Origin of the sequence: Amycolatopsis echigonensis, assembly GCF_002846615.1 — a bacterium.
Classification (GTDB): Bacteria; Actinomycetota; Actinomycetes; order Mycobacteriales; family Pseudonocardiaceae; genus Amycolatopsis; species Amycolatopsis echigonensis.
On record NZ_PJMY01000003.1, the window covers coordinates 1,529,850 to 1,645,192 of the forward strand.

The window sequence follows — 115,343 nt, forward strand, 5'->3', positions numbered from 1 at the left end:
CCGGGGATCGAGCGGCCGGCCAGAAGACCGAGCACCATCGCGGCAGCGATCCACACCGGAAGGAATCGGTCCAAAGTGGACAGTTTGCCGACTACGCCGGTTTCCGTCGTCACGCCAGCGTCTCCATCTCGCCCGGGACCAGCGTGGCCGAGAGCCGGGCCAGGAGCTCCGGACGGACGCGGTAGTACACCCAGGTGCCGCGCCGTTCCCCGGTGATCAAGCCGGATTCGCGCAGCACCTTCAGGTGGTGCGAGATCGTCGGGCCGGTGAGGTCGAACGCGTCGGTCAGGTCGCATACGCACGCTTCCCCGCCGGCGTGGGACGCGATCAGCGAGAGCAACCGCAGCCGCACCGGATCGGACAGCGCTTTGAACAGCTTCGACAGCTCCGCGGCCTGGTCCTCGTCCAGCGGTTCGCGCGTCAATGGGGTGCAGCACGCGCTGATCGTTGCCATCAAGAGCTGCTTCGACATGCGTCTATCTTGACAGACATCTAAGTAGACAGCAATCTAGGTCTGCCCCTGTTTCGATGTTCATCTATTCAAGGAGTACGGGATGTCCCGAGTTCAGCTCGCCCTGCGCGTGGGAGACCTCGCTGGTTCGATCGACTTCTACTCAAAGCTTTTCGGCGTCGAACCAGCCAAACTCCGGCCGGGATACGCCAACTTCGCCGTCGCCGAGCCCGCGCTCAAGCTCGTGCTCCTGGAGGGCGAGCCCGGGCAGGCGACCGTCCTGGACCACCTCGGCGTCGAGGTCGAGTCGACGGACGACGTCAACGAGGCCAGCAAGCGCCTCACCGGGGAGGGCTTGGAGACGCTGACCGAGGACAACACGACCTGTTGCTACGCCGTGCAGGACAAGGTGTGGGTGCACGGTCCGGGCCAGGAGCCGTGGGAGGTTTACACGGTCAAGGCGGATTCGCCGACTTACGGCTCCGACAGTGCCGCGCTCGCCTCGTGCTGCACGTCCGAGGAAGCCGCCAAGCCAGAAGGATGTTGCGCTTGATCTCGGTGGCTGCGGCTCAGAAGTTCGCCCGCCGCGCGCGGTCGAAAGCGAGCGCGCTGCCGAGTTCAGTCCGGCTGGCCGGGTGCAGGCAGTAGCGGCCGAGCAGGCGATAGGCGAAGGTGGCGTCGACGCCGAGGGTCTTGGCCGGGATCCGGCTCGGCGGGCAGCCGGTCCTGGCGCCACCAGCGGGTGAACTGCTTGCGCTGCCATTGCTGCTCGTTTTTCCCGGCCGCTACCCAAATCTCCGGCCCGTCGAGGAAGTACGGCTGGATCGACATGACCGCTGACCACGGCAGGAACGATTCGAAAGTCCGCCGCCCGCGAACTGCACGGCCGAATAGGGCAGACCGGTCGCGGGCCAGCCCTGCGCGCGCATTGTCGCCACCGCCGAGCCAGCCGGTTTCCGACGCAACCGGGCGTCCGCGCCTACCACGGCGAAAACGGCCAGCAATACGGTGAACCACGCCGCGCCAGTCCCCGCCACCCCTCTCCCCTGTCATACGAGTACGCACTGATCGCCGCCGCCATCAGGGCCAGTAGAACCAGAACGGCCATCGCGTTGCGATATCGGCCTGCCGGGCCGTACGCCCATGCCTCCGGAACCGTCAGCTCAGAAGATTGGGTCCCAGACATGTTTCACCCCGCAGCAGGCATGCGGGCGGAGTCGCCGTCGACCTTCGTCTCGGTCGCTCGCACCGCTCCGTCTGCCGAACCGCGCACGGTCGTCGAGCGTCACAAACAGCCGGGCTCGCCGCGAACCGCGCGGGACCGGTCGTCGATCCGGAGCGGAGACACCTCTTGCCACCAGGCATCCGGCACCGTTATGTTAATGAGAAATCACTTCCTCCGAGACTGTCGACACGGGGCGGCGAGCAGCCCCTGGCCGGTGATGGGATGGCAACGACGCCTACCAGAGAGGCAGACAAGTACATGGAGAATCTCAGCAGAAGGAAGGTGCTGACCCTCGGCGCGGCGTTGGGCATCGCGGGCATGGCGGGCACCACCGGCACTGCGTGGGCGTGGTCGAGCAAGGGGTCCATCGCCGGGAGCGGGACGGGGGCCGATCCGTTCCAGGTCTGGGACGACACCGCGGACGCGGTAGCCAAGGCGTTGCTGACCGAGGGCAAGGTGCCGGAGGTCAACACCGCCTGGGAGAGCTGGATCGACAACAACGCGCCGTTGCCCGCTGGCATGCCCGACTATCTCGTGGCGTATCTGCAGCAAGTCAACAAACTGCCGTCGTGGGCGGATCCGGCCAAGCTTGCCGCGTCGGAGAAGCTTTATACCCGGCTGAGCAGTTATCTGTTCGTCTCGGAGTCGCTCGGCAGCGGGATCATGAGCACCGTTATTCCGAGGGAGGCGCGGGCGGTTTACTGGTCAGCCGGCGGCGCGGACATGAAGCAGCGGGCGGCCAAGACGTTCACTTTTGGTTACGACCTGCACAACTCCAAGGCTTGGGCGCCGGACGGGCATTTCGTCGTTACGGCCAACAAGACCCGGCTGGTGCACGCGGTGGTGCGGAATTTGCTGCCGACGTCGGCGAAGTACCAGGCGGGCGCGGATCAGCCCAAGCCGATCAGCAACGGCGACATTCTGCGGACGTTCCATTCCGTGGCCACGTTCGCGCGCAGCAACATGCTCAAGTGGAACATCGCGTTGTCGACGGCGGAGCAGGACGCGGACCTGCATGCCTGGCAGGTCACGCTGCATCTGCTTGGCGTGCAGGAGCAGTTCATTCCGCAGACGTGGGCGGACGCGGAAGCGCAGGCACAGCACATGCTGTGGCCGGTGCTCGGGCCGACCGAGGAAGGGGTCAGCCTGGCGAAGACGTTGCTCGGATATATCGAAAATCCGACGCTCGGGCTCGATTCCGGATTCGTCAACGAGCTGGTCCGGTATCTGCTCAACGACCAGATGGGCGATTGGCTCGGGCTCCCCCGCGACTACGCGCAGGCGGCGTTGGTGCGGATCGAATGGCCGGCGTATGTGGCGTTCCGCGAGGGCGTCTCCAAGATCATGCCGGGCAGTTTCTATCTTTTCGACCAGTTCGTGCGCGGCATTTCGATGATGTACCTCAATAACGGCACCTCGCCGACGCAGACGCCGATCACGCTCCCCACGGCGAATCGGCCGGGTGCCTAAAGTCCCAGTGCGCTCAGCAAGAATGCGGTGACGGCGGCGCGGTGGTCGGGGGTGTCCTCCCACCGCAGCCGCCGGCCGGTTTCGACTACCGCGCCGAAGCCCGCGTGCACCAGCACGCGGGCCTGGTGCGCGTCCAAATCCGGCCGGGCCAGGCGGAGTTGTTCCTCCCATACGGCGATGTGCTCGCGTTGCGCGAGGATCAGCGGACGCTGCAACGACGCGGGCAGGCCGCCTAGTTCGGCAGCGGCGACGTTGGTCAAGGCGGTGTGTTCGAAGCTGTACGCCACGTAGGTTGCGGCCAGCACGGGCAAGGCTTGTGCGCCGGTGGTGCCATGCAGGTTTTGTTCCACAGCTTGCGACAGGAGTCCCGCGGCTTGCAGGCAGGCAGCCGCCAGGATTTCGGCTTTGTTGGGGAAATGACGGTAGAGCGCCGACGGCACCAAGCCGACCGCCTCGGCGATGCGGGCGTTCGTGACCGTGGCGAATCCGTCGCGTTCGAACAACGGCACGGCGGCGGCGAGGATTTGCGCGCGGCGGGTTCGTGGCACCGGCTGAGCGGGAAGCTCTACCGACGGCGCGGCCGGGGTGGTCGTCGAGGTGGCGAGGCGCAGGGCGGATTCGGTCAGCAGATTCTCGGCGCGGTGGTGGGCGATCGACGTACGGTGCATGGTGATCGAGCCGATCGCGCCGAGTGCGGCTACGGCGCGGAGCTCAGCGTCCGGCGACGGCCGCACCACATCGGTCACACGCGCGACGACCTGGGCGAATTTCGCGCTCAAGACGCGACGGTCCGCTCGATCGAGGTAACGCGCTTCCCAACGGTAAAGGCCGCCGGATTCGCGGTGCGCGACCGTGACGCGGGCCAGCGGGCGGAGGACCTCGGCCGCGGGCGCGTCCGGCGGCACCGCGTCGAGCGCGACGACCAGGCGGTCCGCCATCACGTTCGCGCACTCAGTGAACAGTGCGTATTTGTTCGGGAAATGCCGGTACAGCGCCGCCGCGGTGATCCCGACGGCGGCGGCGATCTCCTCCATCGACGCCGCGTGGTACCCGCGTTCGCTGAAGGCGCGGCCCGCTGCCTCGACGATGAGCTGCTTGCGGTTGCGCGGACGGGTGGCCGCAGCCGGTTCGGAGGTCACCGCGGACCCCGAGCACACGGAAGCGGACGTACGGCCATGCCGGCCAGTCAATCACGAGACGGGCGCGTCTTCACGCGGGCGGGAGGAGACGCGTCGCCAGTGCCTCGAGCCAAAGCGGCTTCCAAGTAGTTAGTGCACGCAGCGAATTACCGGCCACGGCTACCGGCACCGCGGTGGCGACCAGTTCGGGTGCTCCGGGCATCGCTTCGGCTTTGGCAGACACCACTTCCGTCACCATGGCCAGCAGCTCGTCCGGGAACATCAGATCCCCATCCACACAGCGGATCTCCAGTCTGTCATCGCCCGGCGCCCAGTTCGAGGTTGCACCGGATGCGTTCCGGGCCCGCCGAATCGCCGGTTTTCCCGTCTGGCCGACGGTCTTCGCCACGAAATCAGCAACGCCGACGGGATCTCCGCGCGCAAGCGATCAGCGCGCGCAGATTGCCGAGCACAGCCTTACGCTCGTCCCAGGGAACAGGAGCCCACCACGGTACGAGCGGTGTTCATCGTCGGGCTGACGGCAACTCCACGCGCGACGATCCTCTCGGCGATCCGCGGGGCAGGGACCGCCCAGCGGGACCAGCCGAGGCCGGTGACCTGCGCCGGAGCGCCGTTCGATGATAATGACCGGGTGACCGTGACGAGGATCCGCGAGTTCCGCACCCTGCGCGGGCTGACCGTGCGCCAGCTCGCCGACCAGGCGGGAGTGTCGACCGGGTTGATCAGCCAGGTCGAGCGGGGCGTCACCGACCCCAGCCTGGAGACCATGCGGCGGATCGCCGAGGTGCTCGACATCCCGCTGTTCAGCCTGTTCCAGGAGCCGGACGAGGAAACCGTCGCGGTGATACGGCACGACGACCGGTACCGGATCTCCTCGCCGCACCACGCGATCACCTACACCCGCGCGTCGCCGGGCGGCGCGAAGCTCGAGGTGCTCGAAGGCGTGCTCGAACCCGGCGGGGTCTCGTCCGACGAACTGCGCTCGCATCCGTCCGAGGAGTGCGTCGTGGTGATCGCCGGACGGCTGACCGTCCAGGTCGGCGAGCAGACTCACGTGCTCAAGACCGGCGACAGTTGCCATTTCGATTCGGCCATCCCGCACCGCTTCCGCAACGACGGGCGGACCGCCGCCCGGTTCCTCGTCAGCGTCACTCCGCCCAGTTACTGATACTTCCGTCGGAGGTGCCCGACCCGAAATTGGTCTAGACTTTTCGGTTCGAACCCGGCGAAAAGGACGGACTGATGCGAGGGACGACGGTGCCCCCGGGAATGTGCTGCCGACCGGTCAAAACCGGGGAACTTCCGCTGCACCGGCTCGAGGTGCCCGCGCCCGGGGCGGTGCCGTTCGCGGTCGGTTCCTTCGACGCGGTGGGACCGTTGTCGAGGGCGGAATTCCCGCATCGGCACACGTTCCACGAAATCGTGCTCGTCACCGGAGGGACCGGCGCGCACGTCGTCGACCTGACGCGGTGGGAGCTGAGCCCGCCACACCTCGGCGTCGTCACCCCGGGCCAGGTGCACCACTGGGAGGCGAGCGGGCTCACCGGATCGGTCGTGCTGTTCACCGACGACTTCCTCTTCGACCATCCGGCCGACCGCGAAACCCTGCGCAGGCTGCGCGAACGGCCGTGGCTTCGGCTGGACCGGGCCGAGCACGACCGCACCGCGCGGCTGATCGCCGAACTCGAGGAGGAATTCCGCCGCGGCGGCGAGGACGGCGAATCCGTGCTGCGCGCCCTGCTGCACGTGCTGATCGTGCGCGCCGGACGGCTGCCCGGAACTCCGTCCGCGCCGGCACCCGCCGGCGCCCGCGCGGTAGCGGCGCAATTCGCCCAGCAGGCGGAAAAATCCGAACTGGGACTGTGGTCGGTGCGCGCGCATGCCGAACGGCTCGGCGTCACTCCCGGCTACCTCACCGAGGCCGTCAAAGCGGCGACCGGGCGCACCGCGGCGGAATTGGTGCGCGAGGCGCGAATCCAGGAGGCGAAACGGTTTCTGCTGCGGACGAATCTGTCCGTGCGGCAGGTGGCGAGCCGCGTCGGATTCGCCGACCCGGCCTACTTTTGCCGGTTCTTCCGGCGCGAAACCGGGTTGAGCCCCGGCGGATTCCGCCGCACCGGTGACGCCGCCCCGAAGATTCACCACGACTGCGGGACTCCGTCCATCGCTGCGGGCTGATCTCCTCCCTACCGTCGAGGGGAATCCCGAGCCCCCACCGAGGAGCAGGCATGGACGAAGACAGGAAGTTCAGCCGCAAGACAGTGCTGAAGGCCGCGCTGGCCGCCGGAGTCGCCGCGCCGGTCGCCCTCGTCGGCGGTCCCGCGCTGGCTCGCACGAATTTCGCGGGCGGGCAGAACGTCGAGCCGACCCCGTACTGCCACGACGGCGACGAACCGACGATCGACCAGACCGAGGGCCCGTACTTCAAACCGGACTCGCCCGAGCGGAGCGTGCTCGTCGACGACAACACGCCGGGCCAGCGGCTCACCGTGAGCGGGTACGTCTTCGGCTTGTCCTGCCAGCCGATCGGCCGCGCGCTGCTGGACTTCTGGCAGGCGGACGTCAACGGGGCCTACGACAACGACGGGTTCAACTTCCGCGGCCACCAGTACACGAACGACCTCGGAGAGTTCAAGCTGACCACCGTCGTGCCCGGCCTCTACCCCGGCCGGACGCGGCACATCCACGTCAAGGTGCAAGCCCCCGGGCAGCCGATCCTGACGACCCAGCTGTACTTCCCGGGCGAGCCGCGCAACAACACCGACACGATCTTCGACGCGCGGCTGCTGATGACCGTCCGCGACGCCCCGAACAACGCCAAGGAGGCCGCGTTCGACTTCGTGCTCGACGTCCAGCAGACGCCCACGGGAGGACCGACGACCGGACCGCCGAGCGGCGGGACGTCCTGGACCGCGGGCAAGGCGTACCCCTCCGGTACGCGCGTCACGTTCAACGGGGTCAGCTACGTGTGCCTTCAGGGCCACACCGCCCAGCAGGGCTGGGAACCGCCCAACGCGCCGGCGTTGTGGCAGAAGGGCTGACCCTCTCCTCACGAGAACGGCGGGCTCCCCCCGGGCCCGCCGTTCTCCGTTTTCCGAGAAGTTTCCGAGAAGCCCGAACCGGGCTGTCGAGTTACGGTCGACGCATTCGTCTTCCATTACGACGACGCCGGACCGGCCCTCGGAGGACACATGCTGTATCTGCTGGTGATCTACAACTGCGACCGTCCCGAACCCGGCGATCCGGCCTTCCCGGACGCCTTGGCCAGGGTGAACGCGTTCGCCGACGAATGCCGCCGGCGCGGGGTGTTCGTGTCCGGCCATCCGCTGCAGGGCGAGCACACCGCGACCACGGTCAGCGTCCGAGAGGGGAAGACGCTGATCACCGACGGGCCGTTCCTGGAGACCCACGAGCATCTCGGCGGTGTTTACGTCCTCGATTGCCGCGATCTCGACGAGGCCCTCGAACTCGCCGCGCTGTGCCCGATGGCTGAGGTCGGCACTATCGAGGTGCGCCCGGTCGCCGGCGTGCCCGGGCTGTCCCACCAGGCATGACGTCGCCGCTGCTGCGGGAGGTCTACCGCGAGCACCGGGCGCGGATGCTCGCGGCGCTGGTCCGCGTCCTCGGCGACTTCGAACTCGCCGAGGACGCGCTGCAGGACGCGTGCGCGCTCGCCCTGCGCAATTGGGGCGACGAGCCGCCGGACGATCCCATGGCGTGGCTGCTGACCGCCGCCCGCAACAGCGCGATCGACCGGCTCCGGCGCGCCCGCCGCGGCCAGGAGAAGCTCGCTCAGCTCGGCGAACAGCCGGAGGTCGCGGTGGAACCGTCCGAGGACAGCCTGCTCGCGATCGGCGACGAACGGCTCAGCCTCGTCTTCACCTGCTGTCACCCCGCGCTCGCCGAGGAGGCGCGCGTCGCGTTGACGCTGCAGGCGGTGGCCGGGCTGACCGCGGCGCAGATCGCGCGGACGTTCCTAGTCAGCGAGGCGACGCTGGCGCAGCGGCTGGTGCGGGCCAAACGCAAGATCCGCGACGCCGGGATCAGCCTCGCGGTCCCGGCCGACCATCTGCTGTCCGAGCGGCTGTCCGGGGTCTTGGCGGTGCTGTACTTGATCTTCACCCACGGCTACACCGCGCCGGAACACCGCGAGCTGCAACAGGAAGCGATCCGGCTGGCGAAACTGGTCGCGACGCTCATGCCGGACGAGCCCGAAGCGCTCGGCCTGGTTTCGCTGCTGCTCGTGCACGATTCGCGCACCGCTGCTCGCTACACGCCCGACGGCGATGTCGTCCTGCTCGAAGACCAGGACCGAAGCCGTTGGGACCACAGCGAAATCACCGAAGCGATCGGTCTGCTGGACCGTGCGCTGCGCTTCGGAATGCCTGGGCCGTATCAACTGCAAGCCGCCATCGCCGTCCACCATGCGCAGGCCCGTTCCGCGGCGGACACCGACTGGGCGGCGATCGCTGGGCTGTATCACCGGTTGTACGAAACGAATCCGTCGCCGGTGATCGCGTTGAACCACGCCGTCGCGGTCGCCATGGCCACCAGTCCGGAGGAGGGGCTGGCGCTCATCGACCGCATCGACGGGCTTGACCGGTACCACCTGATGCACGCCGCGCGCGCCGATCTGTTGCGCCGTCTCGGCCGTACCGCCGAGGCGATGGCCGCGTACCGGCGCGCCCACGAGCTCGCGGTCAACCCAGCCGATCGGCGTTTTCTCGCCGGTCGCTTAGCCACCTTGGAGTCCTGATGAGACTGTCCATTCTCGACAACGGACATCGCCTGCGAGCCAAGCTGTTCCTGTCGATCACGTCGAAGCAGCCGCCCGACATCGTGAAGATGCTGCTGTACCGTCCCGGTTTTCTCACCCGGCCGCTGCTGGACCTCACCGCTCCGGCGATGCGCGGCCCGTCGTACTGGACGGCCGGGGAGCGCGAATTCCTCGCCATGTCAACGGCGTTGCTGCACGAGTGCCCGTTCTGCATCGACTCGCACGCCGAACTGACCCGGATCGCCGGACAAGGCGAGATCGATCCCTCGCAGCCGGACGCGGCGCGGCCGGAAGTGCGCACCATCCGGGCGTTCCTGGAGACCGTCACGCTGAACCCGGACCAGATCGTGCTGCCGGATCTTCCGCGTGCGGCGATTGAGGAAGCGTTGCGGGTGAACCTGGTGTGGAACGTCGTGAACCGGCTCGCGAACGCGTTCGGTTTCGTGCTTCGCGAAGGGCAACTGGAGAGCGGAACCCGGGCCCTGCACCGGTTCGGGTATCGATTCCCTGGCTTCCTGCTCGCCGGTGGTCCGGCCGACCAGCACGAGGATCCGGTAGAGAACATGCGGTATTCGGTGTTCACCGCGCCGGCGGTGACCGACCAGGCGCTTCGCGTCGCGGCGGCGGGCGGCGACGGCCTGCCCGCTCCGTTGGAGCCCTTCGCGGCGAAGGTCCGCGACGCGTCCTACCGGCTCACTGACGCCGATTTCACCGAGTTGACCACGAAATACCAGGAAGACGAGGTCTACGAGATCACTGTCGCCGCGGCCGTGGGCGCCGCGTTGCGCAGTTTCGATGCCGGACAGCGCGCACTTCTTGCCGCGTAACGCGAACCGGCGGCCAGGAGTACCCGGCCGCCGGTTGGTGTCCGCTGTCCGCTCAGGGGCGGTAAAGCTCCTTGACGACGTCGATGTTGTCGTTCTTGTCGACGTGGATCTCGGCGTGCAGCGGGCTCGAGCCGTTCAGCGCCTCCATCAGGGCCTGCTCAGTGCACGGGTTCGTGCCGCGGCCCTGGGGGTCGAGCGCGACCTCGCCGCCCGGGCACAGTTCAGCGGCGCCGAAGACCTGCACGGCCTTGCTCAGCGGAAGGCGGTAGGTAGTGGCGTCGCCGGGAACGAACTTGCCGTCGTCCGGGCCGCCGTTCTTCCAGGTGATCAGCTGGAACTGGGCCATGTTGACCGAACGGTCGAAGCCGGTGAACTGCACGGTCTGCGTCGTGTTCGGGAAGCGGCGCGTCGGGGCGGCGGGCTGGCCGGTACCGCCCTTGCCCGCGGTCGGCGCGGTCTTGATCATGAACTCGGTGCCGCCGTCCTTGCCGCAGTTCACAACGCCCTGGGCGAATTCCTCTTCCGCGCCCAATGCGCAGTCCCAGTGCCCTTCAATGCCGAGGACCCGGTGACCGGGCCCCTCACCCTGCGTCGGTGCCAATTCGTAGTACTTCGTCATGACATTGAAGGCTTCGACGCATCCCGGAACGGATCCGCTCGCGCTTTCCACGGCGATCAGATCCATTTTCTGCCCATTGGCCGGACCGACCTGTCCGCCGAGCTTGCTGCAGTTGACGTCACCGTCCGGAAGAGGGGAAGTGCCTGCCGCACCGGCCGAACCGCCCTGCGGGTTCTGCTTGACCGCTGCCGTGCCGGAAATGCTCTTCGCCGTGGAACCATTTCCGCCGACATTGTTTCCGCTGCACGCGGAAAGCAAAGCGGTCGCGGCGACCGCGCCGCCGACCATGACCAGCTTCATCGACTTCATCGCGGTGAATCCCATTGTGCTCTCCCCTGCGCCGGTGTCTTTGGTGAATCTCTGCCCCAAAGACGTGAAGCACCGAATGACGTTGGCTCGGAAGTTCCGCGGAGAGCCATAGTTGCCCCAATGTCGCCCCCGCTTGGTCCGCGCGGGCACGACCTCGACCGGCCTCGCAACCCGTCGCGGTGCGGCCGGAGAGCTAGGCCGCGAGACCGAGCGCCGCCAGCCACACCCGAGTCAGCGTCGCCGCCGCGTCGTCCAGCGAGCTGTCGGCGACAAACGCCTGGTAGAAGACGCGTTCGGTCATCCAGACCAACGCAGTGGCGACCTCCGCCGCGGTTCCAGAGGGCAGTCCGGCGCGCTCGGCGACACCGGCCATGGTGTCGGCGAGCGCCACCACCGCGGAGCGCCAGGCCTGGTCGATCGCCGGAACCGACGGCGACAGTTCGACCGCCGTGCGCATCACCGTGCCGTGCTCGCGCCACATCCGGGCGGTCTGCGCGATCCCCTGCCGGACCGCGTCGCCGGGAGCGGCAGCGGCCGCGTCCACCTCGTCCACCTCGGTGCGCAGCTTGGTCACCGTCCGCTCGACCAGCGCGGCGAGCACCTCGTTCTTGGAGCCGAAGTAGAAGTAGAGCGCCCCCCGGGTGATCCCGGCTTCCTGCGCGATCGTCGCCACGGTCATGCCGTCCGCGCCCACGGAGTCCAGCTGCTGCTCCGCCGCGTCGAGAATCGCGCGTTCGCGCAGGTCTCCCTTGGTCGGAGCCGTCCGGCGACGGGTGCGGGTGCCTCGCTCTTCCACCAGCACGTTCTATCACGACGACTATTTTCTACGCAGTGCAGATTTTTCTCGACGCGGTGTAGAGTTGGCTTCATGACCAAGCTCTTCCTGATCACCGGCGTCAGCTCTGGCCTCGGCCGAGCCTTCGCCGAGGCCGCGCTCCAGGCTGGCCACACTGTCGTCGGCACCGTCCGCAAGCAGGCCGACGCTGCGGAGTTCGAGCAGCTGAAGCCGGGCAAATCCCTCGCGCGCATCCTCGATGTCACCGACGACGACGCGGTGTTCCGGACGGTGGACGAGATCGAAGCCGAGGTGGGCCCGATCGACGTCGCCATCGCCAACGCCGGGTATGGCCACGAGGGCGTCTTCGAAGAGTCGACGATGGCGGAGCTGCGTGCGCAGTTCGAGGTGAACGTGTTCGGCGTCGTCGCGACGGTGAAGGCAGTGCTGCCGTACATGCGGCAGCGGCGAAGCGGGCACATTCTCGGCGTCACGTCGATGGCCGGGCTGATCACCGTGCCGGGCACGTCCTTTTACCAAGGCAGCAAGTTCGCCGTCGAAGGCATTCTCGAAACGGTCGGCAAGGAGGTCGCCCCGTTCGGCGTGCACGTCACCGCGATCGCGCCGGGATCGTTCCGGACCGACTGGGCGGGCCGGTCGATGGTCCGCACCGACCGTTCCCTGCCGGACTACGACCAGGTGATGAACCCCGTCCGCGCACACCGCCTCGCGGCGAGCGGCAAACAGCTCGGCGACCCGCGGAAGGCCGCGGAAGCCGTGCTGCACATCCTCGACGTCCCGAACCCGCCCGCGCACCTGGTCCTGGGCTCCGACGCCCTCCGCCTCATCGCGAACGGCCGCGCGGCGGTCGACAAGGAGATCCAGGAATGGGCCGAGCTGAGCCGCTCCACCGACTTCCCGGACGGAGCCCAGTTGCCCGGCTGAGCCGCTGCCTGCGACGGATCCCTCAGTCGCGCGGTGTGCGGCGAGTTCACTGCAGCTGCTCACAAAACGCCCGCTGCCGGGCCATCGCCAGAGGCGAGAACCCGATGCCGCATTGGGTGCATCTGACGCACCCAATGCGGCATCGGGGTATGCGGGCGGGAACGGTTCAGCCGACGTAACCGGTGAAGGAATGCTGTGCCCGGCACCAGATCGAGATGCCTACGCCACCGGGCCGCGCACGCTGCGCAGGCCGAGCGCCCAGGGTCATCCGCCCGTCGAGCACCCCCAAACGCACTCACCGCGCCGCCCCGGCCAAGGGGGCGTCCGCGCCTGGACGCCCCCTTCCGGGTCACTCCACCAGCAGATCCTCAATCATGATCGGAATGCGCCGCACCCGGATCCCGGTCGCGTTGCAGACCGCGTTCGCCACCGCGGCCGCCATGCCCACCGCGCCGATCTCGCCGACTCCGCGGGCTCCGACCGCGTTGTGCAGCGTGTCCGGGTACTCGACGAACTGCACGTCGATCTCCGGGATGTCGGCGTTGACCGGCAGCAGGTAGCTCGCGAAATCAGCGTTCGCGGGCCGTCCGCTCGGCTCCACTTCCAGTCCCTCGTGCAGGGCCGCGGACACGCCCCAGATCATGCCGCCGGACAGCTGGCTCCGCGCCTGCGTCGGGTTGATGATCCGGCCGCCGTCGAAGACGCCCAGCATCCTCGACACCCGGACCTCACGGGTCAGCCGGTGCACGCGGACCTCGCAGAACTGCGCGCCGAACGAGCTGAACGAATGCTTCGTCATCTCCTCGCCCGGGGCGGAAGACCCCTTGGCGGACAAGGATTCCCGGCCGATCGCGCGCAGCAGTTCGCCGAATGGCATGGTGCCGTGGTTGCCGTGCAGCAACCCCTCGGCGTACGTGACCACCTCGCCCTCGAACGGCGCGCCCGGCTCGGCGGCGAGCGCCACCAGTTCGTCGAGCAGTTCGGTGGCCGCGAGCATGATCGCGGTGCCGGTGCTCGCCGTGGCGGTCGAGCCGCCGGACATGCCGCCCGGCGCGAACCGGGAATCGCCCAGGTGCGGGGTGACGCGTTCCGGGTCGATGTCGAGGGATTCGGCCCCGATCGTGGCCAGCACGGTGAGCAGCCCGGTGCCCGGGTCGGCCCCGCCGGTGGACACGTCCGCGGTTCCGTCCGCGTTGAGCGTGATCTCGACCGTCGCCGGGAAGCGCAGCCCCGGGAACATCGCGGTCGCCGTGCCCATGCCGACGAGCCAGTCCCCGTCGACGTGCCCGCGCGGAGACCGGTTCGCCCAGCCGAACCGCTGCGCCCCGATCTCGTAGCACTCGTCGAGGTGCTTGCTCGACCACTGCAGATCGACGCCGGGAGGAGCGAGCGAACTGTTGCGCTTGCGCAGTTCGATCGGATCCATCTCGAGCGCGATCGCGAGTTCGTCGATGGCGCTTTCGAGCGCGAACGAACCCGACGCCTCCCCGGGCGCGCGCATGAACGTGCCCGGCGGGATGTGCAGCGGCACCATTTTCTGGCTGATCGACAGGTTCTGCGTCGCGTACCACTCGCGCGAGGTGCCGTGCGATGTCGGCTCCACAAAGGACCGGCTCATCGACGTGGCCGACCAGGAGTCGTGCTGGACCGCGATCAAGGCGCCGTCGCGGTCCGCGCCCAGTGCGATCTTCTGCACCGTGGCCGGCCGGTTCGCGGTCGCCGTGAACACCTGCTCGCGCGTGAGCGCGCACTTCACCGGACGGTCGAGCGCCCTGGCGGCGGCCGCGGCCAGCATCCCCGGAGCCGAGGTGCCCGCCTTGCCGCCGAACGCGCCGCCCACGTACGGGTTCACCGCGTGCACGGCCGACGGCTCAACGCCCAGCACCCCCGCCATTTCCATGGCTTGCAGGTAGCTGGCCTGGTTTCCGCTGTAGAGGGTGAGCTCGCCGCCGTCCCACTTCGCGACCGCCGAATGCGGCTCCATCGCCGCGTGGTTCTGCGTCGCGGTGCGGTAGGTCTCCGAGACGACGACCGGGCTCTGCGCCAAGGCGTCCTCAATGGACTCGACGCCGTCGGCGAGCACCTCGATCGACGGCGCGCTGCCGCGGCTCTCCGGGGCGTCCTCCGCGGTCGCGAGCCCGTCCTCCATGGACGTCAGCGCGGGCTTTTCCTGGTACGAGACCTCGATCAGCCCCGCCGCGTCCCGCGCCTGCTCGAACGTCTCCGCGACGACCAGCCCGATCGGCTGCCCGTAGAACACGACGTCCCGGTCGTGCAGCGGGAGCCACAGGTCCCCCATGAGCTGCGACTTGAACGGGTGCAGTTCGAGCGGATCGAACGGGCTGTACACGCTCACGACCCCGGGCGCGCTCTTCGCCGCGGTCACGTCCATCGCGGTGATCTCGCCGTGCGCGATCGTGCTGAGCACGATGTACCCGTACAGCATGCCGGGGAACGTGCGGTCCAGCGCGTAATCGGCCTGGCCGGTGACTTTCCGCGGAGCGTCCAGCCGCGCGTTCATGCCCGGCTCCCTTCGGTCAGTTCGAGCAGCGCGCGGACGATGGTCCGCTTGAGCAGCGAAGGTTTGAACACGTTGCCGGACAACGGCTTCGCCCCCTCCACCGCCGCCTCGGCGGCGGCTGCGAAAGCTTCCTCAGTCAGCTCCGCGCCGCGCAGCGCCTCTTCCACGGCAGGCAGCCGCCACGGCACCGTCGCGACCCCGCCCGCCGCCACGCGGGCGTTGGCGATCTTCCCGTCGCGCACGTCGAGCGCGACCGCCGCCGAGCACAGCGCGAACTCGTACGACTGCCGGTCGCGGACCTTGACGTAGGTCGAGTTCTCCGCCCAGTCGAGCCGCGGCACGCGCACCTCGGTGATCAGCTCGCCCGGACGCAGGTCGTGCTCGATTTCCGGGGTGTCGCCCGGCAGCCGGTAGAAGTCGGTCAGCGCGACCGTCCGGGTTCCCTCGGCGCTGGCCAGCACGACCTCCGCGTCGAGCGCGACCAGCGCGACCGCGACATCGCTGGCGTGGGTGGCCACGCAGGAATCGCTGGTGCCGAGGATCGCGTGCATCCGGTTGACGCCGGAAATCGCCGAACAGCCGCTGCCCGGCGAACGCCGGTTGCACGGCATCGCGACGTCCCGGAAATACGAGCATCGCGTGCGCTGCATCAGGTTTCCGCCGATGCTGGCCATGTTCCGCAACTGCTGTGACGCGCTCAGCAGCAGCGCGCGCGAGATCGCCGGGTACACGCCGGGATGCGCGGCGATGTCGCCCATCCGCTCCAGCGCGCCGAAGCGCAGGCCGTCGGCGGTGTCGATGCCCCGCAGCGGCAGGTCGTTGATGTCCAGCACCCGCTGCGGCGTGAGGACGTCGAGCTTCATCAGGTCGACCAGGGTGGTGCCGCCGGCGAGGTAGGTGCCCGCGCTGCCCAGCGCGTCCTCGACCGTGGCGGGTGCGGTCAGCTCAAACGGTCGCATCGGCCTGCCTCGCCTGCTCCACGGCGCGCACGATGTTCGGGTACGCCGAACACCGGCACAGGTTGCCGGACATGAACTCGCGGACGTCGGACACGTCGTCGCGCACCGCGGCGACCGCCGACATCACCTGCCCGGACGTGCAGAACCCGCACTGCAGTGCGTCCTGGTCCACGAACGCCTGCTGCACCGGGTGCAGTTCGTCCTCAGTGGACAGTCCTTCGACGGTGGTGACGGGACCGCGCACCGCGGCCGCGAGCGTGAGGCAGGACAGCACCGGCTTGCCGTCGACGTGCACGGTGCAGGCACCGCACTGACCGCGGTCGCAGCCCTTCTTCGGGCCGGTGATGCCCAGCCGCTCGCGCAGCGCGTCCAGGAGGGTCACTCCCGGCTCGACGCCGAGCTGCTCGGTTCTTCCATTGACTTCAAGGGAAATGTCCACAGTAGGGTTCGCTTTCCCGCAGTCCGTCCGCGGCGGACGTCCTGCGGCGTGATGGTGGTGGTGACGGCCCTTCGGGAACACGAGCCGTCCGGGTAAACCGGATATTCATCCGCTTGGCTCGCTTTGACCGAGGCTAGCGGATTAGAATCCGCTACGCAACGAAGTGGAGCTACTCCAGGTAGTGCTGGAGCGGCTCCAGGTCCAGACCAGCGAAGGAACGCGGGAGGCGCGATGCCGGTGAGCCCGCGGCGGGCGGACACCCGGCGCAACCACGAACGGATCCTGACGGTCGCGGCGGAAACCGTGAGCCGGGCAGGAGAAGTGTCGTTCAATGCGGTCGCCAAGGAAGCGGGCGTCGGCGTCGGCACGGTGTACCGGCATTTCCCCACGCCGGAATCGCTGGTGCTGGCCGTCTACGAACGCGAGGTGAACCAGCTCGTCGAGATCGTGCCCGAACTGCTTGCCAACCATTCCCCCGATCAGGCCTTGCGCGTCTGGATCGTGGACCACTTGGCGCACTACATGATGACGAAACGCGGGCTGGCCAACGCGTTGCGCGCGTCGCAGAGCGAACTGCCGACGCAGGCGTACACGCGGATGCTCGCCGCGCTGGACACCCTGCGCAAGGCGAACGCGGAAGCGGGCACGATCCGGCCGGACCTGAAGACGGAAACGCTGATGCGCGGCCTTGGCGGGCTGTTTTTCCTTACTCCGGAAGGAGATTGGAAGGCGGAAACCGAAGGAGTGGTGGACCTGGTGTGGCACGGAATGCGGCTGAACTGACCAGGCCACGCGTCAAGCGAGGGCTTCGATGACGGTCCTCGCGCTGGCTTTCGGATACGCCGTCGAACCGTTGTGCCCGAAGTAGAACGACATGTCCCGCACGAACTGCGGAATCACCTCGGGTTCGGGAGCATCGGCCTCGCGGGCGGCCGGATTCAGGCCGACCAGAGCGGCGAGTTGTGCCAATGCCGCTCCCACGCGGTCAGTGTCGAAAGTGCAGCCGTCCAGCGATACCTCCAACGAGCTTCGCGCTGCCTGCACTCCCCCTTGGGTTCTTCGAGCCGCCGGAGGCGGCGCGAAATCACTCCGAAGTGGACAATACCTTCAAATCGAGCCCGGCCCGCTCGAAATGTCCCCTCGGATCCGGCACCAGCTTGCGCTTCTCCAGATCCATCAGCCCCAGCGTGCACTTGATCTCGGCCGACAGCGTCCCGTCCAGTTTGATGATGCGCGAGGTCATCCAGAACACCTTGCCGTCGCCGAACGAGGCGTCGCAGGTCACGTCCACCACGTCGCCGGCGCGCAGTTCCCGCCGGTAGACGATGTTCGACTCCAGCAGCACCGGTGCGAGCCGCGATTCGCGAAGGTTCGCGTCGCCGGCTGCTTCGAAGACCTCCAGCCGCGAAACCTCGCCGTACGAGTGGTACACGGCGTGGTTCAGGTGGCCCAGCGTGTCGAGTTCGTAGTGGCGCACCTTGATGCGAGTGCGGAACGGTTCGCGGTCGGTCACGACGACCAGGCTAGTTGTCGTAGAAGAGTTCCTCGACCACGGCATGCGCGTGCCGCGTCACACGGCGGTAGGCGTCGAGGAACTCGCCGGGATCGTCGTCCACCGAGTAGCCGAACACGCGCGCGACCGCGGCCAGGTCGCGGCCGGTGCCGGGCACCTCGTCCGCCGCTTTGCCGCGCACCAGCATGGTCGCGTTGCGCACGCGCGTGGCGAGCAACCAGGCCTCGCGCAACGAGTCCACCGATTCAGCCGGCGCGAGACCGGCTTCCGCCAAGGCGGTCAGCGCGTCGAGAGTTGACGTCGTCCGCAGGCCGGGCACCTCGTGCGCGTGCTGCAGCTGCAGCAACTGGACAGTCCACTCGACGTCGGCGAGACCGCCGCGGCCGAGTTTCGTGTGCCGCGTCGGGTCGGCTCCGCGCGGGAGCCGTTCGGTCTCCACCCGGGCCTTGATCCGCCGGATCTCGCGCGCGTCCTTCGGGTCGAGCCCGCCTTCCGGATAACGCAGCGGGTCGATCAGGTCGATGAACCGCTCGCCAAGCTCCTCGTCACCGGCGACGAACCGGGCCCGCAGCAACGCCTGCGACTCCCACACCTCGCCCCAGCGCTGGTAATACGCCCGATACGACTCCAGCGTCCGCACGAGCGGCCCGCTGCGACCTTCCGGCCGGAGATCGGCGTCGACGATCAGCGCCGGATCCGCACTAGGCGCGCCGAGGATCTTCCGCACCGTCTCCGCGACCGACGAGGCGAACCGCAGCGCTTCGGCGTCCGGAACCCCTTCGGCGGGCTCGCAGACGAACAGGACGTCCGCGTCCGAGCCGTAGCCCAGTTCCGCTCCGCCGAGCCGTCCCATGCCGATGACCGCGATCGTCGCCGGAGTGCGCCCAAGCTCAGCCTGCCGTTGCCGATAAGCCGCCGACAACGCTCCCTGCAACACCGCCACCCACACGCTCGACAGCGCTTCGCAGACCGACGGAACATCCAGCAGTCCCAGCAAATCCGCGCACGCGACGCGAAGCAGCTCATGCCGACGCAGCGACCGAGCAGCGGTGACCGCAGCGCTCAGCCCAGGCTGACGACGCACGGCGGCCCGAAGCGACGTCGCTACTTCGGCTGGCGTACGTCCGGTCAGCCGAGCCGGATCTCCCAGCAGCTGCAGCACTTCCGGCGCGCGGACGAGCAGGTCTGGAACCAGGTTCGACGTGCCGAGCAGGAAGGCGAGCCGCTCGACGACGGTGCCCTCGTCGCGTAGCACGCGCAGGTACCACGGCGTGTCCTGAAGCGCCTCGGAAACCTTGCGATACGAGAGCAGCCCGCCGTCCGGATCCGGCGTATCGGCGAGGCAGTCGAGCAACACCGGGAGCAGCGCCTGCTGAATGGCCGCGCGCCGCGACACCCCGGAGGTCAACGCCTTGATGTGCTGCAGTGCCCCTTCCGGTGCGGCATACCCGAGCGCGGAGAGCCGGCTGGCTGCCTGTTTCGTGGTGAGCCGCAACGCTTCCGTCGGCACATTCGCCACCGACTGCAGCAGCGGACGGTAGAAGACCTTCTCGTGCAGCCGCCGAATCCCCTGCGCGTGGCGACGGAACTCGGCCAGCAGCGCCTCGCCCTGGCTACGCCCGCGAGCCGCCCGGATCCCACAGGCACGCGCGAGGATCCGCAGCTCATCGGTGTCCGACGAGGCGGGGAACAAGTGCGTCCGCCGCAGCCGACGCAGCTGCAGCCGGTGCTCGACAGTCCGCAGGAACTCGTACGACGAGCTCATTTCCGCCGCGTCCGCGCGGCCGACGTACCCGCCGTCGCCCAGCGCGGCCAATGCCTCCAAAGTGGACGGTGAACGCAACGCGGGATCCACCCGGCCGTGCACGAGTTGCAGCAGCTGTACGGCGAACTCGACATCCCGCAGCCCGCCGCGCCCCAGCTTCAGCTCACGTTCGAGATGCTCCGACGCGACGTGTTCCTCCACCCGCCGGCGCATCTGCTGGACCTCGGTCACGAAGTTTTCGCGATCCGCGGCGGACCACACCATCGGCGCGACCATTTCCGCGTACTGGCGGCCCAGCTCGACGTCACCGGCCACCGGACGTGCCTTGAGCAAAGCCTGGAACTCCCAGGTCTTCGCCCATTTCTGGTAGTACGCGGTGTGCCCTTCGAGCGTGCGGACCAGCGCGCCGCTCTTGCCTTCGGGCCGCAGTGCCGCGTCGACCTCGAAGCAGGCGTTGCCGACCACCCGCATCATCGTGCTGGCCAGCCGGGTCGCGACGCCGAGGTCCCCGGCGCCGACGAAGATGACGTCGACGTCGCTCACGTAGTTCAGCTCGCGGCCGCCGGTCTTGCCCATCGCGATCACCGCGAGCGTGCCTTCGGCGGACGCGCCGACCTCCTGCTCGGCCACCACCAGCCCGGCCTGCAACGACGCCTCGGCAAGAGTGGTCAGCTCGCTGGCTACGTCACGGAACTCCGGATGGTCCAGCCCGGGCTCGACGAGGTGGCCGAGGTCGGCGGCGGCGATGCCGAGCAGCAGCCCGCGGTATCCAGCGCGCAACGCCTGTTCGGCGGCGGTTCCCGTCGCATAGGTCCCGTCGTCCTGCCGGACCCGCTCAAGCAGCCGGTCGGCGAACTGTGCCGGGTCCGTGCAGCGGTTGCCCGCGAGACAGCGCCACTCGCCCGGATTGGCGACGAGGAAATCCGCCAACGCGGTGGAGGTGCCGAGCACGCCCAGGAGCCGGCCGCGAAACGTGCGGTTCTCGCGGAGTGTGCTGTCCAGCTCCGGCCAACCGGCTTCGTCGGCCTCGCGAATGCGGTCGAGCCCGGCCAGCGCGAGGTCCGGATCCGCGGCGCGCGAGAGCGCGAGGAGGACGTCCGTGGCGCCCTCGGCGGCCCCGCCTTCGTTCCACCAGCCCGCGGCGCGCAGTTGACCGTCGGCCCGGGTGTCGGTGAAGCCGTACCTGGCCGCCGAAGCTGTGGTTCGCGCGCGCTCTGCCATCGCTCACACCGTAGCCGGGCCCGGGGCGGTTCAGGCAGCCAGGCGGTCCGGTTCGGTGTCGACGACGGAGGGTTCGGGGACCTGGAAGCTGTGTGCGGTGACAGGTTTGCGCCGAGACAGGAGGTAGATCCCGGCCGCGAAGAGAATCCCCGCGACGCCGACCGCGATGGTTCCGACCTCGCCGAGCGACGCGATCTTGCCCGCCACCGCGCCGACGACCGCCGCCGCGGGCAGCGTGAACAGCCACGCGAGCACCATCCGGCCTGCCATCCGCCAGCGGACCGGTGCCTCGCGCCTGCCGATTCCAGACCCGACGATGCCGCCCGAGCAGACGTGCGTGGTCGACAGCGGGAACCCGAGGTGCGAGGACAGCAGGATCACGACAGCGCTGCTGGTCTGCGCGGAAAAGCCCTGCGGGCCTTCGATGTCGGTCAGGCCTTTGCCGAGGGTGTGGGTGATCCGCCAGCCGCCGAGATACGTGCCGAGTGCCAGCGCGGACGCGGCACTGATGATGACCCAGACGGGAGGAGCGGACCCGGCGGGAAGGCTGCCGGCCGCGACCAGCGTCAGGGTGATGACGCCCATGGTCTTCTGCGCGTCGTTGGTGCCGTGCGCGAGCGAAACCAGGGACGCCGAGACGATCTGCCCGATCCGGAAACCCCTGCTGCCGCGTTTGCGCACCAGGAACCGGTAGACGAGATAGGTGACCGCGGCCGCTGCCACTCCCGCGATCACCGGTGACGCGGCGGCCGGGACGAGCACCTTGTCCACGATCTTGCCGAAGTGGACGGAATCCGCGCCCGCGGACACCCAGGTCGCGCCGATCAGGCCGCCGAACAGCGCGTGCGACGAACTCGAGGGCAGGCCGACGTACCAGGTGAAGAGGTTCCAGACGATCGCCCCGATGAGCCCGCCGAACACGATGGCGGGCCCGATCCTGGTCTCGTCGACGAGACCGCTGGAAATCGTTTTCGCGACCTCGACCGAGAGGAAGGCGCCGGCCAGGTTCAGCACCGCGGAGATCGCGACGGCGACGCGGGGCCGGAGTGCTCCGGTGGCGATCGAGGTCGCCATCGCGTTCGCCGTGTCGTGGAAGCCGTTGGTGAAATCGAAAATCAGCGCCGTGCAGATCACGACGACAACGAGCAGCGAGGGGTCCACCCCGACCTCCGAACCCTACGGAAATACCTCTCGCAAGGTACCTGACCGTTTGGGTGAGCCGTTAACTCGCCGTAAGTGATCCCGACGTCATCCGTTAAGCCAGCGGCAACCGGCGTTGACTTTCCGGAGCCGCTTCCAGCTGACCGGCGGCCAACTGGACGAACCGGCGCGCGAACGGACGCCAGGTCTCGGCGATGTCCGCGTGCACAGAGATGAGGGTGTCGTCCTCCAGTGCGCCCGGACGGGTGAGTTCTGCCATTTCCGGGTCCGCCTCGGCCCAGGCCCGGACGACGTCCGGCGTGGTCTCGATATGGAACTGGACACCGTAGACACAACGGTTCATCCGGTACGCCTGGTGCGGGTACTTCGGCGTGGACGCGAGCAGTTCGGCGCTCTGCGGCAGAACGGTGATGACGTCACGGTGGAACTGCAGGACGTCCGGGAGGAAGGGCATGTCCGCGAAGAGCGGATCGACCCACGCCGCGTCCTTCTTCGACACGAGCCCAGGCCCGACCTCGGGCCCGGACTCGCCCTCCGAGACCTGCCCGCCGGTGGCGACGGCGAGCAGCTGCGCGCCGAGGCAGATCGCCAGCGTCGGCACGGCCTTTCCGGCCGCGGCGGCGAGGAGCTTGCGGACGTCAACGAGCCAGGGGTGCTGGGAGTCGTCGAGCGCACCCATGCCGCCGCCGAGGCAGACCAGCCCGTCGTACCCGTCGAGGCTTGACGGCAGCTCCTGCTCCGGCGGCAGCCGCACGTCGAGTTCAGCGCCGGCCTCGGTGAGCCACTCCCCGAGCGGGCCGAGGGGGTCGCTGGCGTCGGGCTGGATGATGAGCAGACGAGTCACGGCGTCCAGGGTACGGGCTATCCCGCTTCTGTCGGATAGCCGTGGGCGAGCCAGGTCGTGATGCCGCCGGAGAGCCGTTTCACCGTGAAGCCGAGCCGCGCGAGCCGATACGCGCCCTGGGTGGCAGCGTTGCAGTAGATGCTCTCGCAGTAGCAGACGTAGACGAGGTTCCGGTCGAGGTCACGGGTGCTTTCCTCGGTCATTTCCCGATACGGCAAGCAGATCGCGCCCGGCAGGTGGGCTTCGGCGTACGCGCCGGGGCTGCGGGTCTCGACCAGGACGTAGCCGTCGGTTCGTCCGTCCGCGAGATCCTGGGCGAGGTCGACCGGATCGACCTCGAACGCGAGTTCGCGCCCGAAGTACTGGACGGCGTCTGAGGCTTCGCAGGGAAGGGAGAGGATGCGAGGTTTCACGCTGATGATCCTCCCGTTCCGGCCTTGCTCGGGGACAGGGGAAGATCCAGGTGTACCGCCGTCTTCGCCGGGGTTTTCCGGGTCTGGACGGCAGTTGGCTTGGAGTTTCTGGAGAGGGTGCCGCGGTGGATCTGGACGATGTTGATCGGCGCTTGCTGGAGCTTCTCCAGTCCGACGGTCGCCTGACGTTCTCGGAGCTCGGCCGCCGGGTTTCGCTGTCCGCGCCGGCCGTGACGGAGCGGGTGCGCCGGCTGGAGCAGCGCGGGGTGATCACCGGCTACGCGGCGCGCGTCGACCCGGAGAAGCTGGGCCGCCCGATCCAGGCGATGGTCCGGGTCCGCGTCCGCAGTCTCGACGGGCCGCGGTTCCGTGAGGTGATCCTCCCGCTGCCGGAGATCACCGACGCTGACCACGTCACCGGGGACGAGTGCTGGCTGCTGCGGGTGCACTGCCGCACGACGGCGGAGCTGGAGCGGTTTGTCGAACAGGCCCAGCGCTACGGCGAGACGACGACCTCGCTGGTGTTCTCGTCTCCGGTTCGGGGCCGCGGGCTGCCGCTGTGACCTGGGCATGACGAAGGCCCGGACCCTGGTGTCGGGGTTCGGGCCTTGTCTGGGCCTGGATATGAGTCTGGGCCCCGGGAGAACCACCCAAAGGGGTTCTCGGACCGGGGCCCAGACCTATCCAAAGTAAGTTCGGCGGTGTCCTACTCTCCCACAACCCTTCGGTTGCAGTACCATCGGCGCAGTCAGGCTTAGCTTCCGGGTTCGGAATGGGACCGGGCGTTTCCCTGACGCTAAAACCACCGAAACACTCCGAAACAACACACGCACCAGCGTGGTGTTTCAGAACCGTAGAGTGGATGCGCAACATCTTCGTAGGCAAGTCCTCGGCCTATTAGTACCAGTCAACTCGACAACACATTACTGTGCTTCCATTTCTGGCCTATCAACCCAATCGTCTCTTGGGGGCCTTAACCCACAAAGGGGTGGGATACCTCATCTTGGAACAGGCTTCCCGCTTAGATGCCTTCAGCGGTTATCCCTTCCGAACATAGCCAACCAGCCATGCCACTGGCGTGACAACTGGCACACCAGAGGTCCGTCCGTCCCGGTCCTCTCGTACTAGGGACAGCCTTCCTCAAGTATCCTGCGCGCGCGGCGGATAGGGACCGAACTGTCTCACGACGTTCTAAACCCAGCTCGCGTGCCGCTTTAATGGGCGAACAGCCCAACCCTTGGGACCTACTCCGGCCCCAGGATGCGACGAGCCGACATCGAGGTGCCAAACCATGCCGTCGATATGGACTCTTGGGCAAGATCAGCCTGTTATCCCCGGGGTACCTTTTATCCGTTGAGCGACACCCCTTCCACCAGGAGGTGCCGGATCACTAGTCCCGACTTTCGTCCCTGCTCGACATGTCTGTCTCACAGTCAAGCTCCCTTGTGCACTTGCACTCGACACCTGATTGCCAACCAGGCTGAGGGAACCTTTGGGCGCCTCCGTTACCCTTTAGGAGGCAACCGCCCCAGTTAAACTACCCATCAGGCACTGTCCCTGAACCAGATCATGGTCCGAGGTTCAGATTCCCAATCCGACCAGAGTGGTATTTCAACAACGACTCCACACCCACTAGCGTGAGCGCTTCACAGTCTCCCACCTATCCTACACAAGCCGAACCGAAAACCAATACCAAACTATAGTAAAGGTCCCGGGGTCTTTCCGTCCTGCCGCGCGTAACGAGCATCTTTACTCGTAATGCAATTTCGCCGGGCCTGTGGTCGAGACAGCCGGAAAGTCGTTACGCCATTCGTGCAGGTCGGAACTTACCCGACAAGGAATTTCGCTACCTTAGGATGGTTATAGTTACCACCGCCGTTTACTGGCGCTTAAATTCTCAGCTTCGCCATTGCTGGCTAACCGGTCCTCTTAACGTTCCAGCACCGGGCAGGCGTCAGTCCATATACATCGTCTTGCGACTTCGCATGGACCTGTGTTTTTAGTAAACAGTCGCTTTCCGCTGGTCTCTGCGGCCAACCACCGCTCCACCCGCGAAGGGCTTCACAGTGCTTGGCCCCCCTTCTCCCGAAGTTACGGGGGCATTTTGCCGAGTTCCTTAACCACAGTTCACCCGATCGCCTTGGTATTCTCTACCTGACCACCTGTGTTGGTTTGGGGTACGGGCCGTGCATGCACTCACTAGAGGCTTTTCTCGACAGCATAGGATCACCCGCTTCGCCTCAAACGGCTACGCATCACGTCTCAGCCTATATGTCATGCGGATTTGCCTACATGACGGCCTACACGCTTACACCAGGACAACCATCGCCTGGCGGAGCTACCTTCCTGCGTCACCCCATCGCTTGACTACTACGGAATCAGGTCCCACGCTCCACACACAGACTCCGTCCGAAGACATTGCCTGCGGCTTCGGGTGGTTAGTGTCAACCGCCTCGCCATGGGCGCACATGCTCGGGTACGGGAATATCAACCCGTTGTCCATCGACTACGCCTGTCGGCCTCGCCTTAGGTCCCGACTTACCCTGGGCGGATTAGCCTGGCCCAGGAACCCTTGGTCATCCGGCGGCAGAGTTTCTCACTCTGCATTCGCTACTCATGCCTGCATTCTCACTCCCGCACCCTCCACGACTCGCTTCCGCGGCCGCTTCCCTGGATGCAGGACGCTCCCCTACCCACCCGTGCCACTGCACCGTTTCCGAAGAAACAGCGGATGTATTGCACGAGTGACACAGCTTCGGCGGTGTGCTTAAGCCCCGCTACATTGTCGGCGCAGGACCACTTGACCAGTGAGCTATTACGCACTCTTTCAAGGGTGGCTGCTTCTAAGCCAACCTCCTGGTTGTCTGGGCAATCCCACATCCTTTCCCACTGAGCACACACTTAGGGGCCTTAGCTGGTGTTCTGGGCTGTTTCCCTCTCGACGACGAAGCTTATCCCCCGCCGTCTCACTGCCGCGCTCTCACTAACCGGTATTCGGAGTTTGGTTGATTTCGGTAACCCGGTAAGGCCCCTAGACCATCCAGTAGCTCTACCCCCGGCAAGAAACACGCGACGCTGCACCTAAATGCATTTCGGGGAGAACCAGCTATCACGGAGTTTGATTGGCCTTTCACCCCTACCCACAGCTCATCCCCTCAGTTTTCAACCTAAGTGGGTTCGGGCCTCCACGACGTCTTACCGTCGCTTCACCCTGGCCATGGGTAGATCACTCCGCTTCGGGTCTAGACCACGCGACTCAGTCGCCCTGTTCGGACTCGCTTTCGCTACGGCTACCCCACCCGGGTTAACCTCGCCACGCAGCACTAACTCGCAGGCTCATTCTTCAAAAGGCACGCCATCACGTCGAAACGCTCTGACGGCTTGTAGGCACACGGTTTCAGGTACTCTTTCACTCCCCTCCCGGGGTACTTTTCATCTTTCCCTCACGGTACTCGTCCGCTATCGGTCTCCAGGAAGTATTTAGGCTTACCGGGTGGTCCCGGCAGATTCACAGCAAATTCCACGAGCTCGCTGCTACTCGGGAACACCGCCACACGACACAAACACAGTTTTCGCGTACGGGGCTCTCACCCGCTCCGGCCCGCCGTCCCAAACGGTTCCGCTAACCATGCCGCATCACGCCCAGAGTGTCAGCTCTGAGAAGACAGGTCCCACAACCCCGACCACACAACCCCTGACAGGTATCACATGCAATCGGTTTAGCCTCATCCGCTTTCGCTCGCCACTACTCACGGAATCACTTTTGTTTTCTCTTCCTGCGGGTACTGAGATGTTTCACTTCCCCGCGTTCCCTCCACACCGGCTATATATTCACCGGCGGGTAACACCACATCACTGGTGCTGGGTTTCCCCATTCGGAAATCCTCGGATCACAGCTCGGTTGACAGCTCCCCGAGGCATATCGCAGCCTCCCACGTCCTTCATCGGCTCCTGAAGCCAAGACATCCACCATGTGCCCTTAACAACTTGACCACAAAGATGCTCGCATCCACTCTACAGTTCTCAAACACCACACCAGAAACAACGTGTGTTGCCTCAGGACCCAACAGCGCGCCAGCAAACAAGAACCCGCCCGGATCCGCGGCCGCCGTTCCACGCGGAGCACGCTCCGCAGTACTAAGTCGGCGGCATCACCACCGCGAGAACCCTTAACCAGTAGTTCCACAATTCCTTGAGCAACCCGCACAGACCTGCATTCGAGGCCTAAGCACGGGCCACTCCCAGCACGATGACTGGGATGTGTTGTGCTCCTTAGAAAGGAGGTGATCCAGCCGCACCTTCCGGTACGGCTACCTTGTTACGACTTCGTCCCAATCGCCAGTCCCACCTTCGACCACTCCCTCCCTTGCGGGTTGGGCCATGGGCTTCGGGTGTTACCGACTTTCATGACGTGACGGGCGGTGTGTACAAGGCCCGGGAACGTATTCACCGCAGCGTTGCTGATCTGCGATTACTAGCGACTCCGACTTCACGCAGTCGAGTTGCAGACTGCGATCCGAACTGAGACCGGCTTTAAGGGATTCGCTCCACCTCGCGGTATCGCAGCCCTCTGTACCAGCCATTGTAGCATGTGTGAAGCCCTGGACATAAGGGGCATGATGACTTGACGTCATCCCCACCTTCCTCCGAGTTGACCCCGGCAGTCTCCCACGAGTCCCCGCCATGACGCGCTGGCAACGTAGGATAAGGGTTGCGCTCGTTGCGGGACTTAACCCAACATCTCACGACACGAGCTGACGACAGCCATGCACCACCTGTACACCAACCACAAGGGAAGCCCCATCTCTGGGGATGTCTGGCGCATGTCAAGCCCAGGTAAGGTTCTTCGCGTTGCATCGAATTAATCCACATGCTCCGCCGCTTGTGCGGGCCCCCGTCAATTCCTTTGAGTTTTAGCCTTGCGGCCGTACTCCCCAGGCGGGGCGCTTAATGCGTTAGCTACGGCACGGACAACGTGGAATGTCGCCCACACCTAGCGCCCAACGTTTACAGCGTGGACTACCAGGGTATCTAATCCTGTTCGCTCCCCACGCTTTCGCTCCTCAGCGTCAGTATCGGCCCAGAGACCCGCCTTCGCCACCGGTGTTCCTCCTGATATCTGCGCATTTCACCGCTACACCAGGAATTCCAGTCTCCCCTGCCGAACTCAAGTCTGCCCGTATCGACCGCACGCTCCACGTTAAGCGTGGAGATTTCACGGCCGACGCGACAAACCGCCTACGAGCTCTTTACGCCCAATAATTCCGGACAACGCTCGCACCCTACGTATTACCGCGGCTGCTGGCACGTAGTTAGCCGGTGCTTCTTATCCAGGTACCGTCACTTGCGCTTCGTCCCTGGCGAAAGAGGTTTACAACCCGAAGGCCGTCATCCCTCACGCGGCGTCGCTGCATCAGGCTTGCGCCCATTGTGCAATATTCCCCACTGCTGCCTCCCGTAGGAGTCTGGGCCGTGTCTCAGTCCCAGTGTGGCCGGTCACCCTCTCAGGCCGGCTACCCGTCGTCGCCTTGGTAGGCCATTACCCCACCAACAAGCTGATAGGCCGCGGGTTCATCCCATACCGCCGGAACTTTCCACCCTCGAAGATGCCTCCGAAGGTCATATCCGGTATTAGACCCAGTTTCCCAGGCTTATCCCAGAGTACAGGGCAGATTACCCACGTGTTACTCACCCGTTCGCCACTCATCCCCGGCCGAAACCGGTTCAGCGTTCGACTTGCATGTGTTAAGCACGCCGCCAGCGTTCGTCCTGAGCCAGGATCAAACTCTCCAACAATGAACAGTTCGATCGAGACTACTTCTCAATCAATCTCAAAGGAAACCCCGACGAGGGGGTTTCATATAAGCTCTACTGGCTTAGTTCACTAGCACACTGTTGAGTTCTCAAGCAACACACCCCGAACCAGCCCCGGAATCAACCAGGCCAAGCTCGATGCGTTATTTCAAGCTTTTGGTCGAGCATGCCGGTACCTACAAGGCTAGTCGTAGGGAGTCGGCGGCCGCTCGTGGGCCGACGCTGAACATTACCTGGTCCGTTTCGCGGTGTCAACCCGCTCGGCCCCGGCTCCTGGTCGGTGAGGCTTTCGGCCCCGCCGGCCCGGTGTTCCTGGCGACGAAGAGAAGATTACATGCCTTCCAACCCCCCGAAAACAGGGGGGTCACTTAACGGCATCGACCCTGGTCAGAGGGTTCACAGCGGGTCATTTCGACCGGTTTGCGGGCCGCCCGCCGCGCTCGCCGGGGCCTCCGGCGGGCCTCGCGTGACCCAGGTCTCCCCCGGCGAACGAGCCGTCCGCTGCCGAAGCCCCGAGCGCCCGGCCCAATCCAGCAGGTCAGCGCACTGCCGACCATCCAGGCCCACCGCGACCGGCACTGGGCACCGAGCCGAGCGGAAACGAAAGCCGCCGGTCAGCGCCCTGCACGGACCGGCGGCCCACAAACCTTCACCCGCTCCGGGCAACCCCGAAAGGCTTACCCGGGCAACCGCGGCAGATACCGGGGTGGAACCCGCACCGGCGCGACCCGCATGTAGTCCGCGGCCAGCGCGAGCATCTTCCCGTCGCTCCACTGTCCGCCCATGAACGAAATCCCCACCGGCAGCGGTCCGACCGAACCCGCCGGGACGGTGACATCCGGGTAGCCCGCCACCGCGGCCGGCGTCGAGGACGGGATCACGTCGTTGTCGCCCACAGCGCAGTCCGTCTTCCAGGCGGGCGGGTTCGTCGGCGAGGCGATGGCGTCCAGGTCGTACTTCGCGAGGGTCTCGTCCAGCGACCGGCGCGACAGGTCGGTCAGCTCGGCCCGGTTCTTCAGGTAGGTCGGATCGTTCGGTCCGGGGGCGGCGAGCGCCTGCTCGAACAACTCCTGCCCAGCGAAGCAGGTGCGCTCCAGCGGGTCGGCGCGGTTGTACGCGATGAGGTCCGCCAGGTTCCGCGGACCGGTGGGACGCGTGGCGAGGTAGGCGTCGATGTCGCGGTGGAACTCGGTCAGCAGCGCCGGGAACTCCAGTTCGGAGAGCCGGTCCTGGTACGGCAGCGTCACCTCGACGACCGTCGCGCCGGCGCGTTCCAGCGAAGCCTTCGTCTTGCTGACCACGGCGTCCGTGTCCGGGCCGAGCACCGGCAGCCGCCACAGGCCGATCCGGGCGCCGCGCAGGACGCCGGGGCGCAGGAGTTTCGCGTAGTCGGTCGGCTGGGTGGACGGATAGTGCAGGGTGGCCGGGTCGGACGGGTCGCGTCCCTGCAGGACCGAGAGCGTCAACGCGGTGTCGACGACGTTGCGCGCGATGGGTCCCGCCGTGTCCTGTTCCGCGGAGATCGGCACGACGCCGGTGCGGCTGACGAGCCCGAGGCTCGGCTTGTGGCCGACGGTCGCGGTCATCCCCGCCGGGCACACGATCGACCCGTCGGTCTCGCTGCCGATCGCGACCTGCGCGAGCGACGCGGCGACGCCTGCCGCGGATCCGGCGGACGAACCGCACGGGTTGTGGTCCAGCACGTACGGGTTGTTGGTCTGCCCGCCGACGCCGGACCAGCCGGAAGTCGGCTTCGCGGCGCGGAAGTTGGCCCATTCCGAAAGGTTCGCCTTGCCGAGGATCACCGCACCGGCGTCGCGCAACCGGGTGATCAGCGTGGCGTCCTTGGCCGGGCGGCTCCGCAGCGCGCGCGAACCGGCGGTGGTCTGCTGGTCCTGGGTGTCGACGTTGTCCTTGACCAGCACCGGGATCCCGTCGAGCGGACCGCGGGTGCGGCCGGTCCGGTGCCGGACGTCGCTGGCCGCGGCTTGTGCGAGCGCGGCCGGGTTGAGTGCGAGGACGGCGTTGACCTTCGGGTCCAGCACGCGGATCCGGGCGAGGTACGCGCTGGTCAGCCGAGTCGCGGTGAGCTCCCCAGCCGCCATCCGGCGCTGCAGAGACGGGATGTCGGCGCGGTCGAGGTCGAAGGGCAGCCCGGCCGCGTCGATCTCGGGTTCAGCCGCCACCGCGACCGCCGGCGGCGCGGTGGCCAAGCCCGCCGCCGCGACCAGTGCGGCGAGTGCGGCGGGCAGTCTTTTTCCCATGGTCCGATGCCTCCCCCACGTCGGAGCACGGCCCGGGAACCGCGTCAGAGCATCGGCAACAAGGTCCGGAGCTCGTACGGAGTGACCGCGCTCCGGTAGTTGTCCCACTCGACCCGCTTGTTGCGCAAGAAGAAGTCGTAAACGTGCTCGCCGAGCGCTTCCGGCAGCAGCTCCGATTTCTCCATCTCGGCGAGCGCCTCGCCGAGGTTCTGCGGCAACTGCGAGTAGCCGGCGGCACGGCGTTCGGAGTCCGACAGCTGCCAGATGTTGTCCTCGGCGGGCGGCGGCAGCTCGTAACCCTTTTCGATGCCCTTCAGCCCCGCGGCCAGTATCACCGAGTAGGCCAGGTACGGGTTGCACGCGGAATCGAGCGTCCGGATCTCCACCCGCCGCGACGACGCCTTGCCCGGCGAGTACATCGGCACCCGCACGAGCGCCGAGCGGTTCGCCCTCCCCCACGACACCGTCGTCGGGGCCTCGCTGCCGCTGATCAGCCGTTTGTAGGAATTGACCCACTGATTGGTGACGGCGGAGATTTCCTTGGCGTAGTGCAGGACCCCGGCCACGAACGCCTTGCCGGTCTCGGAGAGCTCGTGCGGGTCCTCGGCGTCGTAGAACGCGTTGCGATCGCCTTCGAACAGGCTCACGTGGGTGTGCATGCCCGAGCCGGGCTGGTCGGTGAACGGCTTCGGCATGAAGGTCGCGCGCACGCCCTGGGTCAGCGCGACCTCCTTGACGACGTAACGGAACGTCATCACGTTGTCGGCCATGGTGAGGGCGTCGGCGTAGCGAAGGTCAATTTCCTGCTGGCCCGGGGCGCCCTCGTGATGACTGAACTCGACCGAGATGCCCATCGCCTCGAGGGTCTCGATGGCGTGGCGGCGGAAGTGCGTCGCGGTGGCGTGGCTGGCCTGGTCGAAGTAGCCGCCGTTGTCCGCGGGCTCGGGCTCGCTGCCGTCCTCGGGGAGGTTGGCGAGCAGGAAGAACTCGATCTCCGGGTGCACGTAGCAGGTGAACCCGGCTTCGCTGGCCTTCGAGAGCTGGCGGCGCAGCACGTGCCGCGGGTCGGCCCAGGACGGCGAACCGTCGGGCATCGCGATGTCGCAGAACATCCGCGCGGAGTACGGGCCGCCGTCGGGCGTCTCCCACGGCAGCACCTGGAACGTGGACGGGTCGGGCTTGGCGACCATGTCCGACTCGTAGACGCGCGCGAAGCCCTCGATGGCCGAGCCGTCGAACCCGATGCCCTCGCTGAACGCGCCCTCCAGTTCGGCGGGCGCGACCGCGACCGACTTCAGGAACCCCAGCACGTCGGTGAACCACAGGCGGACGAAACGGATGTCGCGCTCTTCCAAAGTGCGGAGCACGAATTCCTGCTGGCGATCCATGGCCGAACCCTAACCAGCACGTGTTAACGCCATGTTTCACGGGGTCACCCACATCGGAGACGGGCTCACGCCGCTTGCACGAGCTGCGTTTTCCTGGACCGGGTGATCGACAGCGACGCGACCGAGGCGATGACCGCGAGCCCGGCGGCGACGTACCAGGCGACCGCGTAGTCCCCGAGCTGGTCACGCACCGCGCCGGCGGCGGAGGCGGCGAACGCCGCGCCCAGCTGGTGGCAGGCGAAGACCCAGCCGAACACGATCGGACCGGCCTCCCCGAAAGAGCGAATGCAGAGCGCGACCGTCGGCGGAACCGTCGCCACCCAGTCGAGGCCGTAGAAGAGGATGAACGCCCACATGCTCGGCTGCACCGAATTCGTGAACAGCTGCGGCAACAGGGCGAGCGAAACTCCCCGCAACGCGTAATAGACGCCGAGCAGGATCCGCGGGTCGACACGGTCGGTGAGCCATCCCGACGCGATGGTTCCCACCACGTCGAAGACGCCGACCAGCGCGAGCAGGCTCGCGGCGGTCGTCTGCGGCATGCCGTGGTCGTGCGCGGCCGGGACGAAGTGCGTGCTGACCAACCCGTTCGTGGTCGCCCCGCAGATGGCGAACCCGACGGCGAGTAGCCAGAACGTCCGGGTGCGCGCGGCCTGGAACAGCACGGTCAGCCCTCGGCGGACAGTGCCGACCTTCGGTGCCGGGCGTTCGACTTCGGTGCCTTCAGGCGCTCCGTACGCGACGGTGCCGATGTCGGCGGGGTGGTCGCGTACGGCCAACAGCACGACCGGGACCACCGCGAGAGCCGCGATGGCGATGACCATCGACGCCGTCCGCCAGCCGTCGTCCACTGCGAGCGACGCGATCAACGGCAGGAAGATCAGCTGTCCCGTCGCCCCGGCGGCGGTCAGCACGCCGGTGACGACGCCTCGGTGGCGCACGAACCAGCGCGTCGCGACCATCGCGGCGAAGCTCATCGCCATCGAACCGGTGCCGAGGCCGACGAGCACGCCCCAGCAGAGGATCAACTGCCAGCTGCTGCTCATGAAGACGGTTCCGCCCGCGCCGAGAGCGACGACGCACAGCGCGGTAGCCGCGACCCGGCAGATACCGAACCGCTCCATCAGCGCGGCGGCGAAGGGCGCGAAGAGGCCGTACAGGACGAGGTTGACCGAGACGGCGGACCCGATCGTGGCGCGGGACCAGCCGAACTCTTCGTGCAACGGATCGATCAGAACACCCGGCGCGGCGCGGAAGCCGGCGGCGGCGAGGAGGGCGACGAACGCGGCCGCCGCGACGAACCAGGCGCGGTGCAGGCGGCGGGCGGGACGAGTCTCAACGGTCACGAGAAGTCAGTCTGGTGCGCCGGGGGCGTCGTCGACAGTGGCCGGAAGGACACTATCCGAAAGGATCGGGCCAGCCGAGTAGGCTCTCGGCCATGCTCAGCCGACGTGTCCTGCCGGCGCTGCTGCTCCTCGGGCTGGTCGGCGGTTGCACCGCGGCACCCCCCTTGCCCGCGGCGGACGGATTGCTCGCGGCCGCCAAGTCAAATTTCGCGAAAGTCACCAGCCTGCATTTCTCGGTTGGCGTCAACGGGGTCCTGCCCGGCCTGCCGATGACCAAGCTCGTCGGCAACGCGACCCTCCAGAGCGGTGGGCAGGCGAGCGGCAGCGCGGAATTCACCGATCGGTCGTTCTCGTTCACCGTCTCCGGGCACATCGCGACCGCGAAGGACGCGAAGGGTCGCGAAACGAGCGGCCCCACACCCTTCACGGTCGACCGGTTCCTCGGCCCGCACGGCGGCCTGATTCGCCTCCTCGACTCGCTCCAGCAGCCGAAAACCGAAATCCGCGAGACGATCCAGCACATCGACGGCTACCGCGTCGGCGGAACCGTGCCCCAGGCGGTTGCGGCGAAGCTCGTGCCGCAGATCCACGCCGACGTGAACGTGAAGATCTGGGTGACGGTGGCGGAACCGCGTCGCTTCGCCCGGATGTGGCTGCAGGTCCCGCCAGCGACGAATCGCGACAGCCCGGTGATGTACGAGGTGCTGTTGACCGACCAGCAGCCTTAGCAGTTGCCGTCCCTCGTCGCGGCGGTGACGAGGTAGGCCGTTGCTGCTTTGTCGACACAGGCGTACGTCGTCGACAGTCAGCAGCGGCGTTGAGGCCTTTCGCGTGCAGCCGAGGTACGAATTGCGAGCGTCGGTTGCTGGCTCGCGCAAGCCGTAGCAGCGAGCGTCGTCGCCACGGCACCTGTCGCGAGCCAGCGCAACCTCAGCTGGCCTTACAGCGAGTGCCGTCCGGAGGCGTCGTGCCGTCGATCAGGTAAGCGGTCCCCACCTTGTCGACGCACGCGTTGCCCTGCAGGAACACCGTGTGCTGCGTTCCCTCGAAGGTGAGCAGCGAGCCCTTCAGCGCCTTCGCCAGGTTCACGCCCGCCTGGTACGGCGTCGCGGGGTCGTTCGTCGTCGAGATCGTCAGGGTTTTCGGCAGGCCTTCGACGTTCGGCTCATGCGGCTTCGACGTGTTCGGCACTGGCCAGAACGCGCACGCGTCGCGGGCGGAGCTGGGTTGACGGCCGTCGTCGAGGAAGGGCGCGGCCTTTACGTATTTCTCCTGGCCTTCGAGGATCTGCTTCGGATCGGTGACTCGCGGGTCGTCGACGCAACGGATCGCCATGAAGGCGTCCTGCGTGGTGCCGTAGGTGCCGTCCGGATTGCGCTCGTTGTAGATGTCGGCCAGCTTCTCCAGCGTGGAACCGCGGCCCAGTTTCAGCTCGTTCAGCCCGGTATTCAGGTACTCCCAGAGGTTCTGCTGGTAGAGAGCCTGGATGGCACCGGTGGTGGCGTCTTCGTAGGACAGCTTGCGGCCGTCGCCGACAGGCACCGGGAAGTCGATTAGCCGGCGCGTGAGGTCTTGGAACTGCTTCGTCGCCGCGGCCGGGTCATGGCCGAGCGCGCAGTCTTGACGCGCCGCGCACCACTTCGTGAACTCGTTGAACGCGCCGCCGAAGCCTTGGCCCTGCGCGACGAGCGAGTCTTCCGGACTCTGCGTCGGGTCGACGGCGCCGTCGAGAACGAGCGCGCGCACGTTCTTCGGGAAGGCCTCCGCGTACGTGGAGCCGATGCGCGTTCCGTACGAGTAACCGAGGTACGTGAGCTTCTCGTCGCCGAGGACGCTTCGCAGCACGTCCATGTCCTTAACGACGTCGCGCGTGCCGATGTGTTCGAGCATGTCGTCGCCGTACTTCGTCCGCTGTGCGCACTTCGCGGCGAAGTCCTTCTGCTCCGATTCCTGCTTCGCGACGCCCGCGGGAGAACCGTCGGTCTCGCTGTCGTCGGCGCGTTCGGCGTCGCGCTCGGGTCCGGTCAGGCATTGGATCTGCGGTTCGCTCGCCCCGATCCCGCGCGGATCGAAGCCGACGAGGTCGAACCGGTTGCCGAGTTCGGACTTCGAGACCTGGTCGAGCAGGCCCGCCGCGGCGACCATGCCCGAAGCGCCCGGTCCGCCCGGGTTCACCACGAGCGAACCGATTTTCTTGCCCGGGTCGCTCGCGCGGTGCCGCAGCACGCCGATGGTGATCGTCTGCCCGTCCGGTTTGTCATAATCCAGCGGAACCGTGAGGCGTCCGCATTCGATTCCTTGCGCCTTGAAGGCCGACCGGGCGTCGTCCGAGGTCGCGTAGGGTGCACACGCGGACCAGGTCATGCCCTGCCCGTAGAACCGCGCCAGTCTGGCGGGCACCGGGCCCACCGGCGCGTGCGATTCGACCGTCGGCGCGGGCGCGGCCTGGTCGGGCTGGGACGAGCACGCCGCGAGCGTGGTCGCGAGCAGGCCGGCAGCCGCTAACGCGACTTTCGGATGGGCTTTCGGGCTGGCGCTGGGATGACGGGACACGGTTTGATCGTGCCATCCGGGCGCGGAACTCGAACGCACCGTCGGCGCGTTGGGCAGTGCGGGTGCGACCGGAGACACATCGACACGAGGAGACCAGGGGTGGCACTGATCAGCCGAGTGGGCAAGCGGCTCCGCCGGATCATCCAGCGGCCGGGCAGCGTCGAGCTGACCCGCTACGAAGCGCTGCTGCCCGCCGTCGAGAAGCTCGAACCGGAGCTGGAGAAGCTCGACGACGCCGAACTCACCGAGCGCGCGGGCAAGCTGCGGGACGCCATCGGCGGGGCCGCCTCGTTCACCGACAGCCAGCTGATCGAGATCTGCGCGCTCGGCCGCGAGGCCGCCCGGCGGACGCTCGGCGAGCGGGCCTTCGACGTGCAGTTGCTCGGCACCATGGGCCTGCTGACCGGCCACGTCGTGCAGATGGAGACCGGCGAGGGCAAGACGCTCGCCGGCGCGCTGGCCGCCGCCGGGTACGCGCTGCGCGGCCGCCGCGTGCACGTGGTGACGGTCAACGACTACCTCGCCCGCCGCGACGCGGAGTGGATGGGCCCGGTGTACGACCTGCTCGGCGTCACCGTCGGCTGGGTCGAACCGGCGCATTCCAAGGAGGAGCGCAAGGAGGCCTACGGCAAGGAGGTCACCTACGGCGCGGTGGCCGAAATCGGCTTCGACGTGCTGCGCGACCGTCTGGTCACGCACCCCGACGACCTGGTGCAGAAGGCCCCCGAGGTGGCGATCGTCGACGAGGCCGACTCGGTGCTGGTCGACGAGGCGCGCGTGCCGCTGGTCATGGCCGGTTCGATCGACCACAACGACGCCGACGAGGAGGTCGCCAAGATCGTCCGGCGGCTGCGGCTCGGCCTGCACTACGAGACCGACTCCGAGGGCCGCAACGCGTGGCTGACGAGCGCGGGAGCGTCGGTCGTCGAGAAGTCGCTCGGCGGCGTCGATCTGTACGACGAGTCCGGTTCGGACCGGCTCGCCGCGGTGAACGTCGCGCTGCACGCGCACGCCCTGCTCACCCGGGACGTCGACTACCTGGTCCGCGACGGCAAGGTCCAGCTGATCAACGCCGCCCGCGGCCGCGTCGCCGAACTGCAGCGCTGGCCGGACGGCCTCCAGGCCGCGGTCGAGGCGAAGGAGCAGGTCACGGCCACCGACCGGGGCGAGATCCTCGACTCGATCACCGTGCAGGCGCTGCTCGCGCGGTATCCCGAGGTCGCGGGCATGACCGGTACCGCGGTGGCGGTCGCCGAGCAGCTGCGCGAGTTCTACAAGCTCGAGGTCGCGGTCATCCCGCCGAACACCCCGAACGTCCGCGAGGACCTGCCAGACCGCGTCTTCGCCTCGCCGTCGCAGAAACTGCGCGCGATCGAAGAGGAGATCCGCACGGTGCACGAGACCGGGCGGCCGATTCTCGTCGGCACGCAGGACGTCGCCGAGTCCGAGGAACTGGCGGAGAAACTGGCGAAGGCCGACCTGCCGTGCGTCGTGCTGAACGCGCGCAACGACGCCGAAGAGGCCGCGATCATCGCCGAGGCGGGCAAGAAGGGCGCGGTCACCGTGTCCACGCAGATGGCCGGCCGCGGCACCGACATCCGGCTCGGCGGCAGCGACGGCGCGAGCCGCGAAGAGGTCGCCGAGCTGGGCGGCCTGCACGTGATCGGCACCGCGCGGTATCCGTCGAGCCGGCTCGACGGGCAGCTGCGCGGCCGGTCCGGACGGCAGGGCGACCCGGGCAGCGCGATCTTCTTCGCGAGCCTCAACGACGACCTCGTGCTGTCGAACGCGCCGGACCTGCCGGACGGCATCGACGCCGACCCAGAGACCGGCGAGATCACCGACCCGGCCGCGCACCGGCAGCTCAACCACGCCCAGCGCGTCGCCGAGGGAGTCGACCTCGAGATCCACCGCAACACCTGGCGCTACACCCGGCTGATCGAGCGGCAGCGCGCGGAGCTGCTGGAACACCGGGACAAGGTGCTGCACACCGGGCTCGCGGCCGAGGAACTGGAGAAGGCGCAGCCGGAGAAGTTCGCCGAGCTGAAGGAAAAGCTGGACGACGACGAGCGGCTCGAGCAGGTGTGCCGCGAGGTCCGGCTGTTCCACCTCGACCAGCTGTGGTCGGACCACCTGGCGTACCTCACCGACGTGCGCGAAAGCATCCACCTGCGCGCGTTGGCCCGCGAGACCCCGCTGGACGAGTTCCACCGCGCGGCGATCCCGGAGTTCCACAAGATCATCGCCGAATCCGCCTCGCGCGCGGCGAAGACGCTCGAGGAAGCCGAGATCACCGACAACGGCCTCGATCTCGAGGAGGTCGGCGTGCGGCGGGCGAACACGACGTGGACGTACCTGGTGCACGACAACCCGTTCGACTCGGACTTCGAGCAGACGGTCAAGAAGGTGCGCAGCATGATGCGGATGAAGAAGTCCTGATTCCTGGTTCCTGGTCCGGAGGGCTCCTCGCCGCGGGTGAGGGGCCCTTCGCCGTTCTCTGGCTCACCTCCGCGTAGTTTCTGTCGGTGCGGTGGGACAGAATGGCGGCATGCCGCAACTGCGCATCGCACTGGCCCAGGTCAACACCACCGTCGGCGACATCGACGGGAACACCGCGCTCACCGTCGAGTGGACCCGCAAGGCCGCCGAGGCGGGCGCGCACGTCGTCGTGTTCCCGGAGATGTCCCAGACCGGTTACCCGGTCGAAGACCTCACGCTCCGGCGCACGTTCGCCGAAGCGTCCCGGCGCTCGGTGACCGAACTGGCGCGCCGGCTCGACGAGGCGGGTTGCGGCGAGGTGCTCGCGTACGTCGGCTACCTCGACCACGACGAGGTCGGCCCGCGCGACGCCGCGGCGGCTCTCTACCGCGGCGAGGTCGTGGCCCGGCAGTTCAAGCACCACCTGCCGAACTACGGCGTGTTCGACGAGCACCGGTATTTCAAACCGGGCACCGAACTCGAGGTGCTGCGGCTGCACGGCGTCGACATCGGCATGGTGATCTGCGAGGACATCTGGCAGGACGGCGGTCCGATCTCCGCGCTGGGCAAGGCCGGGGTCGACCTGGTGGTCGCGCCGAACGCGTCGCCGTACGAACGGTCGAAGGACGAGCAGCGGCTGCCGCTGATCGCCCGCCGGGCCGCCGAGGCGGGCGCGCCGCTGGTGTACACGAACCAGATCGGTGGGCAGGACGATCTGGTCTTCGACGGCGATTCCCTGGTGGTCGGTGCGGACGGGACGCTGCTCGCGCGGGCGCCTCAGTTCGTGGAGCACCTGCTGGTGCTGGACCTGGACCTGCCTGTCGCCAGTGCGGCCGCCTCGGGCTCGTTCGACGGGCTGGAAGTGCACCGGCGAGTGCTGACCGATTCGCCGCTGCCCGCGTACGAGCCGCTTACCCCGACGATCAGCGAACCGCTGTCGGACGAGGCCGAGGTGTGGTCGGCGCTGGTCGTCGGACTGCGCGATTACGTGCACAAGAACGGCTTCTCGACGGTCACGTTCGGCTTCTCCGGCGGAATCGACTCGGCGGTGTGCGCGGCGCTCGCTGCCGACGCGCTTGGCGGCGACAACGTGTACGGCGTTTCGATGCCGTCGAAGTACTCGTCGTCGCACTCGCGGGACGACGCTTCGGACTTGGCGGAGCGCATCGGTGCCCACTACCGGGTCGAGCCGATCGGCGACATGGTCGATATTTATGTCAACCAGCTGCAGCTGACCGGGCTCGCGGAGGAGAACATCCAGGCGCGGGTGCGCGGGATGCTGCTGATGGCTCTGTCCAATCTGGACGGACACCTGGTGCTGGCGACCGGCAACAAGACGGAACTGGCCGTCGGCTACTCGACTATTTACGGGGATGCGGTCGGAGCGTTCGCGCCGATCAAGGACTTGTTCAAGACGCACGTGTGGCAGTTGGCGCGGTGGCGGAACGAGGAAGCGGCCAAGCGCGGCGAAACGCCGCCGATCCCGGAAAACTCGATCACGAAACCGCCGTCGGCGGAGCTGCGCCCGGACCAGAAGGACTCGGATTCGCTGCCGGACTACGAACTGCTGGACGATGTCCTGGACGATTACGTCGAGAACGACCGCGGCTACGTCGACTTGATCGAGGCGGGGTTCGATCCGGAGACGATCGACCGGGTGGTGCGGATGGTCGACCGGGCGGAATACAAGCGGCGGCAGTACCCGCCGGGCACGAAGATCACGTTCAAGGCCTTCGGCCGAGACCGGCGGCTTCCGATGACCAACGGGTGGCGAGAACGGAAGTCCTGAGCGGGGTTTTCGGCTCGGCTGGTTGAGTCTCGGGCCGCGGACGGCCGGGGGTGGCTGGCTCGGATGGCTGGGGCTCGGGCGCTTCGCCGCGTTGCCGACTCGCCGCGCGCCGGCCGACTGGGTTCCGGCGCGGTCAGCCGCCCCGCTCGGCGTGGTGTTCGGACGGCCGAGTCTCGAGCACTTCACCGAGCTGCCGAACGCTAGGTTGACCGGATTTTGGCGCGGTCGGCAGAAACACTCGACGCGGTCGCTCGGACGGCCGGGCCACGGGCACTTCGCCGAGTTGCTGCGCTGGGCTACTGGGTTTCGGCGCGGTCGGCAGGAACACCCGACGCGGTCGCTCGGACGGCCGGGCCACGGGCACTTCGCCGAGTTGCTGCGCTGGGCTACTGGATGTCGGTGCGGTCGGAGCAACACCCGACGCGGTCGTCCGGACAGCCGAATAACGGGGCACTCCGCCGCATAACCGCGCTAGCGGACCGGACGTCGGCACGGTTCGGCAGCAACATTCGACGCGGTTGTTCGGACGGCCGGATCGCGGGCCTCCGCCGAGTTGCCGTGCGCTTGGGCTACTGGGTTTCGGCGCGGTCGGCAGGAACACTCGACGTGGTCGTTCGGACGGCCGAGTTTCGGCGCACTCCCCCTCGGGGCATAGCGCACGACGCTGTCCCGCGTGGTTGGCGGTGTTGCCAAGCGCGGTTGTCCGTGGCCACCGAAAGCTGGACGGCTTCGTGCCATGGGGCGAGCGTCGGAGACGGCGTGCTGGATTTCTGACGGTGGCCGGGTTCCGCACTTGGTCGACTGGGCTTCGGACGCGGTTGCTTGAGGCTTGTCTTCGGGCGGGATTTCGATCGAAAGCTCCGGGTTCGGGCTCCCCCTGCTTCAGTCGACCGGGTTCGGTGTGGCTTCAGGGTCGTGTCGTTTTCTCGCCAGTTTCTGTCGGTACCGGGTCGTACGCTGGCGGTATGACGGTTGGGTACACGGTGTTCGACACCCCGATCGGGGCGTGCGGCCTCGCCTGGCGGGACGGTGCGGTGATCGGAACCGCATTGCCGGGGAGCAGTGCTGAGCGGACACGCGCGCACCTCGCGAAACGCTTCCCTGACGCGGTGGAATCGCCGGTGCCGGAGGAACTGCGCGTGGTGGTGGACGATGTCGTCGCGCTGCTGTCGGGAGAGGCTCGCGATTTGCGTACGGCTCCGCTGGACTACCGAGATGTGCCGGAGTTCAACCGGCGCGCGTACGACGTCGCGCGTGCTATCCCGCCGGGGAAGGTGCTGACGTACGGGAATATCGCGCATCAGTTGGGTGCGCCGGGCTCCGCGCAGGCTGTCGGGCAGGCGATGGGGAACAACCCGTTTCCGATCATCGTGCCGTGCCATCGGGTTTTGGGCGCGGGCAAGAGCACTGGCGGCTTTTCGGCACCGGGCGGAGTCGAGACCAAACGGCGGATGTTGGTGATCGAAGGAGCGATCCCGGAGGAGCCGACGCTGTTCTGAGTGGTTGGCTCCGGAAACCGGTGCGCCTCTTGCTCTCGCAAGGCAACGCCTGGGGCTGCCGGAAGGTTTGGCGCGCTCGGCTGGATTCCAGCGACACCCCCAGTGCCGCTGGACGCCAGCCGTGCGCACCAATTTGTCGAGCAGAGGACGTAGGCGGCCGAAACTGCCCAGTCGTCAGCTTGCTGGTCCCGGCAGTCTGGTCGCTGTCAGTCAGCCGATGACCTCAACGTCCGCATTCAGCCCGGCCGCTCAGCCGCGCTCACCAGTCAGGCCAGCGGCGCGGCACGGCCGCCAGCATCCGACCTGAACGGGCCAACCGGTTTGACTCACCGATCCGAGCCAGCCGAATACCCCTGCCGCCTAATTCCGCTCACCAGTCCCCTTTCCCAGACCAGCCCGGCCAGATCGCCTGGCTCGGCGAGCTTCGACATAACGGCGGCAGGCAGGCGAAGTCGACCGAGAGCCGCTCCAACTCTCAGCTCAAGTGGGCCCAGCCAATTGACCACTGCAGCCCGCCGACCCAGCCATTCCAGTCCAGCCGTCGGCGAACCAGGTCAGCAGTCCGGCCGACAGCGAACCGGCCGGAAGAGCCGGGTCCGGACGGCTCTGGTCGGCCGGTGCGATCAGGCCCGGTGCAGGAGTCGGCTCATTCCGCCGGTTTCCAGGGCTTCAGCCAGTTCGTCTCCGGCCAGCCTTCTGCCGCGGCTTGGAGGGGCATGGCGGTGGCGCCGTCGATGGACTCGCGGACGATGTCGGCGTGACCGGCGTGCCGGGCGGTTTCCTCGATCAGGTGCAGCAGCACCCAGCGGACGGACCAGGCCGGCACGTCGTGCGGGTACCAGGGGACGTCCTTCGGGATCGGGACCTCCTGGTTCAGGTCCTCGATCCCGGCGATGACCTCTTCGGTTCTGGCGGCGACTCGGTCGTAGGCGGCGATGACCGACTCCAGCGTCTCGTCCGGGCCTAGGCGGTAGTTTTCCTGGTAGGAAGCCATGCTTTCGGCGAACGGCTTGGGCTCGATTTTCAGCACCAGGTCGATCCAGCCGCTTTCGGTGGTGGACACGTGTTTCAGCAGCCCGCCTACGCTGAGGGCGCTCGCGCTGGGCACGGCGCGCGCCTGGTCGTCGGTCAGGCCGTACGCGGCGACCTTCATCGCCTGACGTTGTTGCGCGAGGAAACCGAGCAGACCGCCGCGTTCGTCGGGGGTCGGAGAGACTTTGCCAGCCATGGGGGCCTCACTTCCGGTGTCTGTTGCTCCGCAGCATCGCATCCGCCACCGACAATTTTCGGCCGCTGACCGGAACCGGAGTCTGCACGACGTACGCGCCGCCGATGACGAGCTCCACCGCGTGCACCGCCAGCTGAACCCGGGTGAACACGCCCTCCAGGTGCCCGGCCAGCATCGACACCACCATCAGCGCCCACGCGACCAGCACGATCGCCAAGCCGCCCACTGCCCACGTTCGCCAGCCCGCGGGCCACCACAACACCAGGCTCAATGCGCCGAGGGCGAAAGCCGCGTTCAGCAGATGCGGCGTCACGACGGTTTCCGGGACCCCGGCGTACACCATCAGCACGATCCCGAACGCCGACACCGACACGGACGTCAGCCGCCCGGTCCAGTGCACTGGCGCGAGCCGCATCAGGGTGGGGCCGGTGAGGAAAAAGGCCAGGCCGCCGAGCGCGGTCGAGACCTGGAAGACGGGCTGTGCGTAGAACAAATCCCAGACCGGCTGTTCGGTCGGCGACACCCCGGTCTGCATGAAAAACTCCAGCAGCCACGCGGAATATCCCGCCAAACCCAGTCCGAGCAGGACAATCGAAGCCACCCGCGCAGCACGCACTTGCCCACCCTAAGCGAATCTCTGCGACGAAGTGCCGGATGGTGTCACACCCGTGACTTACCGGAGGTTCCGGACACCATCCGCTACCGCGAACTCACGCACCGAATCCCTGGTGGAGGCTACCGGACCGTGATTGGCAGCCTGCCAATACCTGCCTCGGCACCGGGGTCGGGCTTGACCGGGTGGTGGCGGGAGGCGGGGTCGGAAGCTCAGTGGCGGTGGGGTTCCGGCGCGGCTGGTTTGCGGAGGGCGGCCGGGTGACTGCGACGGAGGCCAGCGATGTTGCGGAGGGGCACCGGCGGAAGAGTCGCGTCCGGCAAAGGGCGAACGGCTTGCCACGGAGGGCGATTCACGGCGGGACCGAGGGCTGACGGCACACGGCGGGCAGCACGCGACTGCGAGATACGGCCAGCTACGGAGGTGAAGTCGTCCACGCTAACGGCGGCTGGCAGCTGCGGACGACCGAAAGCTGCGGGCGGCGAGCAGCAGCGTCGTCCGCGGCGGAGGGAAGCTGCGAGCGGCGGGATGCTGCGGCGGGAAACCGTCTGCGGCATGGCGGCCAGAAGCTGCGGCCGGCGGGGAGCAAGTGACGGCGAGCAACGGCAGAAGTCGTCCGCGGCAGCGGCGGGAAGCCATCTGCGGCGGCCAGATACGGGCCGCGATCAGCGAGCGACGGCGGAAGTCGTCTGCAGGGACGACGGGGAGATATGCGCGGCAGCGGCCAGCTACGGGCGACAAGCAGCAAGCTACGGCAGAGGCCGCCGCAGCAGCGGCGGAAAGCCAGCCGCGCAGCGGCCAACTGCGAGCGGCCGGAAGGGGCGGCTAGTGGCCATCGGCGAGCCACGGCAGGAACTCACCAGCGAGCCGCGGGCAGGGCAGCGAGCCGCGAGCCGCGAGCCGCGAGCGAACATCTCACACCGGCCAGAGAGTCACCTTCGAACGCCCCAACCGGCGGGCGCCAGACCAGGCGGACCGGCCCCTCACCCCTGCGGGCGGACGAACGGGAACAGCACCGTCTGGCGAATCGACGTTCCGCTCAGCATCATCAGCAGCCGGTCCACTCCGAGGCCCAGCCCGCCGGTCGGGGGCATTCCGTGTTCCAGCGCCAGCAGGAAGTCCTCGTCCAGTTCCATCGCTTCGACGTCCCCGCTCGCGGCGCGCAACGACTGTGCTTCCAACCGGCGGCGCTGTTCGAGCGGGTCGGTCAGTTCCGTGTACGCGGTCCCGACTTCCGAGCCGAAGGCGATCAGGTCCCAGCGTTCTGCCAGGAGCGGGTCGGTCCGGTGCTGGCGGGTCAGCGGGGAGACCTCGGTCGGGTAGTCCGTGTAGAAGGTCGGCAGGACCGTCGAGCCCTCGACCAGGTGCTCGTGCGCTTTCAGGACCAGGTCGCCCGCGCTGGCTTCTTCCGGCGCCTGGATTCCGGCGGCGGCGCACAGTTTCCGCAGCGTGGCCACTGGGGTGTGCGAGTCGATTTCCTCGCCCAAGGCGTCCGACACGGCTTTGTGCACCGTGATCACGGGCCAGTCGCCGGAGATGTCGTGTTCGACGATGCGGCCGTCGGCGTCCGGGCGTCGCACGATCTGTGCGCCGTACGCGGCTTCGGCGGCGTACTGGATAAGGTCGCGCATCAGGTGGCGCATGGCGTTGTAGTCCGCGTACGCCTGGTACGCCTCCAGCATCGTGAATTCCGGGTTGTGCGTCGCGTCCACGCCCTCGTTGCGGAAGTTCCGGTTCAGCTCGAAAACCCGCTCGACGCCGGCTACGCACAGCCGCTTCAGGTACAGCTCCGGAGCGATGCGCAGGTACATCCGCATGTCGTACGCGTTGATGTGCGTGACGAACGGCCGCGCGTTGGCGCCGCCGTGAATCGTTTGCAGCATCGGGGTTTCGACCTCGAGGAAGTCGTCCCGGTGCAGGCGTTCCCGGACGGCGCGGACGACCGTCGAGCGCAGGCGGAGCATGTTCGCGGAGTCCGGGTTCACCGCCAGGTCCAGGTAGCGCTGACGTACGCGCGTCTCCGGGTCGGTGAGTCCCTTTCGCTTGTCCGGCAACGGGTGCAGGCACTTCGCGGTGACGGTCCATTCGTCCACGAGCACCGACAGCTCGCCGCGGCGGGAGGTGATGACCTCACCGCTCACGCCGACGTGGTCGCCCAGGTCGACGCCGGTGCGCCAGCCGGTCAGGTCGAGGACCTTCGCGTCGAGCATCAACTGCAGTTCGCCGGAGAAGTCCTTGATCCGCGCGAAGCACAGCCCGCCGAGGCTGCGCAGAGCGAGCACCCGCCCGGCCACCCGGACGTGTTTTCCGGTGTGCGAATCCGGTTCCAGCCCGGAATACGCGCGCACGATCTCGCCGAGGTGGTCCTCGCGGGAGAAGCCGACCGGGTACGGGTCCACTCCGAGTTCCCGGAGCTTGTCCACTTTGGCCACGCGCACGCGGACCTGTTCCGGACGACGCTTGGCGCGCGGCACGACCTGCGCCGCTTCCTCGTCGATCCGCCGGACCTGCGCGACGAAGTCCTCCCCCACGTTCTCCAGCCGCAGCGACCGCGCGCGCCCGGTGGGCACGAAGCCCTCCAGCGCGCCCGCGACGATGCCGACCCGCGGCAGCCGTCGCGCCGAGGAGTAGCAGAGGAACCGCGGTTCCCAGTCCGGGCCGTACTTGGCGTTCGACCGGTACAGCGATTCCAGCTGGAAGAACCGCGAAGCGACGCCGAGCACCGACCGCCACGCGCGCAGCACGGGACCGGCGCCGATGCGCTCGCCTTCGGAGAACACCGCGCGGAACATCGCGAAGTTCAGCGAGATCCGCTGCGCGCCGATGTGCTGTGCGGCCGCGACGACCTCGGCGACCATGAACTCGTTGAGCCCGTTTTCGGCGTCCCGGTCACGGCGCATCAGGTCGAGGGAGAGTCCTCGTCGGCCCCACGGCACGAACGACAACAGGCCGCGCAGTTCGCCGCGCGCGTCGTACGCCTCGACCATCACGCTGCGGCCATCGCTCGGGTCGCCGAGACGGCCGAGCGCCATCGAGAAGCCGCGTTCGGTCTCGTCCACCCGCCACTGCTGCGCGCGGGCGAGCAGTTGCGCCATCTCGTCTGCGGGGATTTCGCTGTGTCGCCGGACCTGCGCGGTGTACCCGGCGCGCTGGATCCGTTTCACCGCCTGTCGCACGGACTTCCGCTCGGGGCCGGTGAGTGTGAACTCTCGGACGTCGAGGACCGCTTCGTCGCCGATCTGCAGCGCGCGCAGCCCCGCCGCGGCGTACACCTTCGCGCCCTTCTCGCTCGCACCCAGCACGCCTGGCGTCCAGCCGTACGTACGCGCTTCGTGGAGCCACGCCTGCACCGCGTCCGGCCACGCGTCTGGGTCGCCGATCGGGTCCGCACTCGCCACTGTGGTCCCTGCGAGCACGCGGTACGTCACCGCCGCGCGACGGTTGGGCGCGAACATGACGCTCTTGTCGCGGCGCGTGGCGAAGTAGCCGAGAGAGTCGTCCTCGCCGAACTCGCCCAGGAGACGGCGCAACTCCAGTTCTTCGCCATCTGTCCGAATGCGACGGCTGCGTACGCCGCGGAAGAGCGTGTACAGCGCGGCGGTGCACACGAAGGTCGCGCCGAGGTCGAGGACCACGTCGATCCACGCCGGACCCTCGCCGATGCCGATCCGGCGCAGCTGCAGGTTCTCGCCGGTGGCGTGGTTGACCACCCAGGCGAACCGCTCCCACGCGTCGCCGAGGCTGCCCGGGAACACCTCGGTGAGCGCCCAGCCGAGCACGATCACCCCGATGAACCCGACGAACAGCACCGTGAGCCCGTTCCACCAGGCACCAGGGGCGAGCCGGGCGGGGAACGCGGGCCGCAGCGCCAGCAGGAACACGATCAGCAGGATCGAGATCGCGTCGGCGATGGCGAGCGCGCCCACCTGGGTCGGGATGTGGCGCATCTGCCGGGCGCTGAGAGTCAGCAGGTCGGGAGCCCACAGCAGCAGCGCCTGCAGGACCAGCGTGGTCACCAGTCCGGCGACCTGGAACAGCACGAGCACGTACAGCGCGGCCTTCTTGCGCCTGCGCAGCGCCGCCCCGAGCACGACGAGCAGCAGGATGATCACGAGGCTCGAACTGGTCGGCACGCTCACCACGCCGAACGCCATGTCGATGCCGTTCAGCAGGTGCCCGTGCCGTCCGCCGGAGAGCAGCAGCACGACCGAGAAAAGCGCTGCCAGCTGCACGACCGTGGCCACGAGACCGCCGGCGCGGGCCTTCCAGCCGAGGCTGCGCGGGCGGGCGCTCACTGGGGTTCCCATTGGAGCCTTTCTGTGCGGCGCAGCCGCTCCGTTGAGGGAGGTGGTGGGGCGGCAGCTGGGCTTTCTTGCGGCGCGGCCACTCCGCGGAGGGACACGCCGGACTTTCTCACCACCGGGCGCATATCGGTCCGGTGCCTATCAAGACGTCACAGGGGGCGAAACGGTTGTCGCTCCCCGGCCGTGTGAAGCTGGTCGCACGACCTTGGGGGCCTCCCGCGCGCGTGTCACGCTGTGTCCGGTACTGACTCCACGACCCGGGGACCTCCGCGAGGCCTCGAGGGAAGGACGGTCGACGACGATGTCTGCCCAGTCTGCCCAACCCGACGGCGCCGCCGGCGAGGTGGCCGCCCCTTACGGAACCGGCCCCGCGACGGGAGCCGGCACGAGCAAGCCGCGAAAAGTCCGGATTCATCATCTGCGCGAACTGAAGGACCGCGGCGAACCGTGGCCGATGCTCACCGCTTACGACATGTATACCGCCGAGCTTTTCGACGAAGCAGGCATCCCCGTGCTGCTGGTCGGCGACTCCGCGGCGAACAACGTGTTCGGCTACGACACGTCGCTGCCGGTCACCGTCGACGAGCTGCTCCCGCTGGTCCGCTCGGTCACCCGGGCGGCGAAACGGGCGCTCGTGGTGGCCGATCTGCCGTTCGGCTCCTACCAGCTTTCCCCGGAGCAGGCGCTGGCCACGTCCGTCCGGTTCATGAAGGAGGGCCGCGCGCACGCGGTCAAGCTCGAAGGCGGGCACCGGTTCGCCCCGCATGTCGAGGCGCTCACCTCGGCCGGGATCCCGGTCATGGGCCACATCGGCTTCACCCCGCAGAGCGAGCACAACCTCGGCGGCTACCGGGTGCAGGGACGCGGCGAAGCGGCGGAGAAGCTGCTCGCCGACGCGCTGGCCCTGCAGGAAGCCGGAGCGTTCGCGGTCGTGATGGAGATGGTGCCCGCCGAGGCGGCCAAGCGCGTCACGCACGAGCTGAAGATCCCGACGGTCGGCATCGGAGCCGGCCCGGACTGCGACGCCCAGGTGCTGGTCTGGCAGGACATGGCCGGGCTGCGCCGCGGCAAGGCGCCGCGGTTCGTGAAGCGGTACGCCGACGTCGCGGGGGTGCTGCAGAGTGCCGCGACGGCGTTCGCCGAGGACGTCCGGCGCGGCGAGTTCCCGGCGCCTGAGCACGCGTTCCACTGAGCTGCCTCGTGAGTGCCGGTTCGCACCGGCACTCACGAGCGGCGGAACCGTTCGGCGAGGTCCGGGTCGTTCTCCCACCACAATCCCTTCGCCGGTGCCTCGCCTGCCGCTGCCTCCTCGTCCAGTTTCTTGTCGAGCCGTTTCGCCCGTTTCTCGTCGTCGCGTGCCCACCTGATGAAGAGCGCGCCCACGAACGGCAGCCCGGCGACGTCTCCGCCGATCCACAGCACGCCCGCGCCGATGATCTGGTCGGTGCGCCGGTCCGGTCCCCAGTCGCGGTGCACCGCGTCGTAGTGCGCGGGCGCGAGCAGCGGGCCGAGCCACAGCACGAGCCCGAGCGCGCCGTCGAACACCACTTCGGTGAACGAGATCCACACCGACACCAGGTGAGAGCCGTTGCGCGGCGTCGGGTCGAGCTGCACACGGCTGTAGAAGTACAAGAAGCCGGCCAGTACGAGCGCTACGCGTACGAGACCGCCGACGACCGCTGAGTCGAGCGAAAGCTCGTACAGCGGCGTCAGGTAGATGAGAAGGAACGGTGCGATCAGCACCACGGTCACGCACAACGGGAACGTGATGAACTGCGCGAAGCGGCCACGGCCGTGCGTACGCAGCCAGTTGGCGAGCTTGGGCGGCGCGGTGCGCATCAGCAGCGTCACCGGCGCGCCCAGCGCGAGCAGCAGCGGCGTGACCATCAGCAGCACGGTGTTCTGTGTGGCGCGCACCCAGAACAGCGTCGTGTCGTACACGCCGAGGAACGAGCACGTGACGAGGACGAGCGTGGCCAGCCCGGTGAGGAATGCCGTCGTCCGCCCGGCTGCCCACTCCTGACGACGGGCCGCCGCGACGTAACCGACACCGAGGGCGAGCGCGACTAGCACGGCCGGGACGTCGAAGGTCCAGGCCGTGAAGAACGTCGATCCGCTCAGCGGCGGCAGGTCAGGCACGGTTTCGATACCTTCAAGTGTGCACCCGGCGAATTCGCGCCTTACGCCGCCCCTGACACCGCGAAGAAGATCAAGCTGCCGATTCCGGCGACCGCGCAGTAGATGGCGAAGGGGGTCAAGGTGCGCGTTTCAAAGTATTTCGTCAGAAAACGGACAGAAATGTAGGACGCCGCGAACGCCACCACGCTGCCGACCAGGGCGGGGCCGAGCGACGGCTTGTTCTCCGGCGTGAAGAGCGTCGGCATCTTCAACGCACCCGCGGCGAGGATCACCGGCGTCGCCAGCAACCAGGCGAACCGGGCCGCGTCCTCGTGGTCGAGCCCGCGCCGCAGACCGGCCACCATGGTGATGCCGGAGCGGCTGATTCCGGGCAGCAGAGCCAGGATCTGCGCCGAACCGATGAGCACGGCCTCCTTGACGCTCAGCTTCGACAGCCGGACGTCGGTGGCCTCGTCGACGGTCACCGCGCGCATCACCATCGTGTCCTCGGCGCTGAAGTCGATCGTCTCCTCCTCGCGAGAGACCGCCGTCTTGGGCTTGCGGGAGAACTTCTCCGCGGCGTAGAGCACCCCGCCGTTGAGCGCCAGGAAGATCGCCGACGGCACCGGTTTGCCCAGGACGTCGCGCAGCAGGCTCTCCAGCAGCAGCCCGGCGATCCCGACCGGGATCGTGGCGAGGACGAGCAGCCACGCGAGCCGCTGGTCTGCCGTGCGGACCTCCCGGCGGCGGATCGACGTCCACAGGCCGGTGACGATGCGCACCCAGTCGCGCCGGAAGAAGAGGATCAGCGCGATCGCGGTGGCGACGTGCATCGCCACCAGCACCGCGAGATACGGAGAGTCCTTCCCGATGCTCAGGTCGCGTCCCCAGCTTCCGCCGACGAGCGCGGGCAACAGGACGCTGTGCCCGAGACTGGACACCGGAAACAATTCCGACACGCCTTGCAAAGCGCCGACGACAATGGACTCGAGGTAGCTGACCGCGGACATTCACGAAGCCTTTCTCGCCGCAGTTCGGGCATTCCGCGGAAAGGTACCGGGGACCGGGTTAACTCCGAGCAAGCCGGGCGGGAACAGTCACAGGCGACACCTTCCGGCCACTCGTTGTTCACCGTGTTCACATCCATGAACATCAATCATGTACTTGACCAGTGTTCTCCTGATGCCATAGCGTGAGCGCACGCCGCATCCGAAGTCATCGAACCTCGACGAGGAGGGTTGGAATGCGCGTCCGCTATCGAGTTCTGGCGGCAACCGCCGGAACCGCGGCATTGCTCGCACTCGCCACACCCGCGGCGTCCGCCGGGACCGTCCCGGTCAAGAACTCCGCCGAGCTGAAGACGGCACTGGCCTCGGCCAAGCCGGGCACCACGATCCAGCTGGCCGCGAACACCACCTACACCGGCAACTTCAAGGCCGCCGCCAACGGCACCGCGAACGGGCGCATCACGCTCACCGGCCCGCGCAGCGCGGTCGTGCAGGCGTCCGGCGGCCGCACCATAGAACTGACCGGCAGCTACTGGACGCTGTCCGGCTTCACCGTCACCGGCGGCCAAAAGGGCGTGATGGCGCTGGGCGTCAACCACACGCTGATCGACGGCCTCAAGGTGACCGGCATCGGCAACGAGGGCATCCACTTCCAGCACGGCAGCAGCGACAACGTCGTGCAGAACTCCGAAATCTCCGACACCGGCAAGGAAAACGGCGGTTTCGGCGAGGGCATCTACTTCGGTTCGGCGAACAGCAACTGGCCGAACGGACAGCCCGACCACAGCGACCGCAACAAGGCGATCGGCAACAAGATCGGGCCGAACGTGCGCGCGGAATCGATCGACGTCAAGGAAGGCACCACCGGCGGCGAGCTGCGCGGCAACACCTTCGACGGCACCGGCCAGAGCGGCGAGAACTACGCCGACAGCTGGGTCGACGTGAAGGGCAACGGGTACCTGGTCACCGGCAACAAGGGCAGCAAGGTCTTCGTGCACGACGCGACCTACGGGGCGTTCGAAGTTCACGTGCAGGTTGACGGCTGGGGCCAGAACAACACCTTCTCGGACAACACCGCGGACGTGCAGGCGCCCTCGGCCTACGGTTTCTACGTGGTCAAAGCGGCCACCGGGAACAAGGTCTGCGCCAGCAACAAGGTGACGAACGCCGGGAAGGGCTTCGCGAACGTAGCCGCGTCACCAGGCTGCTGACCGCGATCACAGACGGGGGCCCGCTCAGCCCGGCGGCGGGGGCGGGCCCCCACCCTTCTCCTCGTGAGTGCTGATCACGGTTCTTACCGCGATCGCACTCACGACCCCGGGTGCGGTGCGGATGACGGGGTTCGGGAAGAGTGTCGGTCATGGACGAGCTCTACCCGCCGACCCCGGTGCGCGCCGACGGCATGCTGGACGTCGGCGACGGGCACCGGATCTACTGCCAGGAAGCCGGGAACCCCCAGGGGAAGCCGGTGGTGGTACTGCACGGCGGGCCGGGAAGCGGCACCGCCCCGATGACCCGGCGGCACTTCGATCCCGAGGCGTACCGGATCATCCTGTTCGACCAGCGCGGCTCCGGTCGCAGCACCCCCAACGCCGGCGACGACGATCTGTCGGCGAACACGTTGTGGCACTTGGTCTCCGACATGGAGCTGCTGCGCGAACGGCTGAACATCGAGCGCTGGCAACTGTTCGGCGGGTCGTGGGGTTCGACGCTCGCGCTGGCGTACGCGGAAACCCATCCGTCGCGAGTGTCGGAAATGGTGCTGCGCGGCATTTTCACCGTGCGCCAGCGGGAACTGGACTGGCTCTACCGCGGCGGCGCGGCGAATCTCTTCCCCGCGGAGTGGGACGCCTTCCTGGAGCCGCTGAACGAGCGGCAGCGGGAAGATCCGCTTGCCGGGTACGCCGAACTGCTCCACTCCCCCGACCGCGCGGTCCGCGAACGGGCCGCGATCGCCTGGAGCGTCTGGGAAGGCGCGACGGTGGCGTTGCTGCCGCAACAGTCCTTTGTGAACCAATACGCGAATCCGCAGTTCGCGCTGACGTTCGCTCGTCTTGCCGTGCACTACTTCCAGCATGGCGCGTGGCTCGAAGAAGGCCAGCTGATCCGCGACGCGGGGAAGCTCGCCGGGATTCCGGGCGTCTTGGTGCAGGGGCGTTACGACGCGGTCTGCCCGCCGATCACGGCGTATCAACTGCATCGGGCCTGGCCCGGGTCGACGTTGAAACTCACCGAATCCGCAGGGCACGCGGTCACTGATCCCGGCATCCTCGCCGCTCTCCGCGAGGCTACGGACGGCTTCCACTGAAAGCCGTGAAGGGCTCCTTGAAGGAATCTGGTTCCCGCAAGGAGTCCTTCACGGTCCTTCGGAGCTAGATCCGGCCGCCGCTGGAGCTGTCGCCGCCGGAAAGCCGCTGTGCCAGGTAAACCGGCACCGTCGAGACGATGATCAGCACCGCCGCGACCACGTTGACCACCGGGGCCTGGTTCGGCCGGAACAGGTTGTTGTAGATCCAGATCGGCAGCGTCTCCATGCCGGTGCCGAGCGTGAACGTCGTCACGATGATCTCGTCGAACGACAGCGCGAACGCCAGCAATCCGCCCGCCAGCAACGCCGACCGCAACATCGGGAACATCACCAGGCGGAACGTCGTCATGCCGTCCGCGCCGAGGTCCATCGACGCTTCTTCGAGATTCCCGCCCATCCGGCGCAACCGGGCGACCACGTTGTTGAACACGACCACGATGCAGAACGTGGCGTGCGCGACGATCGCCGTCATCAGGCCGAGATCAAGGCCGAAGATCGTCCGGAACGCGTTGTTCAGCGCGATACCGGTGACGATGCCGGGCAGCGCGATCGGCAGGATCACCAGCAGCGACAGCGAATTGCGCCCGAAGAACCGGTACTTCTGCAACGCGAACGCGGCCATCGTGCCGAGCACCAAAGCGATCGCGGTGGCCGAAAGCCCGGCGACGACGCTGGTCCACAAGGCGTGCAGCGCACCCTCGTTGGTGACCGCGCGGCCCCACCATTCCAGCGTGAAGCTCTTGGGCGGCCACCCGAACGTGGTGTCCGCGTTCACCGAGTTCAGCAGGACCACCAGCAGCGGGAAGTAGATCACCGCGAATCCGGCTCCGAGCGCGGTCCACAACAGCACCCGGGCGGGTTTCGACATCCGCACGGCGGTCTCCTAGAGGTTGTCCAGCGCACCGGTGCGACGCACCGCGGCCAGGTAGACGAGCATGATCACGACCGGAACCGTCGCGACGGTCGCGGCGAACGGCAGGTTGTTGGCCGCGCCGATGTTGTCGTACACGACGTTGCCGAGCATCTGCGAGGTGCCGCCGACGATCTTCACCGCGATGTAGTCGCCGAGCGACAGCGAGAAGGTGAAGATCGACCCCGCGACGATCGCCGGGAACGTCAGCGGCAGGATCACCGAACGGAACGTGCGGAACGATTTCGCGCCGAGGTCGCCGGAAGCGTCCACTAAGGACACCGGAAGCCGTTCGAGGCCCGCGTAGATCGGCAGGATCATGTACGGAAGCCAGAGATAGGACAGCGTGATCACGGTCGCGGTGACGCCGTACCCCGGCCCGGAGATGCCGAGCGGGTTCAGCAGCCAGTTCAGCACCCCGTTGCCGGACAACAAGGTCCGCCACGCGTACGCCTTCACCAGGTAGCTCGCCCACAGCGGCGTCATCACCATGATCACCAGCACCCGCTGCGCCTTGGGCGACGCGAGTTTGGCCATCGCGAAGGCCATCGGGAACGCGATCACCGCGTCGATCACGGTCACCAGCAACGCGATGCCGACGGTGCGGAACGTGATCGTGCGATACACGGAATCACTGAAAAGAGTGACGACGTTGTCGAAGGACCAGTCGGTGACCACCTTGCCGGTGAAGACGTCGGTGGACCAGAAGGCCGTGATGAAGAGGGCGGCGAGCGCGCCGAGGTAGGCCAGGCCGAGCCAGAGCATCGGCGCGGTGAGCAGAAGGCCGAGGCGCAGCTGGGGTTTGCGGTGGAAGAAAGCCGAGATGCGGTGACTCGGCGGGCTCACGGCGGTCATGTCGTAGCACTTTCCGGTGGAGAGGGGAGAAAAGCCGAGGGCCGCGGGAACATGGGGAGGGCCCGCGGCCCTCGGCGGACTCACGGACGCCGGCGCGGTGGGTACCGGCATCCGCGAGAGTCGATCAGCCCTTGATCTCGGTCCAGGCCCGGGTCCAGTCGCCGTAGTCCTTGCACTTGACGTCCGTGCGGCCGTCGAGGCACTGCGGGATCGGCGTGGTCCAGTACTGGATCTTGGCGGCGTACGCGGCGTCGTTGGCGTGGTAGGTGTCGCACAGCGACTTGTCCTTGAACTCCGCGCAGGCCTTGGAGTTCGCCGGGGCCTCGCCGAAGTACTCGGCGACCTGGGCGTTCACCTTCGGGCTCGTGATGTAGTCCATCCACTTGTACGCGCACGTCTTGTGCTGCGACTTCGCGGACACCATCCAGGTGTCCGACCAGCCGGTCGCCCCCTCGCTCGGCACCGTGGCCGCGACCGGCGCGCCCTCGCTCTTCGCGAGGTTCACCGTCACCTGCCAGGCCGTGCCGATCACGCCGTCGCCGCTCTTGAGCGACTGCGTTTCCTTGAGGTAGTCCGACCAGTACTCCTCGACCAGCGGGCGCTGCTTCTTGAGCAGGTCCGTGGCCGCCTTGAACTGCTTGTCGTCCAGGGCGTACGGGTTCTTGATGCCGAGGTCGGGCTGGTGCGCCATCAGGTACAGCGCGGCGTCGGCGATGTAGATCGGCGAGTCGTAGGCGATGACCTTGCCCTTGAACTGCGACTTCTCGTCGAACATCGGCGACCACGACTTCGGCTCCGGCTGCACCTTGTCGGTGCGGTAGGCCAGCACGTTCGCGCCCCAGCCGTGCGGGATGCCGTAGGCGACGTTGTTGACGCTGTTCCACGACTTGTTCTTGAGGAACGGGTAAATGTCGTTGTAGTTCGGGACGAGCGCGGTGTTCACCGGCTCAACGTCGCCCGAGGCGACCAGCCGCAGCGAGGCGTCGCCGGACGCCGAAACCACGTCGTACTGCCCGGTCTTCATCAGCGTCACGGCCTCGTCCGAGGTGCCGAACGGCTTGACGTTGACCTTGCAGCCGGTCTGCTGCTCGAACGGCGTGACCCAGTTGACCTTCGGGTCGTTCGAGCCGTTTTCCGCGTAACCGGGCCACGCGAGCACGTTCAGCTGGCCTTCCGGCTGGCCGAGCTGCGTCAGCGCGGCCAGCTTCGGCGGCGTGAAGCCCTGTGCGCCCGGCGCCGACCCCTTGGAGTCGGAGCCCGAGGTGCCGCAGGCAGCGAGCAGGAGGCTCACGCCGCACAGCCCTGCGAGCAGCGTCTTCCTGTTCTTCATAGCGAGAGAAACCTTCCCGTGAGGAACTAGCCGGCTTCGGGGACCTGGAAACTGTGTTCGCGGCGCCAGCGCAGGCGAACGCGACCGTCGGCGAACTCGGTCGGCTCACTGGTGTTCTGGCGGACAACGGACAATTGGCCCCCGGCATCGAGCGCGACAGCGTAGCGCACTGTCGACCCGGCATATACGACATCCGTCACCGAACCGGTCGCGGAAGTCTCCCCGGGGCCCGCCGGCGAGGCGAGATCGCCGTCGATGCGGATCTTCTCCGGCCGGATGCTGTACAGCCCCGGCCTGCCGATCACCGCCTCCGCGCTGCGCCCGCTGAGCAGGTTCGACGTGCCGACGAAGCCCGCTACGAAAGCGCTTGCCGGGCGTTCGTACACCTCGACCGGAGTACCGACCTGTTCGATGCGGCCCGCGTTGAACACGGCGATCCGGTCGCTCATGGTGAGCGCCTCGTCCTGATCGTGGGTGACGAAGACGAAGGTGATGCCGACCTCGCGCTGGATCTGCTTGAGCTCGACCTGCATGGTCTGGCGGAGCTTGAGGTCAAGCGCGCCAAGGGGTTCATCCAAAAGCAACACTTTCGGGCGATTCACGAGAGCACGGGCAAGTGCTACGCGCTGCCGCTGCCCGCCGGACATCTGCGACGGTTTGCGATCGCCGAAATCCTCCAGCCGCACCGTGCGCAGCGCTTCCTTCGCGCGCTCGCGGCGTTCGGCCTTCGCGACCCGCTTGACTTTCAGGCCGTACTCCACGTTCTGCTGCACCGTCATGTGCGGGAAGAGCGCGTAGTCCTGGAAAACCGTGTTCACGTCGCGGTCGAACGGAGCCAGCTGGCTGACGTCCTTGCCTTCGAGCTCGATCGTGCCCGCGGTGGGCAGTTCGAATCCGGCGATCATCCGCAGCACGGTGGTCTTGCCGGAACCGGACGGGCCGAGCATCGAGAAGAACTCGCCGGGCGGGATGTCGAGGTCGACCCCGTCCACGGCGCGCACCTTGTCGAAGTGCTTTTCCAGTCCGGTGAGCCGGATCGCCGGCTGTCCCGTCTGCGGACGCCTTCCCGGCGACCGGGTCTCGGCGGGGGCTTGATGGGGCATGACAGGCCTTCCGATGGATCTGGTCACGACGGCTACAACGCACTCATCACGTGCTTGACTCGGGTGTAGTCCTCGAGGCCGTACAGCGAGAGGTCCTTGCCGTAGCCGGACCGCTTGAACCCGCCGTGCGGCATCTCGGCCACGAGCGGAATGTGCGTGTTGATCCACACGCAGCCGAAGTCGAGTTTCGCCGAGAACCGCATGGCGCGCTGGTGGTCCTTGGTCCAGACCGAGGAGGCGAGGCCGTACGGAACCCCGTTGGCCTGCTTGAGCGCCTCGTCGTCCTCGGTGAACCGCTGCACCGTGATGACCGGGCCGAAGACCTCGTTCTGGATGATCTCGTCGTCCTGCCGGAGACCGGAAACCACGGTGGCCTCGTAGAAGTAGCCCTCGTCGCCGGAACGCCGTCCTCCACAGTGGACAGTCGCGTGCTCCGGCAGCCGTTCGATGAAGCCGGAGACCTTTTCCAGCTGCGCGGCGTTGTTGAGCGGACCGAAGGCGACGTCGTCGCCCGTGCCGGTCTTGTTCGCCTCGGCCTGCCGGGCGAGCGCGTTGACGAACGTGTCGTGCACGTCTTCGTGCACCAGCACGCGAGTGGCGGCGGTGCAGTCCTGGCCCGCGTTGAAGTACCCGGCCGCGGCGATGGCTTCGGCGGCCGCTTCGAGATCGGCGTCCGGGAACACGATCACCGGGGCCTTGCCGCCCAGTTCGAGGTGCACGCGCTTGACGTCGTGCGCCGCCGAACCGGCCACCTCGATGCCCGCGCGCACCGACCCGGTGATCGACACCATCGCCGGAATGTCGTGCTCTACCAACGCACGTCCGGTGTCGCGGTCGCCGCAGATCACGTTGAACACGCCCGCGGGCAGGTGCTCGCCGCAGATCTCGGCGAGCAGCAGCGTGGAGGCGGGCGTGGTGTCGGACGGCTTGAGCACGATGGTGTTGCCCGCGGCGAGCGCCGGCGCGATCTTCCAGATCGCCATCATGAGCGGGTAGTTCCAGGGTGTCACCTGCGCGCAGACGCCGACCGGCTCACGGCGGATGAACGACGTGTGGCCTTCCATGTACTCGCCGGCCGAACGGCCCTCCAGCACGCGCGCGGCGCCGGCGAAAAAGCGCACCTGGTCGATGACCGCGGGCAGCTCCTCCTCCATGGTCAGCGCGAACGGCTTCCCGGTGTCCTTCGCTTCGACGCGGATGATCTCCTCGCCCCGCGCCTCGAGCGCGTCGGCGATCTTGAGCAGCGCGAGCTGCCGCTGCGCCGGGGTGGTCTCGCGCCAGCTTTCGAACGCTTCCGCGGCGACCTTGAGCGCGCGGTCCACGTCCTCGGCGCCGGCCACCGGCGCGGTGCAGTACGCACGGCCGGTAACCGGGTCGACGATTTCCGCGACCTTTCCGGACAGCGAGTCGACGTAGGTCCCGCCGACGTAGTGCTTCAACTCCTGCACGCGTGCGCCTCCTGACTCTCCGTGGCAGGATGAAACATATAACTCCATATTTCAAATGACAAGGCCCTGGGGCAGGATTGGCTCCAACGGATGCCGAGACGGGTGGACCAACGATGCGCAAGGAGATGTCGAACAGCGCACGACTGGCGATGTTCGCCCCGCTGGACCAGGTGGGGCGCGCGGAGGCGGTCGCGGCGCGGCTTTTCGACGCCATCACGCTCGGTCTCCTCGACGACGCCGAGCAGTTGCCGAGCGAGGCCGAACTCGCCGCCCAGTTCCGCGTCTCCACGGTCACCGTGCGCGAGGCGCTCGCGGTGCTGCGGCAGCAGGGCCTCGTCGAAACGCGGCGCGGGCGGGGCGGCGGCAGCTTCGTGCGGACCCCGGACTGGCCCGCGCAGAGTTCGTGGGCCGAACGCCTGCGATTGGTCTCAATGGCTGAACTTCGCGACTTCGGCGACCACTACCTCGCCGTCGCGGGTTCGGCCGCGAAGCTCGCCGCCGAACGCAGCACACCCGAAGATCTCGAACGGCTGCGGCTCACCGCGGAAGACCTCCTCGGCGCGAGCGGCCCGGACGCGACCCGCGCGGAACGGCATTTCCACCTCGAAGTCGCCGCCGCCGCACAGTCCCCGCGGCTCACCAACCAGGAAGTTCAGCTGCAGAGCGAACACGGCGTATTGCTGTGGGCGCCCCTCGGCGACAAGGAAACCTGCCGGGGGTCCTACGCTGAGCACCAGGCGATCGTCTCCGCGATCGCCTCGGCCGACGGCGATCGGGCGCGTGCCTTGACCGAGGACCACCTCCTCGGAGCGCTCGACCGGCTCGCGGATCTGCACCTGTCCCTCGAAACGCCGTAAGCTCCGATGACCCCGCATCACGAGGTGAGCATCGTGACCGACACCCGCACGCTGACCGGCGAAGAGGTAGTGACCCAGGTTTCCTCCCTCGTCGAGGAGATTTTCGCGCGCCTGAAACCAGTTCTGGCCGCCGCCGAAGCGCTGCTCGCCGAAAACGGCGACCTGTCCGCTGAAGCACTGCACACGATCCGGCCGCAGGTCATCGAGGCGCTCGGCGGCCTCGTGGTCGGCGCGGGCTTCGTGAGCGCGCCGAATGTCTTGGCCGATCAGGAACTCGGCTTCGAATGGTGGACTTCCTGCCGCACCGACGATGGTTCGCCGGAACAGCTGTTCATCAGCCTCGATCCGGAGAGCCCCAATTTCCTGGACTACACGCGGCAATCGTGGTTCACCGTGCCGCGCGACAGCGGGCGGCGGCATGTCAACGGGCCGTACGTGGACTATCTCTGCACCGACGAGTACACGCTCACCTTTACCGTTCCCGTTACGCGCGGTGAGGAATTCGCTGGAGTCGTTGGTGCGGACGTGTATGTGCGAGAGTTCGAGCGCACGGTGAGTCGCCGGCTTCGCGCGCTCGGCCGGACTGCCGCGTTGCTCAACGCACAGGGCCGGGTGATCGTGTCGAACAGCGTGCGGAAAGCGACCGGGTCGCTGGTGCGCGAGATCGACGTGCCTGCCTGGTGGGCGTCCGGTGCGGAACCGTATACGGCGCCGAGCGGGATGACGTTGCGGCGGTGCGGGGATTCGCCGATCACGTTGCTGGTCACGACCTGACCTGGAGCGCGAACCACAATTCCGCTCGGACGCCCGGTGCGTCGAGGTCCCGGCCCAGCAGCTCAGCCGCTTTGGTGACCCGGTTGCGCAACGTGTGCCGGTGCACGCCGAGCTTCGTCGCGGCGAGGTCCCAATGGCCGTGGTGTTCGAGCCAGCAGCGCAGTGACAGCTCCAGGTCGCCGCGGCCGGTCCGGTCGAACTCCCTTACCGGCGCGAGAAGCTGATCGGAAAACGCTTGCGCGGCTTGCTGATCGACCAAGCCGAGCAACCCGGCTCCCGCGTGATCGGCGTAGCGCAGCATCGGCACCCGCTGCGTTCGCGCGGCCTCGGCCGCTTCTTCCGCCTGCCGGAGTGCAGTCGGAAAATCCCCCGTGGACAGTCCACTGTGGAACTCCCCGGTCTCCGCGACGATCGCACTCACCCCGTCATTCTCCGCCAGCACGATCAGCTTGTCTCCGCGGTGGGCGGCGAACACTTGCCCGGCAAGGGTTTCCAGCCGTTCGTACAGTGTGTTCCGGGCAGCTTTGCTCCCGGCCACCGCGAGCACCGTCCACGGCTCTTGAGGAAGATCTGGCACGACGTCTCGGGCCAGCTCGCGGTGACCCGCGGCGAGCAGCTCCAGCACGCCGGTATGCAGCTGGGACAGCGAGAGTCGCTGGGCCCGGTCCTGTTCCAGGGCAAGGGAAAGCAGCGAGACCGCCGTGTTGACGATGTGCTGTCCGGTGCTGTCCAACGGTTCCGCGGTACCGACCGCCAACGCGCCCCGCGTGTGCAGAGTCTGGATGACGACCTCGTCGTCGCCATGAGATACCACGCGCGTGCCCGCGCGAAGACCGGTCACGTCCAGTTCGACGCTGCGTGCTTTGGCCGACGACGCCTCACGCACGCGTCCGGCGGAGTCGTAAAGCACCACCCAGCCGTCGATGAGCCGAGCGAGCCGCCGCACCACTCCCCCGGCGCCGCTGCGCCCGACCGCGGTTCGAGTCAACTCCTGCTGGGCGCGGCCGATCCGCACCGTCGCGGCGTATTCGTCGGCCGCGACCGACCGGGACACCGCGCGCGTGATCGCGATGAACGGCGTCCGCCGCGGCACCTCCAGCACCGGCAACCCGACCTCGTCGGCGACCGCTACCAGCGCGTCCGGCACCTGGGCGTGGCTCAGCCCGACGCCGAACCCGAGCCCGGCGACGTCCGCTTCGACCAGCCGCCGGACGTACGGCTCGTACGTCGCGCTGTAGAGCGTCAGACCGGTCGTGAGCAGCAGTTCCCCGCCTTCGAGGAAGCTTTGCGGATCGGTCAGCTCGGTGGGGTGCACCCAGCCGATCGGGCGGTCCAGCCCGGCCTCGCCCGCGACCACGCGCAGGCCGAGCGCGGGTTCGGCGGCGAGCGCCCGCAGGGTGAGTGCCATAACGGCCAATTGTAGCCGTCGAATTGGACAGAACGGCCAGCTGACGGCGGGCGTGGGAGGCCCCATCCTGAGGGGCGACCGACCGAAAACTCGTGAGCGCGCATCCCGGTTCTAACCGGGATCAACACTCACGACCCGCGACGGAGGAGCGCCGTGACCACCAGCACCGCCGCCGAGCCGCAGGCTCCGGCACCCCGGCAGCGCAGGCTGCAGACCGAGATCCCCGGGCCCTCCTCCCGCGCGCTGCAGGAGCGCCGCGCGAACGCGGTCGCCGCCGGGGTCGCGTCGACGCTGCCCGCCTACATCACCGCCGCCAGCGGCGGGCTGCTCACCGACGCCGACGGCAACGTGCTGATCGACTTCGGTTCCGGGATCGCGGTGGCGAGCGTCGGGCACTCCGCGCCCGAGGTCGTCGACCGGGTGCGTGAGCAGGCATCTCTGTTCACCCACACCTGTTTCATGGTGACCCCGTACGAGGGTTACGTGGAGGTGTGCGAGGCGCTGGCCGAGCTGACGCCGGGCGACCACGCGAAGAAGTCGGTGCTGTTCAACTCCGGTGCCGAGGCGGTCGAGAACGCGGTGAAGATCGCCCGCACCGCCATCGGTCGCCAGGCCGTCGTGGTGTTCGACCACGCCTACCACGGCCGCACCAACCTGACCATGGGGATGACCGCGAAATCGGTGCCCTACAAGCACGGTTTCGGGCCGTTCGCGCCCGAGGTGTACCGCGTGCCGGGCTCGTACCCGTACCGCGACGGGCTGGCCGGACCGGAGGCCGCGCGGCAGGCGATCGACCGGATCGAGAAGCAGATCGGCGGCGACCAGGTCGCGGCCGTCGTGCTCGAACCGATCCAGGGCGAGGGCGGGTTCATCGAGCCCGCGCCCGGTTTCCTGCCCGCGATTTCCTCGTGGTGCAAGGCGAACGGCGTCGTGTTCGTCGCCGACGAGGTGCAGACCGGCTTCTGTCGCACCGGCAACTGGTTCGCCTCGGCGCACGAGGACGTCGTCCCCGACCTTGTCTGCACGGCCAAGGGCATCGCCGGCGGTCTGCCGCTCGCCGCGGTGACCGGTCGCGCGGAGCTGCTCGACGCGGTCGGCCCGGGCGGGCTCGGCGGCACCTACGGCGGCAACCCGATCGCGTGCGCCGCGGCACTGGGCGCGATCGAGACCATGCGCAACGAGGACCTGGCCGGTTCCGCGCGGCGCATCGAGGAGCAGGTGCTGCCGCGGCTTCGAGCGCTGGCCGCGGAAACCGGCGTGATCGGCGACGTGCGCGGACGCGGCGCGATGCTGGCGGCCGAGTTCGTCAAGCCGGGCACGAACGAGCCGGACGCTGACCTCACGAAGCGCATCGCCGCCGCCTGCCATGCACAGGGCGTTGTGGTGCTGACCTGTGGCACGTACGGCAACGTCGTCCGGCTGCTTCCCCCGCTGTCCCTGTCCAACGAGCTGCTCGACGAAGGCCTCGCCGTTCTCGAGTACGCGACCCGCACGGAGGCCCGCAAGTGACTTTCCCGTTCTGGGTGGCCGGAAAGCCGGTCACCAGCAACGAAACGACCGTCGTCCGGCATTCGTTCGACGGTTCCGAGGCCGGTTCGCACTACGTGCCCGGACCGTCCGAAGTGGAGGCTGCCGTCCAGGCCGCGGCGGACGTCGCCGACGAGTTCGCGACGCTGCCCGCGCACGTCCGCGCGGGCGCGCTCGACCACATTTCGCGGCGGCTTTCCGAGCGGGCGGAGGAGATCGCGCAGCTGATCACCGCCGAATCGGGCAAGCCCCTGAAGTGGTCGCGCGGCGAGGTCGGCCGTGCGGTGTCGACGTTCCGCTGGGCGTCCGAGGAGGCCCGCCGGTTCTCCGGCGACCTGCAGCGCCTCGACACCGACCCGGGCGGCACCGGACGGCTCGCGCTGGTCCGGCGCGTGCCGCGCGGTCCGGTGCTGGGCATCACGCCGTTCAACTTCCCGCTGAACCTGGTGGCGCACAAGGTCGCCCCGGCGATCGCGGTCGGCGCGCCGATCGTGCTCAAGCCCGCCCCGGCGACGCCGCTGACCGCGCTGCTGCTCGGCGAAATCCTTGCCGAGACCGACCTTCCGGCGGGCAGCTGGTCGATCCTGCCGCTGGGCAACGAGGCCACCGCCGAACTGGTCAAGGCCCCCCGGCTGCCGGTCGTGTCGTTCACCGGCTCGGTGCCGGTCGGCTGGGCGATCCGCGACAGCGTGCCGCGCAAGCACGTCGCGCTGGAACTCGGCGGCAACGGTGCGGTGCTGGTCTGTCCGGATTGGACTGACCTCGACTTCGCCGCGCAGCGGATCGCGACGTTCGCGATGTACCAGGCCGGACAGTCGTGCATTTCGGTGCAGCGCGTGTACGCGCACACCGACGTCTACGACGAGCTGCAGCGGAAGGTGCTGGAGCAGGTCGCCGCGCTGCGCACCGGAAACCCGCGCGAGGACGGCGTCGACGTGGGCCCGCTGGTCAATGAGGCGGCCGCTTCGCGCGTCGAATCCTGGGTGAGTGACGCGGTTGTCGCCGGTGCCAAGCTGCTCGCCGGCGGTGGCCGTTCGGGTGCGACGGTGGAGCCGACCGTGCTCTCCGAGGTTCCCGAAGACGTTTCGGTGATGGCCGACGAGGTGTTCGGCCCGGTGGTCTCGCTGGTCCGCGTGTCCTCTGTGGACGACGGCGTCGAGCGGATCAACGCGTCCCGCTTCGGCCTGCAGACCGGTGTGTTCACCCGCGACCTGCCGACCGCGTTCGACGTTTCGGCGCGGCTCAAGGTGGGCGGCGTGCTGGTCGGCGACGTGCCGAGCTTCCGCGCCGACCAGATGCCCTACGGCGGCGTGAAGGACTCCGGCGTCGGCCGCGAAGGTCCGGCCGCGGCGATGGCGGACTTCACCGAAGAACGCGTGACTGTCCTTACCGGACTGACTCTCTGAGCGCCGCGTAGGCGTCCACAAGAGACGGTCCGTACCACGTGAGGTAGCGCCCGGAGACGAGTACCGGGCGCATCTCCGGGAAGAAGCCGGGGCCGTCGTCCTGGGTGAATTCGTACGGCTCGTCGGGCAGTACGACCAGGTCGGCCCCGGTCTTCTGAAGTTCTTCCAGCGACGGGCGGGGATAACGCTCGGAGTGTCCCGAGTAGACGTTCTCGACCCCGACCCGGCGCAGCATGTCGCCGGCGAAAGTGTCGCGGCCCAGCACGATCCACGGCTTGCGCCACACCGGAATCACCGCGCGGTGGCGCTCCGGTTCCACCTCGCGCCACAGTTCGTCCGCGGTGTCGAGCCATTCCGGTTCGTCGATGCCGTACACCTGGCCGAAAATCCGCCGCAGCGAGCCCAGCGCGGCAGGCACCGATTCCGCCGCGGCCATGACGAACACCGGAATCCCGTTGGCCCGCAGGGTTTCCACGTCCTCCGGCCGGTTCTCCTCGGAGTTCGCCAGCACCAGATCCGGTTCGAGCGCCAGCACCCGGTCCAGCTTCGGGTACTTCGACCCGCCCACCCGCTCCACGTCCAGACCGGCCGGATGCGTGCAGTAGTCCGTCGCCCCGATCAGCCTCCCCGGTGCGCTCACCTCGACCGCCTCGGTCAGCGACGGCACCAGCGACACCACGCGCCGCGGCGTGCCCTCGATCGGCACCGGCTCGCCGAGATCATCGACCAGTTCCGCGTTCCTCATACCCGTTCGAACGACACCTTCCGCTGCTCGACGTCCACTTCGGTCAGCCGCACCGCGATCCGCTCGCCCTCCGGGAACTTCGCGCCGGAGCACTTCGCCATCACCGGCGGGTCCTCGACCAGGATCTCCGCCCGCGTCTCGTCCGCACGCAACACCACCGCGGTGAACTCGCGACCCACATGCTCAGCGAGTACCCACGCCTCGACCTGATCTATGCACGCGCGTTCCACCCGCGCCGCCAGACTGTCCGAAGCGGACATGTGCGCCGGCACCTCGGACAGCGCCTCCCGCACCCAATCCGGCACCTCGCGTCCGGCCGTCACCGCCAGGCACACCTCAGTGCCGAACCGGTCGACCAGCCGCCGAATCGGTGCCGTGACGTGCGCATACGCCCCGCCGATCCCCGCGTGCGTGGTAACCGCGGGCAATTCCCCGGCGAACGCCGTGTAACCCGCGCCCCGCAACAGCCGCGTGGTGTCCGCGTACAACGCCATCGACGCGGGCTGCCCCGGATCCAAAGTAGACAGAAACTCGGACACCCCGAGCTCGGCGGGCCAGGCCAGTCCGACCGCGGCAGCTGATCGGCGCAGCCATTCCACTGCGTCGGGCTCCGGAGACGGCAGCGTCCGCAGCACCCCGATCCCGGCGTCGATCATGATCCGCGCCGCGGCCATCCCGGTGAGCAAAGAGATTTCGGCGTTCCACGCGTCGACGGCCGTCCGCGGCCGGCGCGCGAGGATCCAGCCGCTGTCGCCGTTGCCGCTGATTTCCTGTTCCGGCAGCTGCAGCTCGACCGCCCCGCGCTGCACTGCGAGACTGCGCCGCAACCGCCCGAGCTCCGGCAACGCCACCACCGACGGATGCGGCCGCCCGGCATCCAGCGACGACTGGACTCCCTCGTAGTCGAGCTGCTCCGTCGAGCGCACCAACGCCCTCCGGACGCGGGTGTCGACGATTTCCCCGCCGTCGTCGACGTCGATGGTCCACAACACCGCGGGCCGGATCTCGCCCGGCAGCAAGCTGGCCGCGCCCTCGGACAGCACCGGCGGATGCAGCGGGACGTTGCCGTCCGGGAGATACAGCGTCTGCCCGCGCCGCCGCGCCTCGTGATCGAGCGCCCCGCCCGGCGGGACGAACGCCGCCAGGTCCGCGATCGCGTACTGGACCCGGAACCCGCTGCCGCGCCGCTCGATCACCATCGCCTGGTCGAGATCCTTGGACCCGGGGGGATCGATCGTGACGAACGGCAGGTCAGTGGCGTCCTCGCGGCCGCCCGCCGACGCGAGCGGATCGAGCACCGCCGTCTCGGCCTCCGCGAGCACCGCGGGCCCGAACGACTCCGGCAGCGCGAATTCCGCCCGGAGACGACCGAAGTCCCCTCCCGACGCTGGCGTCCTCAGCACGAGTGGCGGCACGGTCCAACACTATCCCGCCGAACCGCCGGTGATCGCCCGTTCGGGCGCGGGCCGGTCGGGTGTAGCCTGCCTGGCATTGATAATCGTCTTCATTTTCAGAAGGGGCCGGATCGGTGAAGATCGCGTTCGTCGGCAAGGGCGGCAGCGGGAAAACCACGCTCTCGTCGCTGTTCGTCTCTTATCTGGCAGCAGCGGGCAAACCAGTGCTGGCCATCGACGCCGACATCAACCAGCACCTGGCGGTAGCCCTCGGCGCGACCGAGGAGCAGGCGCTGGCGTGGCCGACCCTCGGCGAGCACATGCCGCTGATCAAGGACTACCTGCGCGGCGACAACCCGCGGATCCCGTCCGCCGAAGCGATGATCAAGACGACCCCGCCCGGCCGGGGCTCGCGACTCGTGCGACCCTTCGAGGACAACCCCATCTTCGACGCCTGCTTCCGCTCGCTCGGCAACGTCCGGCTGGGCGTCACCGGCCAGTTCGACGAGGACGACCTGGGCGTGGCCTGCTACCACTCGAAGGTCGGTGCGGCCGAGCTGCTGCTGAACCACCTGGTGGACGGCACGGATGAGTACGTCGTGATGGACATGACCGCCGGAGCCGACGCGTTCGCCTCGGGTTTGTTCACGCGCTTCGACGTGACGTTCCTGGTGTGCGAGCCGACCCTGCGCAGCGTCGGTGTTTACCGTCAGTACGCGGATCACGCGCGGGACTTCGGCGTTCACCTGGTGGCGGTCGGGAACAAGGTCACCGACAGCGACGATGTCGACTTCCTGACCGAGCAGCTGGGTTCGGCGCTGCTGGGGTGGATGACGACGTCCGGCCACGTCCGGGCCGCCGAACGCGGGACCACCCGGCCGATCGGCGAACTGGAGCCGCGCAACCTGGCGACGCTCGCCGCGATGCGGGACCTGGTGGACAAGACGCCGCGAGACTGGGCGCGGTACCAGCGGCAGGGGGTGGAATTCCACCTGCGGAACGCGCGGGCCTGGGGAAACGGGCGCGTGGGGGCGGATCTGGAGGGACAAGTGGATCCGGACTTCGTACTGGATCCGGCTTTGGTCGCCGGGTGAGGTGTTCCGGGCGCTGACGTTCCTGCCGCCGACCGGACGGTGACCTGTCCGGTCGGCGGTTACTGCTGTCTGGGGGATGAGCACTGCCGGTGCGCCGCCGCTCGCTGAGCGGCCGTGATCAGGCAACGGCGGCAGCTCCCGACTACGCGACCGCGGGTCGCCCGGCCAGCAGGCAGGCGCTTCTCAACCACCCACCGGAGTTCCGCCTGCGTGACCCACGCTCGTCGAGTATGGGCGGCGGGGAGAGGCAGGGGTCAGTCGCCGTCCCAGGAACGATCGGCGGCGTCGGCTTGACGGGTGCGTTCGCGGGCGATGTCGAGCGCGCGACGGGCCGTGGCCTCGTCCGGGTACGGGCCGAGGAGGTCGACCCCGCGGCTGCGTTCCAGGTGCTCGACTTCGTGGGTGCGGGTGTTGTAGTACCAGCCCTGGTCCGGGTTCGGGTCGTCAGACATGGGTTCAGCCTGACACTTTCCCGCTCATTTGCGCCAGCGGAACGGGACCTCGGTGGGCTGCCCGGTCGGACCGAAGTCGCCTGGACCGTCGTCCTCGTGGTCAGGGTGCTCGTCGAACCACCCGCGAGCGTCCCCGACCGGGATGCCGCGAGGCGGGGTCGCCGTGTCGTCCGCCGGAGAAGCAGCGCCGTAGTCCGGCACCGGCGGTACGGCTGACTCTTTGCCGGGGAAGACCGGCCGCTCATCCCGATACGTCCGCGCGGGCGGCGGCCCTGCCGGACCCTGCCCCGGGAAAACCGGCAACGGCCGCCCGTCCGGCCCGGTTTCGCTCGACCTCCTGCGGCCGCTGGGCTGGGGCAGCGGGAAGGGAGCCCCGGGCACGGGAGGCTGCGTCGGCTGCGCACTGGGAGAGGGAGGGGCTGCAGGCGGAACCTGGTGCTGCGCTGCGGGCGGGATCGCCGACTCCGCGCTGGACGCGGGAGAGGCTGTCGGCTGCTGCACCGGAGCATTCGCGGGCGGAACCGGCTGGGCGAAGCCAGAAGCGGGCGAGTTTGCCGACTCCACACCCGCCGCAGGAGGTTGCTGCTGCACCGGAGGATTCGCAGGCGGAACGGGTTGCGACGCACCAGGCGCGGGCTGGCTTGCCGACTCCGCACCCGGCACAGGAGAAGCTGTCGGCTGGTGCCCCGGAGAATTCGTCGGCGGAACCGGCTGGGCGAAGCCAGAAGCGGGCGAGTTTGCCGACTCCACACCCGCCGCAGGAGGTTGCTGCTGCACCGGAGCAGTCGCAGGCGGAACTGGTTGCGACGCACCAGGCGCAGACAGGCCCGCCGACTCCGCACCCGCCGCGGGCGGAGTCGCCGACGAAGCCTGATGCGGTGCCGGATTCGCGGGCGGGACCGGTTGCGGCGTACCGGACGCGAGCGGATTTGTCGGCTCCGCGCTGGGCGGAGCGACCGGCTGTTGGGCTCCGGGCTGAGCCGGGGGTTGTTGCACGAGCGAGGTCTGCTGCGCCGGTGCTGTCGGCGGTTGTGCGGCAGGCATCGGCGGGGGCGCAGGGCTCTCTGGTGCCGACGGCTGAAGATGCTGAGCGGGGGCCGGGCCATAGTGCTGCGTGCCGGGCTGAGGAGCTTGGCTTTGCTGGGCCGACGCCGGGTTCTGCCCAGGCCATCCCTGCTGCTGGACAGCCTCGTGTCGACCGTGCGGCGGATTTCCCTGCTGTGGCAACGCTTCCGCCGGACGTGCGGGCTGACGCGGCTCGTGCACGTACGGCTTCGGCTGCCACGCCTGCCTCGCCCGCAGCTGCGGGTCGATCGGCGCTGAGGCGGCATCGCCGACGGGGGCTGGGGGCGCGCTGGTCTCGGACACCGCGGGGGCCGGGCTGGCCGGTGCTGCCTCTTTCGTCACAGGCTGAGCAGGCTCGACCGGCTCCGCGGTGGCCGGTGCTTCGACAGCAGCCTTGGGTGCCTCCGGGTTCGGAGGCATTTCCGGACCCACGGCTTCCGAGGTCTGCTCGGCAGGCGGAGTCGGCTCTTCCTGCGCAGAAGGTGCCGCGGCCGGAGCGTGGGTCGCCGAGGAACGGACCGCGTCCTCTGGCGGACGTGCGACCGATCCCTGCGCCGGGCCGCCCGCTGTCTGGGTGGTGTTCGTCGGCGGCTGCGCAGAACCAGCTTCTCCCGCCGAGCCCTCGGGCCCGTGCGGCACCGACCGCCACACCGGCGCTGGTCCGATGTTCATCGGAACCGGTGCGGCCAACGGGCCCATGAGCGGTGCCTCCCCCGAAGGACCAGCCGCGGCGGGACGCGGGATCGGGTCGAGGCAGGACACCAGCACCGTCGTCCGGTCCGGGTCCTGGACCTTCCGGCCGCTCCGCTCCCGGTAGACCATCTCCCCCTCGGCGTCCATCTCCACGAGGTAGCCCGCCTCCGCGAGCTGTTCCTCGTCGAGATCGACCAACCGCTCGTAACGGGACGGAACGACCCGGTAGATCGGCCACGACAACCGGGCGTGCTCGCCGTGGAACTGGGCCAGCAAAGCCGCCATCTGCTGCTGCCACGGAAGCGACATGCCCTCCGCCAGCGAACGCGGCAGCACGACGTACCCGCCGTCCACGCCGGGCAGTCCCTGGTTCAGCAGGTCCGCCAACGGCGTGCTGGAGGCGGGGTGCGCGGACTGGCGCGGCGGCTGCGGTGCGCCGAACAGCGCCGCCGGGTCCTGGGGCTCGCTCTGGCCTGGTTTGCCCCGCTTGCCGAATTTCCGTGCCACGTGTGCCATCCTCTGCCAGCGCGCGGCCACGTGCTCGTGGACAGGCCGCGACTTCGGGGTGAATCCGGACCCGCCGCACTGGGCGTCCGCGGGTCAAGAGCCGGTGCCTCCCGCACCCATGCTAGACGCCGGGGCGCACCGCCTGCGGCACGACTTCGCGCTCGTCGAACGAGAACGGGCGCACGTGCACCGGCACGCCGGTCTGCTGGGCCTCGACGATCTTGCCGTCTCCCAGGTACATCGCGACGTGGTGGATGGTCGTCGGGTCGGCCGGGTCGGTGGCGAGGAAAATCAGGTCACCGGGCTGTGCTTCGCGCACCGGCAGCATCGCGCCCGCCTTGTACTGGTCCTGCGACACGCGCGGCAGGATCACGCCCGCCGACTCGTAGGCCCGCAGCATCAGGCCGGAACAGTCGTAGGAGTTCGGGCCGGTCGCGCCCCAGACGTAGGGCTTGCCCTGCTCGCCGAGCGCGAACTTGATCGCCTGTGCCGCGGCCTGGCTCGGCGGCAGCGCGGCTCCCATGCCCTGTCCGCAGCCGGCCACGTCCGCGATCTGGCCCATGTTCTGCACCAGCGAGGCCGCCATGGCCTCCCACCGGTGGTAGCGGTCCGGAAAGCCGGACCGCTCGACCTGCTGCGCCGCGTCGCCGGGGCGCAGGTTTTCCCAGTCCGGGACGGCGAGCAGGACGTCGAAGAACTTGTTGATCGCGTAGTTCGGGTCGGTGACCTGGGCCGCGGTGCCCCAGTTCATCGACGGGCGCATCTGGAAGATGCCGAGCGAATCGCGGTCGCCGTAGTTCACGTTGTGCAGCCGCGATTCGGTCATCCCGGCCTGGATCGCGACCTGCCACGCGCGCGGCGAGAGGCTGCGCTGCTTGCCGATCGAGATGATCAGCGCGACCGTGTTGCGCGATTCCTGGTCGAGTTCGGCGGCGTCCGCCCCGCCCTGCTCCGGCTGTCCGGGCTGGGTGGGGCCGAGCGCGGCGTCGCACGAGCTCAGCGCGATCCCGCCGGCCGCCGCCTGCTGCTGGTCGTTCACGGCCTTGGTCACGACGCTGGTGGTGAGCACCGTGGCGAAAACGGCGGCGATCACCACCGAGACGAGAATGGCCAGCTTCACGGTCAGCTCGCCTGGTCATAGTCCGAGACTCGCCATCCCGCGTTCGTTTTGACCACGGTGATGCTGAGCTTGGGACCGTCGGTGGGGACCACGACCTTGACCGAACTGGAGTAGGACTGGGTGACCGTCGGCTCGCCGGTGACCTTGGTCGCCGGGATGTTCGCGGGGTCCACAGTGGACATGATGGGGAGGTACTCGTCCGTGGTGAGCCCGCGCATCCCGTTGAGCCAGTCAGCGTTCGAGATGCCCGCCGGATGGCGCACCCAGGCCGTCGCCCACTGCTTCGCGACGTTCAGCGCCTCCGGGCTCGGAGCCGCCGACGTCGGGGTGACCAGCGGCTGGGACAACCGGGTCGGCAGGGTTTCGGTGCTCGGCACCGGGGCCGCGACGCCGGTGTGCGGCCCGGCCGACGAACTCGGCGAAATCCCTCCCGGATGAGCGGACGCCGGTTTGCCCAGCACCTTGGGCAGGCCGATGCCGAGTGCGGTGATCACGACCGCGAGGAACACCAGCGTGCCCACGAGGTGCCGGGGCGAGCGGAGCGGGAAGCCCCACAGGCGGCGGTAGACCGCGGTCCGGCCGCGGTTGGTGCGGATCGGCATCGGTCACCGCCCCATGACCTGGTCGGTGTCGCGGACCTCGATGCCGCGCGACGGGCGGTACAGCACGAACACCGGTTTCCCGGCCACGACCTCGGGATCCACCCGCCTCGGCTGGGCCCGGATGCCCTGCGTCGGCACGGTGAACCCGGGCTGGTCCGGAGCCGGGGCCGAGTAACCGCGGTCCGGCGCGCTCATCCGCGACGGGACGACCACCGGTTCCGGCTCGTCGCTCCACCGCCGGTCGGCGACCGGGGACGTGTCGACCTGGCGGCTTTCCTTGACCGGCCAGCGCGCGCCCGCCATCACGTAGTCGCCGGGCGCACCGGCGACCGGGTGGTACTGGCCGAACACCGGCGCGTCGCCTCCGCGGCCCGCGGGCAGCGCGCCCGCGGCGGACTGCGCGGGACCGACCGCGCCCGGCCACGGAGCCCCGGACCAGGCCGCGGCGGGCCGGGCCGCGCGGGAACCGTTGTCGAGTCGCTGCGAGCTGGCGAACACCGCCGCCTCGGGCCGGTACCGGCCGCCGCCGACGGTCGCGCCGATCGGGCCGCGCTGCTCGCCGTCCACGACGTCGTCGGTGTCGCGGACGTTCTGCCAGAACTGGTCCTGCGGCGTCGGCTCGTTCTTCCGGCGGAACCGGGAGAACAGCCCGCCGCCCGGCGTCGGCACCGCGCCGCCGACCATGCTGACCGACATCTCGACCATCTGCCACAGCCGTCGCACCGGGCGTCCGACGAGGAAGAGCAGCACCGTGATGAGCCCGGCGAGGACCATCTTGGTGAGCAGGTTGAGCCCGTCGCCCGCGGCGAAGATCGCCTGCAGCAACAGCGCGTGCACGCCGGCCAGCACCGACAGCACCACCAGGTTGAACGCGATGCCGCCGGCGACCTTGAGCACGCGGCGCAGGATCTCCGGGTTCAGCAGCGCGACCAGGCCGATCAGCGGTGCGGTGAGCGCGAACAGGCGGATCAGCACCTGCGCGAGCAGCACGGACGCCTTGGCCAGCAGCTGGAAGAGCGAGTAGACGAGGCTCTGGCCCAGCGCGAGGAACCCGGCACCGGTGCGGCCGCCCGACTCGCCGGTGAAGTAACCGGTGGCGGGGCCGAGTTTGGTGGAGATGTCCTTGAAGGCGGCCTTTTTGGCGTCGACGACGTTCTGCTTGCCGTCGTCGCCGTTCACCAGCTGATCGCGGGTGAACGCCTGCGCGTCCAAGAGCGGCTTGCCGTATTGCTGGGCTTGCGGAGCGGTGGGCGAGCCGAATTCGCCGCGCAGCCAGTTGTCGTAGACAACCTGGTTGTGCAGATCGGTCGGCAGGATGTCGCGCACGATCCGGTTCTGCGACTCGTCGACGAATCCCGCCTGGATGTTGGTGGTCGTCTGCACGATCGCTTTGTCGATCGGATCGAAATACCGCAGCATCGCGAGCGACGACGCGGCCAGCCAGACCCCGGCCAACGCGTAGAGCGCCCGCTTGCTGACCCCGGCGAGGTCGCCGCGCCAGATGTTGCGGAACAACATGATCGACAAGATCAGCGCGACCAGGCCGAACAGCTGCGTGTAGATGTTGCTGTACACCTTTTCCGCGCCCGACTTCACCGCGTTGTAAATCGGGTTCAGCAGCCCGCCCTCAAGAACGGTGTAGTGCAGCGAGTTCGTGGCGCCGACGATGTTCTTGCCGACGTTGAACAGCTGGTTCCCGGCCCAGGTGTCGATGGTCGAGCTGGGGGACGCGATGGCGGACAGCGCGGTGCAGTTGGTCTGGTAGGTGTTCCAGACCATGCCCGCGTAGCTGTAGTCGATGTAGGCGCTGCCCGGCTCGCCGTGTCCCTCAGGCGGATCGAGGGCGCCGACCATGCCCGAGCCCGGCCGCTCCGGGTTCGGCGGTTCCCCACATGCCGCCGCATTGGCCGCCGGGGCGAACAGCACCGTCTGCAGCCCCATCACCGCCACTACGGCCAGGAACGCCGCACGCCGGTTGGGACGGCGGCCGCCTGGCTTCGGGCCTTCCTTGACGCGTTTGCGCAGCGCGTGCCAGCCGGCGGCGAACGCGAGGACGAACGCCAGCGTGAAGACGGTGTTCACGCAGGCCTCCTCACGGCCGGCGCGGGCCGGCCCGGATCACCGGGGTTCATGCGGCATCCCTGCCGGTGCCGCCGCCCTTGCCGCCGGCGCGGGCGTGCCGGTCCTCCTGCCGTCCGTTGCGCACTGCACCCTCCACCTCGCCGGTCTCGGACGCGAGCGGGTCCGGCGAGCCCAGCAGCTGCTCGTCGGCGAGACCGACCTCGAGTTCCGCCTGGAGTTCGAAGTCGTGTTCCAGCTCGTCGTCCTCCGGTGGGGCGGGGACGTACGGTTTGGCCTCGTCCTCGTGGGGTGCCACGAGTTCGCTGCCGGGTTTGGTGCGCGCGTCGGGCGAGCCCGGGGTGGTGTCCATGACCGCGCGCAACGGGTCGAGGTGCGGGCCGGAGAAGTCGACGCGGATGCGTTCCACGCCGCCGGCGCCGTCGCCGAAGATGAACTGCCGGGGCTCCATGTCGCGCTCCAGCCCGCGCTGGGCGCCCGGGCGACGGCCGAGTGCGGCGACGACCTGTTCGTAGCCCACGCCGACCGGCACCTTCAGCAACCGCAGCGCGTCGGCCTGTGCGTCGTCGTCGTCCAGCCTGCCGACGAACACCGAGTCCAGCAGCGCCACGAAACCCTGGATCTTCAGGAAGTCCGCCGGGATCTGCGACGACAGCAGCACCCGGACGTTCCACTTCCGCGAGTCGCGCGCGAACCGGTTCATCAGCACGCGCCCGGTCGGCACCTCGGACAGGAAGAACGCCTCGTCGATCCAGACGCCCTTGCGCAGTTCCTTCGGCTTCTCGTACACCGACCGCTGGGTCAGCCACGCCGCGAGGTTCAGCATTTCGACGCCGAGCGATTCGGCGTCGGTCCAGTACTCGCGCGGCACGCCGTCCTTGGGCAGGGTCAGGCCCGCCATGGTCAGCACGGTCATCCGGTCGTCGCGGGTCTCGGAGTACGGGTCCGCGTCGGTTTCCGGGATCAGCAGCGCCATCCGCTCGCGCATCTCGTCCAGGAAGTCCGCGACCACGACCGCGTGCTCGTGGTGCTCGCTCGAATCCCGCCGCAACGCGTCGATGACCTGGCCCGGGTCGGCGTCGAACCGGCCGCCGACCGCGCGCACCGCGCGCAGCAGCACGATCCGCGTCTGCGCCATCCGCGACACCTCGTATGGCAGCACGCCGGTGAGCACGTCGAGCACGAGCCGCCGCCGGGTCGCTCCGGCCAGCGCCTTTTCGCGCCGCCACGAGCGTTCCGGGTCCTCCTCGTCCATGAAGTGCTCGATCAGCGGATCGGCGACCACCCGGTACGGGTTGAGGATGCCCGGCTGGGCGTTGAGCAGATTGATCGGGCGCGCGTACGGCCGCAGTTCCGGCAGGTCGCACAGCCGCGACAGCGGGCCGGACGGGTCGAGGATCGTCCAGTGCGCCCCGGCACGCAGCGTCTTGTAGACGATGCCGCCGCCGAGGAACGACTTGCCGCCGCCGAGGCCGGCGACCATCGCGGTGAGGCCGGATCCGTCGCGGATTTCCTGCGCCATCCACGGGTCCCAGGCCACCGGCCGCCGCGTCGCGGTGACGGTTTCGCCGAGCAGGATGCCGCGCCGGTCGCCGACCTCCGCGGTCGCGGTGGGCACCGCGGACGCCGTCCACACCACCGAACCGCGGCGCATGTACGCGCCCGAGGCCAGCGGCTCGCCCGGGATGAACTCCCGCGCCATCGCGTACTGCGCTTCCGGGTGTTCGATGGCGATCTTCGGCTTGTACAGGTCGAGGAGCTGCTGGGCCAGCCGGAGCGCGTCGCGCTCGGTCGGACCGGACACCGCGAGCCGCCACCACGACCGCACGCGGGTGGCCAGCGCGGTGAAGCCCGACGTCATCTCGTCGTCGATCTCCAGCACCCGGCCTGCTTGGCGGGCCAGCGACTGCGGCGGTTCCAGCTCGTGTTCGTCGGTGTAGTGCTTGACCTGCGAGCGGACCTTGTTCATCTGCCGCTGCAGTTCGCCGGACACCTCTTCCGGACGCCGCACGTAGATCCGCGCGGACACCTCGACCGCCGCGGGCAGCCGGTCCGCGTGCTGGATCCACGGGTCGTCGACCTCGGGGATCTGCAGCCCGTGCATCTGGCCGACGGTGAGCACCGCGAGATGCCGCGACACGCCGGCGTTGGACCCGGTGCGGCCGCGCACGGTGACCGTGGGCGCGTACGGGTCGGCGTGGAAGTCCGCCGCGTCGGTGAAGCTGGCGAGGTCCTCGGGCTCCCACGCCGCGCCCGGCACCGCGGGCATGTTGCGCGGCGCGGGCAGGCCCAGCGAGCACGAGCGGTGCATGAGCCAGGACATCTCCTCGGCGTGCACCGGACGGCCTTCCAGCCCGGCGCTGCCGATGACCTGGTCGAGGTGCTCGATCTCGGAGTCGAGCGCGGCCAGTTCGGCGTCGACCGCCTCGGGCAGGATCCGGCGCAGCACCGGAGCGGCGCGTTCGACGGCGCGGTCCACCATGCGCCGGGTCTGCACCTGAACGCCGAGGTAGACCTCTTTTTCCGCCATCGAGCGGCCCATCAGCTGCTGCTGCTCGCCGATCAGGTAGTCGTCGAACGACAGCGCGCCCGGCACGTCGGGCGGCCTGCCGACCGCGTTGTGGACGTGCGCCTCGGCCCACATCCGGATCGGGTACGGCCGGTTCGTGACGCGCAGGTGCAGCCAGCGGCCCTGCAGTTCGGCGTACTGGCCCGCGATGGCCGCGATCAGGTCCCGGCGCTGCGAATCGGAACGGAACGACCAGCGCTGCGGCGCGAGCCGGTACCAGGCGTACACCTCGTACCCGGTCCGCAGCAGATGCCCGTCGATGCTGCGCGCGGCGATCGACGGCGTGTACGCCGGTATCGCCTGCTCACCGGGCAGCCTGCGGCCCTTGCCGCCGGACTTCTTGCCGCCGGACGGCGGACGGCCCTGCGGAGGCGCGTTCCACGCACCGGCAGGGACGTCTTGCTCCCGCTTCCCTCGGCTTCCGCCGCGACCGAACAACGACTACCTCCCGGCCCGAGCCGCGGGGCGGCTCCGGCGCGCTCGTGGTGCTCCCTGGTTCCCGGCACTCGCGCCAGCACCGCGACGCGGGTCGCGGTGCTGGTATTGCCGCCTTCTCTTGTGCTTCGGCAGCGGGCGCTCCGCCCGCACCCGGACCCGGCTGGCGCTCACCGCGCCGCCGGTGCCCGAGGTCCGTTCTCTCGGCGTGCGCAATTCCTGGCCCATCATCGCGATCACCGCGCCCAGCGGGCGCTCGTGGCTGATCTTGGCGGTGATCAGCCGGGTGATCGCGATCGTGGCCACGAACGCCCACGCCGTGGAGAAAAACCCGAAACTCCAGCCGACCCACCGCTCCACGGTGAGCACGACCAGGAAGACCGGAATGCCGACGAGCCACGCGACGTACCGGGCTCGCCAGGGAAAAGTCGCTTTCGGCGGGCCGAGCCAGACGGCATCGACCCGGTATACCTCGTCATCGGTCCTGATCCGCACGCCTGCTCCGCCTCAGCCGGTGAACAGGCCGGCGATCCACTGGCCCACGTTCACGCCCGCGCCGCTCACCGCGAGACCGATGATCGCGAGCGCGATGACCACGCCCGCGAGCCGCCGCATGACGCCCGCGTTGTCGCCCTTGCCGCCGCCGAGCCACAGCAGCAGCAGGGCTACCGCGAGCAGCACGAGCGGGATGACGTTGTCGAGCAGCCAGGTACGGACGTTGCCGGTGCCGAGCTCTCCTCCGGCCGCAAGAGTCTCGAGGGCGGTCATGCTGGTCATCGCGATACTCCCGGTGCACGGTTGGCGCCGCGCTGTTCTGGCTTCGGCGAAGCTACGAACACCATCATGGCGTTACAAGGGGTAATGGTCAAAGCGCGCTGCGTAGATATCGGTCGAAGTCGACTTGTGGTCAAGGGGCGGGTACTGCGGTCCGGTGGTCAGGATTCCTCGCCCTCCATCATCGTGGCAAGGGTGCTCCGGAATAACCCAAGCCACCCGGATTGCGCAGTGCTCCGGCGGTGCGGCTCCGCAAAACGCGCGGTGCTCACTCTCAGTGCGCCGCGAACCGGCGTGTCGGGCAGACACCAGTGTGGCATGCCCCGATCGGCGTTCCGCCGCGAGTCCGGTGAGTGACAACCGGGGTGGAAAACACTTCGGAATTGATCACTCTCTGATGCGATAACGGTCACCATCACGTCCGATGTGCGCATTTGTTCACTACAAAGCGTGATCCCGGGCAGTTCCCGACCGTCTCGCGGATCAGGCGCGGAACGCCGCGCTCGGGATCGCGCCCGCTTCGATCACCTGACGACTGAGCGGAGCGCACAGCTCCTCCAGCCGGGCCGTCTTCTCCTCGCCGAGGTGCCGCCACGGTCCTTGCGCCGCCGTGTTGGTCGCCGACTCGACGCGCTCGCGCAGCTCCAGTCCGCGCTCGGTGAGCGCGCCGTCCGCGTCGAGGATTCCGTCGACGGCCAGCCGCGCCGCGGCCGCGTCCCATTCCTCGTCGCTCCAGCCGCGAGTGCGCTTGGCGGCGTCCGGAGGGGTTCCGTTGCTGGTCGCGCTGTGGGTTACCAGCGCCTCGAGGCCGGGCAGGCCATTCGTGGTCAGCGCGGCGACGTACCCGTCTCCTCGGTGCTCGCGCAGCAGAGTGATCGCGTGCCAGAGCGCGAGGTGCGGTTGTTCGGGCCACTCCAGGTCCGCGTGCGCGGCGTAGAGCGGACGCCCCTCCGGACGGCAGCCCTCGGTGGCTTCCCGGGCAAGCGCGGCAGCTTCGGCGACCTCCGAGGACGCGAGCAGCTCCTCGCCGAACAGCCGGCGGTAGATCTCGTCGACGGCGGCGAGCCGCGCTTCCAGGACAGTCTCCGGGGTGGCGATCGTCCAGACGCGCGGGACGAAGTGGGCGACGAGCCCGGGGTTGAAGCTGTAGAACGCGGCCGTGACCGTGCCCGCTCCGACCTGTCCCATCGCCGCGGCGCGGCTGGCGAAGTAGGTCATCGACTCCGGTTTGAGGCCGGCGGCGGCGAGCCGTTGCTGAGTCTCCGGCGCGAAGTAGACGGGGGCGTGCAGAGCGTCGAAGGTGGTGCGGAAGGCGACAGCGGCGGCGACGGCTTGACCCATGCGCCCGATCGTAGCGATCGGGCGGACGAGCTGGCATGTAAGCCGGATCCTGTTCCCGGGCCGCCTCGCGGCGGACCGGGCGACGGTCATCCATCTCGGCCTGCCGTCGCCGGCAGGCTCCAGCGGCCTACCCGCAGGCATCGGACGGGCCGCCCTCGATCGCCTGCGCAGGAGCGAAGCTCCCTCTTGGCCTTGCTCCGGGTGGGGTTTACCGAGCCATCCCGGTCACCCGGGATGCTGGTGGTCTCTTACACCACCGTTTCACCCTTACCCCCGTCCGGGGACGGAGGCGGTCTGTTTTCTGTGGCACTGTCCCGCGGGTCGCCCCGGGTTGCCGTTAGCAACCACCCTGCCCTGCGGAGTCCGGACTTTCCTCGGACCGGGAGAACCCGGGCCGCGACCGTCCTGCCAGCTCGTCCGCCGAAACAGCCTACCCGGGAGACCGCGCGACCCCGGCACGGGTTGGCACATTCCACCGCGTGGACGCGCGTTGACCCCCTTCCTGGCCGCTGTTTCACTCCCGCCATGACCGCACCCGAACCGCAGGAACCGCTGAAATTCGCTTACTGGGTCCCGAATGTGAGCGGCGGCCTGGTCACCAGCGACATCGAACAGCGCACCGACTGGGGCTACGAGTACAACCGCGAACTCGCCGTGCTCGCCGAGAACAACGGCTTCGACTACGCGCTTACTCAGGTCCGCTACACCGCCAGCTACGGTGCTGCCTACCAGCACGAATCGACCGGTTTCAGCCTGGCGCTGCTGCTCGCGACGCAGCGGCTGAAGGTCATCGCGGCCGTCCATCCCGGACTGTGGCAGCCCGGCGTGCTCGCGAAGTTCATCGCCAGCGCGGACGTCATCTCCGGCGGCCGGGCCACGGTGAACGTGGTCAGCGGCTGGTTCAAGGACGAGTTCACCGGGCTCGGCGAACCGTGGCTCGAACACGACGAGCGCTACCGCCGCTCGGAGGAGTTCATCCGGGTGCTCAAGCGATTGTGGACCGACGACCACGCCGAGTTCGGCGGCGATTTCTACCGGATCCACGATTTCGACGTCAAACCCAAGCCGGTCGCCGGTCCCGGACGACCGCATCCGGAAGTCTTCCAGGGCGGGAACTCCACCGCGGCGCGCAAGCTCGCCGGACGCGTTTCGGACTGGTATTTCAGCAATGGCAAGGATTTCGCCGGGTTCAGCGAGCAGGTCAACGAGGTGCGCGGGTACGCCGCGGAGAACGACCACGCGGTGCGGTTCGGGCTCAACGGGTTCGTGATCGCCCGCGAGACCGAAGCCGAGGCGCGCGAGGTGCTGCGGGAGATCGTGGCGAAGGCGAACGTGCCCGCCGTCGAGGGATTCCGCTCGGCGGTCGCGCAGGCCGGGAAGTCCACTTCGGACGCCAAGGGCATGTGGGCGGATTCGGAGTTCGCCGACCTGGTGCAGTACAACGACGGATTCCGGACCGGGCTGATCGGGACGCCGGAGCAGATCGCGGACCGGGCGATCGAATACAAAAAACGCGGCGCGAACCTCTTGCTGCTCGGGTTTCTGCACTATCTCGAGGACGTCGAGCACTTCGGCCGGGAGGTGCTTCCGGTGATCCGGGAGAAGGAGCGGGTGCTGGCGCGCGGGGCGGGAATCCCGGAACCGGCGGGGATCTGAGATCTCTCTGCGGCTAGCGTTCGGGGGTGAACGGTGCCCTGTCCCTGCTGCTTCTGGCCGGAACGCTGTGGTTCGCGATGGCGCGCCCGCGCGGCCTCCCGGAAGCGGTCTTCGCGGTCCCCGCCGCCGGCATCGTCCTCGCGCTCGGCCTGACTTCCCTGCCCGAAGCAGGCGAACGGGTCGTCCAGATGCTGCCCACGATGGGCTTTCTCGCGGCGATCCTGCTGGTCAGCCACCTCGCCGCGGCGGAGGGCGTCTTCACCTGGCTAGGCGCCGAGCTTGCCGAAATCTGCCGCGGACGGCAGCCGCGGCTCCTCCTGCTCACCTTCGCCGCGGCAGCGATCGTCACCGCCGTCCTCAGCCTCGACGCGACCGTCGTCCTGCTGACCCCGGTCGTCCTCGCCACCGCCGCGGAACTGAAGCTCACCGCGCGTCCGCACGTCTACGCGTGCGCGCACCTGGCCAACTCCGCCTCCACGCTCTTCCCTGTCTCCAACCTGACGAATCTGCTCGCCTTCACCACTTCCGGCCTCACCTTCGCCGGTTTCACCGCGCTGATGGCGTTGCCGTGGCTGGTCACCCTCGCTGTCGAACTCGCCGCGTTCGCCTGGTTCTTCCGCAAGGATCTCCGCGAACCGGTCAGCTCTCGCCGACCCGAACACCGCGAACCGCCGATCTTCACCCTCATCGTGCTGGCGGTCATGCTGATCGGATTCGCGACCGGACAGCTGGTGCACGTCGAACCGGTCTGGATCGCCGCGCTCACCGCGCTCGTCCTGGCCGTGAAAGCCTTGGCGGAGCGGAAGATCCGGCCGTGGCAGGTGATCACCGAAGCGTCCCCGCTGCTGGTCCTCTTCGTGCTCGCCCTCGCCGTGGTGGTCGAAGCGGTCGACGAGCATGTTCTCGGCGGGCTGCTGCGCACGATCCTGCCGACGACGGCCGGGCTGCCCGAACTCCTCCTCGCCGCGGGCCTCGCGGCCGTGCTGGCGAACGTCGTGAACAACCTGCCCGCGACGCTGATCCTGCTGTCCGTGCTGGGACCGCATCCGAATCAGGGCGTGCTGCTCGCCGTGCTGCTGGGCGTGAACATCGGCCCGAATGCGACGTACCTCGGTTCGCTCGCGACGCTGCTGTGGCGCCGTGTCGTGGTCCGGCACGGGCAGCATCCGCCGGTGGGCGAATTCCTGAAGCTCGGAGCGCTCACGACGCCGCTGTCGCTGGCAGCGGCGACGTGTGCGTTGTGGCTGGTGCTCTAGCCGCGCGGGGCGATCGTGCTGCCGCGCGACAGCGTCGGGCCGCAGTCGTCGAGACCGTCGCCGAACCGCTGCGCTTCCACGTTCATCATGGTGACCTGCGCGTAGTGCTGGACGGCGGCGAGCTTCGCCGGGTCGGTGACCGCGTCCTTGCGGACGAAGTCGCCCTGGCGCTTGCCCGGGCCGGGGTAGATCAGGATCGGCAGGTAGTCCCGGTCGATGCGCGGGTCGATGCTGATCTCGTTGCCGTCCGCCCACGGGCCCCACGAGTGGATGAAGGTCGGCTTGACCGTGTCGAACACGTAGTTGCGCAGGCCTTCGATGTCTTCCTTGTGCGTGAGGTCGGCGATCGGCGCGTTGACCAGACCGGCCATGTCGACCAGCTCGAGCCGGCTGGTCATCGACGAACCGCCCAGGTCGGGCAGCAGCAGGGACGCGTGCTGCAGGCCGAGCATGTCCGCGTACGTGTTGAAGCCGCGGCCGAACCGGTCGGCGATCAGGCACGCCGGCACGGTGGGGTTCTTGATGAACTCGTCGGACTGCTGCACGAAGCCGATCGCCGACGGGACCGACGCGGCGGCGAGCACGAGCGCCGCGACCGCCCGCCACTGCACCTTCGGCAGCGAACGCAGCAGTTCGGCGAAGGCCATGACGCCGCACAAAGTGCCGAGCACCCACACCGGCGTCGCGAAGCGGTATTGCGCCATCCAGTCCGGCACCATCACGCCGTACGCGATCACGCCGAGCGCGAGCGGCGTGACCAGCCCGATCAGCGGACGCCGCCACGGCGCCTTGACCAGCGCCCAGACGACCACGGCGACAACCACGAGCGTCAGCGCGACGCCCGCGTACTCCACCAGCTGGTGCGGCCGGATGATCGAGCCGAAGGTCGGCAGGCCCTGCTTCTTGGCGACCGACGGGTTGGCCAGCAGCCGGTGGAATTCCGTGTACCGCCAGACGACGTAGCCGCCGAACAGCACGCCGAAGGCCGCGATGGACACCAGCGCGGACCGGAAGCTGCGCCAGAACCCTTCGCGCTTCACGCCGAACAGCAGGACGATCGGGTACGCGCTGGCGTAGATCAGGCCTTCCGGCCGGGTCAGCGCGGCGGCCGCGACGAGCACGCCCGCGACGATCGCGACCTTGAACGACAGCGGGTTTTCCTTGCGCAGCGCGGTGAACAGCAGCGCGGCCAGCGCGGTGGTGAAGAACGCGAACAGCGAGTTCTCGAGGCCGGAGACGACCCAGATCACGAACGACGGGATCGCCGCCAGCCCGAGGCCGGTGGCCAGGGTGATCGCCCACGCGTGCCTGCGGAACACCTGGCGGGCCACGAGGTGGCACAGCACCAGGATGCCCGCGGCGAAGAACAGGCCGAGCAGCTTGGGGAACAGCACGTAGTCCGGGATGCCGAACAGCAGGCCCTTGTCGAACAGGCCGGCGACCTTGCCCAGCGCGAGCAGGATCATCCAGGTCGGGTCGGAGAAGCCCTCCACCGGCGGCTGGCCGGGGGCCAGCACCGGGCCGAGTCCTTCGGCGACGCTGCGCGAGTAGGAGAACGTGATGGCCGCGTCGTCGACGATCCAGTGCCCGTAGCGGGTGGCGTGCCAGGCGACCGCGGCCACACCGGCCAGCACCGCCAGCGTCGACGCCAGCCAGCTGAGCTTGAACCGCGCGGGCGGGTCGGTCGTCTCCTCCCCCGGCAGGTCGGGCTCGGATACTGCGGTGAGTGCGCTAGCCGTCATGTCCTCGTCACTATTTCCACTTGTGGATGCCGAAGAAACGCACGAGCCTGCGCCCCCCTTGAGGTCCCGGACGGGACCGGCGCCGCGGCGCCGCGGTCGACACCGCACTCTAGCCAATACCTCATCGGGGCCGTTTCACACGTTATCCCCGACCGTGATCCACCTCACATCAGCGCTGCTCAGGAGAGGTGCGAGATGTCGTTGACCAGCCGGACCGAGGCGTTGCCGTCCGGGTAGAACTCGACGATCGACAGCGACGCCAGGTCCAAGTGCAGCCGGAACAGCAGCGACGGCCCGGCGTCGAGCCCCATCCGCAGCAGGGTCTTGATCGGCGTCACGTGGCTGACCACGAGGACCGTGCGCCCGTCGTACTGTTCGACCAGGTCGCGCCGGGCCTTGCCGACTCGTTCGTGGACCGCGTCGAAGCTCTCGCCGCCGGGCGGCGGGCACGACGAATCGCTCAGCCAGCAGCGGTGCAGCTCCGGGTCCCGTCGCGCGGCCTCGGCGAAGGTGAGGCCCTCCCATTCGCCGAAGTCGGTCTCGATCAGCCCGGGATGCGTCTCGACCCGGCCGCCGAGCGCGTCGGCGACCGCCTGCGCGGTCTGCTTGGTGCGGATCAGCGGCGACGAGACGATCGGAGCCGGCTCGCCGTCGTCGCCGATCAGCCCCGGCATCGCGGCCAGCCGTTTGGCGGCCGCCGCGGCCTGGCCCCGGCCGTGCTCGGTGAGCGGGACGTCGCCGCGCCCGGAGTAGCGGCGGTCGACTGACATCTCGGTCTGGCCGTGCCGCAGCAGGAGCAGTTTGGTGGGCGTGCCGCGGGCTCCGGTCCAGCCCGCCGGGGAGACCCGGTCCGTTTCCGTGACCTCGGTCTTCGCGGTCCCGGCCTTTTCCCGCACCTCGGCGACCGGGGCGGACGAGGTGGCGGCGGACCCGGCGCTGTCCATCGCGACGTTCGCGAGCCGGTCCGCGTGCGCGTTCTCCGCGCGCGGGATCCAGGTGTAGCCGACCCGCTCGAAGCCCGCCGCGATCTCGCGCGCCTGCGCGGCGAGCGGCTGCAGCGCGGCGTGCTTGATCTTCCACCGTCCGGACATCTGCTCGACCACGAGCTTCGAATCCATCCGGACGTCCACAATGGACGCTCCGAGTTCGGCGGCCGCGGCGAGCCCGGCGACGAGCCCGGAGTACTCCGCGACGTTGTTCGTGGCGATGCCGAGGTATTCGTGGCGTTCGGCCAGCACCTCGCCGGTGGCCGCGTCCTTGACGACCGCGCCGTAGCCGGCCGGACCGGGGTTGCCCCGCGATCCGCCGTCGGCCTCGACGATCACCCGGTCGGTCACAGGCCCGACTCCAGCGTGCGGACCAGGATCGCGCCGCAGTTCTCGCACTGCACGACCGCGTCCTCGGGCGCGGCCTTGATCTCGGAGATGGCGTTGCGGTCGATTTCCAGCTGGCAGGCACCGCAGCGGCGGGCCCGCAGCAGCGCCGCGCCGATGCCCTTGTGGTCGTAGACGCGGGTGTACAGCTTGAGCAGCGGCGCCGGGAAACGCGGCAGCAGCTTCGCGCGGTCCTCCTTGCGGCGGGCCTCGGTGGTGTCGAGGTCCTTGAACGCCTCGTCGCGCCGCGCCTTGGCGGCCTCGACCGCCTGCGCCGCCTTCTCGACCTCGGCGCTGGTGCGCTGCGCGTCCAGGCCGAGTGCCTCGCGCTGCTCCATCAGCTCCAGCAGGTCGTCCTCCAGCGCGCTCTGCCGGCGGCCGAGCGTCTGCAGTTCGTGCTCGATGTCGGTCATCTGCTTGGCGCCGACCGATCCGGACTCCAGCAGCTTGCGATCGCGGTCCACGCGCGCCCGCACCGATTCGACCTCTTTTTCCTGCCGGGCGATCTCCCGGTCGAGGTCGGACGTCGCGGTCTGGACGGACACGAGCGCGTCGCGCTTGTCCCGGACGGCCTTCTCCCCGGCCTCGATCTCGGCGAGCTCGGGCAAGGTGCGGCGGCGGTGCGCGACGCGCGAGAGCTCGGCGTCCACCTTCGCGAGTTCGAGCAGCTGACGCTGGACGGCGGGGTCGGCCTTCACTGTGCTCCCTGATTTAGTTACTGGGCGGTAGCGCGGATGGTCCACGGGTCGGTGCACCGCGTGGAGACGTGAGCTTCGACGGTACCCGCAAAGGCCGCGCCGACAAGGGCCGAGGCCTGTCCGCACCACGGCCACTCGCTGGCCCAGTGCGTGAGGCCGACCAGCGCGGGCACGGTTCCGGCGGAGGCGAGGTGTTCGCCAGCCGGATGGTGGCGCAGATCCGCGGTCACGTACGCGTCGACCCCCTCCGCCGTCGCCTTCGCGAGGTACGAGTCGCCCGCGCCGCCGGACACCGCGACGGTGCGGATCGGCCGGTCCGCCTCTCCCGCGCCGAGCACGCCGGGCACGGTGGCCGGCAACGCGTCGGCGACCCGCTGGACGAACCGCGCGAACGGCTCCTCAGCGGGCAGGTGCCCGATCCGGCCGATCCCCGTGCGGCCGCCCGGTTCGTGCGGGTCGAGCGGCCGGTCGACCTCGAGGCCGATGGCCCGCGCGAGCGCGTCGGACACGCCGGGGTCGGCCGAATCGGCGTTGGTGTGCGCACAGTAGAGCGCGATGCCGCCGCGGATCATGCGGTGCACGAGCGAGCCTTTGGCGGTGTCCGCGGGGACGCCGTGCACGCCGCGCAGCAGCAGCGGATGGTGCGCGACGATCAGCTGCGCACCGATTTCCTCGGCCTCGGCGAGCGTCTCCTCGACCGGGTCGACACAGAACAGCACGCGGCGGACGTCCTCGGCCGGGTCTCCGCAGACGAGCCCGACCGCGTCCCAGCTTTCCGCCAGCCGGGGCGGGTAACTGCGTTCGAGGACAGCGATGATCTCGGCTAAGGCAGGCACCTGGGGATCCTCGCACGATCGCTCTGGAAGACTGCGAACCATGCCCACGCTGGTGTTTGTCTGTTCCGGGAACATCTGCCGCTCCCCCATGGCGGAGCTGGTTTTCCGCAAGAAGCTCGCCGACGCGGGTCTCGCTGACGCCGTGCGCGTGTCGAGCGCGGGCACCGGGCCGTGGCACGTCGGCGAGGCGGCTGACCGGCGGGCGCGCGCCACGTTGAAGGCGCACGGCTACTCCACAGAGCACATCGCGGCCGAAGTCAGCGACGAAGACCTCGGAGCCGACTTGCTGCTCGCCGCCGACGAGAGCCACCTGAGCTTCCTGCAGTCGCGCGTCGAAGACCCTTCGCGGGTGCGGTTGCTGCGTTCGTTCGACCCGTCCGCCCCGGAAGGCGCCGAGGTGCCGGACCCGTACTACGGCGGCGACGACGGCTTCGAGGACGTGCTCGAGATGATCGAGCGGAGCGTGCCGGGACTGCTGGACTGGGTCCGCGAACAGGCGTGACGCCCGGTCCGGGTGCGCACACGGAACGCGACGGCCTACCGTAGAGGGGTGCGGTTGCGGTTTCTGCTCCGGCCGGGATGGCTGGCGTTGACAGTGGTGGTGTTCACCTTCGCCATCTGCTGTTACACGTTGCTGGCCCCGTGGCAGTTCCGCCGCGACAACGAGCAGGTCAGCCAGAACAACGCGCTGACCACGTCGTTCACCGCGAAGCCCGCCCCCGTGGCACAGCTGCTGCCGCCCGGCACGAAGCCGGACAAGAACACCGAGTGGCACCTCGTGTCGATCACCGGCACGTACCTGCCTTCGGCCGAGGTTGTCGCGCGGCTGCGCACTGTGCAGGGCGAAGGCGCGTACGAAGTTCTGACGCCGCTTCGCGCGACTGACGGCACTGTGTACCTGATCGACCGCGGCTACGTGGGGCTCAGCAGCAACTCCGGCGTTCTCCCGTACGCGGCCGCGCCAGGTGGACAGGTGACGGTTGTGGCGCGCGTGCGAAGCGACGAGACCGATCCGAAGAACCGCGAAGCGTTCGCCGACGCGTCGACCAACGGGAAGCTCCAGAGCTACACCGTCGACTCGCGCGTGGTGGCGAAGTCGTCGGGCCTCGCCATCCGGCCCGGGTACTTCCAGCTCGACGTGAACCAGCCCGGCGTGCTCAGCCCGCTGCCGCTGCCGCAGCTGGAGTCGGGCCCGTACTTCTCGTACGCGCTCCAGTGGCTGGCGTTCGGCACGATGGCGTTGCTGGGCTGGCTGTACTTCACGGTCCGCGAACTGCGCCCGGGCGGCGCGCTGACGACCGAGCGCCCGCAGCGCGGCCGGCGCAAGTCCGTCGCGGAGATGCTCGCCGAAGACGAGGACGAGTACTCGCCAACCGCCTGAGTGGCCTGGTCGTTTTGCTGGAAAATGGACCTTTGTCGGGGCCACTTGCGGCGTTGATACTGGCGGCATGCTGATCCACCCCTGGGACACCGCGGACGAGAACGAATGGCGGGAATGGCTCGCCGGACACGATTTCGGCGAACTGGTCGCCGGCGGCCGCGGCCGTGATCTTCCTGTGGTGGTGCCGACGCATTTCGTCTTCGACGGCGACGCGACCGTGCGGCTGCATCTCGCCCGGCCGAACCCGGTGTGGCCGCTCCTGGAGGAACACCCGCGCGCCCTGCTGACGGTGACCGGCGATTACGCCTACATCCGCTCCGACTGGAACACCGCCGACGACCCCGCACTCGGCGTGCCCACCTCGTACTACGCGAGCGTGCAGCTGGCCTGCGACGTCCGGATCGTCGACGATCCCGAGGAGAAAGCCGCGCTGCTCAACCACCAGCTGGCGCACTTCGAGCCGGACGGCAAGCGCACCCCCGTGTCCGCTGTGGACGCTCCGGACCGGCGGCTGCTGCCCGGGATTCGCGGTGTCGAGCTGACGGTGACCGAGGTGCGGGCGAAGTTCAAGTACGGCGGGAACAAGAAGTCCGAGGACCGGCAGCGGATCGGCGCGCTGTTGTCCGAACGGGACGGTCCAGGCGACGCGGAGGCCATCTCCCACCTGAAACCCTGACGGCTCAAGGGTTTCGGCGGCGCACTCCGCTCAGCAACGCTACGAATACTGACGTTCCGGCGGCGAGCCAACCGACCACTCGGGACAGTTCCACTGCGCGCGTCACGTGTCCGGCGTCCGGGTTCCGGCCGACGCCGAGCACCGGCAATTCCACGACCCCTTGCGGGTACTCGGTCCGTCCGCCGACGCGGATTTCCAGCGCCCCAGCGAAAGCCGCCTCGACCCGACCGGCGTTCGGGCTCGGGTGTGCGATCGTGTCCCGCCGCCAAGCCCGCCACGCGCCGCCCGCCGAACCGCCGACGACCGGAGCGCCCAGGACGGTCAACGCGGCGGCGACCCGGGTCGGCAGAAGGTGGACGAGTTCATCGAGCCGGTCGATCACCCAGTGCCCGGGAAGCAGACGGCGCAGCAGCCCGACCGTCCGTGCCGCGAGCAGTCCGGGCACGCCCGCGACCGCACCCCACAGCAGTGGGGTAACGACCACTTCGGACGTGTTCTCGGCCAGAGTTTCCACGGACGCACGGGAAAGCCCGATCGTGCTCAGTCCGTCGGTGACGCGCGGGTCCAGTTCGGACAATGTGTCGCGCGCGGGTTCCAGACGGCCTTCCTCGAGATCGCGAGCCAGTTCCGTGCCCTGCGTGGCCAGCCCGGACGCGCCGACGACCGCCCAAGTCGCCACCGCTGTCGCCGTCGCCTGGCACACCGGACTGCGGCGGCCGGCGCGCTCGGCCAGCACTCCGGCCGCGACTGCCGCACCAGCGATTCCGAGTCCGGTCGCGCGCCGAGAACCGGTGGCGGCGACTACCCGGTGGAAGGCGGTGACCGGCGGCCGTCGCCGCGGATCGCCGAGAGCACCGTCAGCGGCCAAACCGAGAATCAAGCCGATCGCGCGCGCCGCGCTCACCTGTAGCCCCCCGAACGTGGACGATTCAGCCGCCGAGATTACTCGACACCGCGACGGCGATTTCCTCGCGTGCCTGCTCCACGATGTCGCGCATCGCGCGTTCGGCGCGAGCCGCGTCGCCGAGGTCGATCGCCTCGGCGACCTCGACGTGCAGCGCGACCGCCTCGGGCTGCGGTTCTTCGGGCATCAGGCCGTGTTCGGTGCGGCCGGCGAGCACTTCCGCGACCACGGAGGACAGCTGCGCGAACATCGGATTCCGCGACGCGGACAGCAGCAGATCGTGGAACGCGACGTCGTGGCCGAGGAAGGTTTCGAGGTCACGAGCGCGCGCCGTGCGCTGGAGGTGCACGGCCAGTGCGCGGAGGCGCCCGCGTTCCTCCGGGGTCGCCCGGATCGCGGCGAACCGGGCGGCGCACGGTTCGACAGCCGAGCGCAGTTCGGTCAGCGTGCGGAGCGCGGCCGCCCGGTCCGCGCCGTCGAGCTGCCAGCGGATCAGCCGCGGGTCATAGTGGTTCCACTCGGCCGGCTCGCGGACGGTGACCCCGACGCGGCGGCGGCTGCTGGTCAGCCCCATCGTCTCGAGGACCCGCACGACCTCGCGGGCCACAGTCCGCGACGCCCCGTACCGCTCCTGCAGCTCCTCCGAGCGCAGCACCGCACCCGGCGCCAGCTCGCCGCTCGCGATCGCCGCGCCGAGCTCGTCGAGCATGTCCTCGTGCCGATCAGTCCCCACGCAGTCAACCTAGCGCTCTGATTCGATTAAGTACTACTTCTTCTTGATTAAGTAGTACTTTTGAGTTTGACTCTCCAGGGCACAAAGACGTGGGAGGTGCGGATGACGGTCATCGTGGTGATGGGCGTATCAGGCTCGGGCAAGACAACGGTGGGCACAGCGCTCGCGCAGGAACTCGGGACCGTGTACGCCGAAGCAGACACCTTCCACCCTCGCGCGAACATCGAAAAGATGACCGCCGGGCACCCGCTGACCGACGAGGACCGGGCGCCGTGGCTGGCGGCGATCGCGTCCTGGATCCGGGAGCATCACGAGAACGGCGCTGTCGTGAGTTCGTCCGCTCTGAAGCGGCGCTACCGCGACGTGCTGCGTGGCGGCGGGGATGTGTGGTTCCTGCACCTGCACGGCTCGCGTGACCTGCTCGCCGAGCGGATGAAGACCCGTACCGGCCACTTCATGCCGGTTTCGCTGCTCGATTCCCAGCTCGCCGACCTCGAACCGCTGGAAGCGGACGAGCCGGGAGCGACCTTCGACATCAGCCTCTCGCCCGCCGACCTCGTCGAGGCGGCGCTCAAAGCGTTCCGGGAGCGCGCATGACTATCCTCGCCGCCGGCTGGACCGGCCACGACACCCGCCTGATCGTCGCCACGGTGCTCGCCATCGCCGTGATCGTGGTCCTGATCAGCAAGGTCAAACTGCATCCGCTGCTCGCGCTCACGCTGGGTTCCGGCGTGCTCGGCCTGGTCGCCGGAATGCCGGTGGACAAGCTGCTGAAGAGCTTCACGAACGGCGTCGGCAGCACCGTCGCGTCCGTCGGCGTATTGATCGCGTTCGGCGCGATGCTGGGCAAACTGCTCGCCGATTCCGGCGGCGCGGACCGGATCGTGGACACCGTGCTCGGCCGGGTCCGCGGGCCCGGGCTGCCGTGGGCGATGGCGCTGGTCGCCGCGCTGATCGGGTTGCCGATGTTCTTCGAGATCGGCCTGGTCATGCTGATCCCGGTGGTGCTGCTGGTCGCCAAGCGCAGCGGGAAACCCGTGCTGCTGCTGGGAATTCCGGCCTTGGCCGGGTTGTCGGTGCTGCACGGCCTGATCCCGCCGCACCCCGGTCCGCTGGCCGCCGCCGGTTCGCTGAACGCCAACGTCGGCCTCACCCTGGGGCTGGGCCTGCTGGTCGGGCTGCCCACGGTGATCATCGCCGGTCCGCTGTTCGGCCGCCTCGCCGCGAAGATGGTGCCCGACGCCGCACCGCCCGCCCGGCTGGTCCCGGAATCCGAGGGCACCGACGAAAAGCACCGTCCGAGCTTCGGCGCGACTCTGTCCACCGTGCTGCTGCCGGTCGTCCTGATGCTGGCGAAGGCACTCGCGGACATCTTGGCGGGCAAGGCGAACCCGGCCCGCCGCGTCCTGGACTTCATCGGCGACCCGCTCGTCGCGCTGCTGCTGGCGGTCCTCGTCGGCATGGTCGTGCTGGGCCGTCCGGCGCGGCTGAACCGGCAACGGCTGTCGTCGATCATCGGCGATTCCCTCGGCCCGATCGCCGGGATCGTGCTGATCGTGGCCGCGGGCGGCGGGTTCAAGCAGACGCTGGTGGACGCCGGGGTCGGCGACGTGATCACCAGCCTCGCCAAGGGCGCGCACCTGTCCCCGCTGCTGCTCGGCTGGCTGGTCGCGGTGGCGATCCGCCTGGCGACCGGCTCGGCGACGGTCGCGACGGTCTCCGCGGCGGGCATCGTCGCCCCGCTGGCCGCGACCCTCGACCCGACGCACAACGCACTGCTGGTGCTGGCCATCGGTGCTGGATCGCTTTTCTTCTCGCATCTGAACGACGCCGGGTTCTGGCTGGTCAAGGAGTACTTCGGGATGTCGGTCGGCCAGACGCTGAAGAGCTGGTCGGTGATGGAAACGGTCATCTCGGTGGTGGCGATCGCGTTGATCCTGCCGTTGGGCGCACTGCTTTAGCGCTGGTTGAAACTGTTCACGGCCGCGGCGGGGCTTCCTCTTCGGGAAGTCCCGCCGCGGCCGTTTGGCCCGCCTCGCTAGCGGGCGAAATCGCCGGTGGAACCGATTGCCACCCTGGTGCCGGTGTGGCTGCCGTACAACTCACCGGTCGCGAGGAACGCGCAGTGGCCGCTCACCCCGCTGACCCGTTCCCGCCTTTGCTGTCACAGTTGACCGAATCCGCCGGAACTGTGTCGCGTTCGCGGTGCACCATCGACATCTTCACCGCATTCTTCATTTCTCTTCCGACGCCTGGTTACTGGCTCATGTGCACGATCGGAGCGAACTGACCACGTTGTCGAAGTTGTAGCGCGGACCGAGCGGGCCTTGCCATTCCACCGATATCCGCTAATCGTCGGGACAATCATGCAGGTCCGCCGCACTGGCATACGCCGCCGACGGCAAGATCACCGCGGCAACAGCCAGCGCGACGGTGAAAAGAATCCTCGTTCGATACATATTTCCCCCATCTTCGCTGTCGCGACTCCCCAGCGGGCCAGCAAACCAGAAGGTACCGCCCACAAGCCGCGATGTGCCGCATCCGGACGAAACGTCACCCGTACGGCCGTCGACGAGGTTGCCCCAGCCAGTCGTCCCACCCTCTCCGCCTGACCAGTTGACATGTGACCTTTTGGTCACCTAATCTCGGTGCGTGCCCGACGAGGACCTGGTTTTCAAGGCTCTGGCGGATCCGACCCGCCGGTTCCTGCTCGACCTGCTCTACGCACGGGACGGCCGCACGCTCACCGAGCTGGAGTCCGAAGTGGACATGACCCGGTTCGGGGTGATGAAACACCTCAAGCTGCTCGAGGAGGCCGACCTGGTCGTCTCGCGCAAGGAGGGCCGGGAGAAACGGCATTTCCTGAACCCGGTCCCCATCCGCCGGATCCACGACCGCTGGATCGACAAGTACACCGCACACCACACCTCGGCGCTGCTGGACCTCAAGGCTCAGCTCGAAGCCGAAGAATCCCTGAAGGAGCCCGAACAATGAGCGACACCACGACCGTGCAGGTCAACCGCGTCTACATCAAGGCCACCCCGCAGGCGGTGTGGGACGCCATCACCAAGCCGGAGTGGACGGCGAAGTACGGCTACACCGGCCTGGCCGAGTTCGACCTCAAGCGCGGCGGCAAGCACCGCACCAAGCCGACCCAGGAGTTCGTCGATTTGGGCATCACCAACGATCTCGTCGACGGCGAAGTGCTCGAAGTGGATCCGCCGCGCAAGCTGGTGATCACGTGGAAACTGCAGATGGACCCGAGTCTCGTCGCCGAGCCGTACACCACGGTCACCTACGACATCGAGCAAACGCAGACCGCGGGCACCCGGCTTACCGTCACGCACGACGTCACCGGTGCGCCCAACCACGCGGCGCTCGTGTCCGGCGCGCAGGAAGACGTCAACGCCGGTCCGGGCGAGAACGCGGGCGGCGGCTGGGCCTGGATCTTGTCCGACCTCAAGTCGCTCCTGGAGACCGGCAAGGGCATCGCGGCCTGACGCGAGGATGGGGTGGCTGCTCGCTTGGCCAGCCACCCCATCGTCACACGCGTTGCGTCGCGGCCTTCAAGGCAGCTTTCGCCGCGGCGGAGGCACCGAGTTTGTCCAAACCGAACAGTGCGGCTCCGACAACCGGGTTCACCTCCACCACGCGCACCCTCGCCCGTGGCGCCACTTTCAGGCACCGCCGTTCGATGTCCGCGATCACGGACGCGCCGACCCCGGTCAGCACGCCGCCGCCGAGGATGACCTCGGGAGCGGCCGTCGTGAGGTCAAGACGGCGCATGATCGCGGCCACCAGCAAGCTCACTTCCTCGGTGAACCGGGTCACGACGTCCTGCGCGACCTCGTCACCGGCGGCGGCTACCTCGAACAACAGCGGGCAGAGGCCGTGGATCGAGGCGGTGTCGATCTCCTCGAAATGCAGTCCCTGCACCACGTCCAGCAGCGTCGCAGCATCGAAGTACTCCGCTACCGCCGATTCCAACGCAGTCTTCGGACCACGACCGTCCTCGGCACGGACCGCCCACCACAGCGCTTCCTCACCCAGCCGATACCCTCCGCCCCAGTCGCCGGACACCTTGCCCAGCGCGGGAAAACGGTACGACCGGCCGTCCGGGGCGAAGCCAGCGCCGTTGATGCCCGCGCCGCACACCACCGCGACGCCGGTGCCGTCGGAGCTTCCGGCCCGCAGCAAAGCAAGCACGTCGTTGCCGACGTCCAAAGTGGAACTCCAGCCACGCGCCGACAAAGCCTGGCGCAATGCCTCTTCCTCCCGGGGGAAGTCGAGGCCGGCCAGGTAGGCCGAGGTGTGCACGGCGAACGGCGGGTCGGTCGGCAGTCCTCCGGAGCGCAGGGCTTCCCGGACGAATTCTTCCAGTGCGGCAACACATCCGTCGACTCCGACGCGCTGGGGAGAAACGCCGGGGCCGCGGGACGCGCCGAGCACGACGCCGTCCCGCGAAACCACCAGCACCTCGGTCTTGCTGTTTCCCCCGTCGATCGCGACGACGGTGTCGCTCATGCCCGGGCCCAGGGCAGGAAATCCCGGTTGCGGGCGACGAGTTCGTCGGCGAGCTGGTCCGCCTTCGCGTACTGGCCGACGAGCGGGTGCGCGAGCAACGCGTCCGCGACCCGGTCCCGGCCGCCCTTGATCGCGGCGTCCAGGGCCAGGTATTCATACGCCGTGACCCCGGCGATCAGCCCGGCGAACCGCGGGTCGACCGGAGGCTGCGGAATCGGGGTCGCGCCTGCGGAATCCACAGTGGACGAGACCTCGATCACCGCGTCGTCCGGGAGGAAATCGAACGTGCCGTTGTTGCGCACGTTCACCACGTGTTCCTCGGCGGCACCGCCGGAAGTCAGCGCGTGCACGAGCTGCACCGCCGCCTCCGAATAGTACGCACCGCCGCGTTTCTCCAGCGATTCCGGCTTCGTGACCTGCTCCGGGTCGAGGTAGACCTTCAGCAGTTCTTCCTCGACATCGCTGACCACCTCGGCACGCGGACGCTCGGTCTGCTGCTTCGCGACCTGTGCGTCGTGCGAGTAGTAGTACTTGAGGTAGTAGGACGGCACGGCCCGCATCCGCCGCATCCACTCGACCGGCACGCTGACCTCTTCACCGAGGTATTCCGCGTGCTGGGCAAGGAGTTCCGGCAGCCGGTCGACGCCGTCGACCAAGACCCCGCGCTCCCAGCTCAGGTGATTCAGTCCAGTGTGGATCAGCTTGACTTCGCCGGTGGAAGCACCGAGCAGCTTCGCGAACTTGCGCTGCAGGTTGATCGCGACGTTGCACAGGCCGACCGCGTGGTGGCCTTCCTGCAGCAGTGCGCGCGTGACGATGCCGACCGGGTTGGTGAAGTTGACGATCCAGGTGTCATCGCCCGCGATCTTGCGGACGCGTTCGGCGATGTCGAGGACCACCGGCACCGTGCGCAGCGCCTTCGCCAAGCCGCCCGCGCCGGTCGTTTCCTGGCCGACACATCCGCACAGGTGCGGGAATGTCTCGTCCGACGCACGGGCCTTCTGCCCGCCGACACGCAGCTGAATGAGGACCGCCGACGCGCCGTCGACACCCTCCTCCAGATTCGCCGTCGTGCGCACGCGGGCCGGATGCCCCGCGTGGTCCAGCAGCCGCTGGCTGAAATCGCCGACCGCTTCGACCCGGTAGGCGTCCGGGTCGATCAGCACGATCTCGTCGACGTCGAGCGAGGCCCGCCGTCCGGCGATGCCGTCGATCAGCTCCGGCGTGTAGGTGGACCCACCGCCGACCACTGCCAGTTTCATCCCTTGACTCCCGTGAACGTGATGCCCTTGACGAACGACTTCTGCGCGAACACGAACAGCACGATCACCGGCAGCATGATCAGCGCGGTGGCGGCCATCGTGAGGTTCCATTCGACGTGGTGCATGCCTCGGAAGGACGCGATCGCCAGTGAAAGCGGCCAGTTGTCTTTGTTCTCGCCGGTGTAGAGCAGCGGACCGAAATAGTCGTTCCAGGTGAACAGGAAGCAGAACATCGCGGTGGCCGCGATGCCCGGCTTCGCCATCGGGATCAGCACCCGCGTGAGCACCCGGAACTCGTTGCAGCCGTCGATCTTCGCCGCTTCCAGATAGTCCTTAGGAATGGTCAGAAAGAACTGCCGCAGCAGGAAGATCGAGAAGGCGTCGAAGAAGAAGTAGGGCACGATGAGCGGCACCAAGGTGCCGGTGAACCCGAGCCGTACCCACAGGTCGTACAGTGGAACGACGGTGACCTGCGGCGGCAGCATCATCGCGACGACGACGAGCATGAAGCACAGGTTTTGCCCGCGCCACCGCAGTTTCGCCAGCCCGTACGCCGCCGGGATCGCCGAGACGAGCGCCCCGACCGTCGCCAGCGCCGAGTACAGCAGGCTGTTGCCGAAGTACTCCAGCAACGGGGCCTTCTTGAACACCTCGACGAAGTTCTCGAAATGCCATTCCGTGGGCCACAGACTCGACGTCATCGCCTGGTCGCTCTTCATCACCGAGGTGAGGAAGACGAACAGCAGCGGCAGCATGAAGAGCACGCCGAGCGCGATGCCGATCGCGTGAGTGGCCACAAAGGACAGTTTCTTGTCCCAGCGCCGCTTGAACTTCTCCCGCGGATGCACCGGAGGAGCCGGACGCGGCGGTGCCGAAAGCGTCGTCATGCTCCCACTCCGCTCATGCGGGACACCCGCACCCGGTCGGGGCCATGAACAGGCTGCCGCAAGGGTATGTTCATGCCCCCTCCTCCTGATGTTGCGTCTTGCGCATCTGCCGCACCAGAATCCAGGTGAACCCCGCGGAGACCAGGAACAGCAGGACGGCCATCGCCGCCGCGTAACCCATGTTGAAGTACCGGAAACCCTGTACGTACAACCAGATCGGATACGTCAGCGTCGAGTTCTCCGGCGCGCCGATCAGTTTCGAGTTCCCCGCGACGTCAGCTGTCCCGGCGGAAGCGGAAGCGGCGACGATCGCTTGAGTGAAGAACTGCAGCGCGTAAATCATCGAGTTGACCACGCCGAACAACAGCACCGGCGAGATCGACGGAAGCGTCACGTGCCAGAACCGGCGCACCGGGCCTGCCCCGTCGAGTTCCGCGGCCTCGTACTGCTCCGCCGGAACGTCCAGCAACGCGGCCAGGATGATGATCATCAGCTCGCCCGAACCCCACAGCGCGAGCAGCGTCAGCGCGGGCTTCGACATTTCGGGGCTGTTGAACCACAAGCCGCCGTCAATGCCCACGAGCCGCAGGAATCGGTTCACCGGCCCGAATTCCGGATTGAACACGAAGACGAACGCAAGCGTCGCGGCCGCCGGCGGGGCGAGCGCGGGCAGATAGCAGAGCGTGCGGACAAGGCCGACGCCCGACTTCAGCCGCGAGATCACCGACGCCACGCCGAGCGAGAACAGCACCCGGCAGACGGTCAGGATGATCACCAGCCACAACGTGTTGTACGCGGCGGTTTTCACCAGCGGCTCGCTGGTGAACATGCGCACGTAGTTGTCGAACCCGATCCACTGTGGAGGGTTGATCAGGTCGTAGCGGGTGAACGAGTAGAACAGGGTCGCGCCGAGCGGATAGGCGAAGAAGATGAGGAATCCGAGGGTGGCCGGCGCCATGAACCAGAACACCGTGCGCCTGCGCTTGGCCCGGGGAGACCCCCTCCGCGCCTGGTTCGGCGCGGAGGAGGTTCCGGATTCCGCCGCGGTCAGCGTGGTCATCCGCCGGCGCCCTTCTGCGCCAGTTCGTCGTTGATCTGCGCGTCGACCTTCTTGAGGCCCGCCTCCAGGTCCGGCACCGACCCGGCCTGCCACTTCTCGGCGAAGTCGTTGACCGCCTTGAGGAACGCGTCGCCGATCGGCGTGGTCGGGTTGGCGACCAGCTTGCCGCTGTTGTAGATGTCGGTGAAGGTCTTGAACTGCGGCGGCATCTTCAGGTTCGGCGAGTTGAGCGAGTCCTTCGTGCTGGGCACGTTGTTGAGGCCGTTGGCCATCTCGACGAGGGTGTCGGTGTCGAGCGAAGCCTGCTTGATCAGCTCCCACGCCGCGCCGGGGTTCTTCGCGCCCTTCGGGATCGCGATGATCGTGCCGGTGCCGAACCCGCCGCCGTACTGGCTGGCCAGGCTGTCGAGCACCGGAGCGGGTGCGGTGCCGTAGTCGAGCGAGGGCACCTGGTCCTTGATGAACGCGGTGCGGAACTCGCCGTCGTAGATCATCGATAGCTTGCCGGTCTGGAAGCCATTGTCCTTCGAGTATTCGTCACCGAGACCGGCCTTGAACTTCTCGACCTTCTCGTGGCCGCCGTAGAAGTCGATGAGCTTCTTCTGGAATTCGAACATCTCCTTCCAGGCGGGGCTGGAAGCGAGCGACGATTTGCCGTCCGGACCCATGAACTTGGCCCCGAAGTTCGGCGCCCAGTACTGCGCCTGGTTGGCGTAGAACGGCATCGACGGCAGGAAGCCCGCGGTCTTGATCGAACCGTCCGGGTTGAACTCGGTGAGCTTCTTGACGTCCTCGAACAGTTCCGTGGTGTTCTTCGGCGGGCCGGCGATGCCCTTGGCCGCGAACTGCGTCTTGTTGTAGAAGAACCCGTACACGTCGGCGAGCATCGGCATCGCGCACCGCTTGCCCTGGTACGACGTGTAATCGCGGACCGCCTGCGGGATCTGCTCGAGATCGATCTTGTCGCGCTCGATATAGGGCTTCAGGTCCTGGAAGCTGCCGGTCGAGCACCACGCGCCGAGGTTGTCGGTGTAGAACGAGATCGCCACGTCCGGCGGGTTCCCGCCGCGGATCGACTGGGTGAGCTTGTCGTCGTCCTGGTTCCCCTCGTGCTTGATGGTGATGTTGGGGAACTTCGCCTTGAGCTTGTCCAGCGCCTTCGTGACGACGCCGTACTCGCGGTCGGTGAACTTGCTGTAGACGGTGATGGTGAGCTTGTCGTCCTTGTTCGGCGGCGCCGCGGCGTCACCGCCGCCGGCGGGCGCGGCGGCACCGCACGCGGCGGTCGCCAGCAGCGTGCTCGCCGCGACGGCGCTGAGCAGCAGAGATCCGCGCTTTCGCGCGAGTCTCCGGATGCGGGTGGGAGCGGACATGAACCCTCCTGTCCTTCGGGTGGGTCTACTCGGTCGGGGACGGGGCTAGCTCTCCGGCGGACCGGCGCGGCCCGAGGAGCGTGGGGGTGACGACGCCGAAGACGTCCTCACGGGCGGTGGCGAGCGCGGACTGCAACGCACCGGCGCGCACCGCGTTGCCCTGCACCGAAGCGACGCCGACGGGCGTGCGCGGCAGGACCAGTTCGTGCAGTTTTTCCGCGACGACGGCCGCGAACTCGTCGCCGCCGGCGCGGCTGGTCTCGCCGCACAGCAGAATGAGCTGCGGGTCGGCGACCGCGACGAGGCTGGCGACCCCGCTGGCGACGCGCCGCGCGAGATCGTCCAGAAATCCTTGGTGCGCACCGCGACGCGCCTGGGTGACGGCGTCCCATCCGCTGTCCGCGGAGATGCCGTGCGCCTTCGCGAGCCGGGTGATCGCGGCCGAGTCGACCAGGTTGCCGAACCGGGCGCCCGCCTGCGGCCAGCGGTCGCCAGTGTCCACAGTGGCCGCGTCCGGGACGCGCATCCAGTCGATCTCGCCGCCGCCACCGGTCGCGCCGCGCAGCAGCCGCCGTCCGATCACGACCGCGCCACCGACGCCTTCGGACAGCCAGACCAGCACGAAGTCGTCGACGTCCTGCGCGTTGCCGACGGTCATTTCCTCAACGGCGACAAGGTTTACGTCATTTTCGATCTTGACCGTCACGCCGAGTTCGTCGCTCAGCCGTTTCGGCACGTTGAACCCGAGCCAGCCCGGGATGTGCGGGGCCGAGGACAGCAATCCGGTACGCGGGTCGAACGCGCCCTGCGCGCCGATGACCACATTGGCCAGATCGTCGAGCTGCAGGCCCGCGGCCTTGGCGACCCGGCGCAGCGCCTGGCCGAACGAACCGACGACGTCCGCGTCCTCGGCCACCGGAAGCTGCACGCGGTACTCGGCGAGCACGGCCCCGGCGACGTCCGCGACCACGAAGTCGGCGACCTGCGGGGTGAGGTCGACGGCCGCGACGTGCGCGAGGCCGCCGTTGACCGCCCACAGCTGAGCGCGCGGTCCGCGTCCGCCGCCGGCGCGCTCCCCGGCTTTGCCGACGAGGTTTTCCTGCTCCAGCCGGGTGAGCAGCTGTGCGGTGGCGGGTTTGGACAACCCGATGGCGGCCTCGAGCTCAGCCCGCGTGAGCGGCCCGTTCCGCAGCAACGCCTCGATCGCCGCGCGGTCGTTCATCTCGCGCAACGTTCGCGGACTGCCGGCACGCACCTGGCTGCTCCTTTATTAGGAAACTTTACAGACGGTTTTCCGGGACTGTAGTGAGCGCGGCCACACGGCGTCAATGGGCTCGGGAAACAGCGGGGTAACGGCTTGGTACCGCGGGATGTCGGCGACCGGCACAGGGTGACCGGACGGGCGCGGACCGTACGCGGTCCAGACCAGCAGTGCCGGGTGGTCCGGGGACGCGGTGGCTCGAGACGGAGCCAGCTACGCGTTCAAGCTGCGCGGCGAAGGCCGACGGCAGCTGGGTGGTTGAGCAAAACTTTCCGGAACCAGGTGCGGGCCCGCGATCCAGGCCCGCACCTGTCCGTCACTCCTCAGCGTCCGCCCAGGCCTTGAGCATGACGCGGGCGATCGACGAGTTCCCCGGCAGCAGCAGATTCGACGCGCCGCCGGCGATCGGCGTCGGCACCCCGGTCCCGGCGTTGCGGAACGCGGCCCGGACGTCCTCGCGGGACACCCACAGCGCTTCCTCGATCTCGCCCTCGGCCGGGACCAGCGGCGCGTTGCGGTCCGCGCGCGCGGTGAAGCCCAGCATGATCGACCGCGGGAACGGCCACGGCTGGCTGCCCAGGTACCGCACGTCGCGGACCTCGATCCCGGCCTCCTCCCGGATTTCGCGGACGACACAGCCCTCCAGGGACTCCCCCGCCTCCACGAATCCGGCGAGCACCGAATACCGGTCCGGCGGCCAGATCGGCTGCCGCGCGAGCAACACGTGCGAACCGTTGACGCCGTCGAGGTCGTGCACCAGGCAGATCACCGCCGGGTCGGTGCGCGGGTATTCCTCGTGTCCCTTGGCTTCGCAGCGGCTGGCCCAGCCGAACTGGATCAGCTGCGTCGGCGAGCCGTCGCGGGAGCAGAAGCGCGACTGCCGCCGCCAGTGCCGCAGCGCCTGCGCGGTGGTGAACAGCCCCGCCGACGTGTCGTCCAGCCGCTCGCCGTATCCGCGCAGCTCGACCCACAGTTCGCCGTTGGCGCGCGGGACCTCTTCGATCACGCCCCAGCTGCCCGCCAGCCGCACGCTGTCGACGTCGCCCTCGATGCTGCCGGGCAGCGACCAGTAGTCGACGTCCTCCCATTCGCCGAGGAACACCGCGTCGGCGGGCGGTTCGGTGCCGAAGTCCATCGCCTTGCGGGTGGCCAGCGCGGAGCTGCCCTCGACGACCGGAGTCCGGCCCTTGTCGTCGAGCAGCACCACGCGGGCTTCCGACCATTTCGCGGCGAGCCGCTCCGGGTTGGTGCGCAAGGTTTCCTGACGGTCCGCTGTGGAACGCGACAGGGTCGGCAGGGCCCCTAGTTCGAACGGAACGCTCATCAGTCCTTCTCGCTTGCCGAAACGCCGAGCGCGGCCAGCTTCGGCGCGAGCAGGTCCGCGTCGCCGACCACTACGCCGGTGAACCGACCCGGCGCGAAGAACTCCGCCGCCGCTTCGGCGACCTGGTCCGCGGTGACCGCCGCGAGCCGCTCCGGGTGGCTCTGCAGCCACTCGATGCCGAGGCCGTTCGACGCCAGAGCCATCAGCTGCCCGGCGAGCCCGCTCTGGGAGGACGTGCCGGTGACGAGCGAGCCCATCGCGTACTGCCGCACCGATTCGACCTCTTCGGCCGTCGGCGGCACCGTGCCGAGCCGGAACAGCTCGTACCGGGTTTCCAGGTACGCCGCCGCGGTGACCTCGTTGGCCGTGTCCGCGTCCACGTTGACGACTGCCGTGTCGCCGGTGAACTCGAAGCCCGAGTGCGCGCCGTAGGTGTATCCCTTGTCCTCGCGGATGTTTTCCACCAGCCGCGAGGAGAAGTACCCGCCGAAGGCCAGGTTCGCCAGCTGCAGCGCGGGATACCGCGGATCGACGCGCGGCACGGTCTGCGCGGACAGCCGGATCTGCGACTGCACCGCGCCGGCGCGCGGCACGAGCAGAACGTTGCCGCCGGTCAGCTCGGGCAGCGGCGGCAGCACGACAGCCGAGCGGTCCGACTTCCAGCCGCCGAGCGCACGCTCCAGCTCGGCCGGAACCTCTTGCGGGTCAAGGTCTCCGACCAGCACGAGCACGGCGCCGCGCGGCAGCACCGAAGCGTTGTGCAGCGCGCGCACCTGCTCGGCGGTCACCTCGGCGACGTCCTCGGCCTGCGGGACCTCGCGCGTCGCCGGGTGGTCGCCGTACCGGTGCTTCTGCAGTGCTTCGCGCGCGATGGTGCGCGGCTGCGTCCGTGAGACCGCGATGCGCTCGATCAGCCGTTCCCGCTCGCGCGCGACCTCCGCGTCGCCGTACGTGGCGCCGGTGAGCACGTCGCCGAGCACGTCCAGCAGCGTCGGCAGGCCTTCGGACAGCGCGGTGCCGCCGAAGTACAGCCGTTCCGGGTCCACGCCCGTGTTGAGATCGCCGCCGATCAGCGCGACCTCGGCGTCGATTTCCACCCGGTCGCGCCGCGCGGTGCCGGTGAGCACGGTTTCCGCGAGCACCTCCGCGGTCGCCGCGTGCATCCGGTCGTCTCCCGCGAACGGGATCCACAGCCGCAGCTCGACCATCGGAACGCTCGCCTTGCGCACCGCGAGCACGCGCAGCCCGTTGGAGAGCGTGGTGTCCACATGGGACAGATCGGCGGCGGCGCGCTGGTGGCCCAGCGGGGGCAGCGGACGCGGTCCGGCCGCGGTGCGGCCGATCTCCTCGGCGCTGCGGTGTGCGGCTTTGACCTGTTCAGCCGAGGTCACTGTTCCGTCCCTTCGGTGCTTGCGGGATTCACGACGAGCACGGCGCGCGCGTCCGGGCGCATCGCCTTCGCCGCCGCCGACACAGCCTCGCCGGAGACCGCGGACAGCCGGTCGGCGAGCTGGTAGACCAGCGACGCGTCGCCGTAGAGCAGTTCGAACGCGCCGAGCGCCAGCGTGCGCGACACGAGCCGGTCGTGCTCCGCGTGCAGGCTCGCCGCCCAGCGCGCGGTGACCTTCCTCAGTTCCTGGTCGTCCGGCGGTGTGGACGCGAGCTTCTCCAGCTCCTCGTCCAGCGCGGCCAGCACGCGCTCGCGCGGCACCTCCGGCGGATGGATCGCGGTGATGGTGAACGTGTCCGGATCACGCGCCTCGAACGGGCCGAACAGCCCGGCGCCCGCCCCGATGTCGACCACCAGCGGTTCGACGTGCACCAGCCGCTGCTGCAGCCGCGAGCCGTCACCGTCGGTGAGTACGCCGGCCAGCACCAGGTACGCGAGGTAGCCGTCGAGGTCGTTGACCGGGTCCGGCATCCGGTAGCCGACGGCCAGCGCGGGCAGCGGCGCGTGCGCGTCGGTGTGCTCGCCGGTCAGCTGTGTGGTGGGCAGCGGCTCGAAGAACGACGGGCGGACCGGAGCCGGCCGGTGCGGGACGTCGCCGAAATGCTTCTGGATGAGCGCCTTCGCGTTCTCCACCTCGAAGTCGCCGGCGACGGTCAGCACCGCGTTGGCCGGCGAGTAGAAGGTGTCGAAGAAGGCGGCGCAGTCGTCCAGCGTCGCGCCCTCGAGGTCTTCGAACGCGCCGTAGCCGTCGTGCGCGTTGGCGAAGGTGGAGTACAGCACCGGCGGCAGCAGGATCCACGGGAACCCGCCGTACGGCCGGTTGCGGACGTTCAGCCGGATTTCCTCCTTGACGACCTCGATCTGGTTCGCCAGGTTCTCCGCGGTCAGCTTCGGCGCGCGCATCCGGTCGGCCTCGAGGAACAGCGCGCGCTCCAGCGCCGCCGCGGGCAGCACCTCGTAGTAGTCGGTGTAGTCCGGGTGCGTGGAACCGTTGAAGGTGCCGCCGCTGGACTGCACGTGCCGGAAGTGCGCCAGTTTCTCCAGGCTTTCGCTGCCCTGGAACATCAGGTGCTCGAAGAGGTGCGCGAAACCGGTCAACCCCTCCGGCTCGGAGCGGAAGCCCACGTCGTAGTGCACGCTGACCCCGACCACCGGCGCGGTCGGGTCAGGAGCGAGCACCACGCGCAGACCGTTGTCGATCGTGAAACGGAAGAGCTCGGGATCGGCCATGCCCTCCACCCTACGCAGGCGCGGGCGTCTTCGGCTCGTCCGGTCGGAGGTGCCTCGCACCCTCGAACGCGACGGTCAGTGCGGCCACGAATTCCCTGGTCCGCGCCAACGTCGCCGCTTCCTCGGCGGAGGCGCCGTACCAGTACGCCGATAGCGAACAAGCGTTAACTTGCCAAGCGTCTGCTTCCCCCAGCGCATACGCGTACGGGAGCACGCGAGAGACGAGCAGTTCGTCGTCCGGTGTCTCCATCGTGAGCAGCTGTGCGTTGAGGCCGAGAAGGCGGTCTCGGAGGTCTAGGCCTGCCTCCGTCCGCTCCGGCAGGAGGCGAGCGGCTGCAGTCACCACGATGCCGGTGGCGAGAAGCACCAACCCGAGTTGCGCGTAACCGACGGTGAACGCCAGCAGGATGGTGAGGAAGACGCCGTACCCACATAGCCGCGGGCCGACCTTCGACAGTCGCTTCGGGGAGCGCCAGCCGCGACGGACAGTGTCGGCGATCAGCTCGCGTACGCCTGCTTCGCGTACTTCGGCGAGCGTCGCGGCTTCGCCGGGCACAGCCGCTGTGTACACCGCGCGCTCGAAGGCGGTTAGGTGTTCGTCGGGCGGGTTGCGGCGTACGAGCACCCAGTTGCGCGGGCCGTCTTCGCTGACCCATAGGTAGTTACGGACGCATAGGTCGAGCACAGTCGCGGCTAGGTCGACGGAGCTGACGCGTCCGGTGAGAAGCAGTCCTACGTGTCCAGGGAGCACGCCGTCCGGCGAAGAGAAGCGGCCGTTGTCGAGGAGCTGTACGGGAGTGGCGCGGCCAGGCTGTCGGTCACGTCGGCGGCGTACGAACACGGCGATGGCGCCGGCGATCGACAGCACGGCGAAGGCCAGCCATGCCCACCACACCGGCGCGGTCGCGGCGAAGGGGCCGGTGGGGATGAGCTTCTCGGTCGCGGCGACAGTGCCGCCGGGGAGTTCGGCGGTCAGCTGCACGCGCGAGCCGGGCTGGAGGTTCGGCACCGAGACGCGCGTCAGGCCGGAGTGGTCGATCTGCGCGGCACCGCAGTGGGTCGTCGAATCGGGCGGACCGGCGAGGCAGCTGAGCGCGTGGGGAACGGCGGGGGCGGCGAAGGTCGCGCGGACCAGCTCGAGACGGGTGTCCCAGCCACTGGCGACGTCCCAGGTCACGTGCTCGACGCCGAGGCTCGTGCCGACCGCACCGTCCACTGTGTACCGCAGCACGGACGTTCCGCCGCGCAGGTAGAAGGTCACCTGGTCGTTGCCGGACTCGGCGTTGCCCGCGCCTTCGACGCTGATGTTGCGGATGCCGAGCACGCGGGCGTTGGCACGCAATGGGATGGTGCGGGTCATCGAGGTGTCGCGCGGCACCGACACTGCCTCGGTGACGGACAGACTGCCGTCACGCTGGACCTTGAGCGCTACTTCGACGCTCTGCGGCAAGCCGGGCAGGGACGGCTGGTCTTGCGCCGTCGCGGGTGTCGCACAGAGGAACGGAATCATCAGCAGGGCGGCGAGTTTCATTGCGCGGACACCGCCGAGCGACGTTCGGCCAGCGTTTGGATCGCATCGATCTCTGTAGCCAGTGGGGATTCGACGCGTTCAGCCGGAGTGCCCAGTGCGCGGCCGCTTCGGGTTTGCGGCGGAACCAGTGGAGCGGCGGCGAAGGTGGTGAGCCCGCCGATCAGGACCGCGACGCCGATCAATGCCTCGCCGACCGTGACGGCCAGGACAACAGTGAGCACTATGCCTGCGAGAACGAGGGCGAGCCCGGCTCGGCGGACGTGGGGTTCCCGTGTGGACAGCCAGCCTTGGCGATGCGCTTCAGCGTCGAGAAGCGCTTTCAGCTCAGCCTGATCCGGCCGCGCGGCAGCGAGCGGACCCGCCGGGAAGGCGGCTTTGACAGCCTCCTCGAACGGCGTGAGCGGGTCGGCTTCGCTGTGAGTCACCTGGCCGTCGGCGATGTGCAGATGGCCGCGGGCGACGAGGTCGAGGACAGTGCCGGTGAGGTCGAGTTCGCCCCGCGCGACATACGCGACGTACGCAGGCGGCACGCCAGGAGCGGGCGGTCTGGTGCGGCGACGCAGCACGCTGGCCCCGACGAGCAGGTACAGCACCAAAGCGAGACCACTCAGGACGGTCGGGAATCCAGGCGCGAAGGCAGCCAACGGTCCAGCCGGGACGAACCGGGCGTTCTCCGGAAGCGGTCCGGTTTGGACGGCCAGGTCGATTCGCTCCCCTTGGCGCAGCATGTTCTGTTCGGCATGCGCTCCCCCGCTTCGCAGTTCGGAGAAAGTGCACTGCCGGGACGAACCGGGCTGACCGGCGTAACAGTCCGCTGTGGACACTCCGGGGGTGCTGAAGTCGGCGGCGACCCGGTCGAGTGCACGGTCCCAGCCGCCGGTGACCTGAAACCGCACCTGCCCGCCCGCGGCGACCGCACCGTCCACTGTGTACGTCAAAGTGGCTGGCCCGGTGACGGTGACCGTGGTTCCGTCGGCGGTGGCGGCACCGGAAAGATGCAGGTCAGTGATCGAGTAAAGCCGGTCCTCGTCGTCAGTGACCGGTACCCGCTCGGCGATGCGGTGGACGGCTGGGGCGTCGGTGACGATGCGCTCGATGACCGTGAGCTGGCCGTCCTGCGCAGTGGTGACGGTGACGTCGTCGGCGAGCATGTTCTCAGCTCGGCGGGGTGAAGGGGTTGTCGGACTTCGGCGGTGCCGGAGGCGGAACCGGCGGCGGCGCGGAGGCAGGCGGGCCGTACTGCATCGGCGCGATCCGGGCATGGTCGCGATTGCGGCGTTCGGCCAGCACCGCGGTGAGGAAGACCCACGGTGGCATTCCGTACGGCAGCGGGACCCCGATCGCCGCCGAAACCTGCTGTGCCAGCCCGAAGCCGAGCGATGCGGCGGCTTCCGGACGCAGATCATGGTAGCGGCCGAGGTACTGCCGGGCAGCCATGGCGAGGTCGTCGGTGAGGCCGCTGAGGTCGAAATGCGCGGCCCACGCTTCCAGGCCAGGCGGCACCACGAGGATCGCCTGCGCGGACTGCGGCACGCGTTCGCGAATCACCAGGGTGCCCGCGAGATAGTCGCCGACGCGGCGGCCGTTCGACGACGTCAGCGACACGATGACGGCCACCGCGCCGAGGAAGCCGAGCGCCCAGAAGTCGACGAAGAACCCGGCGAGCGCACGGGTCAGCGCGTGCCGGAAGCTGATCGGGCCGCCGTCGAGGCGCACCACGCGCAGGCCGAGCGCGAGTTTGCCGAGCGAACGGCCGCGGCTGAGCGTTTCGAACAGCACCGGGTAGCCGATCACCACCAGCACGAACGCGGTCAGCATCAGCGCGACGGTGAGCGCCGAGTCGAACGACCCCGCGGTCAGCATCAGCGCGACCAGCACGAGCAGCAGCAACGCGGCCTGGACGAGGACGTCGAGCAGCATCGCGACCGCGCGGCTGGCGAGCTTCGCCACCCGCAGGTCGAGGACGACGGCCTCACCGGTGACGAGATCGGACTCTTCCTGCACGAGGCCAGCGTAGAGCGCCTGGCACTATCCTTGGCGGCGGAGGAGGTGGCCGGTGGACGTCGACGTGTTCGTCGCGGCGCACAGCGCGGAATGGAACCGGCTCGGCGAGCTCGCCGGACGCCGCAGGCTGACCGGCCAGGAGGCGGACGAGCTGGTCACGCTGTATCAGCGCACGGCGACGCATCTGTCGATGATCCGCTCGACCGCGCCCGACCCGGCCCTGCTGGCGAGGCTGTCGGCGCTGGTCGCGCGCGGCCGTTCGGCGGTGGCTGGCTCGCACAGCCCGGCGTGGCGCGAGGTCGGGCTGTTCTTCACCCGGCGCTTCCCGGCCGCGGTGTACCTGAGCCGCCGCTGGTGGATCCCGGCGGCGCTGCTGTCGGTGGCGGTGATGGCGGTGCTGGGCGCGTGGATCGCCGGCGACCCGCAGGTGCGCGCGTCGCTGGTCTCGCCGGACGAGGTGAAGGCGATGACCGCGCCCGGCGGCCAATACGAGACGTACTACTCGAACGGCCCGGCGGCGTCGTTCGCGGCGAAAGTGTGGACGAACAACGCCTGGGTCGCGGCGACGTGCCTGTTCCTGGGCGTCGCGCTCGGCTTGCCGGTGATCGCCGCGCTGTGGATGAACTCGCTGAACGCCGGGGTCGCGATCGGCCTGATGTCCTCCGCAGGCCGCGGCGACGTGCTGCTGGGCCTGCTCCTGCCACACGGCCTGCTGGAACTGACGGCAGTGTTCATCGCGGCCGGGACCGGACTGAAGCTCGGCTGGACAGTCGTGGACCCGGGCCGCCGGTCGCGAAGCGCGGCACTGGCCGAGCAGGGCCGTTCAGTGGTGGTCATAGCGCTGGGGCTGGCGTGCGTGCTGCTGGTGTCGGGAGTGATCGAGGCGTTCGTGACACCGTCCGGCTGGCCGACGTGGCTGCGGATCGGCATCGGAGCGGTGGTGGAGCTGCTGTTCCTGACGTACGTCTTCACGCTCGGACGACGTGCTGCCCGAGACGGCGAAACGGGCGACGTGGACCGCCGTGCCGCTGGCGACTTCCTTCCCGAAGCTGGCTGAGAAGTCCGTGAAGGGCTCCTTGAAGGAATCTCATTCCCTCAAGGAGCCCTTCACGGACCTACAACCGGCCCGCCGCCTTCAACGCCAGGTACCGGTCTGCCAGCGCGGGCGGCAGCTCCTCCGGAACCGCGTCCACGACACCGACCCCGTGCCGCGTCAACCACGCCACTGACGATTCCCGATCCGCCAACGCCCGCTCCGCCGCGGCAGCGTCGTAAACCGCCTCCGCGGAGCCTCGCGAAGCCGCCATCTCCGCGACCCTCGGGTCCGCCACCGAGGCCACCAGGACCTCGTGCCGAGCCGTCAACGAGCCCAGCACCGGGAACAGCCCTTCCTGCAACGGTGCCGGTTCCAAGCCGGTCAACAGCACCACCAAAGCCCGCCGACGCGTCCGTCGCAGCACTTCCGCGACCATTCCCCGCGCGTCCGTCTCGACCAGCGACGGTTCGATCGTGGCCAAGGCGTTCACCAGAGACGGGGTCGAAGCGTTCGGGACGGAAGCCCGCACGCGCCGGTCGTACGCGACCAGATCGACCCGGTCCCCCGCCCGGGCAGCCAGCGCGGCCAGCAAAAGCGCCGCGTCCATCGCCGCGTCCAGCCGCGGCGCGTCGCCGACTCGACCGGCTGAGACGCGGCCGGTGTCCAGCACCAAAACCACCTGCCGGTCGCGTTCCGGACGCCACGTCCGCACCATCACGTCGGACGCGCGGGCCGTCGCGCGCCAGTCGATCGACCGGACGTCGTCGCCGATCACATATTCGCGCAGGGAGTCGAATTCCGTTCCCTGGCCCCGGATCAGCACCGCGTTGCGGCCGTCCAGCTGCTGCAGCCGAGCCAGCCGCGAAGGCAGATGCTTGCGGCTGTGGAACGGCGGCAGCACCCGAACCGTCCATGGCACCTCGTGCGAACCCTGCCGCGCGGCCAACCCCAGCGGGCCGGCCGCGCGCACGGTCACCCTCGCCGCAATACGGTCGCCGCGACGGGTCGGCAGCAGCGCGGTCGTCAACGCACGTCGTTCGCCGGACGGAACCACCAGCGAGTGCCGGTCGTCGGCACCAGCGCTCGGCGGCCAGGCGTCCCGCAAGGAGCCGCGAACGGTGCGCCGACCGGGGTTCGTCACGGTCAGCGTGACCTCGGCAGGCTCGCCCAGCCGGACGGAAGTGGTGCCGCTGCGCGAAAACCGCAGCGCGCGCACGCTCCCGGCCAGCGCGAGATCCACGACGACCAGCACCAGCAGCACCGCGATCACCACCGCGACGCCGGTGCCGGACGGGAACAGCAGCCCGACCACCAGCGCCCCCAGGAGCGCCAGCAGCCCGAGCCGCCCGGTGACGGCCATTTAGCGCGGCACCGGCACGGAGGCCAGCACCCGGTCGAGGACGCCGTCCGAGGTCACGCCTTCGAGTTCGGCTTCGGGCCGCACATCGAGACGGTGCCGGAGAGCGGGACGGGCGAGCGCCTTGACGTCGTCCGGCGTCGCGTAATCCCGGCCGGACAGCCAAGCCCACGCGCGCGTCACGGCGAGCAAAGCCGTTGCACCGCGCGGGGAAACGCCGATGCGCACCGCCGGAAGCTCCCGCGTCGCGCGACAAAGGTCGACGACGTAGCCGATCACTTCAGGACCGACAGTCACCTTCGCGACCGCCTCCCGCGCGGCAGCGAGTTCCGCCGCCCCGGCTACCGGACGCACGCCCGCCGCGGCGAGGTTCCGCGGGTCGAAACCCTGTACGTGCCGCCACAGAATGCCGATCTCGTCCTCGCGCGACGGAGCCGGCATGGTCAGCTTCAACAGGAACCGGTCCAGCTGCGCCTCGGGCAACGGGTAGGTGCCCTCGTACTCGACCGGGTTCTGCGTCGCGATGACCACGAACGGATCCGGCAGCGGACGCGAGACGCCGTCGATCGACACCTGGCGCTCCTCCATCGCCTCCAGCAGCGACGACTGCGTCTTCGGCGGCGTCCGGTTGATCTCGTCGGCCAGCAGCAGATTCGTGAACACCGGGCCCTCGCGGAAGGAGAACTCGCCGCTGTGCGCGTCGTACACAATGGACCCGGTGACGTCGCCCGGCATGAGGTCCGGCGTGAACTGCACGCGCGTCGTCTTCAGGTCCAGCGACGCGGCCAACGCGCGCACCAGCAACGTCTTCGCGACGCCGGGCACGCCTTCCAGCAGCACATGCCCTCGGCAGAGCAGCGCGAGGATGAGCCCGGTGACGGCCGCGTCGTTGCCGACCACAGCCTTCCCGACCTCGGTGCGCAACGCGATCAGGGCCGCCCGCGCGTCCTGCATCTGTTCGGTACTCACGAACGCTCCACCTCTCGTTCCACCGCGTCCAGTTCGTTCGCCAGCCGCACCAGCGCCGCCTCGTCGGACGGCGACGGGCCGTACAGCACCGCCCCGACCTCGTTCGGCGCCCGGCCGGTCCGCGCGCTCACCGTCTCCACCACCGCGGGCGGACCGGCGTCGCGCGGCAATCCCAGTCTCTTCCGCAGCCGCGTCCTGGCCGCCTCGCGCAAGGTTTCCGCCGCGTGCCCGGTCGCGCCGCCCCGCCGGTACAGCCGGGCCCGGCCCTCTGCCGTCTCCGCCGACCGCACGACCACCGGCAGCGGTTCGCGCACCACCGGCCCGAGCCGCCGCGCACGCCACAGTGCGAAAAGGACGATCGCGATTCCCGCGATCAGCGCACCGTATCGCCAGCCGGGCGGGATCAGGTCCACGAACGGTTTCTTCTCGCCGTCCAGCGCGGGGTCCTCTGTGGACGGTACATACCAGACCAGCTGCCGATGATCGCCGAGCAGCCGCATGCCGAACGCCGCGTTGCCTTCCTTGGCGATCTGGTCGTTGGTGAAGGCCTCCGCCGAGCCGAGCACGGTCACCGTGCCGGTCCGGTCGGCCAGCTGCACGAAAGTCGGGTCGCCGTTGTCGCGGTAGCAGGTGCGCGCCGTCTTGTCGTCCGTCTGGTAATGACGTCCGCCAAGCGTGACCGAGCCCGCGCTGACCGCCGCACCGACCGTGCAATCCGGTTGCAGCGTACGGACTTCTCCCGCACCCGCCGAGGAAACTGTCGGCGCGGTCATGCCCAGCGCCGACGACCCGGGCGCGACGAGCACGAGGTGCGCGACGCGTCGGCGCAGATCGGCCAACCCGTTCGCTGGCACCAACTGCGGGTTGGTGATCAGCAGCGTTCCGCTGTCAGCGGCATCGCGAGCCTCGGCAAGCGAGTGCGCGGCGCGGACCTGAACGCCTTGCTGCTCCAGCAAATGCGCGAGAGCGTGGCTGCCTCGCGGTTCGTAGGAACCGGGGTCGAACTCGCCGCTGGTCTGCTTGCCGCGGCTGAGCACGATGGCCAGCGCGACGATCACAATCAGCAGGAGGAGCGCCAACGGAACCCGGGCGCTACGCCAGATTCGGCGCAGATCCGGCGAAACAGCTGTGCTCATGCGTCCGCCAGGACCGGTCGCGCGCGGCGGACGCGTTCGTCCAATTCGGACAGTGTGCGGTAACCGGCTTCGGTACCCGGCCGTCCGCCGTAGTGCACGTCGTCGAACTGCCGCGCGGCCGCCGTGAGCTCAACCGCCAGATCCGGCAGGAACCTCCCGGCCTCGGCGACCGCTTCGTCCGCGGTCCGGCCCGAGCGGGCGTCGAGCAGCGCCCGCTCTTCCATCCCCCGCACGAGCGCACGGAACCGATTGCGCACCGCGTCGGCGAAATCCCCGCGAGCAGCGGCTTCCTCGGCGGCCTTCCGGTATTCGTCCGCGGTCTGCCGCCGTCCGCTGAACACCTCGCCGGACGTTTTCGCGGACCGGCCGACCTTGCCCACTCGCAGCCGCACGACCACGATCAGCACGATCACCAGCGCCAGCACCAGGAGCAGGCCGAGCGGACCGCCGGGCACTCCGGACAACGCGTTGAACAGATCGGAAATCCGCTGCCCGAGCCACTGCCAGACGCGCTCGAGCAAGCCCGGCTGCGCGGCGGCGTAACCCGGGTCGGTCAGTTCCTGGATCGCCCGCAGCCGGGCGGGGTCCCGGTCGATGTCGACCGGGACGTCGGCGAGAAAACCGATCACCACGCCTGCTGCGGCGGTCGCGGCGGCTGAGGCGGGTTCAGCCCCGCCGCCCTGGCCAGTTCGATGTCCATGCCCTCGCGGCGCATCCGCTGGTCGATGTAGAGCACCACGGTGACCAGGGCGGTGAACGGCATGACGATCGTCTCCGCGATCACCTTGCCCACCGACTCCAGCACCAGTCCGCCGGTCGTCACCTTCGGCACGGTCGCCTGCGGGTTGAAGAGACCGCTGAACGCGCCCGAGCCGAGGCTGAACGGAACGTTGATGATCGCCGAGATCACCCAGCTGATCACGCCCGCCAGCAGCAGAACCCCGAACACCCGCCAGAACATCCCGGACACGAGCTGGCGCGACCGCGAGAACGCCTGTCCGATGGTGCCGCGTTCCAGCACCAGCGCGGGACCGGCGAGCGACCAGAAGACGTACGGCAGCACGGCGGGCAGCAGGCAGAACGCCGCGGCGACGATCGTGGCCAGCGTGTAAAG

Annotated in this window: 97 protein-coding genes, 3 rRNA genes and 1 other RNA gene (2 of these 101 cut by a window edge); 33 read left to right on the forward strand and 68 right to left on the reverse strand. The window is 68.6% G+C overall.

All coding sequences use genetic code 11. From position 1 onward, the window contains the following. Positions 1-113 carry the beginning of an ACR3 family arsenite efflux transporter gene (arsB, locus tag ATK30_RS11740; RefSeq protein ID WP_101435635.1) on the reverse strand. The gene continues 952 nt to the left of window position 1, outside the view, so only the first 113 of its 1,065 coding nucleotides appear in the window; it begins with the start codon at positions 111-113; its stop codon lies off the left edge, out of view. Continuing rightward, positions 110-472 (reverse strand): ArsR/SmtB family transcription factor, encoded by a 363-nt coding sequence (locus ATK30_RS11745; protein ID WP_101435636.1) that lies wholly within the window; start codon positions 470-472, stop codon positions 110-112. Before ATK30_RS11745 ends, arsB begins: the two co-directional genes overlap by 4 nt. An 82-nt stretch (positions 473-554) precedes the next feature. On the opposite strand from ATK30_RS11745, the gene ATK30_RS11750 reads away from it, so the two are divergent. Next, the gene (locus tag ATK30_RS11750; protein ID WP_101435637.1) at positions 555-1,004 is read left to right on the forward strand and encodes an ArsI/CadI family heavy metal resistance metalloenzyme; all 450 of its coding nucleotides are present in this window, start codon (positions 555-557) and stop codon (positions 1,002-1,004) included. A 930-nt stretch (positions 1,005-1,934) separates the two neighbouring features. After that, positions 1,935-3,146, forward strand: a complete 1,212-nt coding sequence (locus ATK30_RS11755; RefSeq protein ID WP_101435638.1) for an oxygenase MpaB family protein — start codon at positions 1,935-1,937, stop codon at positions 3,144-3,146. Here ATK30_RS11755 and ATK30_RS11760 read toward each other — a convergent pair. Both ATK30_RS11760 and ATK30_RS46110 read right to left on the reverse strand, forming a co-directional pair. Continuing rightward, positions 3,143-4,285: a TetR/AcrR family transcriptional regulator gene (locus ATK30_RS11760; RefSeq protein ID WP_101435639.1), complete on the reverse strand. Its 1,143-nt coding sequence runs from the start codon at positions 4,283-4,285 to the stop codon at positions 3,143-3,145. The genes ATK30_RS11755 and ATK30_RS11760 overlap by 4 nt on opposite strands. A 70-nt stretch (positions 4,286-4,355) precedes the next feature. Further along, complete coding sequence (locus ATK30_RS46110; RefSeq protein ID WP_244194588.1) at positions 4,356-4,673, reverse strand: hypothetical protein; 318 nt, start codon at positions 4,671-4,673, stop codon at positions 4,356-4,358. A 243-nt stretch (positions 4,674-4,916) separates the two neighbouring features. Between ATK30_RS46110 and ATK30_RS11770 the strand changes: the two genes are divergently transcribed. The 6 genes from ATK30_RS11770 to ATK30_RS11795 all read left to right on the forward strand — a co-directional run bounded on the left by ATK30_RS11770 (position 4,917) and on the right by ATK30_RS11795 (position 9,889). After that, positions 4,917-5,453 carry a helix-turn-helix domain-containing protein gene (locus ATK30_RS11770; RefSeq protein WP_101440760.1) on the forward strand — a complete coding sequence of 179 codons (537 nt, stop codon included), beginning with the start codon at positions 4,917-4,919 and terminating at the stop codon, positions 5,451-5,453. A 74-nt stretch (positions 5,454-5,527) separates the two neighbouring features. Further along, positions 5,528-6,463, forward strand: a complete 936-nt coding sequence (locus ATK30_RS11775; protein WP_167441885.1) for a helix-turn-helix transcriptional regulator — start codon at positions 5,528-5,530, stop codon at positions 6,461-6,463. Between the two features lie 50 nt (positions 6,464-6,513). Then, positions 6,514-7,326 carry a dioxygenase family protein gene (locus ATK30_RS11780; protein WP_101435640.1) on the forward strand — a complete coding sequence of 271 codons (813 nt, stop codon included), beginning with the start codon at positions 6,514-6,516 and terminating at the stop codon, positions 7,324-7,326. 150 nt (positions 7,327-7,476) lie between these two features. Further along, on the forward strand, positions 7,477-7,839 hold the full coding sequence (locus ATK30_RS11785; RefSeq protein ID WP_101435641.1) for a YciI family protein: 363 nt from the start codon (positions 7,477-7,479) through the stop codon (positions 7,837-7,839). Next, positions 7,836-9,041 carry an RNA polymerase sigma factor gene (locus ATK30_RS11790; RefSeq protein ID WP_101435642.1) on the forward strand — a complete coding sequence of 402 codons (1,206 nt, stop codon included), beginning with the start codon at positions 7,836-7,838 and terminating at the stop codon, positions 9,039-9,041. Before ATK30_RS11785 ends, ATK30_RS11790 begins: the two co-directional genes overlap by 4 nt. Next, positions 9,041-9,889 (forward strand): carboxymuconolactone decarboxylase family protein, encoded by an 849-nt coding sequence (locus tag ATK30_RS11795; RefSeq protein ID WP_101435643.1) that lies wholly within the window; start codon positions 9,041-9,043, stop codon positions 9,887-9,889. The genes ATK30_RS11790 and ATK30_RS11795 overlap by 1 nt, the downstream gene beginning before the upstream one ends. A 52-nt stretch (positions 9,890-9,941) precedes the next feature. Here ATK30_RS11795 and ATK30_RS11800 read toward each other — a convergent pair whose 3' ends face one another. Together ATK30_RS11800 and ATK30_RS11805 are read right to left on the reverse strand one after the other, a co-directional pair. Beyond that, on the reverse strand, positions 9,942-10,832 hold the full coding sequence (locus ATK30_RS11800; RefSeq protein WP_101435644.1) for a hypothetical protein: 891 nt from the start codon (positions 10,830-10,832) through the stop codon (positions 9,942-9,944). 178 nt (positions 10,833-11,010) lie between these two features. Next, positions 11,011-11,613, reverse strand: a complete 603-nt coding sequence (locus ATK30_RS11805; protein ID WP_244194589.1) for a TetR/AcrR family transcriptional regulator — start codon at positions 11,611-11,613, stop codon at positions 11,011-11,013. Positions 11,614-11,685: 72 nt separating this feature from the next. Between ATK30_RS11805 and ATK30_RS11810 the strand changes: the two genes are divergently transcribed. Next, complete coding sequence (locus ATK30_RS11810; RefSeq protein ID WP_101435646.1) at positions 11,686-12,537, forward strand: oxidoreductase; 852 nt, start codon at positions 11,686-11,688, stop codon at positions 12,535-12,537. Positions 12,538-12,886: 349 nt separating this feature from the next. Here ATK30_RS11810 and ATK30_RS11815 read toward each other — a convergent pair whose 3' ends face one another. The 3 genes from ATK30_RS11815 to ATK30_RS11825 are packed head-to-tail and all read right to left on the reverse strand — an operon-like array spanning position 12,887 to position 16,456. Next, complete coding sequence (locus ATK30_RS11815) at positions 12,887-15,058, reverse strand: xanthine dehydrogenase family protein molybdopterin-binding subunit (RefSeq protein ID WP_101435647.1); 2,172 nt, start codon at positions 15,056-15,058, stop codon at positions 12,887-12,889. Further along, complete coding sequence (locus tag ATK30_RS11820; protein WP_101435648.1) at positions 15,055-16,017, reverse strand: FAD binding domain-containing protein; 963 nt, start codon at positions 16,015-16,017, stop codon at positions 15,055-15,057. The genes ATK30_RS11815 and ATK30_RS11820 overlap by 4 nt, the downstream gene beginning before the upstream one ends. Then, entirely contained in the window at positions 16,004-16,456 is a 453-nt protein-coding gene (locus ATK30_RS11825; RefSeq protein ID WP_037712534.1) for a (2Fe-2S)-binding protein, read from the reverse strand. Before ATK30_RS11825 ends, ATK30_RS11820 begins: the two co-directional genes overlap by 14 nt. A gap of 231 nt (positions 16,457-16,687) precedes the next feature. Between ATK30_RS11825 and ATK30_RS11830 the strand changes: the two genes are divergently transcribed. After that, on the forward strand, positions 16,688-17,239 hold the full coding sequence (locus ATK30_RS11830) for a TetR/AcrR family transcriptional regulator (RefSeq protein ID WP_101435649.1): 552 nt from the start codon (positions 16,688-16,690) through the stop codon (positions 17,237-17,239). A 12-nt stretch (positions 17,240-17,251) separates the two neighbouring features. Here ATK30_RS11830 and ATK30_RS11835 read toward each other — a convergent pair whose 3' ends face one another. From ATK30_RS11835 to ATK30_RS11860, 6 genes are all read right to left on the reverse strand, one after another. After that, a complete protein-coding gene (locus tag ATK30_RS11835; protein WP_143271375.1) occupies positions 17,252-17,437 on the reverse strand; it encodes a hypothetical protein in 186 nt (61 codons plus the stop codon). 103 nt (positions 17,438-17,540) lie between these two features. Next, positions 17,541-17,969, reverse strand: a complete 429-nt coding sequence (locus ATK30_RS11840; RefSeq protein WP_101435651.1) for an acyl-CoA thioesterase — start codon at positions 17,967-17,969, stop codon at positions 17,541-17,543. 10 nt (positions 17,970-17,979) lie between these two features. Further along, positions 17,980-20,955: a bifunctional [glutamine synthetase] adenylyltransferase/[glutamine synthetase]-adenylyl-L-tyrosine phosphorylase gene (locus ATK30_RS11845; protein WP_101435652.1), complete on the reverse strand. Its 2,976-nt coding sequence runs from the start codon at positions 20,953-20,955 to the stop codon at positions 17,980-17,982. A gap of 30 nt (positions 20,956-20,985) precedes the next feature. After that, complete coding sequence (locus ATK30_RS11850; protein WP_167441886.1) at positions 20,986-22,116, reverse strand: inorganic phosphate transporter; 1,131 nt, start codon at positions 22,114-22,116, stop codon at positions 20,986-20,988. Between the two features lie 94 nt (positions 22,117-22,210). Further along, on the reverse strand, positions 22,211-22,960 hold the full coding sequence (locus ATK30_RS11855; RefSeq protein WP_101435653.1) for a type 1 glutamine amidotransferase: 750 nt from the start codon (positions 22,958-22,960) through the stop codon (positions 22,211-22,213). Positions 22,961-22,977: 17 nt separating this feature from the next. Beyond that, positions 22,978-23,373: a rhodanese-like domain-containing protein gene (locus ATK30_RS11860; RefSeq protein WP_101435654.1), complete on the reverse strand. Its 396-nt coding sequence runs from the start codon at positions 23,371-23,373 to the stop codon at positions 22,978-22,980. Positions 23,374-23,498: 125 nt separating this feature from the next. Here ATK30_RS11860 and ATK30_RS11865 point away from each other — a divergent pair, with 125 nt between their 5' ends. Continuing rightward, positions 23,499-23,936 carry an Lrp/AsnC family transcriptional regulator gene (locus ATK30_RS11865; RefSeq protein ID WP_101435655.1) on the forward strand — a complete coding sequence of 146 codons (438 nt, stop codon included), beginning with the start codon at positions 23,499-23,501 and terminating at the stop codon, positions 23,934-23,936. A 130-nt stretch (positions 23,937-24,066) separates the two neighbouring features. Here the strand turns inward: ATK30_RS11865 and rrf are convergent. From rrf to ATK30_RS11895, 6 genes are all read right to left on the reverse strand, one after another. Further along, positions 24,067-24,183 (reverse strand): 5S ribosomal RNA (gene rrf, locus ATK30_RS11870). 67 nt (positions 24,184-24,250) lie between these two features. Beyond that, a 23S ribosomal RNA gene (locus ATK30_RS11875) occupies positions 24,251-27,366 on the reverse strand. Positions 27,367-27,649: 283 nt separating this feature from the next. Then, positions 27,650-29,169, reverse strand: a 16S ribosomal RNA gene (locus ATK30_RS11880). Together the 16S, 23S and 5S rRNA genes form the textbook arrangement of a ribosomal RNA operon. A gap of 695 nt (positions 29,170-29,864) precedes the next feature. Further along, entirely contained in the window at positions 29,865-31,451 is a 1,587-nt protein-coding gene (locus ATK30_RS11885) for an amidase (protein WP_101435656.1), read from the reverse strand. Positions 31,452-31,495: 44 nt separating this feature from the next. Further along, entirely contained in the window at positions 31,496-32,839 is a 1,344-nt protein-coding gene (glnA, locus tag ATK30_RS11890; protein ID WP_101435657.1) for a type I glutamate--ammonia ligase, read from the reverse strand. A 65-nt stretch (positions 32,840-32,904) separates the two neighbouring features. After that, complete coding sequence (locus tag ATK30_RS11895) at positions 32,905-34,185, reverse strand: MFS transporter (RefSeq protein WP_101435658.1); 1,281 nt, start codon at positions 34,183-34,185, stop codon at positions 32,905-32,907. A gap of 92 nt (positions 34,186-34,277) precedes the next feature. On the opposite strand from ATK30_RS11895, the gene ATK30_RS11900 reads away from it, so the two are divergent. Further along, on the forward strand, positions 34,278-34,913 hold the full coding sequence (locus tag ATK30_RS11900) for an LppX_LprAFG lipoprotein (RefSeq protein ID WP_101435659.1): 636 nt from the start codon (positions 34,278-34,280) through the stop codon (positions 34,911-34,913). 202 nt (positions 34,914-35,115) lie between these two features. On the opposite strand, the gene ATK30_RS11905 is transcribed toward ATK30_RS11900, so the two are convergent. Then, the gene (locus tag ATK30_RS11905) at positions 35,116-36,738 is read right to left on the reverse strand and encodes an alpha/beta hydrolase (protein WP_208637327.1); all 1,623 of its coding nucleotides are present in this window, start codon (positions 36,736-36,738) and stop codon (positions 35,116-35,118) included. 99 nt (positions 36,739-36,837) lie between these two features. Here ATK30_RS11905 and secA2 point away from each other — a divergent pair, with 99 nt between their 5' ends. The 3 genes from secA2 (at position 36,838) to ATK30_RS11920 (ending at position 42,504) form a co-directional block, all read left to right on the forward strand. Continuing rightward, on the forward strand, positions 36,838-39,177 hold the full coding sequence (secA2, locus tag ATK30_RS11910) for an accessory Sec system translocase SecA2 (RefSeq protein ID WP_101435660.1): 2,340 nt from the start codon (positions 36,838-36,840) through the stop codon (positions 39,175-39,177). 109 nt (positions 39,178-39,286) lie between these two features. After that, positions 39,287-41,005 carry an NAD+ synthase gene (locus ATK30_RS11915; RefSeq protein WP_101435661.1) on the forward strand — a complete coding sequence of 573 codons (1,719 nt, stop codon included), beginning with the start codon at positions 39,287-39,289 and terminating at the stop codon, positions 41,003-41,005. 965 nt (positions 41,006-41,970) lie between these two features. After that, positions 41,971-42,504, forward strand: a complete 534-nt coding sequence (locus ATK30_RS11920) for a methylated-DNA--[protein]-cysteine S-methyltransferase (protein WP_167441887.1) — start codon at positions 41,971-41,973, stop codon at positions 42,502-42,504. Positions 42,505-43,150: 646 nt separating this feature from the next. Here the strand turns inward: ATK30_RS11920 and ATK30_RS11925 are convergent. The 3 genes from ATK30_RS11925 to lysX form a co-directional block, all read right to left on the reverse strand. Beyond that, positions 43,151-43,732 (reverse strand): DinB family protein, encoded by a 582-nt coding sequence (locus ATK30_RS11925; RefSeq protein WP_101435663.1) that lies wholly within the window; start codon positions 43,730-43,732, stop codon positions 43,151-43,153. A 7-nt stretch (positions 43,733-43,739) separates the two neighbouring features. Next, on the reverse strand, positions 43,740-44,348 hold the full coding sequence (locus tag ATK30_RS11930; RefSeq protein ID WP_101435664.1) for a hypothetical protein: 609 nt from the start codon (positions 44,346-44,348) through the stop codon (positions 43,740-43,742). 980 nt (positions 44,349-45,328) lie between these two features. Further along, entirely contained in the window at positions 45,329-48,652 is a 3,324-nt protein-coding gene (gene lysX / locus ATK30_RS11935; RefSeq protein ID WP_101435665.1) for a bifunctional lysylphosphatidylglycerol synthetase/lysine--tRNA ligase LysX, read from the reverse strand. A 298-nt stretch (positions 48,653-48,950) separates the two neighbouring features. Between lysX and panB the strand changes: the two genes are divergently transcribed. Then, positions 48,951-49,841, forward strand: a complete 891-nt coding sequence (gene panB / locus ATK30_RS11940; protein WP_101435666.1) for a 3-methyl-2-oxobutanoate hydroxymethyltransferase — start codon at positions 48,951-48,953, stop codon at positions 49,839-49,841. A gap of 32 nt (positions 49,842-49,873) precedes the next feature. On the opposite strand, the gene ATK30_RS11945 is transcribed toward panB, so the two are convergent. After that, entirely contained in the window at positions 49,874-50,788 is a 915-nt protein-coding gene (locus tag ATK30_RS11945; RefSeq protein WP_244194590.1) for a cytochrome c oxidase assembly protein, read from the reverse strand. 41 nt (positions 50,789-50,829) lie between these two features. Next, complete coding sequence (locus tag ATK30_RS11950; protein WP_101435667.1) at positions 50,830-51,777, reverse strand: undecaprenyl-diphosphate phosphatase; 948 nt, start codon at positions 51,775-51,777, stop codon at positions 50,830-50,832. 233 nt (positions 51,778-52,010) lie between these two features. Between ATK30_RS11950 and ATK30_RS11955 the strand changes: the two genes are divergently transcribed. Both ATK30_RS11955 and pip read left to right on the forward strand, forming a co-directional pair. After that, entirely contained in the window at positions 52,011-52,985 is a 975-nt protein-coding gene (locus ATK30_RS11955) for a right-handed parallel beta-helix repeat-containing protein (RefSeq protein ID WP_101435668.1), read from the forward strand. A 149-nt stretch (positions 52,986-53,134) separates the two neighbouring features. Next, complete coding sequence (gene pip / locus ATK30_RS11960) at positions 53,135-54,082, forward strand: prolyl aminopeptidase (RefSeq protein ID WP_101435669.1); 948 nt, start codon at positions 53,135-53,137, stop codon at positions 54,080-54,082. A 64-nt stretch (positions 54,083-54,146) separates the two neighbouring features. Here pip and ATK30_RS11965 read toward each other — a convergent pair whose 3' ends face one another. From ATK30_RS11965 to ATK30_RS11985, 5 genes are all read right to left on the reverse strand, one after another. Next, entirely contained in the window at positions 54,147-54,950 is an 804-nt protein-coding gene (locus ATK30_RS11965) for an ABC transporter permease (RefSeq protein ID WP_416332654.1), read from the reverse strand. Positions 54,951-54,965: 15 nt separating this feature from the next. After that, entirely contained in the window at positions 54,966-55,847 is an 882-nt protein-coding gene (locus ATK30_RS11970) for an ABC transporter permease (RefSeq protein ID WP_167441889.1), read from the reverse strand. A 124-nt stretch (positions 55,848-55,971) separates the two neighbouring features. Continuing rightward, positions 55,972-57,177 (reverse strand): ABC transporter substrate-binding protein, encoded by a 1,206-nt coding sequence (locus tag ATK30_RS11975; protein WP_101435670.1) that lies wholly within the window; start codon positions 57,175-57,177, stop codon positions 55,972-55,974. A gap of 26 nt (positions 57,178-57,203) precedes the next feature. Beyond that, the gene (locus ATK30_RS11980) at positions 57,204-58,280 is read right to left on the reverse strand and encodes an ABC transporter ATP-binding protein (protein WP_101435671.1); all 1,077 of its coding nucleotides are present in this window, start codon (positions 58,278-58,280) and stop codon (positions 57,204-57,206) included. A gap of 32 nt (positions 58,281-58,312) precedes the next feature. Continuing rightward, positions 58,313-59,728, reverse strand: coding sequence for a gamma-aminobutyraldehyde dehydrogenase (locus ATK30_RS11985; protein ID WP_101435672.1), 1,416 nt, complete (start codon positions 59,726-59,728; stop codon positions 58,313-58,315). A gap of 113 nt (positions 59,729-59,841) precedes the next feature. On the opposite strand from ATK30_RS11985, the gene ATK30_RS11990 reads away from it, so the two are divergent. Together ATK30_RS11990 and ATK30_RS11995 are read left to right on the forward strand one after the other, a co-directional pair. Continuing rightward, positions 59,842-60,585, forward strand: coding sequence for a FadR/GntR family transcriptional regulator (locus tag ATK30_RS11990; RefSeq protein WP_101435673.1), 744 nt, complete (start codon positions 59,842-59,844; stop codon positions 60,583-60,585). A 6-nt stretch (positions 60,586-60,591) separates the two neighbouring features. Beyond that, on the forward strand, positions 60,592-61,359 hold the full coding sequence (locus tag ATK30_RS11995; RefSeq protein WP_463672404.1) for a cache domain-containing protein: 768 nt from the start codon (positions 60,592-60,594) through the stop codon (positions 61,357-61,359). On the opposite strand, the gene ATK30_RS12000 is transcribed toward ATK30_RS11995, so the two are convergent. Then, positions 61,349-62,767, reverse strand: a complete 1,419-nt coding sequence (locus ATK30_RS12000) for a PucR family transcriptional regulator (RefSeq protein WP_101435674.1) — start codon at positions 62,765-62,767, stop codon at positions 61,349-61,351. The genes ATK30_RS11995 and ATK30_RS12000 overlap by 11 nt on opposite strands. A 153-nt stretch (positions 62,768-62,920) precedes the next feature. On the opposite strand from ATK30_RS12000, the gene gabT reads away from it, so the two are divergent. Both gabT and ATK30_RS12010 read left to right on the forward strand, forming a co-directional pair. Next, positions 62,921-64,276 carry a 4-aminobutyrate--2-oxoglutarate transaminase gene (gene gabT, locus ATK30_RS12005; protein WP_101435675.1) on the forward strand — a complete coding sequence of 452 codons (1,356 nt, stop codon included), beginning with the start codon at positions 62,921-62,923 and terminating at the stop codon, positions 64,274-64,276. After that, positions 64,273-65,700, forward strand: coding sequence for an aldehyde dehydrogenase family protein (locus ATK30_RS12010; protein ID WP_101435676.1), 1,428 nt, complete (start codon positions 64,273-64,275; stop codon positions 65,698-65,700). The genes gabT and ATK30_RS12010 overlap by 4 nt, the downstream gene beginning before the upstream one ends. Here the strand turns inward: ATK30_RS12010 and ATK30_RS12015 are convergent. Together ATK30_RS12015 and ATK30_RS12020 are read right to left on the reverse strand one after the other, a co-directional pair. Further along, positions 65,681-66,445, reverse strand: coding sequence for a helical backbone metal receptor (locus ATK30_RS12015; RefSeq protein ID WP_101435677.1), 765 nt, complete (start codon positions 66,443-66,445; stop codon positions 65,681-65,683). The genes ATK30_RS12010 and ATK30_RS12015 overlap by 20 nt on opposite strands. Beyond that, on the reverse strand, positions 66,442-67,860 hold the full coding sequence (locus tag ATK30_RS12020) for an RNB domain-containing ribonuclease (protein ID WP_416332656.1): 1,419 nt from the start codon (positions 67,858-67,860) through the stop codon (positions 66,442-66,444). The genes ATK30_RS12015 and ATK30_RS12020 overlap by 4 nt, the downstream gene beginning before the upstream one ends. A 113-nt stretch (positions 67,861-67,973) precedes the next feature. Between ATK30_RS12020 and ATK30_RS12025 the strand changes: the two genes are divergently transcribed. Next, a complete protein-coding gene (locus ATK30_RS12025) occupies positions 67,974-68,933 on the forward strand; it encodes an ATP-binding protein (protein ID WP_101435678.1) in 960 nt (319 codons plus the stop codon). 254 nt (positions 68,934-69,187) lie between these two features. On the opposite strand, the gene ATK30_RS12030 is transcribed toward ATK30_RS12025, so the two are convergent. The 10 genes from ATK30_RS12030 to rnpB all read right to left on the reverse strand — a co-directional run bounded on the left by ATK30_RS12030 (position 69,188) and on the right by rnpB (position 80,986). Further along, positions 69,188-69,385, reverse strand: a complete 198-nt coding sequence (locus ATK30_RS12030) for a hypothetical protein (RefSeq protein ID WP_037815747.1) — start codon at positions 69,383-69,385, stop codon at positions 69,188-69,190. Positions 69,386-69,409: 24 nt separating this feature from the next. Continuing rightward, the gene (locus tag ATK30_RS46115; RefSeq protein ID WP_244194591.1) at positions 69,410-71,650 is read right to left on the reverse strand and encodes a hypothetical protein; all 2,241 of its coding nucleotides are present in this window, start codon (positions 71,648-71,650) and stop codon (positions 69,410-69,412) included. A 121-nt stretch (positions 71,651-71,771) separates the two neighbouring features. Then, on the reverse strand, positions 71,772-72,770 hold the full coding sequence (locus tag ATK30_RS12040; RefSeq protein WP_101435679.1) for a C40 family peptidase: 999 nt from the start codon (positions 72,768-72,770) through the stop codon (positions 71,772-71,774). A gap of 2 nt (positions 72,771-72,772) precedes the next feature. Continuing rightward, positions 72,773-73,372, reverse strand: coding sequence for a hypothetical protein (locus ATK30_RS12045; RefSeq protein WP_101435680.1), 600 nt, complete (start codon positions 73,370-73,372; stop codon positions 72,773-72,775). A 3-nt stretch (positions 73,373-73,375) separates the two neighbouring features. Then, on the reverse strand, positions 73,376-75,454 hold the full coding sequence (locus ATK30_RS12050) for a hypothetical protein (protein ID WP_101435681.1): 2,079 nt from the start codon (positions 75,452-75,454) through the stop codon (positions 73,376-73,378). A 46-nt stretch (positions 75,455-75,500) separates the two neighbouring features. Further along, the gene (locus tag ATK30_RS12055; RefSeq protein WP_101435682.1) at positions 75,501-78,458 is read right to left on the reverse strand and encodes an ATP-binding protein; all 2,958 of its coding nucleotides are present in this window, start codon (positions 78,456-78,458) and stop codon (positions 75,501-75,503) included. A gap of 3 nt (positions 78,459-78,461) precedes the next feature. Further along, positions 78,462-78,950, reverse strand: a complete 489-nt coding sequence (locus tag ATK30_RS12060; RefSeq protein WP_101435683.1) for a hypothetical protein — start codon at positions 78,948-78,950, stop codon at positions 78,462-78,464. A 12-nt stretch (positions 78,951-78,962) separates the two neighbouring features. Beyond that, positions 78,963-79,232, reverse strand: a complete 270-nt coding sequence (locus ATK30_RS12065; RefSeq protein WP_101435684.1) for a hypothetical protein — start codon at positions 79,230-79,232, stop codon at positions 78,963-78,965. A 480-nt stretch (positions 79,233-79,712) separates the two neighbouring features. Beyond that, positions 79,713-80,570, reverse strand: coding sequence for an SCO6745 family protein (locus tag ATK30_RS12070; protein ID WP_101435685.1), 858 nt, complete (start codon positions 80,568-80,570; stop codon positions 79,713-79,715). A 22-nt stretch (positions 80,571-80,592) separates the two neighbouring features. After that, positions 80,593-80,986: RNase P RNA component class A (gene rnpB / locus ATK30_RS12075), an RNA gene on the reverse strand. A gap of 109 nt (positions 80,987-81,095) precedes the next feature. On the opposite strand from rnpB, the gene sfnG reads away from it, so the two are divergent. Together sfnG and ATK30_RS12085 are read left to right on the forward strand one after the other, a co-directional pair. Beyond that, positions 81,096-82,226 carry a dimethylsulfone monooxygenase SfnG gene (gene sfnG / locus ATK30_RS12080; RefSeq protein WP_101435686.1) on the forward strand — a complete coding sequence of 377 codons (1,131 nt, stop codon included), beginning with the start codon at positions 81,096-81,098 and terminating at the stop codon, positions 82,224-82,226. A gap of 77 nt (positions 82,227-82,303) precedes the next feature. Next, entirely contained in the window at positions 82,304-83,482 is a 1,179-nt protein-coding gene (locus tag ATK30_RS12085) for an SLC13 family permease (protein ID WP_101440769.1), read from the forward strand. Here ATK30_RS12085 and ATK30_RS12090 read toward each other — a convergent pair. The 4 genes from ATK30_RS12090 to ATK30_RS12105 form a co-directional block, all read right to left on the reverse strand. Beyond that, on the reverse strand, positions 83,479-85,224 hold the full coding sequence (locus tag ATK30_RS12090) for a hypothetical protein (RefSeq protein ID WP_101435687.1): 1,746 nt from the start codon (positions 85,222-85,224) through the stop codon (positions 83,479-83,481). The genes ATK30_RS12085 and ATK30_RS12090 overlap by 4 nt on opposite strands. Before the next feature lie 179 nt (positions 85,225-85,403). Further along, positions 85,404-86,561: a bifunctional RNase H/acid phosphatase gene (locus ATK30_RS12095; protein ID WP_208637328.1), complete on the reverse strand. Its 1,158-nt coding sequence runs from the start codon at positions 86,559-86,561 to the stop codon at positions 85,404-85,406. Beyond that, the gene (locus ATK30_RS12100) at positions 86,558-87,295 is read right to left on the reverse strand and encodes a zinc ribbon domain-containing protein (RefSeq protein ID WP_101435688.1); all 738 of its coding nucleotides are present in this window, start codon (positions 87,293-87,295) and stop codon (positions 86,558-86,560) included. The genes ATK30_RS12095 and ATK30_RS12100 overlap by 4 nt, the downstream gene beginning before the upstream one ends. Before the next feature lie 17 nt (positions 87,296-87,312). After that, complete coding sequence (locus ATK30_RS12105; RefSeq protein WP_101435689.1) at positions 87,313-88,131, reverse strand: Nif3-like dinuclear metal center hexameric protein; 819 nt, start codon at positions 88,129-88,131, stop codon at positions 87,313-87,315. Between the two features lie 40 nt (positions 88,132-88,171). Here ATK30_RS12105 and ATK30_RS12110 point away from each other — a divergent pair, with 40 nt between their 5' ends. The 3 genes from ATK30_RS12110 (at position 88,172) to ATK30_RS12120 (ending at position 90,188) form a co-directional block, all read left to right on the forward strand. Next, positions 88,172-88,633: a low molecular weight protein-tyrosine-phosphatase gene (locus ATK30_RS12110; protein WP_101435690.1), complete on the forward strand. Its 462-nt coding sequence runs from the start codon at positions 88,172-88,174 to the stop codon at positions 88,631-88,633. Between the two features lie 48 nt (positions 88,634-88,681). Then, complete coding sequence (locus ATK30_RS12115; RefSeq protein ID WP_101435691.1) at positions 88,682-89,512, forward strand: SURF1 family cytochrome oxidase biogenesis protein; 831 nt, start codon at positions 88,682-88,684, stop codon at positions 89,510-89,512. A gap of 67 nt (positions 89,513-89,579) precedes the next feature. Continuing rightward, positions 89,580-90,188: an FMN-binding negative transcriptional regulator gene (locus tag ATK30_RS12120; RefSeq protein WP_101435692.1), complete on the forward strand. Its 609-nt coding sequence runs from the start codon at positions 89,580-89,582 to the stop codon at positions 90,186-90,188. Between the two features lie 4 nt (positions 90,189-90,192). Here the strand turns inward: ATK30_RS12120 and ATK30_RS12125 are convergent, their stop codons facing one another. Together ATK30_RS12125 and ATK30_RS12130 are read right to left on the reverse strand one after the other, a co-directional pair. Next, the gene (locus ATK30_RS12125; protein WP_101435693.1) at positions 90,193-91,092 is read right to left on the reverse strand and encodes a cobalamin biosynthesis protein CobD/CbiB; all 900 of its coding nucleotides are present in this window, start codon (positions 91,090-91,092) and stop codon (positions 90,193-90,195) included. A gap of 25 nt (positions 91,093-91,117) precedes the next feature. Further along, positions 91,118-91,801 (reverse strand): FadR/GntR family transcriptional regulator, encoded by a 684-nt coding sequence (locus ATK30_RS12130; RefSeq protein ID WP_101435694.1) that lies wholly within the window; start codon positions 91,799-91,801, stop codon positions 91,118-91,120. Between the two features lie 126 nt (positions 91,802-91,927). On the opposite strand from ATK30_RS12130, the gene ATK30_RS12135 reads away from it, so the two are divergent. The 4 genes from ATK30_RS12135 to ATK30_RS12150 all read left to right on the forward strand — a co-directional run bounded on the left by ATK30_RS12135 (position 91,928) and on the right by ATK30_RS12150 (position 95,325). Further along, on the forward strand, positions 91,928-92,422 hold the full coding sequence (locus tag ATK30_RS12135) for a gluconokinase (protein WP_167441890.1): 495 nt from the start codon (positions 91,928-91,930) through the stop codon (positions 92,420-92,422). Next, complete coding sequence (locus tag ATK30_RS12140) at positions 92,419-93,786, forward strand: GntT/GntP/DsdX family permease (protein ID WP_101435696.1); 1,368 nt, start codon at positions 92,419-92,421, stop codon at positions 93,784-93,786. Before ATK30_RS12135 ends, ATK30_RS12140 begins: the two co-directional genes overlap by 4 nt. 691 nt (positions 93,787-94,477) lie before the next feature. After that, positions 94,478-94,819, forward strand: coding sequence for an ArsR/SmtB family transcription factor (locus ATK30_RS12145; protein ID WP_101435697.1), 342 nt, complete (start codon positions 94,478-94,480; stop codon positions 94,817-94,819). Then, entirely contained in the window at positions 94,816-95,325 is a 510-nt protein-coding gene (locus ATK30_RS12150) for an SRPBCC domain-containing protein (RefSeq protein ID WP_101435698.1), read from the forward strand. Before ATK30_RS12145 ends, ATK30_RS12150 begins: the two co-directional genes overlap by 4 nt. 43 nt (positions 95,326-95,368) lie before the next feature. On the opposite strand, the gene ATK30_RS12155 is transcribed toward ATK30_RS12150, so the two are convergent. From ATK30_RS12155 to ATK30_RS12210, 12 genes are all read right to left on the reverse strand, one after another. Beyond that, positions 95,369-96,349 (reverse strand): N-acetylglucosamine kinase, encoded by a 981-nt coding sequence (locus ATK30_RS12155; protein ID WP_101435699.1) that lies wholly within the window; start codon positions 96,347-96,349, stop codon positions 95,369-95,371. Continuing rightward, entirely contained in the window at positions 96,346-97,611 is a 1,266-nt protein-coding gene (locus ATK30_RS12160) for a 6-phospho-beta-glucosidase (protein ID WP_101435700.1), read from the reverse strand. Before ATK30_RS12160 ends, ATK30_RS12155 begins: the two co-directional genes overlap by 4 nt. After that, entirely contained in the window at positions 97,608-98,498 is an 891-nt protein-coding gene (locus tag ATK30_RS12165) for a carbohydrate ABC transporter permease (protein WP_101435701.1), read from the reverse strand. Before ATK30_RS12165 ends, ATK30_RS12160 begins: the two co-directional genes overlap by 4 nt. 70 nt (positions 98,499-98,568) lie before the next feature. Beyond that, on the reverse strand, positions 98,569-99,558 hold the full coding sequence (locus tag ATK30_RS12170; protein ID WP_101435702.1) for a carbohydrate ABC transporter permease: 990 nt from the start codon (positions 99,556-99,558) through the stop codon (positions 98,569-98,571). Further along, positions 99,555-100,931, reverse strand: coding sequence for an extracellular solute-binding protein (locus ATK30_RS12175; RefSeq protein ID WP_101435703.1), 1,377 nt, complete (start codon positions 100,929-100,931; stop codon positions 99,555-99,557). The genes ATK30_RS12170 and ATK30_RS12175 overlap by 4 nt, the downstream gene beginning before the upstream one ends. 25 nt (positions 100,932-100,956) lie before the next feature. After that, entirely contained in the window at positions 100,957-102,153 is a 1,197-nt protein-coding gene (locus ATK30_RS12180) for an ROK family transcriptional regulator (protein ID WP_101440771.1), read from the reverse strand. A 355-nt stretch (positions 102,154-102,508) separates the two neighbouring features. Continuing rightward, positions 102,509-103,516, reverse strand: coding sequence for an NAD(+) diphosphatase (gene nudC, locus ATK30_RS12185; protein ID WP_101435704.1), 1,008 nt, complete (start codon positions 103,514-103,516; stop codon positions 102,509-102,511). After that, entirely contained in the window at positions 103,516-104,907 is a 1,392-nt protein-coding gene (locus tag ATK30_RS12190; protein ID WP_101435705.1) for a M16 family metallopeptidase, read from the reverse strand. The genes nudC and ATK30_RS12190 overlap by 1 nt, the downstream gene beginning before the upstream one ends. Beyond that, positions 104,904-106,196 (reverse strand): M16 family metallopeptidase, encoded by a 1,293-nt coding sequence (locus ATK30_RS12195; RefSeq protein WP_101440772.1) that lies wholly within the window; start codon positions 106,194-106,196, stop codon positions 104,904-104,906. The genes ATK30_RS12190 and ATK30_RS12195 overlap by 4 nt, the downstream gene beginning before the upstream one ends. 10 nt (positions 106,197-106,206) lie before the next feature. Beyond that, entirely contained in the window at positions 106,207-107,727 is a 1,521-nt protein-coding gene (locus ATK30_RS12200; RefSeq protein ID WP_101435706.1) for a DUF2207 family protein, read from the reverse strand. Next, the gene (locus ATK30_RS12205; protein ID WP_101435707.1) at positions 107,724-108,878 is read right to left on the reverse strand and encodes a DUF2207 domain-containing protein; all 1,155 of its coding nucleotides are present in this window, start codon (positions 108,876-108,878) and stop codon (positions 107,724-107,726) included. The genes ATK30_RS12200 and ATK30_RS12205 overlap by 4 nt, the downstream gene beginning before the upstream one ends. 4 nt (positions 108,879-108,882) lie before the next feature. After that, the gene (locus ATK30_RS12210; RefSeq protein ID WP_101435708.1) at positions 108,883-109,731 is read right to left on the reverse strand and encodes an RDD family protein; all 849 of its coding nucleotides are present in this window, start codon (positions 109,729-109,731) and stop codon (positions 108,883-108,885) included. Positions 109,732-109,783: 52 nt separating this feature from the next. Between ATK30_RS12210 and ATK30_RS12215 the strand changes: the two genes are divergently transcribed. Beyond that, a complete protein-coding gene (locus ATK30_RS12215; protein ID WP_101435709.1) occupies positions 109,784-110,788 on the forward strand; it encodes a stage II sporulation protein M in 1,005 nt (334 codons plus the stop codon). 58 nt (positions 110,789-110,846) lie between these two features. Here the strand turns inward: ATK30_RS12215 and ATK30_RS12220 are convergent, their stop codons facing one another. The 5 genes in view from ATK30_RS12220 to ATK30_RS46120 are tightly spaced (at most 11 nt apart) and all read right to left on the reverse strand, a layout consistent with a single transcriptional unit that may run on beyond the window. After that, entirely contained in the window at positions 110,847-112,127 is a 1,281-nt protein-coding gene (locus tag ATK30_RS12220) for a DUF58 domain-containing protein (RefSeq protein WP_101435710.1), read from the reverse strand. Continuing rightward, positions 112,128-113,078, reverse strand: coding sequence for an AAA family ATPase (locus ATK30_RS12225; protein WP_101440773.1), 951 nt, complete (start codon positions 113,076-113,078; stop codon positions 112,128-112,130). 11 nt (positions 113,079-113,089) lie between these two features. Beyond that, a complete protein-coding gene (locus tag ATK30_RS12230) occupies positions 113,090-114,229 on the reverse strand; it encodes a DUF4350 domain-containing protein (RefSeq protein ID WP_101435711.1) in 1,140 nt (379 codons plus the stop codon). Then, positions 114,226-114,861 carry a DUF4129 domain-containing protein gene (locus tag ATK30_RS12235; protein ID WP_167441892.1) on the reverse strand — a complete coding sequence of 212 codons (636 nt, stop codon included), beginning with the start codon at positions 114,859-114,861 and terminating at the stop codon, positions 114,226-114,228. The genes ATK30_RS12230 and ATK30_RS12235 overlap by 4 nt, the downstream gene beginning before the upstream one ends. After that, on the reverse strand, positions 114,855-115,343 hold the 3' end of the coding sequence (locus ATK30_RS46120) for a hypothetical protein (RefSeq protein ID WP_244194592.1). Its footprint extends 933 nt past the window's final position; only the last 489 of its 1,422 coding nucleotides appear in the window; the start codon falls outside the window, past its right edge — the gene reads right to left on this strand; the stop codon is at positions 114,855-114,857. The genes ATK30_RS12235 and ATK30_RS46120 overlap by 7 nt, the downstream gene beginning before the upstream one ends.

Coding starts and splice junctions, on each gene's coding strand:
- ATK30_RS11745 (WP_101435636.1), bottom strand. CDS start 472: ATGTCGAAGCAGCTCTTGATGGCAACGATCAGCGCGTGCTGCACCCCA.
- ATK30_RS11750 (WP_101435637.1), top strand. CDS start 555: ATGTCCCGAGTTCAGCTCGCCCTGCGCGTGGGAGACCTCGCTGGTTCG.
- ATK30_RS11755 (WP_101435638.1), top strand. CDS start 1,935: ATGGAGAATCTCAGCAGAAGGAAGGTGCTGACCCTCGGCGCGGCGTTG.
- ATK30_RS11775 (WP_167441885.1), top strand. CDS start 5,528: ATGCGAGGGACGACGGTGCCCCCGGGAATGTGCTGCCGACCGGTCAAA.
- ATK30_RS11780 (WP_101435640.1), top strand. CDS start 6,514: ATGGACGAAGACAGGAAGTTCAGCCGCAAGACAGTGCTGAAGGCCGCG.
- ATK30_RS11785 (WP_101435641.1), top strand. CDS start 7,477: ATGCTGTATCTGCTGGTGATCTACAACTGCGACCGTCCCGAACCCGGC.
- ATK30_RS11790 (WP_101435642.1), top strand. CDS start 7,836: ATGACGTCGCCGCTGCTGCGGGAGGTCTACCGCGAGCACCGGGCGCGG.
- ATK30_RS11795 (WP_101435643.1), top strand. CDS start 9,041: ATGAGACTGTCCATTCTCGACAACGGACATCGCCTGCGAGCCAAGCTG.
- ATK30_RS11800 (WP_101435644.1), bottom strand. CDS start 10,832: ATGGGATTCACCGCGATGAAGTCGATGAAGCTGGTCATGGTCGGCGGC.
- ATK30_RS11810 (WP_101435646.1), top strand. CDS start 11,686: ATGACCAAGCTCTTCCTGATCACCGGCGTCAGCTCTGGCCTCGGCCGA.
- ATK30_RS11815 (WP_101435647.1), bottom strand. CDS start 15,058: ATGAACGCGCGGCTGGACGCTCCGCGGAAAGTCACCGGCCAGGCCGAT.
- ATK30_RS11820 (WP_101435648.1), bottom strand. CDS start 16,017: ATGCGACCGTTTGAGCTGACCGCACCCGCCACGGTCGAGGACGCGCTG.
- ATK30_RS11830 (WP_101435649.1), top strand. CDS start 16,688: ATGCCGGTGAGCCCGCGGCGGGCGGACACCCGGCGCAACCACGAACGG.
- ATK30_RS11845 (WP_101435652.1), bottom strand. CDS start 20,955: ATGGCAGAGCGCGCGCGAACCACAGCTTCGGCGGCCAGGTACGGCTTC.
- ATK30_RS11885 (WP_101435656.1), bottom strand. CDS start 31,451: ATGGGAAAAAGACTGCCCGCCGCACTCGCCGCACTGGTCGCGGCGGCG.
- glnA (WP_101435657.1), bottom strand. CDS start 32,839: ATGGATCGCCAGCAGGAATTCGTGCTCCGCACTTTGGAAGAGCGCGAC.
- ATK30_RS11900 (WP_101435659.1), top strand. CDS start 34,278: ATGCTCAGCCGACGTGTCCTGCCGGCGCTGCTGCTCCTCGGGCTGGTC.
- ATK30_RS11915 (WP_101435661.1), top strand. CDS start 39,287: ATGCCGCAACTGCGCATCGCACTGGCCCAGGTCAACACCACCGTCGGC.
- ATK30_RS11920 (WP_167441887.1), top strand. CDS start 41,971: ATGACGGTTGGGTACACGGTGTTCGACACCCCGATCGGGGCGTGCGGC.
- ATK30_RS11925 (WP_101435663.1), bottom strand. CDS start 43,732: ATGGCTGGCAAAGTCTCTCCGACCCCCGACGAACGCGGCGGTCTGCTC.
- lysX (WP_101435665.1), bottom strand. CDS start 48,652: ATGGGAACCCCAGTGAGCGCCCGCCCGCGCAGCCTCGGCTGGAAGGCC.
- panB (WP_101435666.1), top strand. CDS start 48,951: ATGTCTGCCCAGTCTGCCCAACCCGACGGCGCCGCCGGCGAGGTGGCC.
- ATK30_RS11950 (WP_101435667.1), bottom strand. CDS start 51,777: ATGTCCGCGGTCAGCTACCTCGAGTCCATTGTCGTCGGCGCTTTGCAA.
- ATK30_RS11955 (WP_101435668.1), top strand. CDS start 52,011: ATGCGCGTCCGCTATCGAGTTCTGGCGGCAACCGCCGGAACCGCGGCA.
- pip (WP_101435669.1), top strand. CDS start 53,135: ATGGACGAGCTCTACCCGCCGACCCCGGTGCGCGCCGACGGCATGCTG.
- ATK30_RS11965 (WP_416332654.1), bottom strand. CDS start 54,950: ATGTCGAAACCCGCCCGGGTGCTGTTGTGGACCGCGCTCGGAGCCGGA.
- ATK30_RS11970 (WP_167441889.1), bottom strand. CDS start 55,847: ATGACCGCCGTGAGCCCGCCGAGTCACCGCATCTCGGCTTTCTTCCAC.
- ATK30_RS11975 (WP_101435670.1), bottom strand. CDS start 57,177: ATGAAGAACAGGAAGACGCTGCTCGCAGGGCTGTGCGGCGTGAGCCTC.
- ATK30_RS11980 (WP_101435671.1), bottom strand. CDS start 58,280: ATGCCCCATCAAGCCCCCGCCGAGACCCGGTCGCCGGGAAGGCGTCCG.
- ATK30_RS11990 (WP_101435673.1), top strand. CDS start 59,842: ATGCGCAAGGAGATGTCGAACAGCGCACGACTGGCGATGTTCGCCCCG.
- ATK30_RS11995 (WP_463672404.1), top strand. CDS start 60,592: ATGACCCCGCATCACGAGGTGAGCATCGTGACCGACACCCGCACGCTG.
- ATK30_RS12000 (WP_101435674.1), bottom strand. CDS start 62,767: ATGGCACTCACCCTGCGGGCGCTCGCCGCCGAACCCGCGCTCGGCCTG.
- ATK30_RS12015 (WP_101435677.1), bottom strand. CDS start 66,445: ATGAGGAACGCGGAACTGGTCGATGATCTCGGCGAGCCGGTGCCGATC.
- ATK30_RS12030 (WP_037815747.1), bottom strand. CDS start 69,385: ATGTCTGACGACCCGAACCCGGACCAGGGCTGGTACTACAACACCCGC.
- ATK30_RS12045 (WP_101435680.1), bottom strand. CDS start 73,372: ATGCCGATCCGCACCAACCGCGGCCGGACCGCGGTCTACCGCCGCCTG.
- ATK30_RS12065 (WP_101435684.1), bottom strand. CDS start 79,232: ATGACCAGCATGACCGCCCTCGAGACTCTTGCGGCCGGAGGAGAGCTC.
- ATK30_RS12070 (WP_101435685.1), bottom strand. CDS start 80,570: ATGGGTCAAGCCGTCGCCGCCGCTGTCGCCTTCCGCACCACCTTCGAC.
- sfnG (WP_101435686.1), top strand. CDS start 81,096: ATGACCGCACCCGAACCGCAGGAACCGCTGAAATTCGCTTACTGGGTC.
- ATK30_RS12085 (WP_101440769.1), top strand. CDS start 82,304: ATGGCGCGCCCGCGCGGCCTCCCGGAAGCGGTCTTCGCGGTCCCCGCC.
- ATK30_RS12090 (WP_101435687.1), bottom strand. CDS start 85,224: ATGACGGCTAGCGCACTCACCGCAGTATCCGAGCCCGACCTGCCGGGG.
- ATK30_RS12110 (WP_101435690.1), top strand. CDS start 88,172: ATGCCCACGCTGGTGTTTGTCTGTTCCGGGAACATCTGCCGCTCCCCC.
- ATK30_RS12120 (WP_101435692.1), top strand. CDS start 89,580: ATGCTGATCCACCCCTGGGACACCGCGGACGAGAACGAATGGCGGGAA.
- ATK30_RS12130 (WP_101435694.1), bottom strand. CDS start 91,801: ATGCTCGACGAGCTCGGCGCGGCGATCGCGAGCGGCGAGCTGGCGCCG.
- ATK30_RS12135 (WP_167441890.1), top strand. CDS start 91,928: ATGACGGTCATCGTGGTGATGGGCGTATCAGGCTCGGGCAAGACAACG.
- ATK30_RS12140 (WP_101435696.1), top strand. CDS start 92,419: ATGACTATCCTCGCCGCCGGCTGGACCGGCCACGACACCCGCCTGATC.
- ATK30_RS12150 (WP_101435698.1), top strand. CDS start 94,816: ATGAGCGACACCACGACCGTGCAGGTCAACCGCGTCTACATCAAGGCC.
- ATK30_RS12155 (WP_101435699.1), bottom strand. CDS start 96,349: ATGAGCGACACCGTCGTCGCGATCGACGGGGGAAACAGCAAGACCGAG.
- ATK30_RS12160 (WP_101435700.1), bottom strand. CDS start 97,611: ATGAAACTGGCAGTGGTCGGCGGTGGGTCCACCTACACGCCGGAGCTG.
- ATK30_RS12165 (WP_101435701.1), bottom strand. CDS start 98,498: ATGACGACGCTTTCGGCACCGCCGCGTCCGGCTCCTCCGGTGCATCCG.
- ATK30_RS12170 (WP_101435702.1), bottom strand. CDS start 99,558: ATGACCACGCTGACCGCGGCGGAATCCGGAACCTCCTCCGCGCCGAAC.
- ATK30_RS12175 (WP_101435703.1), bottom strand. CDS start 100,931: ATGTCCGCTCCCACCCGCATCCGGAGACTCGCGCGAAAGCGCGGATCT.
- ATK30_RS12180 (WP_101440771.1), bottom strand. CDS start 102,153: ATGAACGACCGCGCGGCGATCGAGGCGTTGCTGCGGAACGGGCCGCTC.
- nudC (WP_101435704.1), bottom strand. CDS start 103,516: ATGAGCGTTCCGTTCGAACTAGGGGCCCTGCCGACCCTGTCGCGTTCC.
- ATK30_RS12195 (WP_101440772.1), bottom strand. CDS start 106,196: ATGGCCGATCCCGAGCTCTTCCGTTTCACGATCGACAACGGTCTGCGC.
- ATK30_RS12200 (WP_101435706.1), bottom strand. CDS start 107,727: ATGAAACTCGCCGCCCTGCTGATGATTCCGTTCCTCTGTGCGACACCC.
- ATK30_RS12205 (WP_101435707.1), bottom strand. CDS start 108,878: ATGCTCGCCGACGACGTCACCGTCACCACTGCGCAGGACGGCCAGCTC.
- ATK30_RS12220 (WP_101435710.1), bottom strand. CDS start 112,127: ATGGCCGTCACCGGGCGGCTCGGGCTGCTGGCGCTCCTGGGGGCGCTG.
- ATK30_RS12225 (WP_101440773.1), bottom strand. CDS start 113,078: ATGCAGGACGCGCGGGCGGCCCTGATCGCGTTGCGCACCGAGGTCGGG.
- ATK30_RS12230 (WP_101435711.1), bottom strand. CDS start 114,229: ATGAGCACAGCTGTTTCGCCGGATCTGCGCCGAATCTGGCGTAGCGCC.